93 protein-coding genes, 4 tRNA genes and 1 pseudogene (1 of these 98 running past the window's edge) are annotated in these 115,343 nt (G+C 73.3%); 32 read left to right on the top strand and 66 right to left on the bottom strand.

What is annotated here, in order from left to right:
* Nucleotides 1-1,207: the 5' portion of an aspartate--tRNA ligase gene (gene aspS, locus ACFPM7_RS16235; RefSeq protein WP_378248672.1), read on the bottom strand. 578 nt of this gene lie to the left of the window's left edge; 1,207 of the gene's 1,785 nt are visible here — the first part of the coding sequence; its start codon is at nt 1,205-1,207; its stop codon lies off the left edge, out of view.
* A gap of 394 nt (nt 1,208-1,601) precedes the next feature.
* Between aspS and ACFPM7_RS16240 the strand changes: the two genes are divergently transcribed.
* Entirely contained in the window at nt 1,602-2,501 is a 900-nt protein-coding gene (locus tag ACFPM7_RS16240) for a helix-turn-helix domain-containing protein (protein WP_378248458.1), read from the top strand.
* Nucleotides 2,502-2,574: 73 nt separating this feature from the next.
* Here the strand turns inward: ACFPM7_RS16240 and ACFPM7_RS16245 are convergent, their stop codons facing one another.
* Nucleotides 2,575-2,919: a hypothetical protein gene (locus ACFPM7_RS16245; protein WP_378248459.1), complete on the bottom strand. Its 345-nt coding sequence runs from the start codon at nt 2,917-2,919 to the stop codon at nt 2,575-2,577.
* Nucleotides 2,920-3,027: 108 nt separating this feature from the next.
* The gene (locus ACFPM7_RS16250) at nt 3,028-4,908 is read right to left on the bottom strand and encodes an intein-containing Rv2578c family radical SAM protein (RefSeq protein ID WP_378248460.1); all 1,881 of its coding nucleotides are present in this window, start codon (nt 4,906-4,908) and stop codon (nt 3,028-3,030) included.
* Between the two features lie 48 nt (nt 4,909-4,956).
* On the opposite strand from ACFPM7_RS16250, the gene pnuC reads away from it, so the two are divergent.
* Genes pnuC through ACFPM7_RS16265 form a run of 3 tightly spaced genes read left to right on the top strand, consistent with a single transcriptional unit; the run spans nt 4,957 to nt 8,212 of the window.
* Nucleotides 4,957-5,589: a nicotinamide riboside transporter PnuC gene (gene pnuC, locus ACFPM7_RS16255; protein WP_378248461.1), complete on the top strand. Its 633-nt coding sequence runs from the start codon at nt 4,957-4,959 to the stop codon at nt 5,587-5,589.
* Entirely contained in the window at nt 5,586-6,665 is a 1,080-nt protein-coding gene (locus ACFPM7_RS16260) for an AAA family ATPase (RefSeq protein WP_378248462.1), read from the top strand. Before pnuC ends, ACFPM7_RS16260 begins: the two co-directional genes overlap by 4 nt.
* A gap of 14 nt (nt 6,666-6,679) precedes the next feature.
* On the top strand, nt 6,680-8,212 hold the full coding sequence (locus tag ACFPM7_RS16265; protein ID WP_378248463.1) for a YibE/F family protein: 1,533 nt from the start codon (nt 6,680-6,682) through the stop codon (nt 8,210-8,212).
* Here the strand turns inward: ACFPM7_RS16265 and ACFPM7_RS16270 are convergent.
* Together ACFPM7_RS16270 and ACFPM7_RS16275 are read right to left on the bottom strand one after the other, a co-directional pair.
* Nucleotides 8,184-8,801 carry a hypothetical protein gene (locus tag ACFPM7_RS16270; RefSeq protein ID WP_378248464.1) on the bottom strand — a complete coding sequence of 206 codons (618 nt, stop codon included), beginning with the start codon at nt 8,799-8,801 and terminating at the stop codon, nt 8,184-8,186. The genes ACFPM7_RS16265 and ACFPM7_RS16270 overlap by 29 nt on opposite strands.
* Nucleotides 8,801-9,511, bottom strand: a complete 711-nt coding sequence (locus ACFPM7_RS16275) for an MBL fold metallo-hydrolase (RefSeq protein ID WP_378248465.1) — start codon at nt 9,509-9,511, stop codon at nt 8,801-8,803. The genes ACFPM7_RS16270 and ACFPM7_RS16275 overlap by 1 nt, the downstream gene beginning before the upstream one ends.
* A 127-nt stretch (nt 9,512-9,638) precedes the next feature.
* Between ACFPM7_RS16275 and ACFPM7_RS16280 the strand changes: the two genes are divergently transcribed.
* From ACFPM7_RS16280 to ACFPM7_RS16295, 4 genes are all read left to right on the top strand, one after another.
* Nucleotides 9,639-10,517: a peptidylprolyl isomerase gene (locus tag ACFPM7_RS16280; protein WP_378248466.1), complete on the top strand. Its 879-nt coding sequence runs from the start codon at nt 9,639-9,641 to the stop codon at nt 10,515-10,517.
* Nucleotides 10,514-11,269 (top strand): peptidylprolyl isomerase, encoded by a 756-nt coding sequence (locus ACFPM7_RS16285; RefSeq protein WP_378248467.1) that lies wholly within the window; start codon nt 10,514-10,516, stop codon nt 11,267-11,269. Before ACFPM7_RS16280 ends, ACFPM7_RS16285 begins: the two co-directional genes overlap by 4 nt.
* A gap of 67 nt (nt 11,270-11,336) precedes the next feature.
* Nucleotides 11,337-11,495: a hypothetical protein gene (locus ACFPM7_RS16290; protein ID WP_378248468.1), complete on the top strand. Its 159-nt coding sequence runs from the start codon at nt 11,337-11,339 to the stop codon at nt 11,493-11,495.
* 4 nt (nt 11,496-11,499) lie between these two features.
* Nucleotides 11,500-12,177 (top strand): helix-turn-helix domain-containing protein, encoded by a 678-nt coding sequence (locus ACFPM7_RS16295; RefSeq protein ID WP_378248469.1) that lies wholly within the window; start codon nt 11,500-11,502, stop codon nt 12,175-12,177.
* A gap of 54 nt (nt 12,178-12,231) precedes the next feature.
* Here ACFPM7_RS16295 and ACFPM7_RS16300 read toward each other — a convergent pair whose 3' ends face one another.
* From ACFPM7_RS16300 to ACFPM7_RS16345, 10 genes are all read right to left on the bottom strand, one after another.
* A complete protein-coding gene (locus tag ACFPM7_RS16300; protein ID WP_378248470.1) occupies nt 12,232-13,095 on the bottom strand; it encodes a hypothetical protein in 864 nt (287 codons plus the stop codon).
* A 74-nt stretch (nt 13,096-13,169) separates the two neighbouring features.
* Nucleotides 13,170-15,467, bottom strand: a complete 2,298-nt coding sequence (locus ACFPM7_RS16305) for a RelA/SpoT family protein (RefSeq protein WP_378248471.1) — start codon at nt 15,465-15,467, stop codon at nt 13,170-13,172.
* A 127-nt stretch (nt 15,468-15,594) separates the two neighbouring features.
* Nucleotides 15,595-16,119 carry an adenine phosphoribosyltransferase gene (locus ACFPM7_RS16310; protein WP_378248472.1) on the bottom strand — a complete coding sequence of 175 codons (525 nt, stop codon included), beginning with the start codon at nt 16,117-16,119 and terminating at the stop codon, nt 15,595-15,597.
* Nucleotides 16,116-17,324 (bottom strand): protein translocase subunit SecF, encoded by a 1,209-nt coding sequence (gene secF, locus ACFPM7_RS16315; RefSeq protein ID WP_378248473.1) that lies wholly within the window; start codon nt 17,322-17,324, stop codon nt 16,116-16,118. The genes ACFPM7_RS16310 and secF overlap by 4 nt, the downstream gene beginning before the upstream one ends.
* 1 nt (nt 17,325) lies before the next feature.
* Nucleotides 17,326-19,116, bottom strand: a complete 1,791-nt coding sequence (gene secD / locus ACFPM7_RS16320; RefSeq protein WP_378248474.1) for a protein translocase subunit SecD — start codon at nt 19,114-19,116, stop codon at nt 17,326-17,328.
* Between the two features lie 156 nt (nt 19,117-19,272).
* Entirely contained in the window at nt 19,273-19,626 is a 354-nt protein-coding gene (gene yajC, locus ACFPM7_RS16325) for a preprotein translocase subunit YajC (protein ID WP_378248475.1), read from the bottom strand.
* A gap of 91 nt (nt 19,627-19,717) precedes the next feature.
* Nucleotides 19,718-20,836, bottom strand: a complete 1,119-nt coding sequence (gene ruvB, locus ACFPM7_RS16330; RefSeq protein ID WP_378248476.1) for a Holliday junction branch migration DNA helicase RuvB — start codon at nt 20,834-20,836, stop codon at nt 19,718-19,720.
* Entirely contained in the window at nt 20,833-21,429 is a 597-nt protein-coding gene (ruvA, locus tag ACFPM7_RS16335; protein WP_378248477.1) for a Holliday junction branch migration protein RuvA, read from the bottom strand. The genes ruvB and ruvA overlap by 4 nt, the downstream gene beginning before the upstream one ends.
* Before the next feature lie 17 nt (nt 21,430-21,446).
* Entirely contained in the window at nt 21,447-22,013 is a 567-nt protein-coding gene (ruvC, locus tag ACFPM7_RS16340) for a crossover junction endodeoxyribonuclease RuvC (protein WP_378248478.1), read from the bottom strand.
* An 80-nt stretch (nt 22,014-22,093) separates the two neighbouring features.
* A complete protein-coding gene (locus ACFPM7_RS16345; protein WP_378248479.1) occupies nt 22,094-22,633 on the bottom strand; it encodes a class I SAM-dependent DNA methyltransferase in 540 nt (179 codons plus the stop codon).
* A 138-nt stretch (nt 22,634-22,771) separates the two neighbouring features.
* Between ACFPM7_RS16345 and ACFPM7_RS16350 the strand changes: the two genes are divergently transcribed.
* Nucleotides 22,772-23,062 (top strand): DUF4342 domain-containing protein, encoded by a 291-nt coding sequence (locus ACFPM7_RS16350; protein WP_378248480.1) that lies wholly within the window; start codon nt 22,772-22,774, stop codon nt 23,060-23,062.
* A 1-nt stretch (nt 23,063) separates the two neighbouring features.
* Here the strand turns inward: ACFPM7_RS16350 and ACFPM7_RS16355 are convergent, their stop codons facing one another.
* The 6 genes from ACFPM7_RS16355 to ACFPM7_RS16380 all read right to left on the bottom strand — a co-directional run bounded on the left by ACFPM7_RS16355 (nt 23,064) and on the right by ACFPM7_RS16380 (nt 27,756).
* Nucleotides 23,064-24,779: a metallophosphoesterase gene (locus ACFPM7_RS16355; protein WP_378248481.1), complete on the bottom strand. Its 1,716-nt coding sequence runs from the start codon at nt 24,777-24,779 to the stop codon at nt 23,064-23,066.
* Between the two features lie 68 nt (nt 24,780-24,847).
* Nucleotides 24,848-25,360: a DUF4262 domain-containing protein gene (locus ACFPM7_RS16360; RefSeq protein ID WP_378248482.1), complete on the bottom strand. Its 513-nt coding sequence runs from the start codon at nt 25,358-25,360 to the stop codon at nt 24,848-24,850.
* Nucleotides 25,360-26,112, bottom strand: a complete 753-nt coding sequence (locus ACFPM7_RS16365; protein ID WP_378248483.1) for a YebC/PmpR family DNA-binding transcriptional regulator — start codon at nt 26,110-26,112, stop codon at nt 25,360-25,362. The genes ACFPM7_RS16360 and ACFPM7_RS16365 overlap by 1 nt, the downstream gene beginning before the upstream one ends.
* A 15-nt stretch (nt 26,113-26,127) precedes the next feature.
* On the bottom strand, nt 26,128-26,745 hold the full coding sequence (gene pdxT / locus ACFPM7_RS16370) for a pyridoxal 5'-phosphate synthase glutaminase subunit PdxT (protein ID WP_378248484.1): 618 nt from the start codon (nt 26,743-26,745) through the stop codon (nt 26,128-26,130).
* Between the two features lie 13 nt (nt 26,746-26,758).
* Nucleotides 26,759-27,067, bottom strand: coding sequence for an AzlD domain-containing protein (locus ACFPM7_RS16375; RefSeq protein WP_378248485.1), 309 nt, complete (start codon nt 27,065-27,067; stop codon nt 26,759-26,761).
* Nucleotides 27,064-27,756, bottom strand: a complete 693-nt coding sequence (locus ACFPM7_RS16380) for an AzlC family ABC transporter permease (RefSeq protein ID WP_378248486.1) — start codon at nt 27,754-27,756, stop codon at nt 27,064-27,066. Before ACFPM7_RS16380 ends, ACFPM7_RS16375 begins: the two co-directional genes overlap by 4 nt.
* Nucleotides 27,757-27,830: 74 nt before the next feature.
* On the opposite strand from ACFPM7_RS16380, the gene ACFPM7_RS16385 reads away from it, so the two are divergent.
* Nucleotides 27,831-28,388, top strand: a complete 558-nt coding sequence (locus ACFPM7_RS16385) for a helix-turn-helix domain-containing protein (protein WP_378248487.1) — start codon at nt 27,831-27,833, stop codon at nt 28,386-28,388.
* Between the two features lie 60 nt (nt 28,389-28,448).
* Here the strand turns inward: ACFPM7_RS16385 and pdxS are convergent, their stop codons facing one another.
* Nucleotides 28,449-29,360 carry a pyridoxal 5'-phosphate synthase lyase subunit PdxS gene (gene pdxS, locus ACFPM7_RS16390; RefSeq protein ID WP_378248488.1) on the bottom strand — a complete coding sequence of 304 codons (912 nt, stop codon included), beginning with the start codon at nt 29,358-29,360 and terminating at the stop codon, nt 28,449-28,451.
* 198 nt (nt 29,361-29,558) lie between these two features.
* Between pdxS and ACFPM7_RS16395 the strand changes: the two genes are divergently transcribed.
* Nucleotides 29,559-31,673 carry an elongation factor G-like protein EF-G2 gene (locus tag ACFPM7_RS16395; protein WP_378248489.1) on the top strand — a complete coding sequence of 705 codons (2,115 nt, stop codon included), beginning with the start codon at nt 29,559-29,561 and terminating at the stop codon, nt 31,671-31,673.
* A gap of 16 nt (nt 31,674-31,689) precedes the next feature.
* Here ACFPM7_RS16395 and ACFPM7_RS16400 read toward each other — a convergent pair whose 3' ends face one another.
* From ACFPM7_RS16400 to pgsA, 4 genes are read right to left on the bottom strand one after another with little or no spacing between them, the layout of a single operon-like run.
* On the bottom strand, nt 31,690-32,106 hold the full coding sequence (locus ACFPM7_RS16400) for an NUDIX hydrolase (protein WP_378248673.1): 417 nt from the start codon (nt 32,104-32,106) through the stop codon (nt 31,690-31,692).
* Nucleotides 32,107-32,165: 59 nt separating this feature from the next.
* A complete protein-coding gene (locus tag ACFPM7_RS16405) occupies nt 32,166-33,278 on the bottom strand; it encodes a glycosyltransferase family 4 protein (protein WP_378248674.1) in 1,113 nt (370 codons plus the stop codon).
* A gap of 32 nt (nt 33,279-33,310) precedes the next feature.
* Nucleotides 33,311-34,195 carry a phosphatidylinositol mannoside acyltransferase gene (locus ACFPM7_RS16410; RefSeq protein WP_378248675.1) on the bottom strand — a complete coding sequence of 295 codons (885 nt, stop codon included), beginning with the start codon at nt 34,193-34,195 and terminating at the stop codon, nt 33,311-33,313.
* Nucleotides 34,196-34,203: 8 nt separating this feature from the next.
* Nucleotides 34,204-34,812 carry a phosphatidylinositol phosphate synthase gene (gene pgsA / locus ACFPM7_RS16415; protein ID WP_378248490.1) on the bottom strand — a complete coding sequence of 203 codons (609 nt, stop codon included), beginning with the start codon at nt 34,810-34,812 and terminating at the stop codon, nt 34,204-34,206.
* 141 nt (nt 34,813-34,953) lie between these two features.
* Between pgsA and ACFPM7_RS16420 the strand changes: the two genes are divergently transcribed.
* Nucleotides 34,954-35,502, top strand: coding sequence for an HIT family protein (locus ACFPM7_RS16420; protein WP_378248491.1), 549 nt, complete (start codon nt 34,954-34,956; stop codon nt 35,500-35,502).
* A gap of 12 nt (nt 35,503-35,514) precedes the next feature.
* On the opposite strand, the gene ACFPM7_RS16425 is transcribed toward ACFPM7_RS16420, so the two are convergent.
* Nucleotides 35,515-35,733, bottom strand: a complete 219-nt coding sequence (locus tag ACFPM7_RS16425; RefSeq protein WP_378248492.1) for a hypothetical protein — start codon at nt 35,731-35,733, stop codon at nt 35,515-35,517.
* An 86-nt stretch (nt 35,734-35,819) separates the two neighbouring features.
* Here ACFPM7_RS16425 and ACFPM7_RS16430 point away from each other — a divergent pair, with 86 nt between their 5' ends.
* A complete protein-coding gene (locus tag ACFPM7_RS16430; protein WP_378248493.1) occupies nt 35,820-35,969 on the top strand; it encodes a hypothetical protein in 150 nt (49 codons plus the stop codon).
* Nucleotide 35,970: 1 nt separating this feature from the next.
* Here the strand turns inward: ACFPM7_RS16430 and ACFPM7_RS16435 are convergent, their stop codons facing one another.
* The gene (locus ACFPM7_RS16435) at nt 35,971-36,141 is read right to left on the bottom strand and encodes a hypothetical protein (RefSeq protein ID WP_378248494.1); all 171 of its coding nucleotides are present in this window, start codon (nt 36,139-36,141) and stop codon (nt 35,971-35,973) included.
* Nucleotides 36,142-36,223: 82 nt separating this feature from the next.
* Nucleotides 36,224-36,931: a Crp/Fnr family transcriptional regulator gene (locus ACFPM7_RS16440; protein WP_378248495.1), complete on the bottom strand. Its 708-nt coding sequence runs from the start codon at nt 36,929-36,931 to the stop codon at nt 36,224-36,226.
* A gap of 160 nt (nt 36,932-37,091) precedes the next feature.
* On the opposite strand from ACFPM7_RS16440, the gene ACFPM7_RS16445 reads away from it, so the two are divergent.
* On the top strand, nt 37,092-39,695 hold the full coding sequence (locus ACFPM7_RS16445; protein WP_378248496.1) for an ATP-binding protein: 2,604 nt from the start codon (nt 37,092-37,094) through the stop codon (nt 39,693-39,695).
* Between the two features lie 2 nt (nt 39,696-39,697).
* Here ACFPM7_RS16445 and ACFPM7_RS16450 read toward each other — a convergent pair whose 3' ends face one another.
* From ACFPM7_RS16450 to ACFPM7_RS16460, 3 genes are read right to left on the bottom strand one after another with little or no spacing between them, the layout of a single operon-like run.
* Nucleotides 39,698-40,402, bottom strand: coding sequence for a lasso peptide biosynthesis B2 protein (locus ACFPM7_RS16450; protein ID WP_378248497.1), 705 nt, complete (start codon nt 40,400-40,402; stop codon nt 39,698-39,700).
* Nucleotides 40,399-42,135 (bottom strand): asparagine synthase-related protein, encoded by a 1,737-nt coding sequence (locus ACFPM7_RS16455; protein ID WP_378248498.1) that lies wholly within the window; start codon nt 42,133-42,135, stop codon nt 40,399-40,401. The genes ACFPM7_RS16450 and ACFPM7_RS16455 overlap by 4 nt, the downstream gene beginning before the upstream one ends.
* Before the next feature lie 18 nt (nt 42,136-42,153).
* Nucleotides 42,154-42,294 (bottom strand): lasso RiPP family leader peptide-containing protein, encoded by a 141-nt coding sequence (locus ACFPM7_RS16460; protein ID WP_378248499.1) that lies wholly within the window; start codon nt 42,292-42,294, stop codon nt 42,154-42,156.
* 281 nt (nt 42,295-42,575) lie between these two features.
* Between ACFPM7_RS16460 and ACFPM7_RS16465 the strand changes: the two genes are divergently transcribed.
* Nucleotides 42,576-43,802, top strand: a complete 1,227-nt coding sequence (locus ACFPM7_RS16465) for an ROK family transcriptional regulator (protein ID WP_378248500.1) — start codon at nt 42,576-42,578, stop codon at nt 43,800-43,802.
* A 75-nt stretch (nt 43,803-43,877) separates the two neighbouring features.
* Nucleotides 43,878-45,278: a hypothetical protein gene (locus ACFPM7_RS16470; protein WP_378248501.1), complete on the top strand. Its 1,401-nt coding sequence runs from the start codon at nt 43,878-43,880 to the stop codon at nt 45,276-45,278.
* Here ACFPM7_RS16470 and thrS read toward each other — a convergent pair.
* Together thrS and ACFPM7_RS16480 are read right to left on the bottom strand one after the other, a co-directional pair.
* Complete coding sequence (gene thrS / locus ACFPM7_RS16475) at nt 45,275-47,341, bottom strand: threonine--tRNA ligase (RefSeq protein ID WP_378248502.1); 2,067 nt, start codon at nt 47,339-47,341, stop codon at nt 45,275-45,277. The two genes, ACFPM7_RS16470 and thrS, sit on opposite strands and share 4 nt — an antisense overlap.
* A gap of 120 nt (nt 47,342-47,461) precedes the next feature.
* Complete coding sequence (locus ACFPM7_RS16480) at nt 47,462-48,073, bottom strand: DUF305 domain-containing protein (RefSeq protein ID WP_378248503.1); 612 nt, start codon at nt 48,071-48,073, stop codon at nt 47,462-47,464.
* 223 nt (nt 48,074-48,296) lie between these two features.
* On the opposite strand from ACFPM7_RS16480, the gene ACFPM7_RS16485 reads away from it, so the two are divergent.
* Both ACFPM7_RS16485 and ACFPM7_RS16490 read left to right on the top strand, forming a co-directional pair.
* Nucleotides 48,297-49,679, top strand: coding sequence for an LVIVD repeat-containing protein (locus ACFPM7_RS16485; RefSeq protein ID WP_378248504.1), 1,383 nt, complete (start codon nt 48,297-48,299; stop codon nt 49,677-49,679).
* A 64-nt stretch (nt 49,680-49,743) separates the two neighbouring features.
* Complete coding sequence (locus ACFPM7_RS16490; RefSeq protein ID WP_378248505.1) at nt 49,744-50,553, top strand: PhzF family phenazine biosynthesis protein; 810 nt, start codon at nt 49,744-49,746, stop codon at nt 50,551-50,553.
* Between the two features lie 10 nt (nt 50,554-50,563).
* On the opposite strand, the gene ACFPM7_RS16495 is transcribed toward ACFPM7_RS16490, so the two are convergent.
* The 3 genes and pseudogenes from ACFPM7_RS16495 to ACFPM7_RS16505 all read right to left on the bottom strand — a co-directional run.
* Nucleotides 50,564-51,142: a ClpP family protease gene (locus tag ACFPM7_RS16495; RefSeq protein ID WP_378248506.1), complete on the bottom strand. Its 579-nt coding sequence runs from the start codon at nt 51,140-51,142 to the stop codon at nt 50,564-50,566.
* 124 nt (nt 51,143-51,266) lie between these two features.
* The gene (locus ACFPM7_RS16500) at nt 51,267-51,590 is read right to left on the bottom strand and encodes a putative quinol monooxygenase (protein ID WP_378248507.1); all 324 of its coding nucleotides are present in this window, start codon (nt 51,588-51,590) and stop codon (nt 51,267-51,269) included.
* A gap of 38 nt (nt 51,591-51,628) precedes the next feature.
* Nucleotides 51,629-51,914: pseudogene (locus ACFPM7_RS16505) on the bottom strand (zinc-binding dehydrogenase); the annotation flags it as partial.
* A 397-nt stretch (nt 51,915-52,311) separates the two neighbouring features.
* Between ACFPM7_RS16505 and ACFPM7_RS16510 the strand changes: the two are divergent.
* The gene (locus ACFPM7_RS16510; RefSeq protein WP_378248508.1) at nt 52,312-52,464 is read left to right on the top strand and encodes a helix-turn-helix domain-containing protein; all 153 of its coding nucleotides are present in this window, start codon (nt 52,312-52,314) and stop codon (nt 52,462-52,464) included.
* Here ACFPM7_RS16510 and ACFPM7_RS16515 read toward each other — a convergent pair.
* Nucleotides 52,439-53,272 (bottom strand): alpha/beta fold hydrolase, encoded by an 834-nt coding sequence (locus ACFPM7_RS16515; RefSeq protein WP_378248509.1) that lies wholly within the window; start codon nt 53,270-53,272, stop codon nt 52,439-52,441. The genes ACFPM7_RS16510 and ACFPM7_RS16515 overlap by 26 nt on opposite strands.
* Nucleotides 53,269-53,688 carry a helix-turn-helix domain-containing protein gene (locus ACFPM7_RS16520; RefSeq protein ID WP_378248510.1) on the bottom strand — a complete coding sequence of 140 codons (420 nt, stop codon included), beginning with the start codon at nt 53,686-53,688 and terminating at the stop codon, nt 53,269-53,271. Before ACFPM7_RS16520 ends, ACFPM7_RS16515 begins: the two co-directional genes overlap by 4 nt.
* 99 nt (nt 53,689-53,787) lie before the next feature.
* Between ACFPM7_RS16520 and ACFPM7_RS16525 the strand changes: the two genes are divergently transcribed.
* Nucleotides 53,788-54,741, top strand: coding sequence for a magnesium transporter CorA family protein (locus ACFPM7_RS16525; RefSeq protein WP_378248511.1), 954 nt, complete (start codon nt 53,788-53,790; stop codon nt 54,739-54,741).
* Nucleotides 54,742-55,060: 319 nt separating this feature from the next.
* Here ACFPM7_RS16525 and ACFPM7_RS16530 read toward each other — a convergent pair whose 3' ends face one another.
* On the bottom strand, nt 55,061-56,458 hold the full coding sequence (locus ACFPM7_RS16530; RefSeq protein ID WP_378248512.1) for an aminopeptidase P family protein: 1,398 nt from the start codon (nt 56,456-56,458) through the stop codon (nt 55,061-55,063).
* A 165-nt stretch (nt 56,459-56,623) separates the two neighbouring features.
* Between ACFPM7_RS16530 and ACFPM7_RS16535 the strand changes: the two genes are divergently transcribed.
* Complete coding sequence (locus tag ACFPM7_RS16535; protein WP_378248513.1) at nt 56,624-57,565, top strand: LysR family transcriptional regulator; 942 nt, start codon at nt 56,624-56,626, stop codon at nt 57,563-57,565.
* Between the two features lie 36 nt (nt 57,566-57,601).
* On the opposite strand, the gene ACFPM7_RS16540 is transcribed toward ACFPM7_RS16535, so the two are convergent.
* The 4 genes from ACFPM7_RS16540 to ACFPM7_RS16555 form a co-directional block, all read right to left on the bottom strand.
* A complete protein-coding gene (locus ACFPM7_RS16540; protein WP_378248514.1) occupies nt 57,602-59,836 on the bottom strand; it encodes a M9 family metallopeptidase in 2,235 nt (744 codons plus the stop codon).
* A gap of 171 nt (nt 59,837-60,007) precedes the next feature.
* The gene (locus ACFPM7_RS16545) at nt 60,008-62,062 is read right to left on the bottom strand and encodes a xanthine dehydrogenase family protein molybdopterin-binding subunit (RefSeq protein ID WP_378248515.1); all 2,055 of its coding nucleotides are present in this window, start codon (nt 62,060-62,062) and stop codon (nt 60,008-60,010) included.
* Entirely contained in the window at nt 62,059-63,039 is a 981-nt protein-coding gene (locus tag ACFPM7_RS16550) for an FAD binding domain-containing protein (protein WP_378248516.1), read from the bottom strand. The genes ACFPM7_RS16545 and ACFPM7_RS16550 overlap by 4 nt, the downstream gene beginning before the upstream one ends.
* A complete protein-coding gene (locus ACFPM7_RS16555) occupies nt 63,036-63,539 on the bottom strand; it encodes a 2Fe-2S iron-sulfur cluster-binding protein (RefSeq protein WP_378248517.1) in 504 nt (167 codons plus the stop codon). The genes ACFPM7_RS16550 and ACFPM7_RS16555 overlap by 4 nt, the downstream gene beginning before the upstream one ends.
* A 95-nt stretch (nt 63,540-63,634) precedes the next feature.
* On the opposite strand from ACFPM7_RS16555, the gene ACFPM7_RS16560 reads away from it, so the two are divergent.
* Nucleotides 63,635-64,111: an ATP-binding protein gene (locus ACFPM7_RS16560; protein ID WP_378248518.1), complete on the top strand. Its 477-nt coding sequence runs from the start codon at nt 63,635-63,637 to the stop codon at nt 64,109-64,111.
* Here ACFPM7_RS16560 and ACFPM7_RS16565 read toward each other — a convergent pair whose 3' ends face one another.
* The gene (locus tag ACFPM7_RS16565) at nt 64,112-64,903 is read right to left on the bottom strand and encodes a UbiA family prenyltransferase (protein WP_378248519.1); all 792 of its coding nucleotides are present in this window, start codon (nt 64,901-64,903) and stop codon (nt 64,112-64,114) included.
* A 27-nt stretch (nt 64,904-64,930) separates the two neighbouring features.
* On the opposite strand from ACFPM7_RS16565, the gene ACFPM7_RS16570 reads away from it, so the two are divergent.
* The 3 genes from ACFPM7_RS16570 to ACFPM7_RS16580 are packed head-to-tail and all read left to right on the top strand — an operon-like array spanning nt 64,931 to nt 67,922.
* Complete coding sequence (locus tag ACFPM7_RS16570; protein ID WP_378248520.1) at nt 64,931-65,638, top strand: class I SAM-dependent methyltransferase; 708 nt, start codon at nt 64,931-64,933, stop codon at nt 65,636-65,638.
* Nucleotides 65,635-66,663 carry a type III polyketide synthase gene (locus ACFPM7_RS16575; protein WP_378248521.1) on the top strand — a complete coding sequence of 343 codons (1,029 nt, stop codon included), beginning with the start codon at nt 65,635-65,637 and terminating at the stop codon, nt 66,661-66,663. Before ACFPM7_RS16570 ends, ACFPM7_RS16575 begins: the two co-directional genes overlap by 4 nt.
* A complete protein-coding gene (locus tag ACFPM7_RS16580) occupies nt 66,660-67,922 on the top strand; it encodes an FAD-dependent monooxygenase (RefSeq protein WP_378248676.1) in 1,263 nt (420 codons plus the stop codon). Before ACFPM7_RS16575 ends, ACFPM7_RS16580 begins: the two co-directional genes overlap by 4 nt.
* Nucleotides 67,923-67,986: 64 nt before the next feature.
* Here ACFPM7_RS16580 and ACFPM7_RS16585 read toward each other — a convergent pair whose 3' ends face one another.
* A complete protein-coding gene (locus tag ACFPM7_RS16585) occupies nt 67,987-68,715 on the bottom strand; it encodes a class I SAM-dependent methyltransferase (protein WP_378248522.1) in 729 nt (242 codons plus the stop codon).
* A gap of 301 nt (nt 68,716-69,016) precedes the next feature.
* Here ACFPM7_RS16585 and ACFPM7_RS16590 point away from each other — a divergent pair, with 301 nt between their 5' ends.
* A complete protein-coding gene (locus ACFPM7_RS16590; protein ID WP_378248523.1) occupies nt 69,017-69,364 on the top strand; it encodes a VOC family protein in 348 nt (115 codons plus the stop codon).
* A gap of 101 nt (nt 69,365-69,465) precedes the next feature.
* Here ACFPM7_RS16590 and ACFPM7_RS16595 read toward each other — a convergent pair whose 3' ends face one another.
* From ACFPM7_RS16595 to ACFPM7_RS16635, 9 genes are all read right to left on the bottom strand, one after another.
* Nucleotides 69,466-70,614, bottom strand: coding sequence for a hypothetical protein (locus ACFPM7_RS16595; protein WP_378248524.1), 1,149 nt, complete (start codon nt 70,612-70,614; stop codon nt 69,466-69,468).
* Nucleotides 70,611-72,473 (bottom strand): YcaO-like family protein, encoded by a 1,863-nt coding sequence (locus tag ACFPM7_RS16600; RefSeq protein ID WP_378248525.1) that lies wholly within the window; start codon nt 72,471-72,473, stop codon nt 70,611-70,613. The genes ACFPM7_RS16595 and ACFPM7_RS16600 overlap by 4 nt, the downstream gene beginning before the upstream one ends.
* The gene (locus ACFPM7_RS16605; protein ID WP_378248526.1) at nt 72,470-74,053 is read right to left on the bottom strand and encodes a hypothetical protein; all 1,584 of its coding nucleotides are present in this window, start codon (nt 74,051-74,053) and stop codon (nt 72,470-72,472) included. The genes ACFPM7_RS16600 and ACFPM7_RS16605 overlap by 4 nt, the downstream gene beginning before the upstream one ends.
* 4 nt (nt 74,054-74,057) lie before the next feature.
* Complete coding sequence (locus ACFPM7_RS16610) at nt 74,058-75,179, bottom strand: lantibiotic dehydratase C-terminal domain-containing protein (RefSeq protein WP_378248527.1); 1,122 nt, start codon at nt 75,177-75,179, stop codon at nt 74,058-74,060.
* A complete protein-coding gene (locus tag ACFPM7_RS16615) occupies nt 75,176-77,806 on the bottom strand; it encodes a lantibiotic dehydratase (protein WP_378248528.1) in 2,631 nt (876 codons plus the stop codon). The genes ACFPM7_RS16610 and ACFPM7_RS16615 overlap by 4 nt, the downstream gene beginning before the upstream one ends.
* Nucleotides 77,807-77,889: 83 nt before the next feature.
* Entirely contained in the window at nt 77,890-78,030 is a 141-nt protein-coding gene (locus ACFPM7_RS16620) for a thiazolylpeptide-type bacteriocin (RefSeq protein WP_378248529.1), read from the bottom strand.
* Nucleotides 78,031-78,124: 94 nt separating this feature from the next.
* Nucleotides 78,125-79,816 (bottom strand): thiopeptide-type bacteriocin biosynthesis protein, encoded by a 1,692-nt coding sequence (locus ACFPM7_RS16625; RefSeq protein ID WP_378248530.1) that lies wholly within the window; start codon nt 79,814-79,816, stop codon nt 78,125-78,127.
* A gap of 234 nt (nt 79,817-80,050) precedes the next feature.
* Nucleotides 80,051-80,125, bottom strand: a tRNA-Val gene (locus ACFPM7_RS16630).
* A 52-nt stretch (nt 80,126-80,177) separates the two neighbouring features.
* Complete coding sequence (locus tag ACFPM7_RS16635; protein WP_378248531.1) at nt 80,178-80,588, bottom strand: TIGR02611 family protein; 411 nt, start codon at nt 80,586-80,588, stop codon at nt 80,178-80,180.
* 387 nt (nt 80,589-80,975) lie between these two features.
* On the opposite strand from ACFPM7_RS16635, the gene ACFPM7_RS16640 reads away from it, so the two are divergent.
* The 5 genes from ACFPM7_RS16640 (at nt 80,976) to ACFPM7_RS16660 (ending at nt 82,842) form a co-directional block, all read left to right on the top strand.
* A complete protein-coding gene (locus tag ACFPM7_RS16640; protein ID WP_378248532.1) occupies nt 80,976-81,401 on the top strand; it encodes an SsgA family sporulation/cell division regulator in 426 nt (141 codons plus the stop codon).
* Nucleotides 81,402-81,514: 113 nt separating this feature from the next.
* Nucleotides 81,515-81,587 (top strand) — tRNA-Gly (locus ACFPM7_RS16645).
* A gap of 54 nt (nt 81,588-81,641) precedes the next feature.
* A tRNA-Cys gene (locus ACFPM7_RS16650) sits at nt 81,642-81,713 on the top strand.
* Between the two features lies 1 nt (nt 81,714).
* A tRNA-Val gene (locus tag ACFPM7_RS16655) sits at nt 81,715-81,789 on the top strand.
* Between the two features lie 312 nt (nt 81,790-82,101).
* Nucleotides 82,102-82,842, top strand: a complete 741-nt coding sequence (locus ACFPM7_RS16660; protein WP_378248533.1) for a hypothetical protein — start codon at nt 82,102-82,104, stop codon at nt 82,840-82,842.
* 34 nt (nt 82,843-82,876) lie between these two features.
* On the opposite strand, the gene ACFPM7_RS16665 is transcribed toward ACFPM7_RS16660, so the two are convergent.
* On the bottom strand, nt 82,877-83,551 hold the full coding sequence (locus tag ACFPM7_RS16665; protein ID WP_378248534.1) for a response regulator: 675 nt from the start codon (nt 83,549-83,551) through the stop codon (nt 82,877-82,879).
* A gap of 64 nt (nt 83,552-83,615) precedes the next feature.
* Nucleotides 83,616-84,689 carry a sensor histidine kinase gene (locus ACFPM7_RS16670; RefSeq protein WP_378248535.1) on the bottom strand — a complete coding sequence of 358 codons (1,074 nt, stop codon included), beginning with the start codon at nt 84,687-84,689 and terminating at the stop codon, nt 83,616-83,618.
* A gap of 73 nt (nt 84,690-84,762) precedes the next feature.
* Here ACFPM7_RS16670 and ACFPM7_RS16675 point away from each other — a divergent pair, with 73 nt between their 5' ends.
* Nucleotides 84,763-85,647 (top strand): CE1 family esterase, encoded by an 885-nt coding sequence (locus ACFPM7_RS16675; RefSeq protein ID WP_378248536.1) that lies wholly within the window; start codon nt 84,763-84,765, stop codon nt 85,645-85,647.
* A 48-nt stretch (nt 85,648-85,695) separates the two neighbouring features.
* On the opposite strand, the gene ACFPM7_RS16680 is transcribed toward ACFPM7_RS16675, so the two are convergent.
* From ACFPM7_RS16680 to ACFPM7_RS16720, 9 genes are all read right to left on the bottom strand, one after another.
* Nucleotides 85,696-85,995 (bottom strand): hypothetical protein, encoded by a 300-nt coding sequence (locus ACFPM7_RS16680; protein ID WP_378248537.1) that lies wholly within the window; start codon nt 85,993-85,995, stop codon nt 85,696-85,698.
* 185 nt (nt 85,996-86,180) lie between these two features.
* A complete protein-coding gene (locus tag ACFPM7_RS16685; protein WP_378248538.1) occupies nt 86,181-87,290 on the bottom strand; it encodes an agmatine deiminase family protein in 1,110 nt (369 codons plus the stop codon).
* A gap of 112 nt (nt 87,291-87,402) precedes the next feature.
* Nucleotides 87,403-87,984: a TetR/AcrR family transcriptional regulator gene (locus tag ACFPM7_RS16690; protein WP_378248539.1), complete on the bottom strand. Its 582-nt coding sequence runs from the start codon at nt 87,982-87,984 to the stop codon at nt 87,403-87,405.
* Nucleotides 87,985-88,036: 52 nt separating this feature from the next.
* On the bottom strand, nt 88,037-89,176 hold the full coding sequence (locus ACFPM7_RS16695; protein WP_378248540.1) for an alpha/beta hydrolase: 1,140 nt from the start codon (nt 89,174-89,176) through the stop codon (nt 88,037-88,039).
* Nucleotides 89,176-91,488 (bottom strand): thioester reductase domain-containing protein, encoded by a 2,313-nt coding sequence (locus ACFPM7_RS16700; RefSeq protein WP_378248541.1) that lies wholly within the window; start codon nt 91,486-91,488, stop codon nt 89,176-89,178. The genes ACFPM7_RS16695 and ACFPM7_RS16700 overlap by 1 nt, the downstream gene beginning before the upstream one ends.
* A complete protein-coding gene (locus ACFPM7_RS16705; protein ID WP_378248542.1) occupies nt 91,481-111,820 on the bottom strand; it encodes an SDR family NAD(P)-dependent oxidoreductase in 20,340 nt (6,779 codons plus the stop codon). Before ACFPM7_RS16705 ends, ACFPM7_RS16700 begins: the two co-directional genes overlap by 8 nt.
* Before the next feature lie 57 nt (nt 111,821-111,877).
* Nucleotides 111,878-113,062, bottom strand: coding sequence for a cytochrome P450 (locus tag ACFPM7_RS16710; protein WP_378248543.1), 1,185 nt, complete (start codon nt 113,060-113,062; stop codon nt 111,878-111,880).
* A 42-nt stretch (nt 113,063-113,104) separates the two neighbouring features.
* Entirely contained in the window at nt 113,105-114,400 is a 1,296-nt protein-coding gene (locus tag ACFPM7_RS16715; RefSeq protein WP_378248544.1) for a nucleotide disphospho-sugar-binding domain-containing protein, read from the bottom strand.
* A 197-nt stretch (nt 114,401-114,597) separates the two neighbouring features.
* On the bottom strand, nt 114,598-115,281 hold the full coding sequence (locus ACFPM7_RS16720; protein ID WP_378248545.1) for a DUF6766 family protein: 684 nt from the start codon (nt 115,279-115,281) through the stop codon (nt 114,598-114,600).
* Nucleotides 115,282-115,343: the final 62 nt, after the last annotated feature.

Raw genomic sequence — 115,343 nt, forward strand, 5'->3', positions numbered from 1 at the left:
GGCGGGCCGCGCCGAGCAGGCCGCGCGCGGAGTTGGCCTCGCCCGCGGCGAAGAAGACGCAGTCGCCGGGCTCGGCGCCCGCGGCCTTGGCCAGGCCCTCGCGCTCGGCCTCGGAGAGGTTCTTGGCGACCGGGCCGCCGAGGGTGCCGTCCTCGCCGACCAGGACGTAGGCCAGGCCCTTGTGGCCGCGCTGCTTGGCCCACTCCTGCCAGGCGTCGAGCTGCTTGCGCGGCTGCGACGCGCCGCCCGGCATGACGACCGCGCCGACGTACGGGGCCTGGAACACCCGGAACGGGGTCTCGGCGAAGTACTCGGTCATCTCGGTCAGCTGCAGGTCGAAGCGCAGGTCGGGCTTGTCCGAGCCGTAGCGGGACATGGCGTCGGCGTAGCTGATGCGCGGGAACGCCGCGGGCAGCTCGTGGCCGATCAGCTCCTGCCAGAGCGCGCGGGTGACCTTCTCGCCGAGGGCGATGACATCGTCCTGGTCGACGAAGCTCATCTCGATGTCGAGCTGGGTGAACTCCGGCTGGCGGTCGGCGCGGAAGTCCTCGTCCCGGTAGCAGCGGGCGATCTGGTAGTACCGCTCCAGGCCGCCGACCATCAGCAGCTGCTTGAACAGCTGCGGGGACTGCGGCAGCGCGTACCAGGAGCCGGGCTGCAGGCGGGCGGGCACGAGGAAGTCGCGGGCGCCTTCGGGGGTGGAGCGGGTGAGGGTCGGGGTCTCGACCTCGACGAAGCGCTCGTCGTGCAGCACGGTGCGGGCGACGCGGTTGGCCTCGCTGCGCATGCGCATGGCCTTCGCGGGGCCGCTGCGGCGCAGGTCGAGGTAGCGGTGGCGCAGCCGGGCCTCCTCGCCGACGGTCAGGTGGTCGTCCACCGGGAAGGGCAGCGGCGCGGCCTCGCTGAGGACCTCCAGCTCGGTGGCCAGGACCTCGATCGCGCCGGTGGCGATGTCGGGGTTCTCGTTGCCGCCGGGCCGGGCCGAGACCTCGCCGACGATCCGCACGCAGAACTCGGCGCGCAGCCGGTGCGCCCGCTCGGCCATCTCGCCCTCGCGGAAGACGACCTGGGACACGCCGGAGGCGTCGCGCAGGTCGATGAAGATGACGCCGCCGTGATCCCGCCGCCGAGCCACCCAGCCGCTCAGGGTGACGGACTGCCCGGCGTGCTCGGCGCGGAGGGTCCCGGCCTCGTGGGTGCGGATCACGGTAGTCAAAGCCTCTCGTTCGAGGTGATGGCCCAGGTGATGGGTGCGTTGAGGCTAGCCAACGGCCCGGTGGCCGCGTCCATCAGGTTTCCCGCCACCCGTTCGAGGTGCCCTCCCCCGCTGGGGTGGTCTTCTCAGTGGGGGCTATACACCCGATCGGCCGTATAGTTTTGCCGCTAACCGCACTATCCGGTCACCGCAGGGAGCGATTTGGTTACCCATCACTTAACACTGTGGCTACCCACGAAGCTGCTCACGACGTAGTGTGACCCGCAGGGCGTAAGGGGTAACCCAGGGAGTGAACATGGGTAGCGGTATCACCCGCGAGCCAGTTCGTGAACTTCAGCAGAACGGGAGGGTTCGCCACGCGATGACGGCCGAACAGCCGGATTCCATGGCAGCCGACGCGTTCCCCACAGCGCTGCGGGCCGCGATCCAGGCCAGCGGTCTCAGCCTCGATCGCATCCAGTACCGGTTGCGGGCACGCGGAGTCTCGATCAGCGTCACGGCACTGAGCTATTGGCAGTCGGGAAGACGGAGGCCGGAGCGGGCGGAGTCGCTCGCGGCGCTCGGCCACCTGGAAGACGTGCTCGGCGTGCCGACCGGCGCGCTGATCGCGCTGCTCGGCCCACCGCGGCCGCGCGGCAGGGTCAACCGCGAGTCCTCGCGGCTGCCCATCGAGGCGCTGTGGGGCAACAGCGAGCCGATCGCCCTGCTGCTCAAGCGCATCGATTTCAAGACCGACGCCGCGCTGACCAAGATCAGCCAGCACGACCGCATGGAGATCGGGGCGGACCGCGGCGAGAAGATGATCGGCGTGCGGCAGGTGTACCGCGCCGAGCGCGACGGCGCCGACCGCACCGTCCTCGTCTACGACCTCGAACTTCCCGGACGCCCCTTCCCCCTCGTGGTGGCCGGTGAGACGTGCAGCATCGGGCGGATCGCCCGGGACGCCGACGCGGGCCTGATCGCAGCGGAGATCATGCTGGAGCGGCCGCTGGCGCGCGGCGACACGGCCATCGTGGACTACGCGCTGCACCACCCCGGCCCGCCCTACTCGCGCGGCGACGACAGCTACTGCCGCAAGTTCACCAGCCCGGTGCGGGAGTTCGTGCTGGAACTGCGGTTCGACCCCCGTGCGCTGCCCACCTACCTGGAGCAGTACACGACCGACGCCGACGACCAGGTGACCAACCGGCGCAAGCTGGAGATCTCCGCCGACGGCAAGGCGCACGCGGTCGCCCTGGACTTCGGTCCCGGCATCCTGTGCGTGCGCTGGGAGTGGCCCGACTGATCCGCGCGCTCTGCCGGGGGTGCGGCCCCGGCAGAGTCCGCTCAGCGGACGGCCCGGCTGGAAGATGGTCCGCTCAGAAGATGGTCAACGACAGGTAGGCGCGCGCCACCCGGCCGTCCGGTCCAGTCGCGACGATGGTGAGCGCATGGGTGCGCGTGAGGGCGGCCTCCGCCACCGACACCACGAGCTTGGTCTCCCCACCCGCCTCGACCGTGTCCGGGGCGAACTGCGCCAGCACCAGGTTCGGCAGCCGCGCCACGCTCAGCGAGAGCGGCAGCGCGGAGGACCCCGCCCACGTGCGCACCAGCGCGCTGCACTCCCCCAGCGGGGCGACGCTCAGCGACAGCGGGTGCACGGCGAGCCCGAAGTCCACGGGAGGGGAGTCCTCTCCGGGGAACGGGTCAAAGGCGTAGACCACGACGGTCCTCCTGCGATGGTCTGGGGAACATCACCATCGCGGCAGGCGGCTGGTCCTAACAATCCGTACGTCGCGCCGTAGAGGTACGCAAACATCACCCAGGGCTACTCACAGAAGCGTGAGCTGCCTCGGCTGCTCGGGCGCGGGCCCGGCGGGGCGGGCGGGGGCGCGGTCGAGACCGTGTTCGCGCGCCAGCGCGCCGAAGCGCTCGGCGAGGGAGTCGCGGTAGTGCGCGGCGGCGTTGGGACCGCCGCGGTACAGCTCCTGATAGGGCGCGACGAGGTCCGGCCGGAACCGGGCGAGCCAGGACAGGTACCAGCCCCGGGTCGCGCCGGGCAGGCGCAGCGGGATCATCGTCGCCCCGTCCGCGCCCGCGGCCTTGATCTCGGAGAGCAGCGCGTCGAGCTGCTCGGCGGAGTCGGTGAGGCCCGGCAGCACGGGGGCGACCATCACCGCGCAGGGCAGGCCGGCGTCGGTGATGCGGCGCACGAGGTCCAGCCGTGCCTGGGGGCCGGGTGTGCCGGGCTCGACGGAGCGCTGGAGTTGGCGGTCGAGCAAGGCGATGGAGACCGCCAGGCTCACCGGGACGTCCCGGCCGACCTCGGCCAGCAGCGGCAGGTCGCGGCTCAGGACGGTGCCTTTGGTCAGGATCGAGAACGGCGTGCCGGAGGCGGCGAGGGCGCCGATGACGCCGGGCATGAGCCGGTAGCGGCCCTCGGCGCGCTGGTACGGGTCGGTGTTGGTGCCCATCGCGACGGGCTCGCGCTTCCAGGAGCGGGCGGCGAGCTGCTTGGCCAGCACCTCGGGCGCGTTCACCTTGACCACGATCTGGCTGTCGAAGCCGCTGCCCGCGTCGAAATCCAGGTAGGTGTGGCTCGACCTGGCGAAGCAGTTGTGACTCACGACCCCGTTGGCGATGAAGTCGCCGGTGCCGGTGGTGATGTCGTAGAGCGGCAGCTCCAGGCCCAGCGGGGCGACGGAGACCACGCGCAGGTCGACATCGGACTTGATGGCCGCGCCGTCGATCGCGCGCTTGGCGCTGACGGCAGGGTCGACGGTGTGGAACAGGCGCATGTGCTCGGCCAGGCCGCCGTCGACGCGCACGCAGGCCTTGCCGTCGGGGGCGCGGCGCAGCTCGACGGCGTGGCGGAAGTCGAAGGCCGCCAGCGCCTCGGTGACCGCCGACAGCGCGCGGCGACCGAGGTTGGGCAGGCGGACGATGCGGTTGGCGTAGGTGCCGTCGATGTCGAACACGCCCGCCAGCAGGCCCTTGCGCCACTCGTCGGTCGGGACGCGCGGCCACGGGACCGGCAGGGTCATGCCCAGCTCGCTGTCCAGGTACTCCGCCACCCGGACGGCGACCTCCGCCAGGGGCGGCGGGCCGCCGTCGCCCCTGGCCACGCCCGCGAGGTAGCCGCGGCGGTAGTCGGCGGTGTCCTTGGGCGCCACGGCGAAGCGGCCGGTGCCCATGAGCTTGTTGCCGGTGGTCAGGTGCGGCCTGCGGTTGCCGCCGACCATCTCGCCGGTGACGTGCTTCCAGCCGCGCTCGGTGAGGAAACGGTGGTCGCCGCTGGCGATGAGCGCGGTGCCGTCGGCGAGGGTGACGCGGTAGGCGGGCTTGACCGTCGACCAGTGGGCCAGGACCTCGGTGGGCACGTAGTGCCGGTAGCTGCCGCGCCGCTCGGTGCCGTAGATGCGGTCGCCGACGGCGAGCTTGGAGATCGGTTTGACGGTGCCGTCGGCCATCAGCACCGGGGTGTCGCCGTGCAGGCAGTAGCTGCACGCGTGGGTGCAGCCGCGGTAGGGGTTGACCGTCCAGCGGAACGGCACGCGGGAGCCCTCGGGCACCTTGTTGAGCACCGACTTCGCCAGCACCTCGTGGAAGACCGCCTCGGCGAACTCGGGCGCGCGCACACTGCGCACCAGCCCCGGAATCCCCGGCAGCGCCTGCTCGGCGTCCTGCTCGACCCGCTGCCCGTCCCATCGCACGACCACAGTCGAACACATGTTCGAGTCGGCTGCAAGTAGTCTGCCGCCGTGTCACTTGATCCGGTGCTGGACCCGCTGCGGGCCACGGCGTTCACCCTGTTCGGAGCGCCCACCTCGCGCATGGAGGTGATCGGGTTCGTCACCGGGGCGCTGTGCGTGTGGCTGGTCGCGCGGCAGAACGCCTGGAACTGGCCGATCGGCATGGTGAACAACGTCGCGTTCTTCGCGCTGTTCCTCACCGCCGGGCTCTACGCCGACGCGTGGTTGCAGGTCGTCTACCTGGGTCTGGCCGGCTACGGCTGGTGGCGGTGGCTGCGCGGGGGCGACCTCGGCGGGACGCTGTCGGTGTCGCGGACCTCGGCGAAGGAATGGCAGGCCCTCTCGGTCGCGGGGGTGGCCGGGACGGCGCTGCTGACCTGGGTGCTCGTCGTGGCCACCGACTCGACCGTGCCGTTCTGGGACGCGCTGACCACGGTGCTGTCACTGCTGGCGACCTGGGGGCAGGCGCGCAAGAAGGTCGAGTGCTGGTGGCTGTGGATCGCCGCCGACGTCATCTACGTGCCCCTCTACGGCTACAAGGAGCTGTGGCTGACGGCGATCCTCTACATCGGATTCATGGCGCTCTGCGCGCACGGCCTGCGCAAGTGGAGCGCCGACCTGCGGACCACGGCGGCGGTGTGAGGCACGAGCACGCCTTGGTGCTGGGCAAGTTCTACCCGCCCCACCAGGGCCACCACCACCTGATCCGCCAGGCCGCCGCGGCCTCGGCGCGCACGACGGTCGCCGTGCTGGGGTCCTCGGTGGAGACCATGACCATCGCCGAGCGGGTGGCCTGGCTGGCCGAGGAGCACGCGGGCGATCCGGGCGTCGCGGTGGTCGGCGACCTGGACGACCACCCGATCGACTTCCACGACGACACCGTCTGGACCGACCACATCGGCGTGGTCCGCTCGGTGCTGGCCCGGCGCGCGATGGCCGACGGCGGGACCCCGGTCGTCGACGCGGTGTACAGCGGCGAGGACTACGGCCCCGAGCTGGCCGCCCGGCTCGGGGCCGCGCACGTCGCGGTGCCCCGGCTGCCCGGCTCGGCGACGGCTGTGCGCGCCGACCCCGTCGGCCGCTGGGGCGCGCTGGCCGGGCCGACCCGGCGCGGGCTGGCGGTGCGGGTCGTGGTGCTGGGCGCGGAGTCGACCGGGACCACGACGCTCTCCCGCGCCCTGGCCGAGCGGCTCGGCGCGCCGTGGGTGGGCGAGCGCGGGCGCGCGCACACCGAGGAGAAGCTGGCCGCGACCCGCGCGCTGGCCAAGGCCGCCGGCGAGGCCGCGCCCGCGCTGGACGACCTGGTGTGGACCGACGGCGACTTCGCCGACATCGCCCGCGCCCAGATCGCCGCCGAGGACGCCGCGGCCGGGCGCGGCCCGGTCGTGGTGTGCGACAACGACGCGTGGGCGGCGACCGTGTGGGCCGAGCGGTATCTCGGCAGGCCGTGCGGGCTGCCCATCCCCTGCCGCGACCCCGCGCTCTACCTGCTGACCGACCACGTGGGCGTGCCGTTCGAGCAGGACGGCTGGCGCGACGGCGAGCACCTCAGGGCGTGGATGACCGCGCGGTTCGTCCGCGGGCTGCGTGGGCGCGGCGTGCCGTGGGCACTGCTGAGCGGCACGCCCGAGCACCGGCTCCGCCGGGCCGCCGCCGCGTGCGCCGAGGCCGTGCGCGGGCGGCTGCGCTGGGCCGACCCGCTGCTCCCCCGGTCCTGAGGAAGGATTGCGGCGTGGACGACTGGCCGACGCAACCCATCCCGCGCGTGCGGGACACCGGGCCCCAGGCCCGTCCGCGCCCCTCCAGAGCCCTCCGACCCGACCCCGGCGACCCAGCCCGGCGCGACCCCGAGCGACGCGAACCGGCCCGGCGCGACCCCGCGCGGCGGGCAGGCGCCCACCGCGCGCCGGACCCCGCCGAGCCCGACCCGGACGACCTCGACCAGGACGACCTCGACCGGGACGATCCGGCCGACAGCGCCCCCGAAGGGCCGGCTCGGCGAGCGCGCGGCCGCGAACATGGGCACGAACATGGGCACGAACATGGGCACGGACATGGGCACGGGCACGGCCCGGCGACACCGGTCTCCAGCCGCGTCCGCAAGCTGCTCGCCCTGCTCCTCGCGCCGTTCGCGCTGGCCGCGCTCATCGGTTTCGTCCTGCTCTTCCCCTCCGGGGACGCCCAGCCCGCCACCAACGCCGGGCTCACGCCGGTCGACGGGACCGTCACCGCCGCCCAGCTCGCCCCGTGCTCCCCCGGCGACAGCGGCGACGGCGGCGAGGGCGGCCCGCAGTGCCTGAACCTGACCGTCCAGCTGGACGACGGCCCCGCCGCGGGCAGCGACATCCGCACCACGGTTCCCGTCGAGCCGACCACCCCGCGCTTCGCCGTGGGCGACGACGTGGTGCTCGCCTACAACGGCGGCGAGGCGCTGGCGGGCCAGTCCTACCAGGTGGTCGACTTCCAGCGCGGGTTCCCGCTGGTCGTGCTGGCCGCCGCGTTCGCCTTCGCCGTGGTCGCGCTGGGCCGGTGGAAGGGTCTCTCGGCGCTGGGCGCGCTCGCGGTGAGCATCGGCGTGCTGGTGGTCTTCGTGCTGCCCGCGATCATCGAGGGGACCAGCCCGCTGCTGGTCGGCATCACCGCGGCCGGGGTGATCATGTTCGCGGTGCTGTACCTGACGCACGGGTTCTCGGCGCGCACGTCCACCGCGGTGCTGGGCACGATGGTCAGCCTCGCCCTGATCGGGGCGCTGAGCGCGCTGTTCTCGGCGTTCGCGGCGCTGACCGGGCTGGACGAGGAGACCGCGACGCTGGTCAGCGCGCTCGGCCGGGAGGTCGACACGCGCGGGCTGCTGCTGGCGGGCATCGTCATCGGCGCGCTCGGCGTGCTGGACGACGTGACGGTCACCCAGACCTCGGCGGTGTGGGAGCTGCGCGCGGCGAACCCGTCGCTGACCTGGCGGCAGCTCTACGCCGCCGGCGTGCGCATCGGCCGCGACCACGTCGCTTCGGCGGTGAACACGCTGGTCATGGCGTACGCGGGCGCGGCGCTGCCGCTGCTGCTGTACTCGTCGGTGTCCGGGGTCGGGGCGGGCGCGATCCTGGGGTCGCAGTCGATCGCGCAGGAGATCGTGCGGACGCTGGTGGGCAGCATCGGCTTGGTGGCCGCCGTGCCGGTGACGACCGCGCTGGCCGCGCTGGTGGCGGTGCGCGAGCCTCCCGCGGAACCGGCCGCCGTCAGTCCAGGTTCGCCACGAACCGCGTGATCGCGTCGGCGCTGAGCCGCTGGGCGAGCTTGCCCTGCGGCGCGGTCTCGGCGACCCGGTAGAGCGGGCGGTCCGCGGCGGCCTCGCCGCGCGCCTCGGCGCGCAGCTGCGCGACCAGCAGCTGCGAGAACACCAGGCCGGCGCTGTTCTCGCTCGCGGCGAGGGCGTCGGCCAGCTTGCGCAGCGGCAGGATGCCCAGCTCGCGCCCGCCGGTGCCGGAGTACACGGCCAGCGAGATGTTGATCGTGCGCCTGCCCTGGGCGACGAGCACGCTGATGGTGCGCATGCCGCGCACGTCGCTGACCATCAGCTCGATGCGGTCGGTGGTGCGCAGGTCCACGGACTTGCTGCCGATGGTGCGCGCGACGACCGTCGTGCCCTCCAGCGACAGCCGCCTGCGCGCCGCCGCCCACGCCAGGAACAGGAAGAACGCGGCGACGACCCCGCCCGCGACCAGCCCGGCGGTCTGCCCGCCGATCAGCCCCGCGATGCCGCCGACGGCCGCGCCGAGCACCAGCGCGATGAGCAGCGAGGCGCACCCGCGCTTGCGGGTCATGCCTGCCGGGACGCTGAGCGGGACGGACTCCATCAGATGCCCCGACCCCGGCCGCGGTGCGCCGATGACGGGTCGGTGAGGTCGACCAGACCGGTGAGGAACGGGTTGCTCGCCCGCTCGCGCCCGATCGTCGTGGTCGGGCCGTGGCCGGGCAGCACGACGGTGTCGTCGGGCAGCGGGAGGAGCTTGGTGCGCAGCGACTCATTCATCTGCGCCATCGACCCGCCGGGCAGGTCGGTGCGGCCGATGGACCCGGCGAAGAGCGTGTCGCCTGCGAACACCAGCTGGCCGCCCTCGTCGGCGGCGGTGCGGAAGGTAACCGAGCCGCGGGTGTGGCCGGGGGTGTGGTCGACGGTGAGCTTCAGCCCGGCCAGGTCCAGCTCGGCGCCGTCGGTCATCTCCCTGACCTCGGCGGGCTCGCGCATGGTCAGGTTGCCGAAGAACGCGGCCGACTCCGGGCTCAGGCCGATGAACGGGTCGGAGAGCATCACTCGGTCTTCCGGGTGAATCCAGGCGGGGATGTCGTTGCCGTCGCAGACCGGGGTGACCGAGAAGGTGTGGTCGAGGTGGCCGTGGGTGAGCACGACGGCGACCGGGGAGAGCCGGTACTTGCGCAGCGCCTCGGCGATCCCCGCCTCGGCCTCCTGGCCGGGGTCGACGATGACGCACTGCTCACCCTCACCTGGGGAGATCAGGTAGCAGTTGGTCTGGAAAGCACCGGCGGGGAAGCCGACGACAAGCACGGGCGGACCTCCAGGACCGGGTTCTCAGGGAGTTCTGAGCCTAGTGGGGCGACCTCCCACGCTGGTCTTACCCCACCTCCCCCTAGACTGCGCGCCTGCGAGGACCATGGTCACGGGAGGGTGCGAGGTGTCGACGAACCAGCAGCGCCGCGAAGCCGCGAAGCGCAAGCTTGAGCGCCAAATCGTCCGGCGCGCCGAGCGCGCGAAGAAGCGCCGCGCCGTCGGCGTCGTGTCGACCGTGGTCGGCGTCGTCCTCGTCGTCGGCCTGATCTACTGGCTGACGACCATCGGCGACGACGACACCACCACCGACCCCGCCGCGCAGACCGACACCTCGCAGCCCGAGGCCGCCCCGGACGTGCCCGAGAGCATCCCGACGGAGCTGGCCGCGGTGCCCAAGCGCACGAAGGCGCTGGCCGACCCGGTGAAGTGCGCCTACCCGAAGGAAGAGGGCCGCGAGCCCGCCAAGGCGGTCGACCCGCCCGCCGCCGACGGTGTGTCCAGCAAGGGCACCGTCGCCGCGACGATCGCGCTGGGCTCCGGCGAGGTCAAGGCCACCCTGGACCGCGCGCTGGCGCCCTGCGCGGTGAACAGCTTCGTCAGCCTCGCCAAGCAGAACTACTTCAACGACACCGTCTGCCACCGCCTGACGACCTCGGGCATCCAGGTCCTGCAGTGCGGCGACCCGACCGGCACCGGCAGCGGCGGCCCCGGCTACACCTTCGACGACGAGGTCTTCCCGGAGATCAAGTACGGCCGCGGCATCCTGGCCATGGCGAACGCGGGCAAGTCGCCGGAGGGCAAGGGCACCAACGGCAGCCAGTTCTTCATCGTCTACGGCACCGCCGAGCTGCCCCCGAACTACACCGTCTTCGGCAGCATCGACGCCGAGAGCCTGAAGGTCGTCGACGAGATCGCCAAGAAGGGCACCGTCTCGCAGGGCTCGCCGGGCGACGGCAAGCCCGTGGACGAGGTCAAGATCACCGGCGTCACCGTCGCCGGATGACCCAGCGCCTGATCGGCGCCGCCGCGCTCCTGGTGTGCGCGGCGGCGCTGTCCGCCTGCGGCTCGTCCACCGGCGGCGTGCCGGTCGCCGCCGACCCGACCGGGGCGACCGGCATCCCGCGGCCGACCACCGTCGACCCCACCTCATCGGGCGCCCCCTCGGACACCGAGTCGAGCTGCGACTACCGCCGCACCCCGGCTGACGAGCCTGCGGGCGGGCGCGACGTCGGCCTGCCGCGCGGCGACGAGGCCCCCAAGAAGGTCACCCTCGTAACCGACCAGGGCGAGATCGCGATGACGATGGACGCCGCCGCGCCGTGCACGACGGCGAGCATCGCCCACCTGGCGACCTCGGGCTTCTACGACGACTCCCCGTGCCACCGGATCACCAAGTCGCAGTCCCTGTCGGTGCTGCAGTGCGGCGACCCGACCGGCCAGGGCACCGGCGGGCCCGGCTACACGCTGCCCGACGAGAACCCGAAGAACCTCGCGCCGTCGGGCACCGCCGACTACGTGGTCTACCCGCGCGGCACCGTCGCGATGGCCAACACCGGCCAGCCGCACAGCGGCGGCAGCCAGTTCTTCCTCGTGTACGCCGACTCGGTGCTGCCCCCGACCTACGCCGTCTTCGCGACCGTGGACGACGCGGGCCTCGGCGTGCTCGACAAGATCGCTTCGGCGGGTGTCTCCGGCGGCGGCCAGGACGGTCCGCCCGCGACCGCCGTGACGGTCAAGACCGCCCAGTTGGACTGATCCGTCCGGGTAGATCCCCTGGTCGAGGCCCACATATAGCGCGTAGCGTATAGGTCACTGTCCGCGCATGAGAGGTGACCGCGATGAGCACACGTCGACGCGCAAAGGTTCGCAGGCCGGCCGGATGCGGCTGTGGGTGCAGCAACTGCTCGGGTCCCGGCTGCGGCTGCTGCAGCGGCTGCTGACCCGCGCCGGGCACCGGTGTCGGCGCCCGCTGCGACACTAGGGGCATGACATACCGCGAACACCCGGTGCGGGGGCCGGGTGTCGCCTGCGTGTGGTCGGTCGAGATCGCCGCCGTGCCGGGGCGGGTGGTGCCGGACGGGTCGGTGGACCTGATGTGGCACGCGGCGTCCGGGCGGTTGTTCGTGGCGGGGCCGGACACCTCGGCGCAGTTCACCTCGCTGCCCCCGGGCACGCTGGTCGGACTCCGGTACCTGCCCGGGGCGGCCGGGCTGGGCGTGCCCGCCGACGCGCTGCGGGACGCGCGGGTCGACCTCGCCGACCTCTGGGGCCGCGAGGCCGCGGAGCGGGTCGGGGAGCGGCTGGTCGGGACGTCGGTCGGGCAGGCGCAGCGGGTGCTGCTGGCCGCGGCTCCCGGGGCGCCGGACCCGTTCGCCGAGCGGGTGCGGGTGCTGGCGGCGGGCACCGGCCGGGTGCGCGAGATCGCCGACGCGGTCGGGTACGGGGAGCGGCAGCTGCACCGGCGGTGCCTGGCGGCGTTCGGGTACGGGGCGAAGGTGCTGCACCGGGTGCTGAGGTTCCAGCGCGCCCTCGGGCTGGCCCGCGGCGGCGCGGCCTTCGCGGACGTGGCGGCCGAGGCCGGGTACACCGATCAGGCGCACCTGGCCAGGGACGTCCGCGACCTGGGCGGCACCACGCTCACCGCACTCGTCGGCAGGGCCTGACCAGTCACGGCACCCGGCCGAGTACCCCGAGCAGCGTCACACGGATCGGACGGCTCAGAGCGCCCGGCCGTGGGCGCGCAGGGTTGTCAGCGCTTCCAGCGTGCACGGACCGGCCCACTCGTGGCGCACGATCGGGGTCCAGGAGAGGAACCTCGGGAACCAGCCGCCGTCCTCGCGCTCGGCCAGCAGCGTGTCCAGGCCCTCGGCCAGCTCCTCGCCGGTGAACCACGCGGCGGCCAGGGAGTCCGGGGTCGGGGCGTACTCGTGCGGGAACGGCAGTTCGCCGCTCGTGTAGCCGTCGGGGGTCCGGCCGTCGACCGAGGACAGCCGGACGAAGCCCGACGAGCGGGTGATCTCGCCGAGCCGCCGGGCGGCCGCCGCCGCGCGGTCGCGGTCGACCGCGCGCTCCAGGAAGGCCAAGGAGCCGCGGATCTCGTACGGGTGCGACGTGGCCAGGGCTTCGATGCGGGTCCAGCAGTACGCCTCGGCGCGCTCGACCCACGGGTGGTCGAGGCTCGCCAGCGCGCCCGCGAGGTTGGCGGTCGGCAGCAGGGAGCCCTCGGTTGACTCCTGCCACCACGGCGAGTGCGGGTACTCCCCCGCGGGCACCGCGAACGGCACCGCGCCCTCGGCGTCGCTGATGGAGGCCAGGTAGTCCGCGACGGACGTGGCGTGCTCGTCCAGGGCGCCGACCTCGCGCAGGATGTCCAGGGCGGTGAGGGTGGCCAGGGGCTGGCTGGCCGGGCCGCGGCCGTCGGGCTCCAGGGCGTGGCCGTAGCCGCCGTCGGCGTTGCGGTAGGCCTCCAGCGCGCGCAGCACCGCATCGGCGGGGCCGTCCTGGAACAGGTGGGCGAAGCGGTGCCGCTCCAGGAGCCGGGCGTGGGTGAACAGGAACGTCTGCGCTGCGGAAAAGGTCACCGGACCACCGTAGGAGCCCGCGCGGCCCGGGGCTTGGACGAATCGGTCAGGACGTCGGGTTCAGGGAGCCGGGCTCACGACGCCGAAGTCACCCGGTACACGTCGTAGACGCCCTCCACGTTGCGCACCACCTTGAGCACGTGGCCCAGGTGCTTCGGGTCGCCCATCTCGAAGGAGAAGCGGCTGACCGCCACCCGGTCGCGCGAGGTGGTCACCGACGCGGAGAGGATGTTGACCTTCTCGTCGGCCAGCACCTTCGTCACGTCGGAGAGCAGCCGGTGCCGGTCCAGCGCCTCGACCTGGATGGCCACGAGGAACACCGAGGACTCCGAGGGCGCCCACTCCACCTCCAGCAGCCGCTCCGGCGTGCTGAGCAGGTCGTCGGCGTTGGTGCAGTCCGTGCGGTGCACGCTGACCCCGCCGCCGCGGGTCACGAAGCCTAGGATGTCGTCACCGGGGACCGGCGTGCAGCAGCGGGCCAGCTTCACCCACACCTCGGAGGCGCCCTTGACGATGACCCCCGCGTCACCGGTGCTGCGCCGCCGGGCGATGGTCGACGGGGTGGCGCGCTCGGCCAGCTCCTCCTCGGCGTGCTCGACCCCGCCGAGCAGCGCGACCAGGCGCTGCACGACGTGGCGGGCGGAGATGTGGCCCTCCCCCACCGCCGCGTACAGCGTGCCGACGTCGGGGTAGCGCAGCTCGCGCGAGAGCGCGGCGACCGAGTCCACCGAGACCAGGCGCTGCATGGGCAGGCCGACGCGGCGGACCTCCTTGGTGATCGCGTCCTTGCCGGACTCGATCGCCTCGTCCTTGCGCTCCTTGGCGAACCACTGCTTGATCTTCGCCTTGGCCCTGGGCGACGCGGCGATGTCGAGCCAGTCGCGGCTCGGGCCCGCGCCTTCGGCCTTCGAGGTGAAGATCTCGATGACCTCGCCGTTCTCCAGCTTGCGCTCCAGCGCCACCAGGCGGGAGTTGACGCGCGCGCCGATGCAGCGGTGCCCGACCTCGGTGTGCACCGCGTAGGCGAAGTCGATCGGCGTCGACCCGACCGGCAGGTTGACGACGTCGCCCTTGGGGGTGAAGACGAAGATCTCCCTGGCGGCGAGGTCGTAGCGCAGCGACTCCAGGAACTCGCCGGGGTCGGCGGCCTCGCGCTGCCAGTCGAGCAGCTGGCGCATCCAGGCCATCTCGTCCACGTCGACGCCCGCGTGGCTGCCCTTGGTCTCCTTGTACCGCCAGTGCGCGGCGATGCCGTACTCGGCGGTGCGGTGCATCTCGTGCGTGCGGATCTGCACTTCCAGCGGCTTGCCGTCCGGCCCGATGACCGTGGTGTGCAGCGACTGGTAGACGCCGAAGCGCGGCTGGGCGATGTAGTCCTTGAAGCGGCCGGGCATCGGCTGCCACAGCGCGTGCACCACGCCCATGGCCGCGTAGCAGTCGCGGACGTCGTCCACCAGGAGCCGCACGCCGACCAGGTCGTGGATGTCGTCGAAGTCGCGGCCCCGGACGATCATCTTCTGGTGGATCGAGTAGTAGTGCTTGGGCCTGCCCTCGACCCGCGCGGCGATCCGCGACTGCTCCAGGTTGGCGCCCAGCTCGGTGACGACCTTCTTCAGGTAGGTGTCCCGCGAGGGCGCCCGGTTGGCGACCAGGCGCACGATCTCGTCGTACTTCTTGGGCTGCAGGATGGCGAAGGCCAGGTCCTCCAGCTCCCACTTGACCGTGGCCATGCCCAGGCGGTGGGCCAGCGGGGCGAGCACCTCCAGGGTCTCGCGGGCCTTCTTGGCCTGCTTCTCCGGCGGCAGGAACCGCATGGTGCGCATGTTGTGCAGCCGGTCGGCCAGCTTGATGACCAGCACACGCGGGTCGCGGGCCATGGCGATGACCATCTTGCGGATGGTCTCGGCCTCGGCGGCCGAGCCCAGCTGCACCTTGTCGAGCTTGGTGACGCCGTCGACCAGGTGCCCGACCTCGTCGCCGAAGTCGCCGCGCAGGCGCTCGATGGAGTACTCGGTGTCCTCGACGGTGTCGTGCAGCAGGGCGGCGACCAGCGTGGTCGTGTCCATGCCCAGCTCGGCGAGGATCGTGGCCACGGCCAGCGGGTGGGTGATGTACGGGTCGCCGGACTTGCGCCGCTGCGAGCGGTGCATCTCCTCGGCGACGTCGTAGGCGCGCTGGAGCAGCGCGAGGTCGGCCTTGGGGTGCAGCTCGCGGTGGACCGCGGCGAGCGGTTCGAGCACCTGCTTGACCGGGGCGGCCCGCTGGGCGGTGATGCGGCGGGCCAGTCTGGCCCGTACGCGCCGGGTGGCCGACGGCTCCCGGCCCGCGGGCGACTGGTCTGTCTCGGCCGCGGTTCCCACGTCGTGTGTCACCCATGCTCCCGGCAAGCTCGCAACGCCCAGGGGGCGCTCGACCCTCCGGGCCACGACTGTGACCCGGATACCGAGGATAACTCCACCCGGACGGCCCAACGCCGCGCAGGGAGCCGGCCGGGCACGATCACACGGTCAGCAGCGCCGCGGTGTTCCGCCCGGCTAGTCGGTCCCGACCGCCCAGCGCGGCGATCTCCAGGACGACCCCCACCTGGGTGACCTGCGCGCCCGCCCGCTCCACGAGGTCGCAGGACGCCGCCAGGGTGCCGCCGGTGGCGAGCACGTCATCGATGACCACGACCTTCTCGCCCGTCGAGAGAACTCCCTCGGGCAGCTCCAGCGTGGCGGTGCCGTACTCCAGCTCGTAGGTCTGGCGATCGGCGACCAGCGGCAGCTTGCCCGCCTTGCGCACCGGGACGACGCCGAGGCCGCGCAGGGCCGCCAGCGCCGCCCCGAACAGGAACCCCCTGGCCTCGACCGCGACGACCGTCGTGATCGCCGGGTCGAGGTCGTCGGCCAGCGCGCCCGCCACGGCCGCCAGGGCGGGTCCGTCGGCGAGCATGGGGCTGAGGTCCCGGAACAGGACGCCCGGCTCGGGGAAGTCGGGGACTTCCCGGATGAGCGCGAGCGCCCTGGTCAGCGGGTCGGTCACCGGCGCTTCTTGCCCTGCGGGCGGTGGCCGGTGGACTTGCGCTTCTGGTCGGCGGCCTTGGCGGTGCGGGCGGGCACGCCGCCCGCCGCGGCCATGGCCTTCTCCCGGCGCAGCTCGGCGCCCAGCGCGGCGTCGTCGGTGGTGTCCAGCTCGGCGTCGGGGACCTCGGCACCCGCGCCCGCCGCCTGCTTGCGGGCGACGTTGGCGCGGCGCAGCGCGACCCGCTGGGCCTGCTGCTTGTACTTCGGGTCGAGCATCTTCAGGTCCACCAGGATCGGGGTGCACAGGAAGATGGACGAGATGACGCCCGCGAGCATGCCCGTGGCCTGCACCAGCGCGAGGTCGGCCAGCGTGCCGACGCCGAGCAGGCCGACGCCGATCACCAGCAGGCCGGTCACCGGCAGCAGCGCGATCAGCGAGGTGTTGATCGACCGCATGAAGGTCTGGTTGACCGCGAGGTTGGCCGCCTCCCCGTAGGTGCGCCTGGTCAGGCCGAGCAGGCCGCGGGTGTTCTCCTTGACCTTGTCGAACACGACGACGGTGTCGTAGAGGGAGAAGCCGAGGATCGTCAGCAGACCGATGACCGTGCCGGGGGTGACCTCGAAGCCCACCAGCGAGTAGATGCCCGCGGTGATGACCAGGTCATGGAGCAGTCCGACCAGCGCCGCGACGGCCATCCACCGCTCGAAGTAGAGCGCGAGGAACACCGTCACCAGGACGAGGAACACGATCAGCGCCCACAGCGCCTTCGTCGAGATCTCCCCGCCCCAGCTGCCGGAGACGGCGCTGTCGCTGATCAGCGTCTGGCTGGACTCCCCCTCCGGGGACACCGGCGCGAGCCGGTCGAACAGAGCGGCCTTGAGGTCGGCGACCTCGTCGGTGCTCAGCGTCTCCGAGCGGATCTGGATGCTGGCGGTGTTGCCCGCGCCCACCGTCTGCACGGAGGCCGCTTCCTTGCCCGGCAGCGCCTCGTCGTAGACGTCCTCGACGGCGCCCGGCTCGATCGGGCCGGACGCGCTGACGGCGGGCATCTGGATGCGGGTGCCGCCGACGAAGTCGATGCCCAGGTTGAAGCCCTTGAACACCATGGTGAGGATGCAGCCGAGCACCAGCAGGCTGAAGAAGACATAGGCCCGCTTGCGCTTGCCGATGATGTCCAGCGCGCCGTTTCCGACGTAAAGCCCCTCAAGGATGCTGCGCTTCACGTCAGGCCTCCTTCGCGGCCGGGGTGGCACCCGCGCGCGACTGGCGCTGGAGCGTCGCGGAGCGCTGGGCACCGCCGAGGCCGGAGAGCTTCGGGTTGGACAGGAACTTCGACTTGGAGGCCATCGCCACCAGCGGGTGGGTCACCAGGAACACGACGATGAGGTCGAGCACCGTGGACATGCCCAGGGTGAACGCGAAGCCCTTCACCTGGCCGACGGCCAGCACGTAGAGCACCGCGGCGGCCAGGAAGCTGACCGCGTCGGCGGACAGGATGGTGCGCCGCGCGCGGACCCAGGCCCTGGGCACCGACGAGCGGAACGTCCGCCCGTCTCGGACTTCGTCCTTCAGTCTCTCGAAGAAGATGACGAAGGAGTCCGCGGTGATGCCGATCGCGATGATGAAGCCCGCGATGCCCGCGAGGTCGAGGGTGAACCCGATCCAGCGGCCGAGCAGGATGAGGAACGCGTAGACGATCACGCCGGAGAGCACCAGCGACAGGATCGTCAGCAGGCCCAGCAGGCGGTAGTAGAGCAGGCAGTAGAGGAACACCAGCGCCAGGCCGATGCCGCCGGCGATCAGACCGGCCTGCAGCGAGGCCAGGCCCAGCGTCGCCGACACCGTCTCGGCCTCGGAGGACTCGAAGGACAGCGGCAGCGAGCCGTACTTCAGCACGTTGGCCAGCCGGGTGGCCTCGGTCTGGCTGAAGCCGCCCTCACCGCCGGTGATCTGGGTGTCGCCGTTGATGGCGCCCTGGATGGTGGGGGCGGAGACGACCTCGGTGTCCAGGACGAACGCGGCGCGCTCCTGCACGTGCGAGGCGGTGTACTGCGACCAGGTCGCCGCGCCGTCGGGGCGGAAGCTGACCGTGACCAGGTAGCCGACGCCCTGCGGGTCCAGGGTCGCGGTGGCGTTGCTGATCTCGGTGCCCTCCAGGAACGAGGGGCCGAGGATGAACTTCTCGACGCCGTCCTGGTCGCACGCGGCCAGCGGGAGCTTCGGGTCGTCGTTGCCGACCAGCGGGTCGTTGGTGGTGGAGGCGCAGTTGAGGGTGGCCAGCGCCGCCTGCTGCAGCGCCTGGTCGGGCTGGGCGCCGTCGGCGGGGGCGAGCTTGGGGTTCTGCCGGCACGCCTTGCCCGCGGTGATCAGCTCGGAGTCCTCGACCGACTGGGGGTCGGCCTCGGCCTTCTTGGCGAGCTGGGCGTAGGTCTCGCACTGGGCGACGTCCTCCGACGGCGGCGGCGCGGCCGGGGTGGTCGGCTGCTGCGCGGCGGGGGCGGGACGGCCCTGCGGCGCCGCTGTCGTCGTCGCCCCGCCCGCGGCGGGCGGAGCGGGCGTCGTGGTGGCCGGGGCGCTCGTGCCGGAGGTGGGCGGCGCCGTCGTCGCGGGCGGCGGCTGCTGCTGTTGCGGGTCCGCGGCGGCGCTGCCCACCACCGGGCGGAAGCGCAGCTGCGCGGTCTGGCCCAGTTCCTTGGCGCGCTCACCGTTCTCACCCGGGACGGTGATGACGATGGTGTCGCCGTCGAGGACGACCTCGGCGCCGCTGACCCCGATGCCGTTGACCCGGGTCTCGATGATCTGCCGCGAGATGTCCAGCGACTCCCGGGTCGGCGGCTCACCGGTCTCGGTGCGGGCCGTCAGCGCGACACGGGTGCCGCCCTGCAGGTCGATGCCCAGCTTCGGGGTGAGCTTTCGGTCCCCGGTGAAGAACACCAGGGTGTACAGGAAGGCGACGATCGCGACGAAGAACGCCAGATAGCGTCCTGGGCGGATCTGCCCGGCCGGTGGTGCCACGGTCGGTCGTTCTCCTCGACTCGGTCAGGGGCGGGCGCGGGCCCGGGTCTTTCCATGCCGCTGCGCCCACACCCGAATTGCACAGGGTGAGGGCGCAGCGTAACCGGTGGCGGGTAAGCCCTTTGTTGCGTGGGTCACTCCCCTGCCCGGTATGTCTTAGTTGCGCTTGTCGCTCTCGATCGGCGCGGCGACCTGGGCCGACGACTCCGGGGTCTCGTCGATCTCGACCTCGTCCTCGTCCACGACATCCGGGCCGACCTTCTCCCGCACCGCCTGGCGCAGCCAGGTGGTCTCCACGCCCGGAGCGATCTCGATGCCGATGGTGGCCTCGTCGGAGATGTCCGAGACGGTGCCGTAGAGGCCCGACGTGGTCATCACCTTGTCGCCGATGGTCAGCGAAGCCTGAAGCTCCTGCTGCTGCTGCACCATCTTCTTCTGCCTGCGCGAGCCGAGGATCAGCGGGATCGCGAGCACGGCGATCAGCAGCAGCGGAAGCAGGGCCTGTTCCATGTCTCTCCGTTCGCCGGAACCGTTCCCAGCGACTGGCGGCCGGGAGAAAGTCCGTTATAACCGATTGGCGTGCGGCCGGTGTGCACGGCCGTCACTCATCGAACAGCGTAGGCGCGCCGTGTCCGGGCGCGTCTACCGGGGCGGATAGACCGAGGTGGGCCCACGCCGCCGCGGTGGCGACCCGACCGCGCGGGGTCCTGGCGAGCATGCCCGCGCGCACCAGGTACGGCTCGCACACCTCTTCCACCGTAGTCGGCTCCTCCCCCACCGCAACGGCCAAGGTGGAGACGCCCACGGGGCCGCCGCCGAAGGACCCGACCAGGGCCCGCAGCACGGCGCGGTCGAGGCGGTCGAGGCCGAGGTCGTCGACGTCGTAGACGGCCAGCGCGGCCTTGGCGACCTCCAGGGTGACCGCGCCGTCGGCGCGCACCTCGGCGTAGTCGCGGACGCGGCGCAGCAGCCGGTTGGCGATGCGCGGCGTGCCCCGGGAGCGGCCGGCGATCTCGGCGGCGCCGTCGGGGCGCAGGTCGACGCCGAGGATGGCGGCCGAGCGGCGGATGACCTTCTCCAGGTCGGCGGCGGTGTAGAACTCCATGTGCGCGGTGAACCCGAAGCGGTCGCGCAGCGGGCCGGTGAGCGCTCCAGAGCGGGTGGTGGCCCCGACCAGGGTGAACGGCGCGATCTCCAGCGGGATCGAGGTGGCCCCCGGTCCCTTGCCGACGACGACGTCGACCCGGAAGTCCTCCATCGCCAGGTACAGCATCTCCTCGGCGGGCCGGGCGATGCGGTGGATCTCGTCGATGAACATGACCTCGCCCTCGGCGAGGTTCGACAGCATCGCCGCGAGGTCGCCCGCGCGCTCCAGGGCCGGACCGGAGGTGATCCGGATGGGCCTGCCCAGCTCGGCGGCGATGATCATGGCGAGGCTGGTCTTGCCGAGGCCGGGCGGCCCGGAGAGCAGCACGTGGTCGGGCGGCGCGCCGCGGCCCGTCGCCCCCTTGAGCACGAGTTCGAGCTGCTCGCGGACCCGGGGCTGGCCGACGAACTCCGACAGCGACTTCGGACGCAGGCTGGACTCGTCGTCGCGCTCGCCGGGCTCGGCGTGCGCGGAGACCGGGGAGTCCCAGTCCTCGGCTGCCCCGCCGTCGAAGTCCTGGCCGAACTCCCCGCCGAACTCCCCGCCGAACTCCCCGCCGAACTCCGGGGTCACCGCTTGCGCCCGAGTACAGCCAGCGCCTCGCGCAGCGCGGTGGACATGTCGGCGTCGGTCTTCTTGGCCAGGACCGCGTCCACGGTCTGCTCGGCCTGCTTGGCCGCGAAGCCCAGCCCGATGAGCGCCTCGACCACGGATCCGCGCACGCGGCTCGGCGAGGTGGCGGCCGGGCTCTCGGCCCCGCCGGGCAGCGCGCCGACCTTGTCGCGCAGCTCGATGATCAGCCGCTCGGCGCCCTTGCGGCCGATGCCGGGGACCTGGGTGAGCGTGGTGATGTTGCCGTCGGAGAGCGCGTGGCGCAGCTGCTCGGGCTCCAGCACCGCCAGCGCCGCGAGCGCCAGCCGCGGCCCGATGCCGGAGACGGTCTGCAGCAGCCGGAACAGGTCCCGCGCGTCGGCGTCGGCGAAGCCGAACAGCGTCAGCGAGTCCTCCCGCACGACGAGCGCGGTGGCCAGCTCGGCCTGCTCGCCGCGCCGCAGCCCGGCCAGCGTGTGCGGCGTCGCCTGCACGGCGAGGCCGACCCCGCCGACGTCCACCACCGCGTGGTCGAGCCCGACGGAGGCAACCTGTCCGCGTACCGACGAGATCACGTCTGGTCCAACTCTCTCTACTCGTGTGCTTTGCGCGCCGCGGCCAGCCTGGCACGGTGCCTGCTCGCCAGCTCCGCCGCCCTGGCCTCGGCCTCGGCCAGCCGCGAGCGCACGGGGGCGCGCCACAGGTGGCAGATCGCCAGTGCGAGCGCGTCGGCGGCGTCGGCGGGCTTGGGCGCGGTGGCGAGCCCGAGCAGCCGGGTGACCATGATCGTCACCTGCGACTTGTCGGCCCGCCCCGACCCGGTGACGGCGGCCTTGACCTCGCTGGGGGTGTGGAACTCCACCGGCAGGCTCCGGCGCGCCGCGGCGAGGGCCACGACACCCGCCGCCTGCGCGGTGGCCATGGCGGTGCGCACGTTGTGCTGGCTGAAGACGCGCTCGATGGCGACGACGTCGGGCTTGTGGCGGTCCAGCCACTCCTCGACCCCGTCGGAGACCTTGAGCAGGCGGACCGCGAGGGCGTCGTCGGGGGGTGTCCGGATGACGTCCACGGCGACGGCCTTGATCCGCCGCCCAGCGCCCCCGTCGACCACCGCGATGCCGCAGCGGGTCAGGCCGGGGTCGACTCCCAGCACGCGCACGCCCGCTCCCGCCTGTGTGGAGAACAACCGTTCGAGAGCTTAGAGGGCGGGCGGGCGCGCGGACCGGGTGACACGCGGGGTCAGCGCCGGTGCACCGACACGGCGTAGTCGCCGCCGGTGAACGGCTCGGCGTCCCAGGTGGCGTGGCGCTCGGCCAGGACGAGCCCGGCGGCGGCGCAGTGCGCGTCGTAGTCGGCGGCGGCGTAGCCGCGGTCGAGGGAGAAGCCCGCGATCAGCACCCCGCCCGGCCGCACGTGCCGGGCCACCCCGGCGACCAGGGCTTCCTGGGTGCCCGGCGGGGTGAACAGCGGCACGTTGCCCGCCATGAGGACGACGTCGAAGACCCGGCCGAGGTCCAGGGTCGTCAGGTCGTGGTGGTGCCAGCGCAGGTGCGGGGCGCGCTTCCCGGCGGCGGCGAGCATGGACGCGTCGGCGTCCACGCCGAGGACCTCGATCCCGTGCCTGGCCAGCTCGATGGCCACCCGGCCGGTGCCGCACCCGGCGTCCAGCACGGAGCCGGGGTGGTGTCGGCGGACGTACTCCGCCTCGCCGTGCACGTCCGCGCCGCTCTCGGCCAGCCGGTCGAACCGGCTCTGGTACTCGTCGCCGTCCCAAGTCACCGGTCCACGGTGGCACAGGCGGGGGCATTTCAGGGGCGACCCCCGGGGTAAACCCTGATGGCAGCGCGGCGCGGTCGCGGCACGATGGACAGCGTCAAGGGGATAGTCACGGGGACATCCGCAGTACCGAGGAGAGTCATGAGCGAATCCAAGCCCGAGTCCACCCGTTCCGCCGCCGACTCCATGGTCGACGCCGTGCGCGGGCTGGTCAGCGAGGGCATCAACCGCCGCGTCGTCGTGCGCGACAGCAAGGACGACGTCGTGCTGGACGTGCCGGTGGCCGTCGGGCTGGTCGCGGCGCTCGCCGCCCCGGTGGCGACCACGATCGGCGCGGGGGTCGCGCTGGTCGGCAAGTGCGGCATCAAGATCGAGAACCGCCAGGGCCCGGCCGCGCCGCCCGCCACGACGGCCGACGCCGAGCGGGTGTAGGTCAGGCGCGGGTGACCGCGATGGGGACGTCCATGCGGGCGGGGTGCAGCGGGTCGGTGGGCGTGAGCCACGGTTCGTGCGGCGCCCCGTCCGGCTGGGCGGTCCAGGAGCGGGCGATGGCGTCCAGGCGGATCGGGTGGATGGTGAGGACGCCGTCGGGGCCGATGTGCAGGCGCAGGAAGCCCTTGTGGTCCTCGATGCTCTGCCCGGCCATCACCTCGTTGAGGTTGACCCCGAAGCTGGACGCGATCCGCAGGTAGAGGGCGACGAGTTCGGCGTCGAGGAAGCCGATGGCCAGCGGGGTGCCGAGCAGCACGACCAGCAGCGTGGTCCAGTCGCCGACGGCGCTGTCGGGCAGGACGCCGGTGTGCAGGGCGACGACCAGCAGGGTCCAGCCCACGCTGAGTCCTATGTGGGCGGCGGCGTGCAGCAGCCCGAGCACGGTGACCCTGCGGCCCCGGTGCCCTTTGGACAGACGCGCGAAAGCCAGGCCGCCCAGGATGAGCGCGATCGCGATGCCGATGGCGGGCACCCAGGCGGCGACCTTGCCGAAGAAGCCGCGCTGCTCGTCGTCGCTCAGGGTGCCGACCAGGCCGTACAGCAGCGCGAGGGTCATCAGGGTCTGGAAGGTGCCGGTGAGCGCCCAGAACCCGGGGTTGCGCCACGGCAGGCTGAAGATGCCGGTGGCGAAGCGCCGCGAGGTCTGCTCGTCGGGGTAGCGGGCGGCCAGGTCGTAGGTGGTCTTCGGGGAGGGGTCGCGCACGCGGGAGGCATCGGGGGGCACGGTCAGCTCGGTGGGCAGTTCGTGGGTGGCGGCCAGGTACGCGCCGCCGACGCCGCAGGTGATGCGGTGCCTGCCGCCGCCGTGCTCGGTGAAGCGGGCGTAGTGGTGGGTGTCGCCGGAGAGGTGGACCCTGACCTGCGCGCCGCGGGCGCGGACGATCTCGCGCTCGAAGAACTCGATGGTGTCGTTGCCCTTGGTGGCCCCGCCCGAGCCCGCCGAGACCCAGTCCGGGGCGGGCGTGCACAGGATGACGCCGTCGCCGGGCCGGATCTCCTGGGCGACGGCGCGGAAGTACTCCAGCTGCGGGGCGTCGACGTAGTCGTCGAACTGGGTGTCGATGGCCAGCAGCCACCAGCGGTGCGGCAGTTCGACGGCGAAGTAGGAGCGCGTCTGCTCGGTGTCCCAGCCGCCGATGGGCCTGCGCTGGGCGAATACCCGCAGGAACGAGGTCAGGCCGTCGTACCAGTCGTGGTTGCCGGGCAGCGCGAACAGCACGGGCCGCTCGCCGTCGACAGCGGGCAGCGCGGCGCGGTAGGGGCCCTTGGTGCGGTCCTCGTAGGCCAGGGTCGACGCGCCCGGGTACACCTGGTCGCCGCCCAGGACCAGCAGCTTCCCGCGCGGCAGCTCCTCGCCGTCGACGGTGACCGAGTCCGCGGCGAGCAGGGTGGCGATGGAGTAGGTGGCGTCGAAGCCGTCGCCGACGTCGGCGGTGAAGTCGAACCAGATCTCCTCGCCGGTGTGGCGGCTGACCGCCGTCGGCAGGCTGCCCTGGAGTTCGCGCTTGTCGGCGTAGGAGCCGAACACGCTGGCGATCGCGGACTGGATGCCGGTGCTGATCAGCACCTTCGGGGCGAGCCAGCGGACGGCGGGCTGCGGGGCGAAGCCCAGCTCCTGCTCGGTGCAGGCCCGGGGACGCGACCGTTCGGCGGACACCGCACACCCCCTTTCGGCGAAACCGGACCAAGATCCTAGTCGGCGGGCGGACTGGGCCGATAGCGCCGTTAGGGGCCGTCGATCCCGGGACGCCAGGTCTCGGGGCTGCCGGTGTAGGTGAGGACGGGCTGCCAGAGGTCGAAGCCGTCCGGAGCGTCGGCGCTCCACGGCCAGTGGCCGTCGGGCGTGGCGACGATCAGCTGTAGCGCCGGGAAGTCCCCGCGCGGGTAGAGCAGGAAGGCGCTGCCGAAGAACTCCGGGTAGTGGCCCTTGTGGACGCGCTCGACCACGACCGGCGTGCCCTCGAAGAAGTCGAAGTACACCAGGCCGGGGTAGAAGCGCTCGCCCTCGGCGGTGCGGCGCACGTAGAGGTCCAGCAGCGGTCGCGCCATCTCCACGGGCAGGCCGACGACGACGCCCTCGGGGGCGCCGTGGCCGCGCCACACGCCCACGGTGAAGGCGTACGGCGCGCCGTCGGCGTCCCCGGCGACCTCGACGGTGGCGTATCCGTCCCGGTCCGCGGTGCGGAGCAGCCACTCCCGCAGCTGCTCCTCCTCCGGGGTGAGATCGGATAAGGACACTAGGCGTCGACCTCGGCCATGACGTCGTCGGAGATGTCGAAGTTGGCAAACACGTTCTGCACGTCGTCGGAGTCTTCCAGCGCGTCGATCAGCTTGAAGATCTTGCGCGCGCCGTCGGCGTCGAGCGGCACGGTCGAGGCGGGCAGGAAGTTGGCGTCGGCGGACTCGTAGTCGTAGCCGGCGTCCTGCAGGGCCTTGCGGACCGCGACCATGTCCCCGGCCTCGGAGATGACCTCGAAAGACTCGCCGAGGTCGTTGACCTCCTCGGCGCCCGCGTCGAGCACGGCCATGAGGACGTCGTCCTCGGTCAGCTCGCCCTTGGGGAGCAGGACCACGCCCTTGCGGTTGAACATGTACGACACCGAGCCGGGGTCAGCCATCTGGCCGCCGTTGCGGGTCATCGCGGTGCGGACCTCGGTGGCGGCGCGGTTGCGGTTGTCGGTGAGGCACTCGACCAGCACCGCGACGCCGTTGGGGCCGTAGCCCTCGTACATGATCGTCTGCCAGTCGGCGCCGCCCGCCTCGTCACCGCCGCCGCGCTTGCGCGCGCGCTCGATGTTGTCGTTGGGGACGGAGCTCTTCTTGGCCTTCTGGATGGCGTCGAACAGCGTCGGGTTGCCGTCGGGGTCGCTGCCACCGGTGCGGGCGGCGACCTCGATGTTCTTGATCAGCTTCGCGAAGAGCTTGCCACGCTTGGCGTCGGCGGCGCCCTTCTTGTGCTTGATCGTCGCCCACTTGGAGTGGCCGCTCATCTCTCCTCCAGCTGGTCAGGCTTCACGGACCATGTCCGCGAACAGGCGGTGCACGCGGTGGTCGCCGGTCAGCTCCGGGTGGAAGGCGGTGGCCAGCACCCGGCCCTGGCGAACGGCGACGATCCTACCGCCGGCCTCTCCCGCCCCCGGGGTCTCGGGGACCCTGGCCAGCACCTCGGCCGCGGCGGAGACCGATTCCACCCACGGCGCGCGGATGAAGACCGCGTGCACCGGGCCGCCACCGACGCCGGTGAAGTCGACATCGGCCTCGAAGGAGTCGACCTGCCTGCCGAAGGCGTTGCGGCGCACGACCATGTCGATCCCGCCGACCTGGTGCTGGTCGGGCCGCCCGCCGATGATCTTCTCGGCGAGCAGGATCATGCCCGCGCAGGAGCCGTAGACGGGTAGGCCGTCGGCGATCCTGGCGCGCAGCGGGTCGAGCAGGTCGAAGGCGGCGAGCAGCCGGGAGATGGTGGTCGACTCGCCGCCGGGCAGCACCAGCCCGTCCACCCGCGCCAGCTCGGCGGGCCTGCGCACGGTCGTGGCGTCGGCCCCGGCTCCGGTGAGCGCGGCGAGGTGCTCGCGCACATCGCCCTGCAGGGCGAGCACGCCGATCAGGGGGCGGTCGGACACGGTCGTTCCTCTCCTAGGGGAGCCCGGCCAGGCGCAGCAGGGCGGTGGTGAGCGCGGCGGCCACGACGACCACCACGAAGGGCGCTTTCCGCCAGGCGAGCAGCCCGGCGACGAGGACGCCCGCGGGCAGCGCCCAGCCCGCGAAGCTCTGGCCCTTGGCGAGCGCCGCGGTGGCGACCAGGGCGAACAGCAGGACCACGGCGGCGGTGGAGAGCAGCCGCTTGGTCTGTTCGGAGAAGGTGATCCGGTCGCGCAGGACGACCCCGCCGTAGCGGAAGGCGAAGGTGCCGACCGCGAGGGCGAGGATGGGCAGCAGCGTCATGCGACCACCTCCGGGGTGCGGGCCGGGCGGCGCGGGACGGCGAGCAGCCCGAGCAGGGCGAGCAGGACGGGCACGCCGGCGGGCAGGAACGGGGTGGCGGCCAGGGCGATCGCCGCGCCGAGGAGCGCGGGGCCGCGGGCGGCCGGGTCCTTCAGCGCGGGGAAGACCAGGGCGAGCATGGCCGCCGGGAAGATCGCGTCGAGGCCGAGCGCCTCGGCGTCGCCGACGAGCTGCCCGGCGAGGGCCCCGACCAGGCCGCCGAAGTTCCAGGCGATGAACAGCGTCACCCCGCACGCCCAGTAGGCGGCCCTGGCGCGCACGGCGTCACGCTGGGCGAGGGCGAAGGCGACCGCCTCGTCGATGAGCAGGTGGCTGCCGACGAGCCGGGCGAGCCTGCCCCGCCCGACGAGGTCGCCGACGGCGAGGCCGAAGGGCAGGTGGCGGGCGTTGAGCACGAGCCCGCCGACGACGGCGGCGATGGGGCTGCCGCCGACCGCGGTGACGCCGACGGCCAGGAACTGCGAGCCGCCCGCGAAGACCAGCACGGACATGGTGAGGGGTACCCACAGGGGCAGCCCGGAGGCCACCGCGATGGCGCCGAAGGACGCGCCGCTGACCGCCGCCGCCGCGGCGATGGCCAGCACGCCGCGCCACAGCTCGGCATCGAGTGTTCGCCAGATCGAACGCATAGTGCCCTACGATGAACAGTGCCAGGTCGTTCGTCAAGACGAACGACAGTTCCGTCTCACCGAACGGGAGTCCGATGGACCAGCGTGGCGCGCCCCTCGACGTCATCGCCCGCTCGCTGCGCCGGGAGCGCGAGCGCGCGGGCCTGTCGCTGAGCGAGACCGCCAAGCGGGCGGGGATCGCCAAGTCGACGCTGTCGCAGCTGGAGTCCGGCTCGGGCAACCCCAGCGTGGAGACCCTGTGGGCGCTGAGCGTGACGCTCGGCGTCCCGTTCTCCCGGCTCGTGGAGCCGCCGACCCCGACCGTGCGGGTGATCCGCGCGGGCGAGGGGCCGATCGTGTACTCCGAGCGCGCCGACTACGCCGCCACGCTGCTGGCCTCGTGCCCGCCGAACGCCCGCCGCGACATCTACCTGATCACCGCCGAGCCGGGCAGCAGGCGCGAGTCCGATCCGCACTTCCCCGGGGTGGTCGAGCACGTGGTCCTGGCCACCGGCCGGGCCCGGCTGGGCCCGACCGATGAGCCGGTGGAACTCGGTCCGGGGGACTACGTCGCCTATCCGGGCGACATCCCGCACATCTTCGAGGCGCTGGAGCCCGGCACGGCGGCGTGCATGGTCTCCGAGCACGTCTAGGCACGTCTAGGCACGTCTAGGCACGCCTGGGCACGTCCAGGCAGGCGCCTGGCGCGCGGGCTACCAGCCGCGCTCGGCCAGCCGGTGCGGCTCGGGGACGTCCTCGACGTTGATGCCGACCATGGCCTCGCCCAGGCCGCGGGAGACCTTGGCGACCATGTCCGGGTCGTCGAAGAAGGTCGTGGCCTTGACGATGGCGTCGGCCCGCTTCGCCGGGTCGCCGGACTTGAAGATGCCGGAGCCGACGAAGACGCCCTCGGCGCCCAGCTGCATCATCATCGCCGCGTCGGCCGGGGTGGCGATGCCGCCCGCGGTGAACAGCACCACCGGCAGCTTGCCGGTCCTGGCGATCTCCTTGACCAGCTCGTACGGCGCCTGCAGCTCCTTGGCCGCCACGTACAGCTCGTCCTCGGGCAGCGAGGTCAGGCGCTTGATCTCGCCGCGGATCTTGCGCATGTGGGTGGTGGCGTTGGAGACGTCGCCGGTGCCCGCCTCGCCCTTGGAGCGGATCATCGCCGCGCCCTCGGTGATGCGGCGCAGCGCCTCGCCGAGGTTGGTGGCGCCGCAGACGAAGGGGACGGTGTAGGCCCACTTGTCGATGTGGTTGGTGTAGTCGGCCGGGGTCAGCACCTCGGACTCATCGATGTAGTCCACGCCGAGGGACTGCAGGACCTGCGCCTCCACGAAGTGCCCGATGCGCGCCTTCGCCATGACCGGGATGGTGACCGCCTCGATGATCCCCTGGATCAGGTCGGGGTCGCTCATCCTGGCCACCCCGCCCTGGGCGCGGATGTCGGCGGGGACCCGCTCCAACGCCATGACGGCGACGGCGCCCGCGTCCTCGGCGATCTTGGCCTGGGCCGCGTCGACGACGTCCATGATCACGCCGCCCTTGAGCTGCTCCGCCATGCCGCGCTTGACCCGGCTGGTACCGGTCTCGGGCTGCGGGTTCGGGGTCTCTGCGTTGGACACGGTTCGCCTTTCGACTGTTGGGGGCAGCGGCCGGACACAAGCCGCTGACCACAGCGTACGTGCGAGGTGGACCGCTCACCGGTGCCAATCCGGACCGATCTCAGCAGGCCACTTCCCCGGTCAGGGGAAGCGCGCCGGTCAGCTGCGGTGACAAGATGTGATATCGGACACAGGGCGGGCGAGCGGGAGGTGCGGGAGATGGGCAGCAAGCACTCCGACAACGGTCAAGCCGAGTCCACCGTGGCGGTGGACGACCCGGCGCGGATACGCAACGTGGCCTTGGTGGGGCCGTCCGGTTCGGGGAAGACGACGCTCGCCGAGGCGCTGCTGGCCGCCGCGGGCGTGCTGTCGCGGGCGGGCACGGTCACCGACGGGACCACGGTCTGCGACCACGACCCCGCCGCACGGCGCCAGCAGCGGTCGGTGGGGCTGGCGGTCGCCCCGCTCATGCACGACGGCGTCAAGGTCAACCTGATCGACACCCCCGGCTACGCGGACTTCGTCGGCGAGCTGCGGGCCGGGCTGCGCGCCGCCGACGCCGCCCTGTTCGTCGTGTGCGCCGCGGAGGGCGTCGACGCCGCCACCGCGGCGCTGTGGCGTGAGTGCGCGCAGGTCGGCATGCCCCGCGCCCTCGTCGTCGCCCGCCTCGACCACCCGCGCGCAGACTTCGCCGCCGAGCTGGCCTCCTGCCGCGACGCCTTCGGCAGCGCCGTCCTGCCCCTGTACCTGCCCGTCGGCGACTCCGCGCTCGACAGCCTCATCACCCAGCGGCGCTTCGACCACTCCGGCGGCGAGGTGACCATCACCGACCTGGACGACGACGCCAGGGCCGCGATCGCCGACGCCCGCGCCGAGCTGCTGGAGGGGATCATCGCCGAGAGCGAGGACGAGTCCCTGATGGACCGCTACCTCAGCGGCGAGGAGATCGACACCGACACCGTCGTCGCCGACCTGGAGACCGCCGTCGCGCGCGGTTGCTTCCACCCCGTCGTCCCGGTGTGCGCGCTGACCGGCGTCGGCCTCGCCGAGCTGCTGGAGGTGCTGACCCGCGGCTTCCCGTCGCCGCTGGAGCACCCGCTGCCGCTGGTGACCGACCCGCAGGGCCGTCCGCACGCGGCGATCGTGCCGGACCCGCGCGGCCCGCTGGCCGCCGAGGTGGTGCGCACCGCCGTCGACTCCTATGTCGGGCGGGTGTCGCTGGTGCGGGTGTTCTCCGGGACGCTGCGGCCCGAGCGGCAGGTGCACGTCTCCGGGCACGGCCTGGCCGACCGCGGCCACGAGGACCACGACGCCGACGAGCGGGTCGCACACGTCTACTCGCCGCTGGGCGCCGCGCTGCGCGAGGTGCCGTACTGCGTGGCGGGCGATGTCTGCGCGCTGACGAAGGTCGGCTCCGCCGAGACCGGCGACACCCTCTCCGCGCCGGAGGACCCGATCCTGATGACCCCGTGGACGATGCCCGAGCCGCTGCTGCCGGTGGCCGTCGTCGCGCGCACCCGCAGCGACGAGGACGCCATGGCCCGCAACCTCGCCCGGCTGGTCGCGGGCGACCCGACGCTGCGCATGGACCGCAACCCCGAGACCCACCAGCTGGTCCTGTGGTGCATGGGCGAGGCGCACGCCGACGTCGTCCTGGCCCGGCTGCGCGCCGGCGGCGCCGAGATCGACACCGAGCCGGTGAAGGTGTCCATGCGCGAGACCTTCGGCGGGGCCGCGCGCGGGCACGGCAGGCACGTCAAGCAGTCCGGGGGCCACGGCCAGTACGCGGTGTGCGACATCGAGGTCGAGCCGCTGCCCACCGGGTCGGGATTCGAGTTCCGCGACCGGGTGGTCGGCGGCGCGGTGCCGCACCAGTTCATCCCGAGCGTGGAGAAAGGCGTGCGGGCGCAACTGGCGCGCGGCCTCTCCACCGGCAACCCGGTGGTCGACGTCCGGGTGACCCTGGTCGACGGCAAGGCGCACAGCGTGGACTCCTCCGACGCGGCCTTCCAGACGGCGGGCTCGCTGGCGCTCAAGGACGCCGCCGCCAAGACCTCGGTGATGCTGCTGGAGCCCATCGACGCCGTCCGCGTCCGCCTGCCCGACGAGCACCTCGGCACCGTGCTGGGCGACCTCTCCGCCCGCCGCGGCCGGGTGCTGGGCACCGAATCCGAGGGCACCGGCTTCACGGTGGTCGCCGCCGAGGTACCGGCGACGAACCTGGTCCGCTACCTGATCGACCTGCGGTCGCTGACCTCCGGCTCGGCCACCTTCACCCGAGCCTTCGCCCGCTTCGACCCGATGCCCGCGTCGCTGGCGGCCCAGCTCACCTAGGGCCTGTGTCGAATCCCTAGGGCGCCAGGTCCGGTTCGGCGATCTCCAGGTACTCCGGGCGGGCCGCGGTGCCCCAGAGCTTGAACCAGCGGACCGCGCGGCGGCGGCGCTGCACGAGGGTGTCGCGGACGGCGTCGCCGTGCACGCGGCGGGCGATCACCAGGCGGTGCTCGGCGTCGAGCAGTTCGGGGGCCAGCGGGTCCGGCAGCACCGCACGGTCCACTTCGGACAGCAGTCGGGTGAGGGCGTTCTCGGCGTCCTCGCGGGCGACGCGCGGGGCGTGCTCGGCGGCGTCGGCGGCCGAGCGCAGCGCGGGGTCGGCGGTGACGCCGGCGACCGCCCTGGCGACGACGGCGCGGCGGGCCAGCGCGGCCTCCAGCGCCGCCCATGCCGCGTCGGTGCGCACGTGCAGGCGGTCCAGGCGGTTGGCCATGCCGACGAGGTAGACGCCGCCGAGGACGACGACCGCGATCAGCGCGACGATCCACCAGGTCACGGCGCCTCCGCCACCGGGCGGGGGCAGGCGGCGACGGCCTGCTCGTAGACGCGCAGCACCTGGGCGGCCACGACCGACCAGTCGTAGGCGGCGACCCTGGTGTGCCCGGCCACGGCGACGTCGGCGCGGCGGCCCTTGTCGGCCAGGACCTCGCGCAGGGCCGAGGACAGGGCGGCGGAGTCGCCGACCGGGAAGAGCACGCCCGCCTTGCCGTCGTCCAGGACGCGGCGGAAGGCGTCGAGGTCGCTGGCCACCACCGCGGTCCCGGCGGCCATGGCCTCGGTCAGGATGATCCCGAAGCTCTCCCCGCCGGTGTTGGGCGCGCAGTAGACGTCGACGCCGCGCAGCATCGACGCCTTGGCCTTGTCGTCGACCTGCCCCAGCAGCTCCACGCGCAGCGGACCGGCCGCCTTGCGCAGCGCGTCGGCGTCGCCGCGGCCGACGACCACCAGCCGCAGGTCCGGCAGCTCGGCGGCCAGCGGGCGCAGCGCGTCGAGCAGGATCGGCATGCCCTTGCGCGGCTCGTCGTAGCGGCCGACGAACCCGACGGTGAGCCCGGGCGAGGCCGTCGGCTCCGCGTCGCGGAAGAACGCGACGTCGACCCCGTTCGGGATCTCCACGGCGTCGCCGCCCAGGTGCTCGACCTGCACCCGCCTGGCCAGCGCGGACACCGCGATCCGGGCGGTGATCTTCTCCAGGAACGGCTGGAGCACCAACTGGAAGGCGCTCAGCGTCCGCGAACGGGGGGTGGAGGTGTGGAAGGTGGCCACGATCGGGCCGTCGGCGACCATCAGCGCCAGCATCGACAGGCTGGGCGCGGTCGGCTCGTGCAGGTGCAGCACGTCGAAGTCGTGCTCCCTGATCCAGCGCCGCGCGCGGGCGAAGGAGAGGGGGCCGAAGGAGAGCCGGGCGACCGACCCGTTGTACGGGATGCCGAGCGCGCGCCCGGCGGGCTGGACGAAGTCGGGGACGGGGGTGTCCTCGTCGGCCGGGGCGAGCACGTCGACCTCGTGGCCGAGGCCGCGCAGCGCCCGCGCCAGGTCCACGACGTGCGCCTGGACCCCGCCGGGCACGTCGAAGGAGTACGGGCACACGATCCCGACCCGCAGTGCTGCCGATTTCCCGGCCCCGTCCCCCCGCGTCACCGCACGTCCTCCAACCAGAGGTTCTGGAGCATGTGCCAGTCCTGGGGGCGCTCGGCGATGTCGGCGGCGAAGACGTCGGCCAGGGCCTGGGTGGCCGCCGGGACCTCGCGCACGCCGCCCACCGGGACGGGCGGGCTGAAGCGCAGGCCCCAGCCGCCGTCGGTGAACCAGCAGGCGGCCGGGACCAGCGCGGCCCCGGTCCGCGCGGCGAGGTAGGCAGGCCCGGCGGGCATCTTGGTCTCGGCGCCGAAGAACGTGACCGGCTTGCCGCTGGGGGTGAGGTCGCGGTCGGCGAGCAGGCAGATGGCCTTGTTCTCGCGCAGCCGCTCGGCCAGCACGACCGCCGGGTTGCGCTCGCCGCCGGTCGCCGGGACCACCTCGAAGCCCAGCGACTCGCGGTAGGCGACGAACCGGTTGTAGAGCGACTCGGGCTTGAGGCGCTCGGCGACGGTGGTGAATCGGCCGTGGGTCTGGGCCAGCCAGATCCCGGCCGCGTCCCAGTTGCCGGAGTGCGTCAGCGCCAGGACCACGCCCTTGCCGTCGGCGAGCGCCTTGTCCACGTGTTCGGTGCCGGTGACGACCTCATCGATGCGCCCGCGCACCTCGCGCGGGTCCATCGACGGGAGGCGGAACGCCTCCATCCAATACCGCGCGTAGGAGCGCAGCCCGGCGCGCACCAGCGCGTCCATCTCCTCGGGCGTGGCGTGCGGCACGACGCGGGACAGGTTGCGGCGCAGGCGCAGCGCGCCCGGCCCGCCCCGGCGGGCGGCGAGGTCGGCCCCGGTGCGGAACAGGCCGCGCGCCAGCGGCTCCGGCAGCGTCCTGACCACGCGCCAGCCCGCCGCGTAGCCCAGGTCGGCCAGCCGCTCCCCCCGGGTCATGCCCTCCGTCACGCCGCCTCCTCGGCGCTGCGGCGCACGGCGACCAGCCGCTGCGCCACCGTCACCACCGAGCCGACCGCCAGCAGCAGCAGCGCCACGTGCAGCGCGTACGGCACGCCCAGCCCGGTCAGCCCGGTGCCCGCCAGGGTGATGATCAGCCGCTCGGCCCGCTCCACCAGCCCGCCGTCGGCCTTCAGCCCGCTGGCCTCGGCGCGGGCCTTGACGTAGGAGATCACCTGGGCGGAGACCAGGCACACCAGGCAGGCGGCGGCGAGCAGCCGATCGCCCGCGGTGAAGAACAGGTACCAGGCCAGGCCGGAGAACAGCGCGCCGTCGGCGATGCGGTCGCAGGTGGCGTCCAGCACCGCGCCGTAGCGGGTGCCGCCGCCCTTGGCCCGGGCCATGGCGCCGTCGAGCAGGTCGAACATGGCGAAGCCCCACACCGCGAACGTGCCCGCGAGCAGGTGGCCCGCCGGGAACAGCCACAGCGCCGAGGCCACCGCGAGCGCGGTGCCGAACAGGGTGACGGCGTTCGGCGTCAGCCCGATGCGGACGAGCCACACGCCGATGGGATCGGTGGCCTTGTTCACCGAGGATCTGGCGAAGATGTTCAGCATGGGCCTTACCGGCGGAGATGTACAACGGCGGGGGCAGCCTAACCGCAGGCGGCTGAGGACGAGCCTGCCAGGTTGTGCTCATTCGCGCGGCGCGCAACGCGGGAGCCGGGACCGGAGTTCGGTCCCCACTAGGATCGTCGTGTGGAACCCGAGTTCATCGCCCAGGAAGGTGTCGGCGTCCCCGACGCCCTGCAGCGGCTGTGGACGCCGCACCGCATGGCCTACATCCGGGGCGAGAACAAGCCGATCGCCGACGACCGCGCGCTGTGCCCCTTCTGCACGCTGGTGGAGCTGGACGACGCCGAAGCGCTGGTCATCGCGCGCGGCGAGCTGTGCTACGTGGTGCTCAACCTGTACCCGTACAACCCGGGTCATCTGATGGTGGTCCCGTTCCGGCACGTCGCCGACTACACCGACCTGACCGACGCCGAGACCGTCGAGCTGGCCGGGCACACCCGGCGGGCGATGCGGGTGGCGCGCAAGGTGGCCGCGCCGCACGGGTTCAACATCGGGATGAACCAGGGCGTCATCGCGGGCGCGGGCATCGCCGCCCACCTGCACCAGCACTTGGTGCCGAGGTGGGGCGGCGACGCCAACTTCATGCCGGTGATCGGCCACACCAAGGTGCTGCCGCAGCTTCTCGGCGAGACCCGAGCCCTGCTCGCGGACGCCTGGGAGACCGTCGACTAGGTCCTAGGCCGCCTAGCGCGCGGGATCGACTCCGTAGGTCGTGGCGATGTCGTCCAGGACGGAGTGCGCCCCGTAGCGGCCGACGGCGCGCATCCAGGTCCGGTCGGGGACCTCGTGTACGGTGCCCCTCAGCCGGGCCCTCAGCGGGTTCGCCTCGAACTTCTCCCTGGTCTGGGCGCTGAGCCCGGCCTCGTCGCCGTAGCCGGAGACGACGATGTCGTCGGCGTCCATCAGGCCGATCCGCTCCAGTTCGAGGTTGGCCTTCCAGGTGCCGCCGGTACGAACTGGCCCTCGCCGCCCGCTACGCCGACCGGCTGGTGGCGATGCACGACGGCCGCGTCGTCGCCGTCGGCGCCCCCGACGAGGTGCTCACCGAGGACCTGTTGGCCGAGGTGTTCGCCCTGCGCGCCCGGGTGCGCCGCGACGAGGAGACCGGCTCCCTGGTGGTGATCCCGCTCGGCCGCTGACTCAGCGGCCCGCGCCGAGCAGCCTCGGGTCGGGCTGCTGCTCCACCACCGCGACCGGCTCCGGCTCCCCCGCCGCCGAGTACTGGGCCCCCACGAACCCGGTGAGGAACCCGACGACGAACACCGCGGCGACGACCTTCGCCGCGGACTTGACGCTCCAGTAGAAGCCCATGTCCTCATCCCCCTGCTCCGTGTCGCGCGTTCCGCGCCCCACCCAGGGTCCCGGAGAACCCGGCGCGGCCCAATGCCACGCGTCAGGGCTGGTGCGTGCCACTTGGCATGGAACGGGCCAGCGCGGCGAGGACCGCGGGCCGGGCGACGGTGATGCGCTTGCGGGAGGTGTGCACGACACCGCGGTCGCGCAGCACCGCGATCGCCCGCGCCACCGCGCGCAGCGACGCCCCGATGTGGTCGGCGATGTCCTGTTGGGTCAGCGGGAGCTCGACGCTGACCTTCCCGTCGGCGGACACGCCGTGGTCGCGGGCGAGGTGGAACAGGCAGCCGACGACGCGGTCGCTGACCTCCAGCGTGGCGATGTCGACCCTGGCCGCCTCGGCCTCGCGCAGCCGGTGGGCCAGGGCTTTGATCACCGCGAGGGACACCTCGGGGCGCTCGCGCACCGCCCTGGCGAACCCGGCCCCGCTGAACTGGGTCACGCGCACCGGCTCGATGGTGCGCACCGACGCCGTCCTCGGCCAGCCGAGCAGAGCCGCCATCTCCCCGATCACGTCGCCGGGGCCGCGCAGCGCGTAGAGGATCTCGCCGCCGTCCTCGACGGTGGTCGACACCCGCACCCAGCCCGCGCGCAGCACCTGCACGTGGTCGGTCGGGTCGCCCTCCCTGACCAGCACCTCGTTCGGCCCGTAGGCGCGCTCCACGCCCGAGGACAGCAGCGCGCGCACCTGTTCGGCGTCCAGGAAGGCCAGCAGCGATCCCGCCACCGGAACCGCCCTGTCGTCCATCGGTGCCCCCGGATCTCGATCTCCCCGCCGACGGTATCCCGCCGGGGGCCCCGAGCGCCCGTGCCTGGCCCTGAACGGAGTACCGGCGCCCGTTTCCTGGTCACGCGCGCGGCCGGGCTGCCAGAGTGGCGTGTCCACTCCGGCACCGAAGCGGGGGACCGTGACGAGCCTGCCGACGCACCGCGCCATCGCCGTCTTCGACGTCGAGGGGTTCAGCGCGGACTACCGCGACGACCGCGCCCGGCTGGCGGTGCGCGCGGCGATGTACCGGATGGTGGAGACCGCGTTCACCACCTCGGGTGTGCCATGGGGCATATGCTTTCGTGAGAACGTCGGCGACGGTGTCATCGTGGTCGTTCCCCCGACGGTGTCCAAGGTGCCGCTGCTCGATCCGCTGCCGGATCGCCTCGCCGCGGACCTCGCCGAGCACAACCGCCACGCGCGGGCCGCCGAGCGGCTGCGCATGCGCATGGTCGTGCACGCGGGCGAGGTGACCGAGGACGACAACGGCTTCTCCGGCGCGGCCCTGGTGCACGCGTGCCGGATCATCGACGCCGCCGGGCTGCGCACGGCCCTGGCCGGGGCCGACGGGCCGCTGGCGCTGGCGGTGTCCGACCCGGTGTACGAGGGCATCGTCCGGCAGGGGTACCGCGGGATCAGCGCAGCCGACTACCACCCGCTCCGCGTCGAGAGCAAGAACGGCAGGCTGCACGCCTGGCTGCGCCTGCCGGGCTCGTCGCACTCCCCCGCCCCCGCCCCCACCGCCCCGGACGTCGCCCGGCCCGAACCGCCGCGGCAGCTGGTGCCCGCACCCGCCGCGCTGGTCGGCCGCGACGCCGAGCTGGCCGCACTCGACGCGGCGGCCGCCGCTCACCGGCTGCTGGTCGTGACCGGCCCGCCCGGCGTCGGCAAGTCCGCGCTGGCGCTGCGCTGGGCACACGGGCGGGCGGACGGGCGCCCCGACGGCCAGCTGTACGCCGACCTCGGCGGGCAGCGCGACCCGGTGCCGCCGGAGGAGGTGCTGGGCCGCTTCCTGCGGGCGCTGGGGGTGCCCGCGGGGGCGGTCCCGCTGGAGCTGGACGAGCTGTCGGCCCGGTTCCGGTCCATCACCGCCGACCTCGACCTGCTGGTGGTGCTGGACAACGCCGCCTCCGCCGCGCAGGTGCGGGCGCTGGTGCCCGGCTCCCCTCGGGCGCTGACCGTGGTCACCAGCAGGCGCTCGCTCGGGGCGCTGGCCGTGGACGGCGCGCGGGTCGTGGAGGTCGGGCCGCTGCCGGTCGAGGCCGCCGTCGACCTCCTCGCCGCGCTGGCGGGCGACGGCCGGGTGCGGGCGGCCCCCGAGCACGCCGCCCGGCTCGCCCAGCTCTGTTCCGGCCTGCCCATCGCGCTGTGCGTCGTCGGCGCGCGGCTCGCCGGGCGGCCGAAGGCGACCCTGGCCAGGGCCGTCGACGACCTCGTCGACGAACGGCGCAGGCTCGCCCGCCTCTCCTTTGACCGAGACCTCTCCGTGGAAGTGGTGTTCGACGTGTCCTACCACGCCCTGTCCGAGCCCGCGGCGAAGCTGTACCGCACCCTCGGCCTGCACCCCGGCCCCCAGTTCGCCGTCGAGGCCGCCGCGGCGGCGATCGGGGTGGCGGGCGCCGACGCCGAGCCGCTGCTGGAGGAGCTGGCGGGCGCGCACCTGGTCGAGGAGCCCGAACCCGGCCGGTGCGGCCTGCACGAGCTGATCCGGCTGCACGCGCGGCAGCAGGCCGAGGCCGTCGACAGCGAGCGGGACAGATCCGTCGCGGTGCGGCGCTTCACCGACTGGTACCTGTCCACCGCGGTCTCGGCCAGCGCCCAGGTGACGCCGCACCGCGACGACCTGCGCTGCGATCTCGAGTACGCGCCGGTCGAGGCGACCGGGTTCACCGGCCACGGCGACGGTCTCGCCTGGCTGGAGCGCGAGCGGACCAACCTGCTGGCCGTCGCCCGCCAGGCGATGGAGCGCGGCTGGCCCGCCGCCGCCTGGCAGATCGCCGACGCGATGTGGGGCCTGTTCCTGTTCCGCTCGCACTACCGGGACTGGCTGGAGTTCGACCTGCTCGCCGTCGAGGCGACCCGCAGGGCAGGCGACGCGGCCGCGGAGGCCAAGGCGGCCGACCGGCTCGGCCTGCTGCACCACGCGCTGGGCCGCAACACCGAAGCCCTCGTCCACATGCGACGCGCGCAGGCGCTCTGGCACTCCCTCGGCGACGCGCACCGCTGCGCGCAGTCCATCGAGCGCCTCGGGTTCGCCCACCTGGACCTCGGCGAGGTCGACGTCGCGCTGCGGCACTTCCGCGACGCGCTGGCCGAGTACCGCCGCCTCGGCCAGGACCGCAGCACCGGCCTCGCCCTGATCAGCCTCGGCCGGGCCCTGCTCGACGCCGACCGCCCCGCCGAGGCGGCCGAGGCGCTGGCGGAGGCCACGGCCGTCTTCGACGGCCTGGACGTCGCCGACCCCTACAACCGCGCCCGCGCCCAGATCGCCCTCGGCCGCGCCGAGACCCGCACCGGCGACATCACCGGCGCGCGCGCCCGCCTGTCCGACGCCGAGCGCACGATGACCGCCCTGGACTCACCCCTCGGCGGGGCGGACGCGGCCTGGGCTCTCGGCGAACTCGAACAGGAGCACGGCGACCGCGCCTCCGCCCTGGCGCACTACCGGCGCACCGAGGCCGTCTTCGCCGCGCTCGGCAACCCCGGCCTGGAGCGGGTCCAGGCCCGGATCCGGTCGCTCTAGGCCTAGACGGCGAAGACCCGCCGGTAGGTCGAGGCGATGGGATCGTCGTCCACGTCGAGCACGGGCTGGCCGCCGGTCTCCACCCAGGCGTGGAAGGTGTGCGGGTCCTCCCGGAACCCGAAGCACCACAGGACCCGCTTGCGCCGCAGGGCGCCCGCGAGCACGGCGGTGAGCGACAGCTCCAGGCAGGCGACGCGGCCCGGGTACCAGCGGCTGACGTGCCGGGCCGCGGCCAGCCACTCCGCGACCTCGGCGGGGGAGGCGTCCCCGAGCACCGCCCGCCGCTTGATCCGCGCCACCGCGGCCGTGCAGGTGCGGAAAGGCAGCCGCAGCAGCACCAGCGCGCAGGCGAACGCGATCCTGGTGATCGCCCCGGTCCTCGGCGCCTGCCGGGGCGCGACCGCCATCAGCACGCCCGCGCCGCCGCGGGGCTGGACCACGGGCAGGTCGAGCAGCCCGCGGCGCACGAGCGCGTCGATGAGCGCGTCCGCGTCGGCGGTGAGGCGCTCGACGGCCACGGCGGGGTGCCGCCTCGCCAGTTCGCGCACCGCGGCCGCCACGTCGCCGGTTCGGCGCAGTTCCTCGAACAGCACCGCGCCGCTGGAGTTGAGCAGGTGCCACCGCCCGGTCTCGCGGTTGAGGACGACAAGGCCGCCCGCCCGGTCGTGACCGGTGTGAACCGAACCCGGAACGGTGAACCCGGTCATCGCGACGTCCCCTCGTTGGCCCGCAGCCACAGCTCGACGGCGAACACCTGGTTGAGCGCGCCCCAGGGGACGGGCAGGCCGCGCAGCGCGTCGTCCAGCACCGGGCGCACCAGGGACGGCTCGATCAGCCCGTGCTCGGCCAGCAGGCAGTCGTCGGCGAGCAGGTCCCGCAGCCCGCTAGCGGCCAGACGCGCGCCCGCGTGCGCGCTGGAGGTGTAATCCCCTTTGGTGGTCCGGCCCAGCACCGCCGCGGGAACCGCGCCCGCCAGCGCGGCGGCGAGCAGCGGCTTCGAGGCGTCCGGCCGCACCCGGTCGGCCCCGTGCAGGGCGAGGCACGCCCGAACCACCGCACTGTCCAGGAACGGCGCGTGCACGGCGACGCCGTACTCGTGGCCGATCATCCGCAACCGGCGCTGGGTAAGGCTTTGCAGCCGCATCTGCCCCGCCGTCACCAGGTCCGCCAGCTCCCAGCCCGCCGGCAGGTCCGCCGCCGAGCGCCGCACGTGCTCGGCGAGGTCGGCTGCCGCCTTCCTCCGCAACCAGGCCGCGCCCCGCGGATTCCACGGGCCCGTCCACCGTCGCGCCCACGAGGCGTCCGCGCGCGGCCGCTCGAGCGTCCGGGCGAGCGCGCGCAGCCCGTCACCGCGGCTGGCGGCGAGCACCGCGCCGTGCACCAGCGCCGAGGGCGCGGCGGTGCGCATGCGCCCCCAGGCGACGCAGTGGCGCCACAGTGCGGCGTAGTCGCCCCGCCGTGCGAGGTCGGCGAGGTAGACCGGCGACGCGCTGAGCACGAAGTCGCCGCCCTCCCCCACCAGGTGCAGGTCGCCGTGCTCGGCGGCGACGGCGAGCCGGGCCCGGAAGTGCCCGGCGGACAGGGCGGCCGGGTGCGGGTCGCAGTCGTCGGCGTCGAGCCTGCGGTACGGCAGGTCGTCGTCGGCGCAGGTGATCTCGTGGTGGCGCAGGGCCGAGTCCAGCTCCGCGTACCCGCGCGCCCTGAGGATGTCGTCCTCCACGGGCGCGTGGGCGTAGCGGAAGGTGAGCACCGGCAGCTCGGCGGCGTCGCGGACGGCCAGGAAGGCGAGTGAGGCGGAGTCGACGCCGCCGCTGAAGTCGGCGGTGACCCGCCCCAGCGCCATCCTCGCCCGCACCGCGGCGGCGAGCGCGGCACCCAGTTCCTCGGCGGCCTCACGCAACCGCGTGCCCGCCACGGGTCCGATCGGGTCCACACCGGAGAGCAGCGCGTGGCCGCCGCCGAGCTGCCACCGGTGCCCCAGCGGCAGCCGCGCCACTCCCGCGTAGGGGGTCGTCTTGGCGAGCAGGTCGCACGCGTCGGGGCAGACCATCCTGGCGGCCAGGGCGACACCGTCCACTTCGGCCGCGACGAGCGCGGCCACGTCTGCGGGGTGGTCGCCGATGTGCCAGTCGCTCGCGCTTTCGGCGGCATAGAAGGGAAATTGGCCCACCGGGTCGGTGCGCACGGCGGCCTCGTCGCCGCGCACCAGCACCGACGAGAAGCACCCGGGCAGCGCGTGCAGGGCGCTGACGTCACCGGTGCCGAGCGCCGAATCGGCCGCGGCCGCGAACCTGGTGGACCGCTCGGCGCAGGCGCCGAGGACCACGAGCGTCCCGCGGCGGTCGGCCACCATCCGCAGATCCGGGGACGGCCGCACCGAGAGGCTGACCCGGCCAGCAGGCGCGCTCCTGGCCTTCGCCACCGACAAGGACACCGACACCGCCGAATCCCGCGAGACTCAGCGTCCCGCCTCTTGGGCGGTCGGATCACCCGAACCATCGGAATTGCCGTTGGTGACCGCGTGGACCGCGCCGAGATCGACCACGGTGGGCGGCTCGTACTCCGCTTCCACGGCGGGGATCGCGTGGTCGTCGCTCACAGGGCCTCCAGCGTCCACTCCGGACCGTATCGAGACCGGTCGCTGTGAGTAGTGTAGCCGTAGCGGGAGTCACCCGCCAAGGTGATGATCGAGAAAGAAACCACCGATGACCTGCCGATGTCGACCACGCGCAGTTCATTATTCCGTCGACCGCATTCATCAGGATGGGCGTGTGCAGAATCGTTAACTGAAGCGTGGCAGCCCCGCCATGTCAGGAAGACCGCCTAAGGTTTACTCTTGGCCGCCTTCAAGTAGAAGGAACCAGCCTTTCGGAGGACGTCATGAGCCGTGCGGGAGAGAGCCCGGTCAACGCTCGATCGCTCCTGTGGACGCCTTCGGACTCGGTCCGGGACGTGAACCGCAGGCGGATCATCCGCGCCGTGATGGCGGGACCCGGAACCCAGGTCAGCATCGCCCGGCAGACACGGCTGTCCCAGGCGACGGTGTCGGGCATCATCTCCGACCTCCAGAAGGAGGGGATCGTCCGCGCCGACAGCGCCGAGGGCGAGCGGGGCAAGCGCATCCGGCTCGGCCCGGTCCGCGGCGTGGCCATCGGCGTCGAGGTCAACCACAACGGCCTCACCGTGGCCGCGCGCCGCCTGGACAACTCCAACGTGCAGTACGAGTCGATCGAGTTCGCCGCCGACCAGGGCGGCTCGCTGTGGGTGCGCGAGTCCGTCCGCCTCATCAAGGACCTGGTCGCCGAGATCGGCTTGGACGAGAACTACATCCTGTCCATCGGACTGGGCGTGCCCGCCGCGGTCGACCCGAGGACGGCCAGGGTGACCCAGGTCGCCGCCTCGCTGTCGTGGGACCTCAGCGGCGAGCCGGGAGCGCGCTTCCGCGACCACTTCCCGCACGTCCCGGTGATCGTCGACAACGAGGCGAACCTGGCGGCCTGGGGCGAGGCGACCTACGGCGCCGGCCGCGACCACGAGACCGTGCTCTTCGTGAAGGCGTCCACCGGCGTCGGGTCGGGGCTGGTCATCGGCGGGCTCATCTACCGGGGCAGGCATGGTCTCGCGGGCGAGATCGGGCACCTGACGATGGACCCGCTCGGGACCGTGTGCCGCTGCGGCAGCCGCGGCTGCCTGGAGACCTTCGTCGGCGGCGCGCGGCTGATCGACCAGGTGCGCCAGGCCTACGCGGGCTACCGGGTGGACCTGCCCGGCAGCCTGGAGAGCATGATCGAGCGGGCCAAGAACGGCGACGTCGTGTGCAGGCGCATCCTGCAGGACGCCGCCCGCAACATCGGGTTGGCCCTGGCCAGGGTGTGCAACCTGGTCAACCCGGAGATCGTCGTGATCGGCGGCGAGCTCGGCCGCGCCCCGGACATGATCGTCCAGCCGATGATGGAGGCGACCCGCCAGTACGCGCTGCACGGGATGTTCGAGGGCACCGTGCAGCCCATGACCATCGTCGGCTCGGAGCTGGGGCTGCACGCAGGCTCCCGAGGCGCCCTGGAGTTCGCGATCTTGGCCGACATGACCGTTCAGGATGCGAGCTAGCATCGGCACCTGATGAAGCCTTGACTTCGATCTGAAGTGTCTTACTCTTCCATTAGGGAGAGAAAGGCTCGCGCCATGCAGCAGTCGCCGTCACCCACACCGGAGTCCGGACCAGCGCGCCCGACCAGGCGCCCCTTCAACCTCCACGTCGCGCGCCGGGTCCAGCCCGGGTTCCGGCGCTTCCGCGACCTCGCCACCACCCGCACCGACACCCGCACCGACACCCGCACCGACACCCGCCCCGACATCCGCATCGCCCCCGCCGAGCCGGTCGAGGTGGCCGCGCCCGAGATCGGGCGCGAGGGCTGGTCGTCCTTCGGCCCGCAGCGCGACGTCCTGTTCGGCGTCCACACCGTCACGAGCCTCGCGCGGCTGGAGGACCTCAGCCCGCTGGTCGAGCAGGACCCCAGGGTCCAGCTGATCTACACCGCGGTGCCCGACCTGCTCGGCCACGGCGTGCCCGAGGCGCTGCGCGACCTCGACGTGCTCACCATCCCCTGGGAAGAGGCGGTGACCAGGGAATTCGACCTCGCGGTGTCCTCAAGCCTGCACCGCATGGAGGACATCCGCGCCAGCCGCCGCTTCGCCGCGCCGCACGGGGCGGGCTACAACAAGCTGTGGCCCGCCTGGTCGCCGATGTGCGCGGGCGGCGAGCGGCAGGTCTACGGCCTGGACAGCTGGTCGCTGCTGGACGAGGTCGGCAACCCCATCTTCGACGCCGTCGTCCTGCCCCACTACGACCACCTCACCACGCTCACCAAGCAGTGCCCGCAGGCCGTGCCCTACGCGCTGGTCGGCGGCGACCCGTGCCACGACCGCCTGCTGCACTGCCTGGACAAGCGCGACTGGTACCGCTCCGAGCTGGGCGTGCGCTCCGGACAGGTGCTCGTCGCGGTGGCCTCCACCTGGGGTGATCGATCCCTGGTGTCGCAACACCTTGACTACCTCACCCGGCTGCCCGCCGAACTGCCCGCCGACCACCGCGTCATCGCCACCGTGCACCCCGGCGTCTGGGCCAAGCACGGCACCAGGGCGGTGCGCGGCTGGCTGCGGCGCATGCGCGACGTCGGCGTCGACCTGGTGGACGCCCGCGAGGACTGGCGCGGCCTGATCGCCGCGGCCGACGTCGTGCTGGCCGACCACAGCTCGCTCGGCGTCTACGCCGCGGGCGTCGGCCGCCCGCTGATCCTGAGCCACTACGCCGCGGGCGAGGTCGACCCCGACTCGGTGCTCGCCGACCTGGCCCGGCGCAGCCCGGTCCTCGACCCGGCGCGGCCCCTCCTCGGCCAGCTGGAGGAGGCGCGCAAGGCCCAGCCCGCGCAGTGGGAGGTCGCCCAGCGGCGGCTCGCCTCGCTGCCCGGCCTCTCCGCCCAGGTCATCCGCCAGGCCTTCTACCGCCTGCTCGAACTTCCCGAGCCCGCGGCGGGCGCCGAGTGGCCCTCGGTGCCCGCCCCGCGGCTGGTGGTCGACCGTTAGACCTTGAAGGTCTCCGCCGTCGGCGAGGTGTTGTCCCGGCTGCCCACCCACGCCTCGATCGCGTCGACGGCCTGGGCGACCGGGACCCCGTTGATCTGGGTGCCGTCGCGGAAGCGGAAGGAGACCGCGCCCGCCTCGACGTCCTTGCCGCCCGCCAGCAGCAGGAACGGCACCTTCTGCAGCGTGTGGTTGCGGATCTTCTTCTGCATGCGCTCGTCGGAGGTGTCGACCTCCACGCGCAGGGCGCGCGCCTTCAGCGACTTCGCCACGCCCAGCAGGTGCTCGACGTGCTCGTCGGCGACCGGGATGCCCATCACCTGCACCGGCGCCAGCCACGCCGGGAACGCGCCCGCGTAGTGCTCGGTCAGCACGCCGAAGAACCGCTCGATCGAGCCGAACAACGCGCGGTGGATCATGACCGGGCGCTGGCGGGAGCCGTCGCCCGCGGTGTACTCCAGCTCGAACTTCTCCGGCAGCATGAAGTCCACCTGGATGGTCGACATCTGCCAGTGGCGGCCGAGGGCGTCCTTGGCCTGCACCGAGATCTTCGGCCCGTAGAACGCCGCGCCGCCCGGGTCGGGCACCAGGTCCAGGCCGGAGTCCTCGGCGGCCTCGCGCAGGGCGTTGGTCGCCTTCTCCCACACCTCGTCGGAGCCGATGTACTTCTCGTCGTTGCGGGTCGAGAGCTCCAGGTAGAAGTCGTCGAGGCCGTAGTCGCGCAGCAGGTCGAGCACGAAGCCCAGCAGCGACTTCAGCTCCTCCTGCACCTGCTCGGGGGTGCAGAAGATGTGCGCGTCGTCCTGGGTCATGCCGCGCACGCGGGTCAGGCCGTGGATGACGCCGGACTTCTCGTAGCGGTACACCGAGCCGAACTCGAACATGCGCAGCGGCAGCTCCCGGTACGACCGGCCGCGGGAGCGGAAGATCAGGTCGTGGAAGGGGCAGTTCATCGGCTTGAGGTAGTAGTCCTGGCCCGGCTTGCGGACGGTGCCGTCGGCGTTGAGCTCGGCGTCGAGGTGCATCGCCGGGTACATGCCGTCGCGGTACCAGTCCAGGTGCCCCGAGGTCTGGAACAGCGCGCCCTTGGTGATGTGCGGGGAGTAGACGAACTCGTAGTCCTCCTCCTCGTGCCGCTTGCGCGAGTAGTCCTCCATGACCCGCCGGACGATGCCGCCCTTGGGGTGGAAGACGGCCAGGCCGGAGCCGATCTCGTCGGGGAAGCTGAACAGGTCCAGCTCGACGCCGAGCTTGCGGTGGTCGCGGCGCTCGGCCTCGGCCAGCAGCTCCAGGTGCCTGTCGAGGGCCTCCTGGGACTCCCACGCGGTGCCGTAGATGCGCTGGAGCTGCGGGTTCTTGTCGTTGCCGCGCCAGTAGGCGGCCGCGACGCGCATCAGCTTGAAGGCGGGGATGTGCTTGGTGGTGGGCACGTGCGGGCCGCGGCAGAGGTCGCCCCACACCTTCTCGCCCGAGCGCGGGTCGAGGTTGTCGTAGATCGTCAGCTCGCCGCCGCCGACCTCCATGACCTCGGAGGTGTCGATGCTGTCCGGGCTGTCCGGGCCGCCCTTGATGTCGACCAGCTCCAGCTTGAACGGCTCGTCGGCCAGCTCGGCCTTCGCCGCGTCCAGGGAGTCCACCACGCGCCGGGAGAAGCGCTGGGCGCCCTTGATGATCTGCTTCATGCGCTTCTCCAGCGCCAGCAGGTCCTCGGGGGTGAACGGGGTGTCGACCCGGAAGTCGTAGTAGAACCCGTCCTTGACCGGCGGTCCGATGCCCAGCTTGGCGTCCGGGAACTGCTGCTGCACGGCCTGGGCGAGCACGTGCGCGCAGGAGTGGCGGATGACGGCGCGGCCGTCGTCGGAGTCGGCGGCGACCGGCTCGACCTCGGTGTCGGCGTCCGGGGTCCAGGACAGGTCGCGCAGGTCGCCGTGCGCGTCGCGCACCACGATGACGGCGTCGGGGCCCTTGCCGGGCAGTCCGGCCTCGCGGACGGCGGCGCCCGCGGTAGTCCCCGCGCGCACCACCACGCTCGTGGGGGCGGCGGGCACGGGCTGCGGCTGGGACACGACGGCTCCTGTTCGGGCAGAGGTCAGCTGAACAGGAGAGATGCTATCGAGACGGCGCGACCGCGTTTACCGCGTGCCCTCCCCCGCGCGGGATCTCGCCGCCGTGATCGGCCGCCACCGCTACCGCATGCCCTCCATGCGCAGGATCTCGTCGCTCTGCTCGGCGACGACGTGGTCAGCCATCTCCTGGACCTTGATGTCGTCGCCACGGCCCTTGACCTCGGTCGCCATCTGGATGGCGCCCTCGTGGTGGCGGATCATCAGGTCGATGAAGAGGCGGTCGAACGCCGGGCCGGAGGCGGCAGCGAGCGCGGACATCTCCTCGGCGGTGGCCATGCCGGGCATGGCGGCGTGGGCGTGGGCGTCGGTCGGGTTCACCGCGGGCAGGTCGTGGCCGGTCAGCCAGCGGTTCATCATCCCGATCTCCGGGCCCTGCGCGTCGGCGATGCGGCTGGCCAGACCCTTGAGCTGGGTGTTCTGGGCGCGCTCGGGGGCCAGCGCGGTCATCTCCACCGCCTGCTGATGGTGGACGATCATGTTCCGCACGTAGGCGATGTCGGCGTCGTTGGGCTTGGCCTCGGGGATCGCGGTCTGGACCTCGTCCTGCGACAGGGTCCGGTTGTCCTCGCCGGGCTTGCCCGGCTGCACGATCGTGTGGTCCGGCGGTGGGGCCTCCTCGGCGCACCCCGCGGCGCCGAGAACCGCGAGCACCCCGGCACAGGTGATGAGCATTCCCCGCACAAGTCCTCCCAACAGCGGCGACGCCGAACCGCGCCCGACGGTACCCCGAGCGGCGGCGGCGGGCGAACAACCGTTCAACTGGGAACGAGACCAGATAAGTGAGGGTGGTTTGAACGGCTAACAACGACAATACTGCGGGCAGCCAACCTGAGAGAGGGGTGTGTGCAGCGTGTCTTCCACCCGACGCGACCGGCGCCGAACACGTGTTGCCGTCATGGGGGCGGCCGTCGTCGCCGCGGCCACGGTGCTCGGGACCGCCTCCGCGTCCGCGCAGAGCGAGTTCCCCGCACCTGACCAGATCGTCACGAGCCCGAACGTCAAGCACTTGGCCAACATCCCGGCCACCGCGCCGCTTGCGGGCACCGGGTCGACCGGCACCGACATCGCGTTCCAGGACACCTACGCGTTCGTCGGCAACTACCTCGGCTTCACGATCTACGACATCAAGAACCCGCGCCAGCCCAAGATCCTCAGCCAGGTGCTGTGCCCGGGTTCGCAGAACGACATCTCGGTCACCGGCAACCTCGTGGTGCTGTCGACGGACTCGCGCCGCAGCGACGACTCCTGTTCCTCGACCGCGCAGAACGACGGCACCAAGGCCTACTGGGAGGGCATCAAGGTCTTCGACGTCAGCGACAAGCGCAACCCGCGCTACGTCGCCGCCGTCGAGACCGCCTGCGGCTCGCACACCCACACGCTGGTTCCGGACAAGCGCGGCAAGGACGTCTACGTCTACGTCTCGTCGTACTCCCCCTCGGCCAGCATCTCCAAGTGCCAGCCCCCGCACGACTCGATCTCGATCGTGAAGGTCCCGCTGAAGAACCCGGCCTCGGCCGCGGTCATCGCCACCCCGAACCTGTTCCCGGACGGCGGCAACCCGGGTCGCCCCGGCTCCGTGGCGACCGGCATGACGTCGGCGACCTCCGGCTGCCACGACATCACCGCCTACCCGTCGAAGAACCTGGCGGCGGGCGCGTGCATGGGCGACGGCATCCTGATGGACATCTCCGACCGCGAGAAGCCGCGCGTCATCAACCGCGTCCAGGACGACCAGCACTTCGCGTTCTGGCACTCGGCGACGTTCAACAACGACGGCTCGAAGGTCCTCTTCACCGACGAGCTGGGCGGCGGCGGCGCGGCCACCTGCAACGCCACGATCGGCCCCACCCGCGGCGCCAACGCGATCTACGACATCACCGGCCGCGGCGACGGTCGTCTGCTGGAGTTCCGCAGCCTGTACAAGATCGACCGGCACCAGACCTCCGCGGAGAACTGCGTGGCCCACAACGGCTCGCTGATCCCGGTGCAGGGCCGCGACATCTTCGTGCAGTCCTGGTACATGGGCGGCGTGCAGATCATCGACTTCACCGACTCGCGCAACCCGGTGGAGATCGGCTACTTCGAGCGCGGCCCGGCGGCCAACCCGGCCGAGAGCGGCGGCTCGTGGTCGGCGTACTGGTACAACGGCTACATCTACTCCTCCGACCTCGGCAAGGGCTTCGACGTCCTGGAGATCAACGACCCCCGCACCAACCCGGCGAAGAGCGTTCGCATCAACGAGCTGAACGTCCAGTCGCAGGTCCCCTACAAGTGGTGATCTGAGCCCAGCGCACCCAGGAGCCCCGGCAGCCCGGCTGCCGGGGCTCCTGCATGCTTGGCCCATGCGACCTCTGCGCTACAGCGCGTTCAGCGCCGATCCCGCGGGCGGCAACCCGGCGGGTGTCGTCCTCGACGCGTCCGGGATGGACGAGGCCGAGATGCACGCCGTCGCGGGCGAACTGGGGTACTCGGAGACGGCGTTCCTGTTCCCCGGTGACGTCATCCGCTACTTCAGCCCGCTGGCCGAGGTCCCCTTCTGCGGCCACGCCACCATCGCCACCGCCGTCGCCCACGCCCGCTCGCACGGCCCCGGCACGCTGGTGCTGTCCACCCGGGCGGGCGAGGTCCCGGTGACCACGGCCCTGGACGCCACCGGCGCCGTCACCGCCACCCTCACCAGCGTCGCCCCCCGGTCCCAGCCCCTCACCGACCTGCCCGCCCTGCTGAGCGCGCTGCGCTGGCCAGCCGCCGACCTCGACCCCGCGCTGCCCGCGGCGCTCGCCTACGCGGGCGCCTGGCACCCGATCATCGCCGCCGCCACACGCACGCGTTTGGCGGAACTTGACTACGACTACCCCGCACTGAGCGCGCTGATGGCCGAGCGGGGCTGGACCACCGTCAACCTCGTTTACCGCGAGTCCGCGTCGGTCTTCCACTCCCGCAACCCGTTCCCCCCTGGCGGCGTGGTCGAGGACCCCGCCACCGGGGCCGCCGCGGCCGCGCTCGGCGGGTACCTGCGCGAGCGCGCCCTGGCCGCGGGCGAGATCACCGTCCACCAAGGGGTCGACATGGGCAGGCCGGCGCTGATCACGGTCGGCATCCCCGCCGAGGGCGGCATCTCCGTCAGCGGGACGGCGGTGGAGATCGGCTGAGCCGGGCCGCTCAGGCGGGGATGATGTGGTCCACGAAGCCGTAGGCCAGCGCCTCCTCGGCGGTGAACCACATGTCGCGGTCGGCGTCGCGGGCGATCCGCTCGACGGGTTGTCCGGTGTGCGCGGCGGTGATCTCGGCGATGCGCCGCTTCATGCGGGCGAAGATCGCCGCCTGGATACCGATGTCGCTGGCGCTGCCGCCGATGCCCGCGGAGGGTTGGTGCAGCAGCACATGCGTGCTGGGCAGCAGGTAGCGCTTGCCGCGCGCGCCCGAGGACAGCAGGAACTGGCCCATCGACGCCACGAACCCGAGCCCGATCGTGGCGACGTCGGGCTTGATGTGGTTCATCGTGTCGTGGATGGCCATGCCCGCCGTGACCGAGCCGCCAGGGGAGTTGATGTAGAGGGTGATGTCGCGCTCGTCGTCGTCGGCGGCGAGCATGAGCAGCCGCATGGACAGCCGGTTGGCCACCTCGTCGTCCACGGCCGAGCCGAGGAAGACGATGCGTGAGGCGAGCAGTTGCTCGAAGACCGGATCGCGCGGGTCGGCCGCCGCGCCGGACGCGGCGATCAGTTCAGGAACCGTCATCTCTCCCCCTGGGTCGGCGATGCCTACCCCGACGACGGTAGCCGCGCTTTCCGTGCTCCAGAACGCCTTTCGCGGTCGGCGAACCACCTGGGCCGGGCGGACCGGCACCCGCCCGGCCCGCGGTCTACTCCACGGTGATCTCGCCCATCTTCGACCAGCCGGTCGCGCCCTCGATCGTCGTGCTGACGATGTCCGGGGTGCGAGCCACCAAGGGGGTCATGGTGGCCAGCCCGGCGCGGAAGTGGTCGGAGTTGACGTGGGCCTCGGCGGCGTCGTCCTGGAACGCCTCGACCAGGACGAAGGTGTTCTCCTCCTCCACGCTGCGCGACCACTCGAACCACAGGTTGCCCGGTTCGGCGCGGGTGGCCTCGGTGAAGGGGCGGACCCGCTCCAGCCAGGTGTCGGCGTGCTCGGGCTTCACGGGGAACTTGACCACAATGAAGATCATGTCCGGGAATCCTAATCGTCGGGCGGGGTAACCGCAGGTCAGGGGACGAGGATCGCCCGGCCGCGGACGTGGCCCGCTTCCAGGTCGTCCAGGGCGTCCTGGAAGTCCTCCAGCGGGTACTTGACCGTGTGCAGGCGGACCTTGCCGCGCGCGGCGAGCGCCATCAGGTCGCACAGGTCGGTGTAGAAGCCAACCAGGTTGCCGATGAAGTTGATCTCGGCGGAGACGATGTCGATCGTCGGGGACGTCGATGTTCTCGCCGTAGCCGACGACGTGGTAGTCCCCCGCGCGGCGCAGCATCGCGACGCCCTCCTTGGTTGCCCCGGCACGACGGTGATCTCCGGCGGCTTGTGGTAGCCGACGCGCTGCCCGCGTGGGCGGCGGGCGAGCTGGTCCCGGCGCTCGCCGGGGCGCGGGCGCCGTTCGTGCTGACCGCCTCCGGCGCGGTGCCCGACGAGCCGGCGCCGCTGGTGGACACCGTCGTGGAGGCGCCCGCGCTGCGGCTGCGGCCCGACGACGTCCTGCCGCCGGCCCACCACTTCGCCCGCCGCGACCGTGGCCGCGACGTCGCCTTCACCCCCGCCGAGCGCGCGCTCACCACCTGCGACTGGCCGGAGAACGCCGAGCAGCCGCGCCGGGTCGTGCGGACCGGGCGGACACCGTCGACCTGCGGCATCTGCCCGCCGAGGTGGTCACCGGCGGCGGACACCGGCTCAGCAGGATGCAGGCGATCGAGCGCGACGAGATCGTCCGCTGCCTGGCCGAGCCGGGTGTCACCGTCGGCGCGGCGGCAGCCCGGCTCGGCAGGGGCAGGGCGACGATCTACCGCAAGATGGCCCAGTACGGGATCACCGCGCGGCGGCTGCGCTCCTGAGGAAGTCCAGCACCGGCCCGGTCTGGCCCAGCACGGCGTGTCCGACCTCAGGAAGGACGGTGACCGTGGCGTGCGGCACGGCGCGGCGCAGGCGCTCGGCGGTGCCCCGGGAGTCGAGCATGGCGTCGCGCGCGCCGACGATCGCCAGCACCGGCATGGTGAGCGCCGCGAGCGCCGCGTCGGAGAAGATCGGCAGGCGGTCGTAGCGGGGGCGGAACTGCCGGAAGATCGCGACGAGGTAGTCGGCGACCTCGGGGGTGTCCACCCCGGTGGCGGCCTTGATCGAGCGGTGCGCGCCCCAGGAGCCGAAAGGCTTGTACAGCAGTGCTTTGACCAGGAAGCCGACCTTCTGCCTGCCGATCCCGCCCGGGCACAGCAGTCCCAGCGCGCTCACCCGGTGCGGCCGGGTGCTCGCGTAGTCGGTGGCCAGCCAGCCGCCCAGCGACGCGCCGACGAACGCGGCGGCGTCGAGTCCGAAGTGGTCAATCACGTCGTCGAGCCACGGGGCCAGGGTGTCCAGCGGCGGCCGGGACTGCGCCGAGCGGCCGGGCTCGCCGACGACGTCGACGGCGAGCACCCGGAAGTGCTCGGACCACGCGGCGACGTCGCCCGCCCACATCGCCGCGTTCGAGCCGGAGCCGTGCAGCAGCACCAGCGGCGGCGCGTCCGGCGGCCCGCTGGCGAGGACGAAGGTGTCGCCCTCGCGGGTCGCGGCGGTGTGGCGCTCGGCGGGCACCGGCCACCGGTCCAGGTACTCGGTGTAGCGGGCCTGGATGTCGCGCCTGCCCGCCTCGGTCTTGTAGATCACGGCTCCAGCACCGCCTGCAGGTACTCCAGCAGGTGCCTGGTGTCGGCCAGCCCGCCGATCACGACGACCTTCATCCGGCCTCTCCCCTCGTCGTAGGCCGTCTGCACCCGCAGCGGCTGGTCGGCGGCCTCGGTGCGCACGGCGGTGAGCAGGGTCGAGACCCGGTGGGCGGCGTCGCGGCTGACCGCGTCGATCTCCACGACGGTCGTCACGTCGACGTGCCGCTTCCGCCTGACCTCCTCGGCCTCGCCCACCGGCTTGCCGAGCAGCGCTTCGAGGTCCGCCCGCGCGATCCGGTACTGCTTGCCGATCCGCACGGCTTTCAGCCGCCCGTCCCGGACGTAGCCGCGCACGGTGCGCACGTGCAGTCCGAGCTGCTCGGCGACCTCTTCGGCGGAGTACAGCTCTTTGGCCATGTCATTACGCTAACATCCCTATACGTCGCCTGTCGATGTACTTATAGGTACGTTTACGTATGTTCGGCTCATGGTGCGGCATGGCCGTAAGGTCGCGATGTGACGCGCAACCGGTTCTACCGCGACGGCAGGCTCGTGGAGGAGGACGTCCCCGTCGACCGGGCCGCGGAACTCCTGGCCGAACCGGACACCGTCGCCTGGCTGGACCTCGCCGCCCCGTCCGAGGCCACCCTGAACCGCGTCGGCGACGCGCTGGGCCTGCACGAACTGGCCCGCGAGGACGCCCTGCACCGCCGCCAGCGCCCCAAGGTCGACCGCTACGACAACCACCTGTTCCTCACCGCCTACACCGTCTCCCCCGACGCCCGGCACACCCACGAGATCAGCGCCTTCATCACCCCGCGCGCCCTCATCACCGTCCACGGCGGCGACGTCGACATGTCCGAGGTGACCCGCCGCTGGGACGGCACGGCCCACCTCGCCGACAGCGGCGCCGCACACCTGCTCCACGGCCTCCTCGACCACACCGCCGACACCCACGCCGCCGCGGCCGACACCCTGGAAGACCACCTGGACACCCTGGAGGACCGCGTCTTCGCCGACGACCGCGACCCCACTCTCACCCGCGACCTCCTCGCCACCCGCCGCGCCCTCACCACCCTGCGCCGCACCGCCCTCCCCATGCGCGAGGTGATCGCCGCCCTCACCCACCCCGACCACGGCGTCACCGACCACACCACCGCCCCGTACTTCCACGACCTGGCCGACCACGCCCTCCGCACCGCCGAACACACCACCGCCCTGCGCGAAACCCTGACGACCATCCGCGAGACCCAGCTGACCGTGCAGGGCAACCGCCTCAACCTGATCATGAAGAAGGTGACAGGCTGGGCAGCGGTGATCGCCGTCCCCACAGCCATCACCGGCTTCTACGGCCAGAACGTCCCCTACCCGGGCTCAGGCCAACCCTGGGGCTTCTGGACCTCCACCGCCGCGACGGCCTTGCTCAGCATCGGCCTGTACGCCCTCTTCAAGCGCAAGGACTGGCTGTAGCGAGGTCAGCGCCCACCCACACCGGCCCCATGACGGCCCGCCGCTGCGCAGGCGCGTCCTCCCGCCCGAACTTCCGCCGCTCGACGCGGTACACACAATCGATGCCCAGCCAGTGCAGGTGCGCGACGTCTTGTGGTGATCAGCGGCGCTCTTGGCCTCCAGGATCTCGTGCCCGTCCGACCCGACAGACCAAGACGGTGGCGAACTCGCGGTTGTAGGAGGTGGCAGCGGTGTGCACACGCTCGGCGGGCACCACCGACCCAGACCGAGCGCCCAGAGTAACGATCATGAACTGAGTTGCCACCCGTCCGCGTGACGGTCAGCGGTGGGCGGCGACCCACGCCGTCAGGTCGTCGGCGTCGACGGGCAGGGCCGCCGACAGGTTCTCGACCCCGTCCGCGGTGATCACCAGGTCGTCCTCCACGCGGACGCCGACTCCCCGCAGCTCCGGCGGCACCGTCAGGTCGTCCGGGTGGAAGTACAGCCCCGGCTCCACCGTCAGCACCATGCCCGGCTCCAGCGCCGCCAGCTGGTACGCCTCGAACCCGGCGTGCGCGCAGTCGTGCACGTCCAGGCCAAGGTGGTGCCCGGTCCCGCACACCATGTACCGCCGGTGGTGCTGACCCCGCGCCGACAGCGCCTCGTCCACCGACACCGGCAGCAGTCCCCAGTCGTGCAGCCCCTGCGCCAGCACCGCCGATGACGCCGCGTGGAAGTCGCGGAACTCCTTGCCCGGCCGCACCTCCGCCAGCGCCGCCAGGTGGGCGGCGTGCACCAGGTCGTACACCCGCCGCTCGGCGTCCCCGAACGACCCCGACACCGGGAACGTCCGCGTGATGTCCGCTGTGTACAGGCTGTTCGCCTCAACACCGACGTCCAGCAGCAGCAGCGCGTCCTCCGCCACCGGCCCGTCGCAGCGGGTCCAGTGCAGCACCGGGGAGTTCGGTCCCGCCGCCACGATCGAGGCGTACCCGGGCCCGTTCCCCGCGGCTCGTGCCCGCCGGTCGAACGTCCCCTGCAGCCACCGCTCTCCCCCGCCCCGGACGGCCTCGTCCAAGGCGCCCACGACATCGCCGAAACCCTGGATCGTCGCCGCGACGGCCGATCGCAGCTCCGCGATCTCCCAGTCGTCCTTGACCCGGCGCAGCTCGGCCAGCACCTCGCGCAGCCGCGGGCTGTGGGCGCCGACGAGCGCGTCCAGCCACGGGTCGGTTCCCCGGGCGGCCAGCGCGGCGGGGTGGCGGCCGCGCAGGGCCGACGGCAGGTCCTCCAGCGGGCGGCACGGGATGCCCAGGGCGCGTTCCCACTCGCGCGGGGTCGCCGAGCGGCCCACCCAGAAGCGGCTGGTGTCGGCGTCGGCGAAGAAGTCGGTCTCGTGCGGGGCGGCCGGGGCGGGCAGGTAGACGGTCGCCTCGTGGCCTTCCGGCACGGGGGTCATCACCAGGACCGCGCCGGGGGCCTGGCAGCCGGTGAGCCAGACGAAGTCGGAGTCGGCGCGGAAGCCGTGGAAGGTGTCGTTCGAGCGGACGGCCGGGCGGCCCGCGGCGAGGGCGACGCGCTTGCGGGGGAACGCGGCGGAGAGCCGGTCGCGGTGGGCGGCGGCGGCCTCGGCCGCTCCGGGCGGGCAGGGGGCGTCGTGCTCGCGGCGCTCCCAGTCCTCGCGCATCCACGCGCGGAATCCGTCGGCGTCGGCCAGCGCGCCCCTCAGCTCGTCCATCCCCGCCCTTTCCGTGTGCGTCGCCCCAGTCTCACCACCGGGGGCATCCGGGGGTCATGCACATTCGGATTCACCGCGGCGATGGCCATAAACCGCTTCAATGGCATTGTCTATAGCGGAATCCAGTCCTTGGAGCAGCCGATATCCCGCGCCTACACTTTTGCGGTGGAACTGGAGCTGCGGCACCTGCGGACCGTCGCCGTGATCGCCGAGACGGGCAGCCTGACCAAGGCGGCCGTCGTGCTCGGCCTGTCGCAGCCCGCTCTGTCGGTTCGGCTCAAGCGGCTGGAGGAAGAGGTCGGCGCGCCGCTGTTCACCCGCGGCTCGACCGGGGTCGTGCCGACCCTGTTCGGGGAGTTCGTGCTGCTGCGGGCCCGGGCCATCCTTGCCGCCGTCGGGGAGCTGCGGCGCGGCGCGGCCCGGTTCGCCCAGCAGGCGAGCAAGGTGGTGCGGATCGGCGGCTCGGCCGGGTCGGTGCTGCTGGGCCTGGCCGAGCGCCTCGACGCCGACCTGCCGTCCGTCGACGTCCGGCTCGCGATGGAGTACTCGCCGCTGCTGCTGCGCGACCTGGTCGCGGCGGGCCAGCTCGACCTGGTCACCACCGTCGACTACCCGGGTTTCGAGATCCCCGAGCACGACGTGCTGCGCTGCGCGGTCATCGAGGAGGAGCCCGTCTTCGTCGCCGTGCCGGCGACCGACCCGCTGGCCGCCAGGAGCGCGATCGCGCTGGGCGACCTCGCCGCCCACAGCTGGGTGCTGAGCCCGCCGGACGGCGCGGGCTGGCCGGACGCCTTCCACATCGCCTGCGCCCAGCACGGTTTCAGCCCCGATGTCCGCTACACCACGCCCAACTCCGACTCGATCCGCGCGCTGGTGTCCGCGGGCCGCGCGGTCGCCCCGGTGCAGCCGGTGTACTTCGCCGACGGCGACGTCGCGGTGCGCCCGCTGGAGGGCAACCCGGTGTCGCAGCGCCACATCATGCTGTGCCCGCGCGACGGCGCCCTGGCGCGCAGGCTGACCGTCCTGGTGGAGTTCGCCCGCGACGCCTACTGGTCGTTCGTCCGCGAGCACACCGCGCACTTCGACCTGCTGCGCGCGGGCCGCTGAACCCGGCGGGCGCGCAGCCCGCCGGGTCCACGCCGCTCAGAACCGGGCGCTGACCGACACTCCCGCGCAGCCCGGGTTGCCGCGCAGGCTGACGTAGAGGTACCCGGACGGCGGGGAGTTCACGGTGATGGACTCCGCGTTACCCGACGTGGTAGAGCGGTGGGTGGCGTTGGCGGCCGTCGCCCAGGAGCGCGGGCTGTAGTAGAGGTCGCAGTTGCCTGTGCCGCCTGAGGAGGTGATCCGCAGTTGGCTCTTCCCGGCGGGCATCGACAGGTACAGGTAGTCGTACCCGGAGCCGGAGGCCGACCGGTTCGACCGCGTGCAGCCGTTGCCCAGCTGACGCGCGTCGGCCTCCGCGCATTCACCGCCCGGCTGCTGGGTGCCGCAGTCACCACCCGCGCACCGGCCCAGCCACGAGTACCAGTCACTGTCGTAGCGGCTGCCGACGGTCGTGCCCAGGAACGACCGCGCGCCGTTCCAGTCGCCGCGCCGGTAGAGCCCGAGCACGGTATCCACATCGGACCGCCGTGACTGGATCATGTAGCGCACGGCCAGGTAGCCCCACCGGTAGACCCGTGTGGTGTCGTGGCTGTATGTCGTGCCGAACAGCGTGCTCAGCGCGTGCGTGCGCTTGCCTGCTTCGGTGATCGCCTCTGGATAGGCGAGATTGCGGTAGCTGTAGGACACGTACTCGGCGAAGCCCTCGATCCACCAGATGGTCGGCGTGGTGACGTTGGAGGTGAAGTCGCCGTGCAGGTTGAAGCGGCCGTCGAGGTAGTGGGTGTACTCGTGGTTGAGATTCCAGATCGCGAACTCCGGCAGCAGCCACTCGGCCTCGTAGGCGATGAACCGCGCCTGGTTGCCCGCCGCCGACGGGTCGCCTTCCAGGTACATGCCGCCGTTGTTGGTGTCGATGCCCCACATCGCGCCCGCGTACGTGCGGTAGTCGGTGCTGGAGTCGTAGACGATGACCTCAAGGCTGGTGTTGCGGTCCCCCGCGACCGGCCCGGTGTCGCGGGCGATATCGTGGAAGTGGGCGTCCTGCCGCAGCAGGCTCGAACAGGTCTGCGACAGCTGCGCCGCGGTGATCCGCTGCGCCCGCACGCGCAGTGTGGACGCACACGAGTGGGTGATCGGCAGCACCTCGGCCAGCAGCCGCTCCTGGAGGTCGCAGACGCCGTAGGCCGAGCAGTTCGCCCGGTCGTAGGAGTCGGCCATCTCGGCGACGCCGACCCACAGCGGCGCGGTCGCGCCGGTGCTGGAGGAGACGGCCAGCAGCTGCCGGACCTGCGGCCGCACGGTGGGCCGCAGCACGTCGTGCTGCAGGAAGCGCGCCAGCTCCCGTCCCGCGTTCGAGGTCAGGTAGGACCGCGGGCCGGGGAGCAGGCCGAGGTTGCGCAACGCGAAGTCGCGCAGCGCGGTCAGGACGCCGGTGTCCGCGGTGACCGCCGCGACGAACTCCGGGCGGTTGTGCCCGCGGAACAGCACCGTGTGGACGGAGTTCACCGCGTTCACCATGCTGGGGAACTGGTCGTAGGCGTCGCTGTAGCCGTTGAGCAAGCGTTTGACAACCCGCAGGTACCGCGCGCCGAGGTCGGCGCTGTCGATGAGCACGACCGCCTCCGAGAGCACCGCGCCGTTGCGCTCGGTGACCTCGAACGCGCGCGGACCGCCGAAGAACGCGTCGAGCGCGGACCGGCTCGCCGCGTTCAGCGCGGGCCCGTACTCGCCGACGATCGGGTTGTACCACTGCACGTAGTACCCGGCCCGCAGGAACAGCACGAGCCGCCCCGCGCCGGTGGAGTCGTCACCAGGGTAGGCGGCAGCGACCGAACGCAGCCGTTGCGCCACGGTCACCATCTGCGCCTCGCTGAAGGTGCGCTGCGCGTCGGTCCCGGTGAGCGAGAAGAGGGCGTTGACGCAGGAGAGGTCCGACGCCGCGACCTTGTCCGCCAGCGCGCTCCCGGTCAGGCCGATGATGCCGCACTCGTTCGCGGCGCGGTGCGCGGCCTCGGGCAGGTCGTAGTCGGCGCGCTGGGCCTCCCGTGAAGCCGGCAGCGGTGCGCGCTCCCGCACGGGCAGCGCATCGGCGGCGACGTGCTCGGAGTGTCCTGTGTGGTCGGCAGCGCCGACGGGCGGCGGCCCGTCGGCGGCCACGGCCGGCGGCGGGGCGGCGGTGGCCCCGGATGCCGGGGCCGAGTGCGCGCCGGTGAACACCAGCGCGGCGGCGAGTAACAGTAATGGGGCATGACGACGTTGTCCGAATGCCATCGCACGGCACCTTTCACAAAGCCCTGGAGGGCTTTGAAAGCAGGGTGATAAAGGCGTCGCGCGACTAGCACCGGTGGTTCAGACCGTACCCCGGGCGCGTGTCGTCCCGGGGATAGCGGCTTCCATGATTGCGGTCTATACAGTGTTCGGAACCACGATCAGAACGATGTATCAGATCTTGTCGAGGGTGATGGGCAGATCCCGCACCCGCACGCCGGTCGCGGCGTGGACGGCGTTGGCGACGGCCGCGGCGGTGCCCACGATGCCGATCTCGCCGATTCCCTTGGAGCCCATGGGGTTGACGTGCGGGTCGTGCTCGTCGATCCAGTGCGCCTGGATGTCGGCGATATCGGCGTTGACCGCGATGTGGTACTCGGCGAGGTCGTGGTTGACGACGTGGCCCGTGCGCGGGTCCAGCACGCTTTGCTCGTGCAGGGCCATGGACAGGCCCATGGTCATGCCGCCGATGAACTGCGAGCGCGCCGTCCTCGGGTTGATGACGCGCCCCGCGGCGAAGGTCCCGTGCAGCCTGCGGACGCGGATCTCCCCGGTGTCCGCGTGCACTCCGACCTCGGCGAACTGCGCGCCGAAGGCGAACATCGCGTACTTCTCCGACGCCGGGTTCTCCGGGACCGACCCCTCGGCGGACTCGCCGTCGGCGGGGTCGTCGCCGTGCTCGCGGCGGAAGGCCTCGGCCGCGGCGTAGGCGGCGCTGCCCCAGGTGGTCATGCCCGACGACCCGCCCGCGACCGACGCCACCGGGTAGTCGGTGTCGCCGATGCGGACCTCCACGTCGCGCACCGGCACGCCGAGGGCGTCCGCGGCGATCTGGGCGAGCGTGGTCCAAGTCCCGGTGCCGAGGTCGGCCGCGCCGATCTCCACCAGGTAGCGCCCGGCCGCGTACGTGATCCGCACGGTGGACTCCGGCATCCGGTGCACGGGGTACACCGACGCGGCGACGCCGCTGCCGACGCGCCACCCGTCCACCACCCCGGTGCGCCGACGCTCCCAGCCGAAGCGCTCGGCGCCCTCGCGCAGGCAGCGGACGAGGTTGCGGCTGGAGTACGGCAGCCCGCTGTCGGGGTCGGTCTCGGGCTCGTTGCGCACCCGCAGCTCGATCGGGTCCATGCCGAGCGCCTCGGCCAGCTCGTCCATGGCGACCTCGGGGCCGAACATGCCGGGGCACTCGCCCGGGGCGCGCATCCACGACGGCACCGGCACGTCGAGCGCGGCCAGCCGGTGGGTGGTGGCGCGGTTCGGGGTCGCGTACATCATCCTGGCGGGGACCGCGGTCTGCTCGGCGTATTCCTTGGTCCGCGAGGACATCTCGACGACATCGAGGGAAAGCGCGGTCAGCCTGCCGTCGCGGTCGGCGCCCAGGCGCATCCGCTGGATCGTGGGCGGCCGGTACCCGGCGAGGGCGAACATCTGCTGCCGGGTCAGCGCGACCTTCACCGGCCGGTCGGGCACCGCCCTGGCCGCCATGGCCGCCAGCACGACGTGCGCGTGCGGCTCCCCCTTGGACCCGAAGCCGCCGCCGACGAACGGGCACACGACCCGGACGTCCTCGATCCCGAACACCTTCCGGATGATCTGGCGCACGGAGTGCACGCCCTGCGTGGAGTCCCACAGCGTCAGCGCGCCGCCGGTCCAGAGCGCCGTCGTGGCGTGCGGCTCGATGGGGTTGTTGTGGTACATCGCGGTCGAGTAGGTCTGCTCGACGCGGGCACTGGCCTCGGCCAAGGCGGCTTCGACGTCGCCGTCGGAGGTGTCGGTCGGGAAACCCGCGTTGACCTCCTCCGGCTTGTAGGTCGGCGCACTGGCCAGGTCGGCGCTGTGCTCGTCCTCGGCGTACTCGACCGCCACCAGCCCGGCGGCGTGGCGCGCGGTCTCCGGCGTCTCGGCGACCACCACCGCGACGACCTGGCCGCGGAAGCCGACCGCATGGTCTTGCAGCACGGCGAGTTCGCGGTCCTCGGTGTCGGCGAGCCGTTCGGCCTCGCCCGCGGCGAGGACGGCCAGCACGCCCGGCTCGGCGCGGGCGGCCGAGGCCGCGATGCCGGTGATCCGTCCTTTCGCAACGGTGGACTGGACGAAATGGCAGTAGGCGGGCGCGGCCTTCACCCCGGTGTCCTCGGCCGAGGTCTCGTAGGCGTAGGTCGCCGTGCCGGTCACCTTGCGGATGCCGTCGCGCCGGGTGAGGTCGGCGCCGATCGCGGGGCTCATCGCCGCGCCGCCGAGTCGCGCAGGACGGCCGTCGCCGTGCGGGCCAGCAGACCGACCTTGAACTCCGCGCCCGCGACCGGCCGGGCTGCGGCGAGTTCGGCCTCGACCGCGGCGCGGAAGCTCTCCTCGGTCGCCGGGCGACCGCGCAGAGCGCTCTCTGCTTCGTAGGCACGCCAGGGCTTGTGCGCCACGCCGCCGAAGGCCAGCCGGACATCGCCGACGACACCGTCTTGGACATCGAGCACCACGGCGACCGACACCAGGGCGAACGCGTAGGAGGCCCGGTCGCGCACCTTGCGGTAGTCGCCGCGTCCGGGCGGGGGCGGCGGCAGATCGATTGCGGTGATCAGGTCGCCGTGCTCCAGGACCGTGTCCCGCTCGGGCGAGTCGCCCGGCAGGCGGTGCAGATCCACCAGGGGGACCGTCCGTTCGCCGTCGCGGCCGAGCACCCGCACTCGCGCGTCCAGCGCGGCCAGGGCGACGGCCATGTCGGAGGGGTGGGTGGCGGCGCAGTGCTCGGAGGCGCCGAGGATCGCGTGGTAGCGGGTGTAGCCGCCGAGCGCGGAGCAGCCCGACCCCGGCTCGCGCTTGTTGCACGGCGTGGTGGTGTCCTGGAAGTACCCGCACCGGGTGCGCTGCAGGACGTTCCCGCCGGTGGTGGCCGCGTTGCGGATCTGCCCCGACGCCCCGGCCAGCAGGGCGCGCGCCAGCACCGGGTAGCGGGTGCGCACCCGGTGGTCGGCGGCCAGGTCGCTGTTGCGCACCGCCGCGCCGATCGACAGGCCGCCGTCGAGATCGCTGACCTCGGCCGAGGTCAGCCGGGTGACATCGACGAGCAGGCCCGGTTCGGCGACGCCGAGCTTGAGGTGGTCGACCAGGTTGGTGCCGCCCGCGAGGTACATCGCGGCGGGGTCGGCGGCGACCGCGCGGACGGCGGCGCGGGCGTCGGCGGGACGGGCGTAGGCGAAGGGCTTCACCGGACCACGTCCCCGACGGCGGCGACGATGGCGTGGTAGGCCCCACAGCGGCACAGGTTGCCGCTCATCCGCTCCGACACCTCGGCGTCGTCCAGCTCCGCTTCGGCCGCGAGGTCGTCGGTGACGTGGCTGGGCCAGCCCTTCGCGGCCTCGTCCAGCACCCCTACCGCCGAGCACACCTGGCCTGGCGTGCAGTAGCCGCACTGGAACGCGTCGCGTTCGATGAACGCCTTCTGCACCGGGTGGAGTTCGCCGTCGCGGGCCAGGCCCTGCGCGGTCGTGACCTCGGTGTCACCGTGGGCCACCGCGAGCGCCAGGCAGCTCAGCACCCGCCGCCCGTCCACGAGGACGGTGCACGCACCGCACTGGCCGTGGTCGCACCCCTTCTTGGGGCTCGGGTTGCCCAGCCGGTCGCGGAGCAGGTCGAGCAGGGTGGTTCGGGTGTCGACCGCGATCTGGTGGGTGATCCCGTCGACGCGCAGGGTGACCTCAGCGTCCATGCGCCGGGGCTTACCCGGGCGGCGGTCCGCGGAAACACAGGGGGTTGGCAACACCGGGGGTTAGCGGCGCGGGGCGCGGGTATCCGCTCGGGGACATGTGGCGCGAGAACGGGAAGCAGGCAGGCTGGGCGGGCAGCACCGCCCGGCGTCCCCCGGCGGTCATGGCGGTGGACACCCCGCCGGGCGGGTTCGCCCTGCTGCTGCCCGCGCTTGTCGACGCGATCCCGGAGTCCCGCCACCGCTTCCGCGCGTGGCTGCGCGGGCACCACGTGGACCCTGAGCTGATCGCGGACGTGCTCTTGGTCGCGGGTGAACTGGTCGCCAACTCGATCGAGCACGCCTTCGGCCCCGGCGAGGCGGGCGAGGTGCGCTTCTGCGCGCGGACCGGGGACGGCGTGCTGACCATCCAGGTGGACGACACCGGCGCGTGGCGGCCACCCCGGTCGGGGCCCAGCACCCGGGGGCGGGGCCTGGTCATCGTGCGCGCGATCGCCGACTCCGTCGAGATCGACCGGCGGTGCACGGGGACGCGGATCACCGCGGTGATCCGCACCCGACGCGATCCGGCCTGATCAGAGGGCGTGCGCGGCCAGCACGACATCGGCGAGGGCCACCACCAGGAGCGCGGTGAACGGTCCGCGCCCGCCCACCGCCAGCCCGACCCCCAGCGCCGCCAGCCCCGCCACCACGCCGACCAGCGCGACCGCGGGCGGCGGACCGGGCGGACCGAACGCGACGACCACGCCCGCGCCGACCAGCAGCACCGCGGCCACCGCGGTCGTCGCCTGCCTGCCCAGCCGGTGCGGCAGGCCGCGCACGCCGGTGGCGAGGTCGTCATCGATGTCGGGCAGGGCGTTGGCGAAGTGCGCCGCGCTGCCCAGCAGCGCGCCCGCCACGATCAGCCAGCCAGGCGCCGGACCCGCGATGACCGGCAGCAGGGCGAACGACACGGTGTAGGGCACGACGGAGAAGGCCGTCGCCTTCACGCCGAGGTCATAGGCCCAGGCCGAGATCAGCGCGACCGAGTGGGCGATGAGCGCGCGCGGGCCGAACAGCGCGGTGGCCGCCACCGCCGCGGGCGCGGCCACCGCGATTCCGATCGCCGTGGTCCGCCGCGAGACGCGGCCATCCGCCACGGGCTTGTCGGTGCGGCCGACGGCGGCGTCGCGGTCGGCGTCGAGCAGGTCGTTGAGCCAGCCGACGGAGAGCTGGCCGAGGAAGACGGCCGCGCAGAGCCCGGCGGCGACCGCGGCCGAGCCGCCCAGGGCGAACGCCAGCCCCCCGGCGAGGGCGGCGACGGTGAGCGCGGGCGCCGGATGGCAGGCGAGCAGCAGCGCTGCCCCGGTCCGCACGGCCTGCTGCACCCGCCCGAGTGTGCCAGCCTGGGACACGTGCCACCGACCGAGCAACTGCCGAGGAACGACCCGAGGCTCTACGACCGGCTCGCCGACCAGTGGTGGCGACCACGCGGGGTCTTCGCGATGCTGCACTGGCTGGCCGCCGCGCGCGGCGCGCTGATCCCGCCGGGCAAAGCGGGCTCAGTCCTTGTCGACCTGGGCTGCGGCGCCGGTCTGCTCGCCCCGCACGTGCGCGGCTACCACCACATCGGCGTCGACATCACCGCGAGCGCCCTGCGCCAGGCCACGGGGCGCGGCGTGGCCGCCGTGCGCGGCGACGTGCTGCGCATCCCGCTGCGCGACGGCTGCGCCGACGTCGTGGCGGCCGGGGAGATCCTGGAGCACGTCACCGACCTGCCCGCCGCCGTGCGCGAGATCGGCCGGGTGCTCGCCCCCGGCGGGCTGCTGGTGCTGGACACCCTGGCCGCGACCCGCCGCTGCCGGTTCGTCGCCATCGGCGTCGCCGAACGGGTGCCGGGCCTGGCCCCGCGCGGAGTCCACGACCCCGCGCTGCTGGTGGACCGGGACGAACTTGTCGGGTGCGCCGCCGAGGCGGGCATTCCCCTTCTGCTGCGCGGCATCCGCCCGTCCGCGCTCGACCTGCTGGCGTGGGTCCTGCACCGCCGCGACGACGTGCGCATGGTGCCGGTCCGCGACACCGGGGTCCTCTTCCAGGGCGTGGGACGGAAGGAGACCCGGTGAGGCGAGCGCGCATCCGCGGGACCGGCGCGGCGCTGCCGCCGCCGATGGAGCAGAGCGCGGTGTGGGAGGAGCACTTCCGCGACCGCTTCGCGGGCAGCCGGGTCGCGGAGCGGATCTTCGCCGGCGCCGGGGTCCGCCGCAGGCACGCCGTCGCCGACCCGCGCGCGGAGGACGTCGCGCACTGGTCGACAGAGTCCCGGATGCGCCGCTACGCCGAAGCCGCTCCCCCGCTGGCGCACGACGCCGTGGTCGCGGCCCTGGCCGACGCGGACGTTTCCGCCGCCGATGTCGGGCTGCTCGTCGTCGCCTCCTGCACCGGCTACGCCACCCCCGGCGTCGACATCGCGCTGGCCGGTTCGCTGCCGCTGGACCCGCGCGCGCGGCGGCTGGTCGTCGGCCACATGGGCTGCTACGCCGCGATGCCCGGCCTGGACACCGTCACCGACTACGTCACGGGCAACGGCAAACCCGCCGTGCTGCTGTGCGTCGAGCTGACCTCGCTGCACGCCCAGCCGCCCACCGACGACACCGAGCAGATCATCTGCCACGCCCTGTTCGGCGACGCCGCCGCCGCCGTCGTGGTGACCCCCGACGACGGGCCCGGCCTGCGCGTCGCGGATTCGGCGTGGCGCACCTACCCGGGCACCAGCGAGCACATGACCTGGCACGTGACCGACCTCGGGTTCCGGATGGGCCTGTCCCGCCGGGTGCCCGACATCCTCGGCGCCGAGGTCGAACTGCTGGTCAAGGACCTGCTGGCGCCGCACGGGCGCACGCCTGCCGATATCGCCCACTGGGCGGTGCACCCCGGCGGGCCGCGCGTGCTCGACACCGTGGAGAGCGCGCTGTCCCTGCCGCCGCTGACCGCCTCGCGCCACGTGCTCGCCGAGTTCGGCAACTGCTCGTCGGCCACCGTCCCGCTCATCCTGGGCTCGCTCGACACGCGGCCGGGCGACGCGGTGGTGGCGATGGCGTTCGGCCCCGGGCTGACGCTGTCGGCCGCGCTGCTGGTGGCCGAGCCCTGACCGCCGTCGTCGTCGGGGCGGGCCCGGTCGGGCTGACGGCGGCCCTGCTGCTCGTCCGGCACGGCGTTCCCGTTGTGGTGCTGGAGAAGCACACCGCCCCGCTGTCGACCCCCAGGGCCGTGCACCTGGACGGCGAAGCGGTGGAGGTGCTGCGCAGACTCGGCCTCGGCAAGGCGTTCCAGGCGATCAGCAGACCGATGCCGGGCCTGCGCCTGGTCGACGCCGGGCACCGGGTGCTGGCCGAGTTCGGCAGAGCCGAACGCGGCCGGTTCGGGCACCCGGACTCCTCACTGTTCCATCAACCCGACCTGGACGCGCTGCTGGAATCCGCGCTCCCGCCGGGCGTGGTGCGCCGCGGCGTCGCGGTGAGCGGGGTGGAGCAGGGCCCGGTCGTGGTGTGCGCCGACGGCTCCCGGCTGCCCGCGGACGCGGTCCTCGGCTGCGATGGCGCGAACAGCGTGGTGCGCGCGGCGGTGGGCGGGAGCCTGCGCGAGCTGCGTCCGCCGGAACGCTGGTGGGTCGTCGACGGCGAGTCGCCCGAGCCGCTGCCGATGTGGGACGGCGTCCACCAGGTGTGCGCCACTCCCCCGGCCACCTTCATGCGCGTCACCGGCACCCGCTACCGCTGGGAGCACCGCGTCGACGGCGCGCCCACCCCGCCGCCCGGCCTGACCGTCAGCAGGCGCGCCGAGTACACCTTCCACGCCCGCGTCGCCACCCGCTGGCGCCGCGACCGTGTCCTCCTGCTCGGCGACGCCGCCCACCTCACCCCGCCCTTCGCGGGCCAGGGCCTGGGCGCGGGTCTGCGCGACGCCGCCAACCTCGCCTGGAAGCTGGCCTGGGTGCTGCGCCGCGGCGCGCCCGATCGCCTCCTCGACACCTACCAGTCCGAGCGCCTCCCGCACGCCCTGGCCACCATCCGCACCGCGATGCTACTGGGCTGGTCCATGCGCGGCGGTCGCGTGCGCCAGCACGCGCTGCGCACGGCCGGGCACTTCCCGATCGCCGACGTCTCCCCCAGGCTGCGCCGCGGCCCGCTCGTGCACCGCGGCGGCGGCCGGGCGCTGCCCGGCTACGACGGCCACGACTTCACCGTCGTCGGCAACCACCTCGTCCGCCCCGACGGGATCAGCGCCGGTGCGGCCTGGACCGACCCTGGCCTGGCCTGGCTCGCGCGGTCCGTGCGCCAGTTCCTGACATCTGTCCACAGTGGGGCGTCCTGGCGGACCGACGTCGAGCTGGCCCCGGAACGGGACTGACGCCGCCGCGGCGGGCGGCCCCGGATGCGCCCGCCCGCGACGTGCCGTCACTCACCCCCGCGCCTCACGCCGGCGCTTTGCGGCCCCACGCCGAGAAGATCAGCGCGGTCGGGTCGATGGCCGGGCCGTCCATCGCCGCGGTGAGCGCGTCCGCCTCGGCGGGGTCGACCAGTCCGGTGCCGACGCCGAAGGGCAGGACCTGCTGCCAGGAGTTGCGCCACATCAGCTCGGCGGCGTCGCGCAGGCCCAAGGCGAGCGGGCTGGTGCGCAGGCCCAGCTCCGACAGCCCGAGCTGGGACAGCAGCGCGGGCAGCTTGCGCCCCCACCGCAGGTCGGCGCCGTGCACGAGGATGACGTCGAACAGCAGCTTGATCACCTCGCGCAGCGCGGGGTCGGCCTCGTCCATCGGCAGGACGTAGAGGTCCTCCACGAGCAGGTAGCCGCCCGGCTTGAGCCAGGACGCCGCCGCGCGCAGGATCTCGTCGCGCTGCGGCAGGTGCGTCAGCAGCAGCCGGGTGTGGATGAAGTCGAACGACGCCTCGCCGAACCCGTCGCGGGTGATGTCCATGCGGGCGATCTCGACGTTGCCCGCCCGCCGGGGGTCGAGGAAGCGGGGGTCGATGTCAGCGGCCACGACCTTCCCGTCCGGGCACCGCTCGGCGAGCCAGTAGGCCACCGACCCCGCGCCCGCGCCCATCTCCAGGCAGTCCCACCCGGGCTGCACGCCGATCCCGTCGATGATGTCGACGGTGACCGGGTCACACGCCCGCTCCAGCGACCGAAGCCGCTCCAACTCCGTGGTGTGCTCCTTACTGAGAACACCGCTCACATATTCGAACCCGAGGTCAGCACTCACCGCTTCACCGGCACCCTTCACGTGATCAGCACGAACCGCACCGGCATACCCGACGACCCCGACCTCACCTGACCGCACCCCCGTACGGCCAAACGGACGATCCGCTTCCGCGCAACGGAAGCACCTCAACACGATCCCGACTGGACAAACCAGATGCGCCGTCCGAAAGGTACCGGAACGCCCGCGCTCCGTCCACAAGATCCATCCACCCCAACCCGCCCGCGACTACCATCAAGGCATGTCCACCGACCTGTTCGCGGGCGTCCCCGTCTCCGACTACCGCGCCGCCCTGCAGTGGTACGAACGCCTCTTCGGCGCCCCACCCGCCTTCTTCCCTAACGACGCGGAAGCGGTCTGGGAAGTCGCCGAACACCGCTACCTCTACATCGAGCACCTGCCCGAACGCGCAGGCCACGCCAAGGTCATGCTGTTCGTCCCCGACTACCCCGCCACCCTGCGCGCCCTCGCCGAGCGCGGCCTGCACCCGGCCGAGGTGCAGACCTACGACAACGGCGTCAGCAAGGCCATGTTCCGCGACGCCGACGGCAACGAGGTCGCCTTCGGCGGGTCAACGGCGGAGTCCTGAAACCTTCTGCCCACAAAGGTTCCCTTTGTGTCAACGACAGTCGATCACGGCGTTTCGGCGGGCGCCCAGGGGCGGCCACGCCGACTCGCGGGAACAACACGTCAGCGGGTCGTCCCGGGCTGCGGCGACCGGGCCAGCGGCCGCAGGTCGTAGTCGAAGCCGACCACCCGGGTCCTCCCGGCCAGCGCGACGTACAGCAGGTCGTGCTCCGGCGGCGCCTCGCACGCGGACTCCAGCGCGGGCTCGCTCACACTGCGGACGGGGCGGCAGAACATCCCCCGCTCAGCCGCCGCCGTCGCGGCGTGCTGGACCGCGGCTCCCGCGGCGCGCAGCAACCGGGGGTACGCCTCGGCGCCGTGTTCGCGGACCTCACCCGCGACGTCGGCCGTTATGACGACCGCCAGGTTCATCCCCGCCACATCGATGGTGGACCGCGGGTAACCGAACCCGGCTTGCGCCTCGGCCATCGCAGGGGCCGGCCGCAGCAGCCGCGAGTCCCCGCCGCGATACCAGCCGTCCGGAATCCCGGTGACGTTGCCGATGCCGACCGCGACCCGCAGCGGGGCTCCGGCTGACGGCGAACCGGGGACCGCGGAGACCGCGGCGGCGATCACGGCCCGTGCGGTGGCGGCCGGCAGCGGGCGGGGGTCGGCGTGCAGGCCACGGGGACCGAGGCCGGAGCTGCGGCGCGGGACTGGCCCAGGGTGGCCGGGGGCGCCGGACCAGCGGACCAGCAGACCATCCACATGGGACTCAACGGCCAGGCCGTACTGGTCTGCCCGTTCAGCGAGCGCGGCCAGCAGGTGGCCCGTCTCCAGTTCGGCGAGCGCCGCTGCCAGGTCGCCGTAGCCGACCGAGAGTCGCTCCGGGTGTCCCTCAACCGCGAGGACCACGACGTCGTCCAGGGCCGGTGCGGACGCGCCAAGCAGGGCCCGGCGCGGCGGGTCCACCGGCCAGCGCCCGCCGTCGGTCACCAGGTGGACATCGACCAGGTAGGTCGCACGGGGCGATGGGTAGCCTCGGTGGTCGTTGAACGGGTTCAGCGGCTCCCACCGGAGCGGGGTGAGCACGTCGACCAGGACGTCGGCGACCGCCGCGCCGAACGGGCCCGAACCGGCGAGCGCGGCGAGCGGCACCCGCGCACCGGGGACCGCCGCGCGCGCCGGGGCGGGTCCGGGCGCGACACGCTTGCCGACCCCCTGGGCGTAGACCTCGGCGAGGGTGGCCTCGACGCGGTCGGCGGCGGTCATGGGAACGGATGGGGCCGAAGGGACACCGACGCCTCGCCGAGGGGAGCGCCCGCCCGGCCAAGCCGGTACGGCACATCGAACAGGCGGGTGAGGCCGCGGGTCCGGCGGTGGCCATGGCCGAACGTCATCGGCAGCGTCCCCGGGACGACGACCTTGGCCGAGTACAGCCCCAGCTCGCGGGCGACGGCCTGCTCGCTGGTGTCGACGGCGATCAGCTCAAGACCGAGCCCGGCCAGCCTGCCGGTGTAGCGGTCCAGCAGCGCAGCGAGGTCGGTTTCCGGCCGCTCGTCACCGGTCGAGGCGAGTTCGGCCGGGTCGACCGTCGGCACATCGCCCAGCAGGAAGGCGTACTCGCCGGCCGCCTCCGGCAGACCGTACAGCGCGACGTGGTCCTCCATCGTGCGCACCAGCTCCGGCCGCTCCAGCATGGCCAACAGGCGATCGCGCCGGTAGTCGTCCGGCTTCTCCCGTGCCCGGACCAGTCCGTTCTCCACGTCGACGGCGATCTCGGCCGCCGCGGAGGCCATCGCCGCGCGCGGATCGGGATGCGCGCCCGCGGCGAAGAAGCACGCCGGGGTCGCCGGGTCCGCGCCCATGTACCGGGCCATGGCCAGCGCCACCGGAATCCCCAGGTCGTTGGTGGCGTCGAAGAACAGCAGTTGATAGCCCAGGGACTCCAGCCGGTCGACCAGGTGCCCCAGCACCGGATCGGTGTCGTCTACTCCCAGCTTGCGCAGTGGGGTGCTCGCGTACCAGGCCATGAGGAAGGCGTCTCGCTCGGCGACCTCGAACAGCCCGTACAGCACCGCTTCGGCGAGGCTGTTGCCCAGTCCGCAGCCGTTGGAGGTCTCGGTGAGGAACCGCGCGCCCGCGTTGTGATTGCCCCAGTAGACGACGTGCTCGGGCAGCAGCCGGGCCCGGCGGTGGGTGTAGGACCAGCCATACACCCACCGGGTACGCGCGGCGGGATGGTAGGCGGTCAGCCGGAACGCCGGATCGGCGTAGGAGTCCGGTTCGTGCAGGCCGAGCGCGGCCGGATCGACCGCCAAGTCGCCGCCGAGTTCGGCGAACGACGCCTCGACGGTGGTCTCGCGGCGTCGCGGACTCATCCCGGCGAGCCGCTCGGCCGCCTCGAACAGTGCGATCCGCTCCGCGTCAGCGAAGGTCACGGTCCGGCCGTACCCCGACTGCCGGGTCCGGCCCGGACCGACGATCGGCGCCGTCACGGTGGCCAGCGGCAGGTGTCCGGTGCGGAACACCCCGGTCACCGGGCCGTGCCGGAGGTCGAGCAGCGCGGCGCTCAGCCCGGCCAGGGTGGTGCGCTCGTTGGGCAGCCGCAGCGTGCCTGCCGACGCCAGCTCCACTCCACTGTGGACGACAGCGCCCGCTGCCGTGTCCCCGGGCAGCGGCAGGCACTCGGCGCAGCCGCCCGATCGGGGCCGGATCCGATGCACGGCCAGGCCTGCGGAGTCGAGGCGAAGCGCCACAACGCGATCCCGGTAGCCGCCCGCAGTTTCGAGCACGTGCCGCACGACGGCATCCACCACCGGCCGCAGCGGCCCGTCGGCGATCCCGCCGAGGCGCATGGCCGCGTCCGAGCGGGGAACCGCCGCCCCGAACGCGGCGAGCCGGATGTCCTCGGCGCAGCCGAGGCAGACGACCGGCTCCCCCTGGAGCACCGGCCCGATGACGACCAGCCCGCCGTCGACGCGGACCGGAACCACCGGAGCGCTCCGGCCGCGTGCGATGCGGTCGAGTTCGGCGAGCTGGCCCGGAGTGTAGCTGTCCAGCGGAACACTCACCGGGACATCGGGGTCCACAGTGGCCAGTTCGGCGAGCGCGACGGCGCCAGGGTTCATCGCCGTACCTCGACCGCGCCGGGCGCATACGCCGCGATCCCCGCCGATCTCCCGAAAGTGGACGCCAGTGGCGTGCCGAGCACCTCGATGAGAGACGACTGGAGCCGCTCTTCGCCGTCGCGGACGCCGTGCGGCCAGTGCCAGTCCCTGCTCTGCCAGGGAACATCGGTCGTGGACTCCGGTGTCCAGGCCGGAGCGGCGCCGGACAGCAGCACCGGGGCCGAGGACACCCCGGCGCGCCGGGCCTGCTCGACGCCGACGGCGGCCAGGGTCGCGAACGCGACCGCGTCCGCGGCGGTGCGCTCCACGGCCCAGGCCAGGCCGCGGCCACCGGCGCTGATCTCCGCGTGCACCGCGTGCTCGGTCAGCCGAGCGATCCGCACCGAAGCGGGCACCGCGTAGCGCAGGGTGAGCGCCTTCCACCAGCGGCGCGCGGTCGGGTCCGCCGCCCATTCGGTGTCGGCCACCGGGCCCGCGTCGCCGAGGAGGCGTCCGCGAGCCGCGACCCGCAGCACCAGGCCGCGGGCGTGCATCCCGTCCGCGCCTACCTGGACGCCGGCCGGTGCGGTCGCACCCGCGTGGCGCAGCGCCGCGTCCAGCCGAGCGGCGTCGGCGGTGGTGCCCACGCCCAGCGTGCCCGCGCAGACGGCGAGACTGGCGGGCACCTGGGGCAGGTCGCCGAGTTCGACAGGCGGCCACGCGCCCAGTACCGGATCGGCGGCCACCTCGATCGCGGCCAGGGCGTCGGCGAACGCGACCGCCTCGGCGGGCGTCGCCTCTGGATGGGGCATCGGGTGGTAGCGCGCTTGGAACGGCTCCAGGGTGGCGACGAGCACCCGCGCGGGCTCTCGCGGGCCAGTGCTGGTGGAGGACTCGGCTGCCTCATCGGCGGGGTCGGACATGCCCGCGGCGGCGCACACGACGCGGTGCACCGCCGCCGAACCGACCAGCGCCGCCAGCACGTCCGGTGGGCAGGCCGCGGGCTCGACGCCGAGGCGGGCCCACACCGCGGCGGCGGTTCGCTGCGCCTCCGCCTTCGTGCCGGCCACCGTGACGAAGCCGGTCTCCCCCGCGCAGCCCGCCCGCACAGCCAGATCACCGGCGACCAGGACGAGTTCCGTTCCGGGGCCGACCGAACCGACCCGCACCCCCGTGGCGGCGAGCGAGCGCCGCGCCGCCTCCACGAGCGGTCCTGGTCCGTCGAGGTCGACGGTGACCGCGCGCAGCAGCGCCCACGCCGCCGCCGGATCGGCGGCGCTGGACTCCAGCCAGGCCGCCACCTTCGGCGCGGGCATCCCCGGGCCCGGTTCACCCCAGCCCGGCGGCACCGTCACCAGCATGTCGTGGTCGCGCAGGTTCGCCATGATCGAGGCGATCGCGGCGGCCACCGGCGCCGGGGTGTGCTGGGCGGGTGTCAGCCAGGAGTCCTCGACGCCCGCCGCGAGCGGACCGGCCAGCCGCTCCCACAGCCTGGCCAGGCCCGCGCCCGCCTCGACGGTGAAACTGGAGGTCCAGCCGCGAAAGTGCAGGCCGGTCGCGGTCGGCGTGACGTGCACGACCGGTCGAAGCTTGGTCGGCACCAGGTCACCGCCCCTGCGCCGCGGCGACCTGGTCGATGTGCTCGGTCCAGCTCACCCCGGCGATGCGCTGGGCCGCCTCGGCGACCAGGCTGGCCGCGAGGTAGCGCTCCACCGGTGTCACGTCGAGCACCGCGATCAGCTGGTACAGCATGTTCGTGCGGAACCGGAAGGCGGTGAAGTGCGGCGCGATCTCCGGGCCACGCAGATCCACCGCGGACAGGCGGCGGTGGTACTCCGAGAGCGCGGTGCGCTCCCGCGCGCTCCAGCGCGAGGCGGTGTCCGGCCCACCGACCCGCGCGCCGCGGCGGGCGTACTCCTCGGGCAGGTCGAAGGGCAGCACGCCGTTGTCGACGGCGGCGGCCACTTCGGCGTGGGTCGTCGCCGCCCAGGTGTGCCACAGGGCGGCGAGCTGGTCCGCCGACTCCGCCGAGGTCGCGGCGCGCACCAGTTCGGTCACCGGGTCGGCGTTGCGCTCCCAGGTATGCGCGAACCGGGCCCGCAGCGTGCCGTCCGGATCGTGGTGGAACAGCATCTGCTCCACATGGGACAGCAAGGAGTGGTATCCGGCCCCGAGACCGAGGTGGTAGCGGCTGGCGTGGGCGGCGAGCGCGGTGATGGCCGCCCGGACCCGGGCCCCGGCGGTGTTGCCCGCCGACGCGAGCGCCTCAGCGGTCCCCGCGAGCGCCGCCACACCGAGGCGCAGCGCCCGGGAGCGCAGCCGCACCAGCTCGTCGGAACCCAGCAGCGCCGCCAGCCCGACGGTGTCGGTAGGGGTGATCACCACCGTGTTGTCCTCGGCGATCGGCGTGTACGGGCCCGGCACGAGTTCCAGCAGACCGGCGGCCTGAGACCGTTCCACGAGGACGTCAGCCGATATGCCCGCGGTGGACGGATGCCTGGCCAGGTAGGAGCGCAGGCGGGCGGCGACCTCCTCGGCGGCGGCCGCTTCGTCGGCGTCCGGCCCGGCCAGCCGGACCCGCAGGTGCGGCCCGTGCAGCCAGTGCCGTTCCACGTGCGCGGCCACGGCCGGGTGGCGGCGGGTCAGATCGCTCAGCGCGGGCAGGACGACGCCGGTCAGGAGAGGCAGCTTGATCGGATCGTGGTAGTAGCAGACGACGTCGGTCATTGCCCTCTCCGGTAGGTCTCGACGATGAGTTCGACAACGCGCCCGTCCGGATTGTCGCCGGGCACCGGCAGCGCCTCGGTGAAGCGGACCCCGGCGCTGAACCGGCCGACCACCTTCGCCAGGTGCCGCAGGTGCAGCGCGTTGCCCAGGTCGACGTACTGCGACTTGGGATCGGCCAGCTGCCTGCCGAAGTCCTCCCACGACCGCACGATGCCCGCCGCGCCGACGAACACGTGTTGGGGCATGCCGTGCCGGGCGCGCAGCTCGGCGGCGGCGAGCGCGGGCGACCGCGCGGTGTCGAGGACGTCGAGCAGCTCGGTGACGGCGTGCTCGGCGAACCGCCAGGACCGCCGGGACAGCACCACGTCCCCGCAGGTGAGCCTGCCTTTGCGGGTGACGCCTGCGACCGCGTCGCCGGGCGTGAGCGGGCCGAGGGTCGGCAGCCCGCAGTCCAGGTCGAAGTGCAACGCCGCCATCCGGCTGGGCAGCATGGACGGGATGAGGAATCCCAGGTACAGCACGTTGATGGTCCTGCCGCTCGACACCTCGCGCAGCCGGATCTGGTCGGTGCGCTCGTCGTGGTACGCCTCGACCTGGTCCGGGGTCAGGTCCGCCCAGGTCGGGTCATCGCCGATCTCGAACCCGGTGACCGCGGGATGCAGGTTCGCGTTGAATCCGCCGACCGGGCGCAGCTGGGCTGTGTCGCCGGCCAGCAGGCGCAGCTGCGCGGCCACCGCATCCCGCGCGGCGGGGTCGAGGTAGTCGAGGAACCGGCTCGTGAACCGGCCGAATCCGGCGTAGGCGTGGTTGACCACCAGCCCGGCTCCGGTTGGCTGGACGAACAGCGAGTACGACGCGGTCCGCCGTTTCGCCCACTCCGGCAGCAGCTCGGCGGCCATACGCAGCACGTGCTCCGGGATCGCCCGGTCCGCGGTGCCGGGCACGCTGTCCGCCTCGATCAGCGCCGCCAGCGCGGTCCGCAGATCCAGCAGGTCGCAGACCGCGGTGCTGAGCCCGTCGGCGCGCCAGGAGCTCGGGCGGTTCCCGACGGTGAACGCCGTGGGCACGACCTCGTCCAGCAGGTCGGCCAGCGCAATCAGCTCGATGGCCGCGCCACGGCCGAAGCGCTCGACGAACGCGTCGCGCACCATCAGCCTGACCAGCGCCTGCTGGTCGAACAGCATGAGGAAGGGGGTGAGCCGCGCCAGCGTCGGCAGGCTGTCCTGGCCGTGCCTGCCGCCGAGCGGGAACCGTCCGGGCAGCACCACATCCTCGCTCAGCGGCGGGACACCCGTCAGGTCGATCCGCAGCGAGGGCGTCGCGTCGGCGGCCCGCGCCCAGCCGTCCGCCAGTCCGGCCAGCGCGGCGGGTCGCTCCCCGGCGGGCAGCGAGCTGAACGCCGTGGTTCGCTCGTCCAGCCGCAGCACGGCCGCGGCCAGGTCAGCCAGCCCCTGTTCGGCCAGCCAGGCGGCCAGTGGTCCGGCCCGATCGGGATGCTGCGGGTGGACCGGAGCGGCGGCGACCAGCACACCGCTGTCGATCAGCTTGTGCACGTAGCCCGCCGCCGCGGCGGACGCCTGCGCGCCACCGAGGCGTTCGGCCAGCGCCTCGGCCAGCTCCGCCGGGGCCGGGCAGCGCGGGGACGCGGCGCGGACGAGTCCGACGAGGAACCGCAGGGGACCGGACGCACGCAGTTCCACCTGCTCCTCGCGGGTGGCGAACGTCCGACCGGCGACCGGCACGTCCCTACGGAACAACACCCGCTCACCCCGAATCCGCAGACCCGGCGCGAGGTGGTGGCCGAAGCGGTCGCGACGGGCCGGGTCGGTCAGCACCGCGTGGCCGATCCGGTCGAGCAGCGCCCGGTTCACCCGGGCGACCGCGACCGGTTCGCCGACATCCCATAGTCGTTCGCCGGGGCCCCACCAGCCGAAGCCGACATGGGTGTACCAGGACAGCGGGCTGGTCTTCGTGCTCGTCCGCAGCGCGTAGCGCAGAATGGCCTGCTCGGCCTTGCGGCCCCGCTTGTCGGGTTCGCCGCGTCGGCCCGCGGTGCGATCGATTCCGTGGAGCAGGTCGCGCCCGCTGAGCGCGGCGGCCTTGCGCAGCGGGTTCTCGGCGCACATCGCGGCGAGCGCCGCCCGCTCGGCGGCGAGCGCGTCGGGCAGCAGGCGCTCGACCCGGTCAGCGAGAGCGCCGATCTCGGCTCGCTCGGCCAGCCAGTCGGCCAGTCCGGGAATGTCGTCGACCGTGTCGCTGAGCGCCTCGATCAGCGCGGGCCGGGGCATCCGGTTGTTGTGGATGTCGCGGCGCACCGGCAGCAGCACCCTCTGCTGGAACCCGGTTCGCCGGTCGGGCATGGCCTGGGTGGGCATGGCCTGAGTGGGCATGGCCTGGGTGGGCATGGCACTGTGCAGCGCCTCGGTGACCGCCGGGGTGCGGCTCCACAGTGCGGCTGTTCGGTCAACCAGCTCGGCGAGTGCGGCGCGAAACGGCTCGGAGCGGGTCGGCGGGGCCGGATAGGGCAGCGAGGCTACTCGGAACAGGGCGTAGGGCGCGACAGTGGTGTCCGGTTCATCGGCGCTGGGCACCCTGTCGCGGGTGCTGCTGCTGAGGGTTCTGGCCATCGGATGGCTCTCCATGGGATGGTCCGCGCCGGAACGGTCCCCTCGGGAACCGTTCCGGCGTTCATCACCTGACGTCGCCGCTCTTACTGCGGATCAATGCAGCTGCAGCACGAGCCGTTGGTGTAGGAAGCGCCGGTCTCCGGCAGCGCCACGCCCTCGCGCATCGCCGTCACCGACAGCTCGCCGAGTTCCAGCTCGTCAAACGTGAAATCAGAGTCGTTCACGGGTTCCTCCTGAAGTGAATGTGGATGGCTCGTTCGCATCGGCGCTGAGTCTTGGGTGGATTCACCTCCTGGGCATCGGAAGTCTGTGGCCCGCTCATCCGGACCGGCCCACGGGAATGAGGTACTGCGCCGCCTCGGCGAGGCCGTCCATGCCCAGGGTCTCGTGCACGAGGTCGTCGTAGAAGCCGCCGATGGTGAGCGATTCCAGACCGAGACCGGTCGCGCACAGCACCAGGTTCTGCGCGAGGTGGCCCGCCTCGATCAGGGCGAACCGCAGGCCGCGCACGCCATACCTCGCCCTGATCTCGTCCAATCGGACGGAGAGCACGAGCATGACCGGAATCGCGGCCGCGTCGATGGTCCTGGCGCCGGCCTCGGGCAGAAACCACGGGGACAACTCCGCGACCTCGGAGGTGTCGGGGGCCTCGGCGTAGCGCAGCAGCCGACAGCCCGCCGGGTCGACCAGGTAGGAGCCGGGGCGAAGGTCATCGACCGACCAGACGAAAGCGCGCAGCCGAGCCGGGAACATCGTGCCCGCGCTGGGGTAGCCACGCCGCAGGCGTGCCTCGTGCCGGCCGTCAGCCGCGTCACGCTCGTGCACGGTGAGGCTCGACCGGAGCAGCGTGCCCAGTTCACCGATCGAGACGGCGCCGCCGAACCGGCGCGCGGAACGGCGGCGGACGAGCACGTCCGCGAGCGTGGCGGTGAGCGGCGGACCGTCGGGCAGCTCGACCACCCGCGCTGTCCGCGCCAGCCACGCGGTCGTGTCCGTCTCGGCGGTGTCGACCGCGCCCGCGGGCAGGACCGCGGGGTGACCGGGAAGGAGCTTGGACTTCTCCAGGAAGGAATGGTCCGGGCCGATCTGGTCGGCGTCGAAGCCGACCGCGCTGGATTCGCCGAGCAGGACCGCGGCGACGAGGAAGCACGCTGCCCGCTCCTCATCGGGGTGCACCCCCAACCGGTTGCACAGCATGTGCAGCTGGGAAGCCCAGACCGTCAGCCGGGACACCGGGCTCAGGGTGCGCAGCCGCGCGTCCGCGTCAGCCACGACGGTGGCCCAGCGGCCGACGACGTCGCCCGCCCCCGCGTCGGCGACCTGCGCCCGCACCGCGTTCAGCGCGCGCTCCAGACCGCCGCGCTGGGCGCTGAGCACGCTGGTCACCCTGGCCAGGAGGGTGGCGGCGGGCGCCATCTCCGTCCTGTCGATCCACCGCCACGCGTTGGCGTGCCGCCGCAACCACCGAGCCGCCGCGGCGTCGGTGAGCCCGAGCGCCAGAGCCGTGGCGTAGGCCAGCTGGACCACCACGACCAGCCTGCGATTCCCCTTGACGGTGCCGATGGTGTCGAGCGCCAGCGCGCTCGAAGCGCTGAACACCTGCTCCGCGACCGCGAGCGCCGAAGCACCGCCGTAGCGTTCCACCTCCGCCTCGTAGCCGATCTCGGCCACGGTGCCGTGCGGCTGCCATTCCTGGCCGCCCTGGTGGGCAGCCGGTTCCGCCATGCCAAGAAGGGCGGCGAGTTCCTCGCGCAGTTCCCGGGGCGAGTCAACCCCCGACGCCCGCACCCGAATGTGCGGACCGCCTTCCCAGTACCGGATGAAGAACCAGTCCCGCAACCGACCGTCCGCGCGCCATTGATCCAGCACCGTCCGCAGGCTGCCGGCCAAGAACTCATCCGTTGTGGACGATTCCCAGTGCGCGAACAGGTGCAGGCTCGTCCAGGCTCCGCGAACCTGTGGTGACGTTTCCGAGCCAGTCGACAGCGGCTCCGTCAAGACCCCTCCCATGCCCGGCCCGCCCGCCTGAACTGATCCCCCGCCAGCGGATCAACCTGCCGCCACAATGGCGGCGCACCAGCCACAGCGCCACAATCCCGAACAAATCCGAACAGCCCGGCGAACGTGCGCGGATAGCGTGCTCGGTCGACTCTTCCCCGATTGTCGCCAGACGAATCGACGGCCTAGTCACGCCGAAAAACAATCAGGGCCGGTCAGCGAAACGCTGACCGGCCCTGAACTCCCTGGTGGGCGATACTGGGATCGAACCAGTGACCCCTTCGGTGTGAACGAAGTGCTCTCCCGCTGAGCTAATCGCCCGGGAACGTCCGCCCCAGGGGGCGACGGGGGAAAGACTACCGCATGGGATGGATCATCCGAAAATCGGGGAGGCCAACCAGGGCCACTCGATGCCGAACCAGCCTCCCACCAGGGCGAACACGTTCAGCAGCCACAGGGTCACCAGGACGATGAGACCGGTCAGGGCGAGGACCAGGAGCCGCACGACGATGTTCTGGCGCTTGAGCCAGGCCACCCAGGCGTCGTACTTCCCGCGGGCGTAGTCCAGGACGCGGCGGGCCCAGGGGAACTCGACGGCGAGGATGGCCAGGCCGGCGAAGACGACGAGCCAGCCGGGGCCGGGGTAGGGCACCAGGATGATGCCGGTGATCAAGACGGCCGCGCCGACGATGCCGACACCGACGCGCCACACCAGACGGGTGGTTCGCGACCGGTCGGCCCAGTCTGGGCGGAAAGAGCGGTCCTCTTCGGTCCTACCCGACACCGGGCACCTCCATCCGGGTGAGTTGTTGCGCCATTGTCGCCCCGGGCTGCCGCCGGGGCATCTGCACAGGTCGTGACCTGCGAGAACGTGGTTCTTGCCACATCAATCGCCGACATCGCAGGTCAGCGCGGGCTTTGCCGCGTGGGAACAACCGAGGGTGCCGAGATTCGCACGGCAGGCGCTACCACCGGGCCCGGAAACCAGCCAGTATAGAGAGGCTGCCCGCCAACGTTGGTCACGGTGCGCAGCGACGCGGACGCTGCGCGCTGCGGAGAGTGGCCCGTCCGGGTGACAAATCCCGGAATCGCGACCCTTTCGTTGCACAGTGGCGTCACATGGAAGGGGCTCAGTCGTTTTGACTGGGGAGGGAGCAGAAGGGTAGCGACGATGCGAAACGATCACGTGACGCTGCGTTCGACAGCGGTGTTCGACCTCTTGGCGCCGAGGACCCCAGCGGTCCCGGTCAAGGTGGAACTGCGCTACGACACGCGCGACCCGTACGCGGTCGTCGCCGCATTCCGCACCGGCCGCGCGGGCTGGGTCGAATGGGTCTTCGCCCGCGACCTCCTCGCCGACGGCCTCATCGCCGAAGCAGGCGACGGCGACGTCCGCATCCGCCCGGCGGGCGACGACCCCGAGGTCGTCGTCATCGAGCTGAGCTCCCCGTCCGGCCACGCCGTCTTCGAGGCCGCCGCCCAGGAACTAGCCGACTTCCTGGACCGCACCTACGACGTCGTCGTCCCCGGCAACGAACACCTCTGGGTCGACGTCGACGAGGCACTCACCCACCTGATCTCCACCGACCTGACCTGAGAAGATCGGCTTAGGGACCCCCCGATTTGGACCCGCCGACACCCCTCGGATAGAGTTCACTCGCACCACGCCGGAGGGCAGCGGAACACCACCGCGGACCACCCGGAAGGCGTGCGGATGTAGCGCAGCTGGTAGCGCATCACCTTGCCAAGGTGAGGGTCGCGGGTTCGAATCCCGTCATCCGCTCGGAAGCGGTTCGGCCTTGCGCCGGCCCCTCGGAGGTCCCGACCTTCGGGACATGGCGGAGTGGCCGAGTGGCTTAGGCAAGGGCCTGCAAAGCCCTGTACACGGGTTCGATTCCCGTCTCCGCCTCGGGCGATTAGCTCAGTGGGAGAGCACTACCTTGACACGGTAGGGGTCACTGGTTCAATCCCAGTATCGCCCACCAGACGTTTGTGCTGGTGAGAAGCCCTGTCCCTTCACTAGGGGACAGGGCTTCTGTCGTCTCGATGGAGAATCCGTGGAGACGATCTTGGTCTTACCGTCGTCTCTCCATCGACGGAGACCCGAGACGTGCAGACGAATGCCGGTCAAGCGACACCCCTAACGTGACCCGTGTCACCAACTCTTTTGCTGTTGATTTGGCGGGTCGTCGCGTTGTCAAAGTCGGAGGAATCTCTTCGTGCTGCGCAGCGAGTTGCGTTAAGGCGCATCCCGTGAACTCGGTGATCCGCGCATAGCGTGGAATAGTGTGCTGGCCATGACCACGAACGACTGGTTGGCCGACACCCGAACCTCCTATGACACGGTCGCGGTCAGCTATGCCGACCAAGTGCGCGGCGCCCTCGCCGGACACCAGTACCTTCGCGCGGCTCTGGCCTTGTTCGCCGACAGCGTGCGGGTCGCCGGCGGCGGGCTGGTCGCTGGCCGGCCTGCTCGCCTGGCAGTCGTTGATCCACATCCCAGACGACGAAGTGCCGACAGTGTTTGGGCACTTCCACCGAGCATTGCGCCCCGGCGGACCGCTACAGCCCTGTTCCACGTCGGCGACGAGTCACAGTTGAAGACCGACGGCTACGGCGGTCAACCAATGAAGATCTCCCAGATGCTGCTCGACCCGAACGCGGAAGCTCGCAAGCGATTCTGTTCGCACGCAGTAAGTCCTAACTCCAGCACATGTCGGGCTCGCCAGCCGGAGCCGGAGGACATGCGGGACTGCTCCCAACGCTGGTGGTGGCCTCGTCGATGCTGTCGAGCACTCGTTGGAGCATCGTCGTGCTCGCGCCGAAGCCGGGTCTTCTCCCCCGTGGGATTCTCGGTCGACGGAAGGAGTGGTGGCCGGCCTGAGGGCAGCGGGCCGAGTCACGCAACAACGCCGCGGTGCTTCGCCGACGACAAGATCGCCCGGGAGACCCCGACCGTCACCGTGGTGGCCCGCTATGGAGGTTTCGACCACACGGCCGCACTGCGCGTCGAGTACGCCAGGGGGCCCGACTACTGACCGACGAAACGCTGGGGTTCCCACCGCGGCAGGCTCATTCTTTGCCGAGACCGTCGGGGGCCGCGGCGTGGACCAGGCCGTGTTCGTAGGCGAACACGACGGCTTGGACGCGGTCGCGCAGGTTGAGTTTCATGAGGACTCGGCCTACGTGGGTCTTCACCGTGGTGGCGCCGAGGACGAGTGTCGTGGCGATCTCGGAGTTGGAGAGGCCACGTGCCATGAGCACCAGCACTTCCCGTTCGCGGGGGGTGAGGGCGGTGACCGCGTCTGTCTGGACACGCGAGGGGGTGTGGCGGGTGTAGCGGTCGATCAGGCGGCGGGTGATGCTCGGGGCGAGCAGGGCCTCGCCCGCCGCGACGACGCGGACGCCGTCGACGAGGCGTTCGCAGGGCACGTCCTTGAGGAGGAAGCCGCTCGCTCCGGCGCACAGCGCGGCGAAGACGTACTCGTCCAAGTCGAAGGTGGTCAGGATCAGCACCGGGACGCCGTCGGCCGCTAGTTCTCTGGTCGCGGCGATGCCGTCCATCCTGGGCATGCGGACGTCCATCAGCACCAAGTCGGGGCGGTGTCGGCGGGCCAGGGCCACCGCCTGCTCGCCGTCGCCCGCCTCGGCGACCACCTCGATGTCGGGCTCGGCTTCCAGGATGAGTCGGAAGCCGGTCCGCATCAGGGCTTGGTCGTCGGCGATGAGGACGGAAAGGACACCCATAGCTGCCGGAGGGTATTCGGGTTCCGGGGCCACACCCGGCGCTGTCACCCGAACGGGGTGCGGGTCAGCCCGGATAGGGGAGGGTGGCCGTCACCCGGAAATCAGTGCGGCCGCCGTGGATCCGGACCGCGCCCCCGACCAGCGCGGCCCGTTCCCGCATCCCGACCAAGCCGTGCCCGGGGACACCCCGATCGGGTGAAACGCCGTCGTTGTCGATGCCGATGGCCAAGTCGGTGTCCCGGAACTCCAGGTCCACGGTGACCTCGGTCGGCCGGGCGTGCTTGGCGGCGTTGGTCAGCGCCTCCTGCACGATCCGGTAGGCGCACAGCTCGACCCCCGCGGGCAGCGCCCTGCGGTTCCCCCGGATCCTCAGCCGGACGGGCAGCTCGGCCGCCGCGAACCGGGCGACCAGCTCCTCCAGGGACGCCAGGTCGGGGTGCGGGGCCAGGTCTGCCGGTTCGGTGCGCAGCGCGCCGAGCAGCCTGCGCAGCTCGGCCAGGCTCTCCCTGCCGGATTCGGCGACCTGGACGAGCGCGGTGTCGGCCCGCGCGGGGTCCTCGGTGAGGGCTCGGCGGGCGACCGAGGAGTAGAGGATCATGACGCTCACCGTGTGCGCGACGACGTCGTGCATCTCCCGGGCGATCGCGGCCCGCTCCGCGGCGATGACGAGCCGTTCCCGCGTGCTGTGCTCCCGCGCGGCCAGCTCGCGGTGGGCGCGCTGCTGGTCGCCCAGCACGGTGGCGGTCGCGTAGAGGACGAGCAGCACCGGGATCCAGGTCGGCTCGGTCTCCTGCGCCACCTCGATCGGGGTCTTGACCGCCCCGAACCCCACGGCGCAGCGCACGGCCGTCCAGCGGGGCCGCCACGCCGCCACCGAGTAGAGCCCGACCAGCAGCCCGGCCTCGCTGATGGCCACCGCCAGCACCGTGCCCGCCAGCGCGGCGGCGGCGAGCACGCTGAACACCCCGATCGGCGCCACGCGGCGCCACGCCAGCGGCAGCGTGCCCACCGCGATGAAGACCAGCGACCACCCGATCGGCGGGGTCGGGGACCTGACCGAGACGTTGAACCAGATGTCCACGGCCAGCAGGACAATGGCTCCGACGCTGTCGGCGGAGTTCGGCCGGGGTAGGCGCATGCCTGGCGACACTAACGGGCGAAACAGGTCGGGGCGTCCTCCGCGGTGAGGACATTCCGGGGAGACTCGGCCCGTGTTCCTGTTCGCTGTACTGGCTTTGCTCCCCCTGCTCAGCCCAGTGGCGCCCACACCGGAGGGCGGCTGCGCCCCGCCAGGGGAATACACCGAGGCGACCTGGCCGCTCGTCCAACACACCCCGGACGGGCGTCCGGTCGCCCGCACCTACCGCGCCCACGTCCCGCCGAACGCGCGTGGCGGACTCGTCCTCGACCTGCACGGCGCGTTCAGCGGCAAGGAGGAGCAGGACGACCGCAGCGGGATGCGCGCGAAGGCCGACGCGGGGGGTTTCGTGGCCGTGCAGCCGGACTCCTGGCCGCACTGGACCACGTCGGCGGCCGATGAGGCGGCCAGGGGCGTCAGCGACTCCGAGTTCCTGCGACGGCTGGTCGGGATCACCGTCGAACAGCTCTGCGTCGCCCCCGCGAAGGTGTACGCGGTCGGCTTCTCCAGCGGGGGCCTGATGGCCGCCCGGTTCGCGTGCTCGGGCACGACGAAGCTGGCGGGCATCGGCATGGTGGCCGCCGCTCCCCTCCCGGACACCGCGCCGTGCCACCGCCCACTCCCCTTGCGCCTGGTGTTCTCCCACAACGACCACGTACTGGCCCGCTGCTGCAGCGGCGACCTAGGCGCCATGACAGCCGGCGTGCACGCCTTGGCCCGCCAGTGGGCCGACGACAACGGCTGCGTCGCGCCGCCGCGTGAGGAGTCCACAGGGGAGACCGGCTGGGGTGTGCGGGTGAAGACCGTCCACCACCTCTGCCCGGGACGCGGCGACGTCGTCGTCGACCAGATCGACACCGGCGACCCGGTCCGGGACGGCCATTTCTGGCCCGGTCCGCCCAGCCGCGCGCCGTTCGACGCGACCTCGGCGATCGTGTCGTTCTGGGACGGGGTGTGAGCGAGGACCTGTGACCACCCCCTGACCCGGCCACAGGTCCTCGCGGGCTCAGCAGTGGTAGAGCCCGCTGAACCACGCGGGTTCGACCGCGCTGTCCTGGACCCAATCACCCGGGACCAGCGTGATGCACTGGCTGTCGCTGGCTCCCTCCCACCTGATGCGGAACCGTTGCGTGTCCTGGCAGGTGTTCTTCACCTCGACGTAGGCGTGGAAGAAGGTGTCCCAAGTCCTGGTGTGCAGGCATTGCGGCGGGCCGTCCACCGGCTCGGCGGCCGCCGCCAGCGGAACGGCGACCAACCCACCCGTGGCGACGGCGACGGCGGTGACGGCGGTGAGGATCGTGCGCATCTCTGTCTCCCAGTTCCCGGCCTGGTCCGCGGTTTTCCGCGGCACGGCACCAGGTTGCCGCGCCGACCACCTCCACGTCGTCGTGCCCGGTGACCATCCTGGGCTCCCCTCGGCGACGGATCGGGTCGTTCTCGGGGAGGAGGATCGCCGCGCCGAAAGTGGTCACCTGTCCGTGCACCGCCCGCTCAGTTCGCGGGTTCACCCGGTTGGTCGTGGGTGGCGCAGTGGATTCCGCCGCCGCCTGAGGCGATCGCGTCGATGCGGATGCCGATGATGTCGCGGTCGGGGAAGTGGTCCCGGAGGAGTTGGGCCGCGCGGTCGTCGGCTTCGCGGTCGCCGAACTCCGGGAGGAAGACGGCGTCGTTGGTGACGGAGAAGTTCAGGTAGGAGATCACCGCGTCTGGGCCCAGGTCGACATCGTCTGGTTGGAAGACCTCGATGACCTCCACGGGGCGGCCGTCGGCGTCGGTGGATTCGGTGAGGGTCGCGTGGGCCTGGTCGGCCACGCGGGTCCAGACGTCTGGCGGGGTGCCCGGGGCGGCGCGGTCGAGGAGGACGGCGCCGGAGGGGGTGAAGCGAGCGAGGTAGTCGACGTGGGCGTCGGTGATGTCCTGGCCGCGCACCCCCTCGAACCAGATCACCTTCCGCAGTCCCAGGACACGCCGCAGCTCGGCCTCGATGTCCGCCCGCGACCGCCCCGGGTTGCGGTTGTCGTTGACCAGTGAGCTCTCGGTGGCCATGAGGGTGCCCTTGCCGTCGGTCTCGAACGATCCGCCCTCGGCTACCAGCCACGTGTCGATTCCCGGGATGTCGAAGCGGTCCAGGACCGCCTCGGCCACCGCGGCGTCGTGGTCGTGGGTCTGTTTGCGGCCCCAGCCGTTGAAGTTGAAGTCGACGCCGTGGACCTCGCCCGCCTCTTCGACGAAGACCGGCACGGTGTCGCGCGTCCACAGGTCGTCCACCGGGATCGGGACGACGAGGACACCGCCGCCGCACGCGGCCCGCGCCGCGGCGACCTGGGCGGGCCGGGCGAGCATGACGACCTCCTCGTACTCGCCGATCGCCCGGGCCAGCCGCGCGATGTCCGCGCGCACCTCGGGCAGCAGGTCCGCCCAGATCCCGGCGGAGGCGGGCCACGCCATGACGGTGCGCACGTGGCTCTCCCACTCGGCGCCGAAACGGCGTGCGGGCATCGGGCCGGGCGCGGCGGAGGCACCCCCGGTGGCCTGCGGCGATGCCCCGCACGCCCCGACCGCCAGCAGGCCGAGCCCGGACAGCGCCGAACGACGGGACATCGGTGACACGGGGGCCTCCAAGCGGACGAAGCGACACCCCATCCTGACACTGACTGAATTTTCAGTCAAACCGAGCGACCGGGCAGAGCGGGCACGGCTCCTGCTCACGAACTCAGGGGTTGTCCCCCACACACGCCAGTTCCCGGTCGAGCACCCGCAAGAGGTGGTCGCGGACGTCATCGGTCGACATCAGCTGCGACAACCACCGGTTGCTCAAGCCCTCGACGAAGGCGGTCAGCCGAACGGCCACACCGTGCGGGTCGACCTCGTCGGCGATACTCCCGTCCGTCTTCCCCTGATCGATGTACTCCGCCAGGTCGGCGACCCACCGCGCCGTGGCATCGGCCACCACGGGCCGCAGCGCCTCATCGAAGACGGCCGCACCCCGGACTTCCCCCCAGACCGCCGAGTTCTCCCGCACGAGATCGTCGTCCTGGAACTCGCCCAGCACCTGCAGTGCCAGCCGCTCACGCCCGCTGCGCCCTTCCTCCGCGCGCGCATAGGACTCGGCGCGGGCGTTCACGTGCCGCATCGCGTGCGCGAGCAAGCCTGCCCGGTCCCCGAAGTGGTAGTAGATCAACGCCGTGGAGACCCCCGCCTCGGCGGCGACGTTCTCCACCCGCAGGCCCCGGATGCCGTCCCGGGCGATCACCCGGCAGGTGGCGCCGAGCAGTTGCTGCTTGCGATCACTCACAGCAGCACCCTAGAACCTCCCGCCACTCCGCGGTCGGCGAGACCGGTCGGGCTCAGCCGACGTCCTGCTTGTCCAGGAAGTCGATGATGTGGCCGAAGACGTCCAGGGCCGCGCCTCGGCCGAGGAAGGTGTCCAGGTGGCCGTAGCCGGGGATCTCCAGGTAGGAGACGTCCAGGTGCGGGTGGCGGCGGGTGAGGAGTTGGTGGCAGGTCTTCTGCGAGTCGCCCCAGAGGCCGTTTTCGGTGCCTGCCATGAGTAGGACTCGGGTGTCGATGCGGTCGGCGGCGTCGAGGGCGTTGACGGGCAGGGCGCGGTAGCGGTGGTCGGTGTCGTGCCAGCGGACGGCGGTGTGGGCCAAGGCCATGCGGCGCAGGTGGGGCATGATCCACATTGGGGCGGGGCCCAGGAGGTCGGCCAGGTGGTCGTGGGTGGTGTCGGTGAGGTTCTCGTGGACGAAGAGGGAGACGCCCATGCCCCAGGCGGAGTTGTGCAGGATCTGGCAGGTGGGGTCCGGGCAGGAGGCGCCGCGGGAGGCGAGGGCGAAGAGGGGGGTGTACTTGGAGCGCAGGCCGACCTTGCGGAAGTCGATCGGGATGTGGTCGAACCTGGACTTCATCAGCTCGCCCGCCAGCGACATGCGCAGCGCCATGCGGCCCGCGAGCTTCGGGGTCAGGAAGACGCCCTGGGACACCACGCCCGCCAGGTCCGGGACCAGGCCCGCGGCCATGCTCATGGACAGCGCGATCGAGCCGATGCAGTGGGCGACGGCGAACAGGGGGCGGTCGCCGATGCGGCCGCGGATGTGGGCGACGGCGGCGGGGATGTCGTGCAGGGCGACGTCGTCGTAGGTGTAGCGCTTGCCGGTCTCGTTGTAGGGCAGGCGGCAGCTGCCGCGCCAGTCCAGCAGCCACGGCTCGTAGCCGTTGTCCAGCAGGACGTCGACCAGGTTGCGGATCTCCGGGGCCAGGAACATGTCCGCGGAGGCGGTGTGGCCGTGCAGGAGCAGGACAGCGGGGCGGTCGGGCTGACCGGTGTCGATCCGGGTGAGGCCGATGCGCAGGCCGTCGCCCGCGTGGAACGGGATCTCCTCGACCGCCGCGGCGGGCAGGCGGTGGCGCAGCGGGCGCGGGGCCGCGGTGGTCCGCACCCGGCGCAGGGCGGGGCGGGGCTTGGCCTTGTTCTTGCCGAACATCAGGATCGCTCCTCCAGGGCCGGGGCGCGGCGCAGGTCGAGCAGGTCGGCGGCCGCGCGGGTGAAGGGGGGCAGCAGGCCCCGGGTCATCTCCCAGCCGAACCAGGCGAGCCAGGTCAGCTTGGCGGCGCGCTGCTCGCGGGGGGTCAGGCGCGGGTCGACTCCGATGCCCTCGATCTGGTCGCGGACGTAGGAGTCGCGGGGCACGGCGACCTCGCCGGCGAAGGCGGCGGGCTCGCCGGCGCGGCCGATCTCGACGGTGAGCGTGGTGCACTGCCGCCACAGGTTCCAGTGGACCTTCGAGTGCTTGTGGCCGTCGAACCACCACAGGCCGCCGTCGGCGTCGCGCAGGCGCAGCCGGTAGGCCAGCAGCGGGTGCTCCAGGCCGTCCCGGCGCGGGACGCCGTCGTCGGGGCGGACCCAGACGTCGCCGCGCTCCACGGTCAGCGGCTGCTCGTGCACGGCCGGGCAGCGCAGTTCGCCGGTGACGTCGACGCGGCGCTCCCGCACGAGCTGGTACATGCTCGCCAGCGAGAGGGTCAGCGCCATCGAGCACGGGGACTCGGCGGGTTCGCCGACCGGGCCGACAGCGCCGACGGTGGTCTCGGCGAACCACAGGTAGGGCTGGTCGCCCTTCTGCGGCAGTCGGGACAGGCCCGCCTCGGCCAGCCGCTCGAAGGTCTTGAGCTGGGCCTTGCCGTCGAAGGGCTGGGCGGCGGGCAGGCCGACGGCCTCGGCGAAGGCGGCGGTGCGCTCGGCGCGGGCGGCCGGGCCCTTCAGCGTCGCCTCGCACAGCTTCAGCGCGGTGGGGCTGCTCAGCACGCGGGCCATGAACGCCAGTTCGGGCACGTCGTCGGCCTCGATGCGGGCGAGGGTGTCCACCCGCCACTCGTCCCACTCCTGCACGCGGATGTTCATGCCGCTGAGCGCCATGTCGGCGATGACGTCGTCCAGGACGGCGGGCACGCCGGTGAGGTTGTAGTCATAGCCCCAGGCGTCCGGCTCGCACACCACGGCGGCGGCGACGCGGCTGATCCAGTCCACGGGGGCGGCGTTGAGGTAGCGGAAGGCCGGGACGGTGCGGTAGCGGGCGAAGACCGACAGCAGGCCGCTGCTGAGGTCCTGCGGGTTGTGCGCGCCGGTCTTGGTGTGGCCGCCGACGCCGCCGGGGCGCAGCGCGGTGACGACCAGACCGTGGTCGCGGGCGCGGCGCAGCGCGACCTCGGCCGTCCACTTGGTCTGGTCGTAGCCGGAGACGAGCCGGTCGACGTGGGCCAGCGGGTCGTCCTCGCCCATCGCGGTGATGCCGACCTCGTTGTAGACGGCGATGGAGGAGATGTGGTGCAGCGGCTTGGGGCGCCCGGTGGCGGCGAACTCGGCCAGGGTCAGCGTGCCGAGGACGTTGGCCCGGCGCAGCGACTGGTAGCCGCGCAGGAAGTCCACGGCCGCGCCCACGCCGACGACGCTGTCGACCTCGGCGGCGAGGGCGTGCCAGCGCTCGTCGGACAGGCCCAGCCGGGGCTCCTGCAGATCGCCGGGGAGCACGGTCACGCGGCGGCGCAGCTCCGAGGTCCACGGCAGCGTGAAGCCCGTCAGCGCTTCGCCCAGGCGGGCCAGCCCGGACTGCTCGTCGGCGGCCCGGACCAGGCAGTACACGTGGGCGTCGCTGTGGCGCAGCAGGTCCAGCAGGAGGTGTCCGCCGAGGAAGCCGGTGGCGCCGGTCAGCAGGATGCGCCGGGGGGCCACCGGCTCGGGCACGTCCACGAAGGGCAGGCGGTCGGCGAGGGCGAGGTCGGCGACGATCTGCCGCAGGTCGTCGGGCCGGGCCCGGGTGTGGTCGCGCTTGCTGGCGGGCGAAACACTTGCGGTCGGAACGGCGGTGGCGGGCGGGTCCGCGACGGCGGTGGGTGTGGGCTCCTCGGGCAGGGGGACGCCGGTGGCGCGGGCCCAGTAGCGGGCCAGGCTGATCGGCCGGGCGTCGGCGAAGACCTCGTCCAGGTCGAACTCGACGCCCAGTTCGGCCTCCAGTTCCGCGACCAGGGTGACCGCGTGCAGCGATGTGCCGCCCGCGGCGAAGAAGTCCGCGTCGTGCGGGAGGTCGCCGGAGGGCAGGTAGCGCCCGGCGGCGGCCGCGATCACGGCCGCGGCGCCCGCGACGTCCTGGGGGCGCTCCCGGCCGACCTCGGCCAGAGCGGCCGGGGCGGCCGGGGAACTGGGCAGCCTGGCCAGCAGGTCGTCCACGCTCAGGCCCAGGCCGCGCTCGATGGACTCGGCCGCCGCCCGCTGCCCGGACCCCTCGTGCAGCTCACGCATCGAAGCTCTCCTTGGTCTGCTCCCACGAGCGGAAGGCCCGCAGCTGATCGGGGGTGGCCACGACCTCGATGTGGTCGCTGTCGGGGGAAGTGCCGGGGCCGCCGAGAGCGGCCAGCAGCCGCCGGGCGGGGGCGTTGCGCGGTGTGCGCCGCGCGGTCAGCCGCACGCTCGCGCGGCCGAGGGCCTCGGCGCGCTCGGCCAGCCACCCCAGCAGGCGTTCCTCGACGCCGCGGCCGAGTGCGCGGCAGCTCATCGACCACGCGGTCAGCTCGATCCGGTCGCCGTCGACGTGGAAGGCGAGCAGGGCGATCTGGCCGTAGTCGCCGAAGCGGTCGCGGGCCGAGGCCGTCCACAGCTCTCCGCGCTCGCGCCACCGGGCGACATCACCGCCGTCGGACCTGGGGTGCAGGGTGAACTGGTTGGTGCGGGCCACCAGCTGTTCGGCCCTGGTGACGTCCGCGTCGGAGACCGGGCGGAGGTCGACGCGCAGGTCGAGCCCGGCGAGGAAGTCGGCGAACCCGGTGCTCTCCCTGGCGGCGTCGCGGTCGCGCTCCTGGGCGTAGAACCCGGCGCGCAGCGCGTCCTCGGCGGTGGCGGCGACCGGGACCAGCGGCCACAGCCTGCGCAGGAACCCGTCGAGGTCGGCCGCGGGCGGGCAGGTCACCGCCAGCACCTCCGGCAGCGCGGCCCTGACCTTGGCGATCTCGGCCGGGTTGTCGTCCAGGAACAGGAAGCTGTCGGTCCCGAGGTTGAGCGCGCGCGCCGCCTTGGCGAGGCGGTCCGGTTTCGGCCCCCACTGCGCGGACAGCACGCTGAAGTGCTCGGGCTTGAGGACGCTGTCCGGGCGGTCCAGGACCGCGCGGACGGTGTCCTCGTCGTTGTTGGAGACCAGCACCAGCAGCGCGCCCGCCCGCCGCCAGCCCAGGAGCCTGCGGGCCAGCAGCGCGCGCGGGCCGGTGAGGTCCACGGCCTCGGGGCCGATCTCCCCCGCGACGCCGCCCCACAGGGTCTCGTCGCCGTCGACGGCGATCACCTTCGGGGCCGGGCGGCGCAGCGCCCGCACGACCTCGGCGACGCGCAGCGCCACGGCGGCCTGGAACCCCGCGGTGAACGGCAGGTGCGCCAGCCGGTCGGTCCGCTGGTCGAAGGGATCGCCCGCGCCCTGGTGGCAGGCGAAGTCCGCCGCGCCGAGCACCGCGATGCCCGGGGCTTCGGCGAGGTCGGCGGCGACGGCGCGCTCCCACTCGGCGTCCCGCTCCCGCTGCTGCGCGGTGGGCGGGAAGCCGACGACCAGCGGTGTGCGCTCGGCCACGGCCCGCAGCGCCGCCGGGTAGGCCGTGCGCAGCTCGTCGAGCAGCGCGTCGTCCACTTGGCCGAAGCGGGCGAAGTCGGCCGCCCGCACCAGGACCACGCCGGCGGCGGCCGAGCCTGCGAAGACGCCGGACGGGTCGCGCAGGGTGGCCAGAACCTGGTGGTAGGGCGCCTCGGCGACCTCGGGGGTCACCTCGCCGTCGCTGGTGGCCGACGCGCACAGGGCGGGCATCGCGCCGAGGGCGAAGGTGGCGGCCAGGGCCAGGGTCGGGCGCGGCGGTGCGGCGGCGGGCGCTCGGACCGGCCCGCTCGCGTCCCGTGCGAGGTCGCCGAGCAGCTGGACGAGGCCGTCGCCGAGGGCGGTGCTCGTCGCGGCGTCGAGGATGTCGGCGTTGTGGTCGAACCGGACGACGCCCTCGTCCGGAATCATGGTGATCATCAGGTCGAGGTCGGAGTAGCCGCTGCCCGCGGGCAGGACCCGGAGGTGGTCGAGGCCGCGCGGCGAGCGGATGTAGTTGAAGTAGACCTCCACCAGCGGCGCGTTGTCGCGGTGCAGGCCCTGGCGGGCGAGGGTGGCCAGGACGTCGGAGAACATCGCCCCCTTGGCCAGGACCCGCTGCAGCCGCTCGTCGGTGCGGCGCAGCACCTCGGCGGCGGGCTCGCCCGCCAGCGCCTGGGCGGGGAAGGGCACCGGCACCCCGAAGAAGCCCACGGCGTCGAAGGCGTCGGCGTCATCGGCGTGGATGCGGGTGTCGACGGGGACGGCGAGCACGAACCGCTCCAGCTCCCGTTCGCGCGCCAGCAGCACGGTCAGCGCGCCGAGGCAGAACGCGGCCGGGGTGATCGCCAGCGCGGACGCCGCGGCGGCGATCCGCTCGGTGAGCCCGTCGGGGATCGGCACGGTGACGCTGCCCGCCCGGTAGGAGCGCGCGGGCGGGCGCGGGCGGGCGAGTTCCAGGTCGAGGCGCTCGCTGCCCTCGAAGCACTCGCGCCACCGCGGATCGGGTCCGGCCCCACCCCGCTGGGCGGCGGCGAGCAGGTCGAGGTCGCGGTTGGTGAGCGTCGCGTCGATCTGGGCCCCGCCCAGCCCGGCGTCGATCTCGGCGGCGACCAGCAGCAGCGATTGCAGGTCGCTGACCGCGTGGTGGGCGCCGAACACCAGGGTCTGCCCGTGCTCGCCCGCGTCGATGAGCTCGAAGCGCCACAGCGACGGGTGCGCCAGGTCGAAGGCGGGTTCCAGCAGCAGGCGCAGCCGCTGCGCGGCATCGACCGGGGTGTCGAGCACGGTCCAGCGCAGCACCGGCTCGGCGGGCTTGTGGTCGGTCCGCAGGACCCAGCCCGCGTCGGTCTTCTCGATCGCCGTGCGCAGCGCGGCGTGGCGGGCGAGGACGCCGTCCACGATCGCGCCGAGCCGGTCGCGGGTGGTCGGCGTGGTCAGCCGGACCGCGAGGCCGACGTCGTGGGCGGCGGCGGGCATGTCGGGCCGGGCGCTGCGCAGCAGGCGCACGACGTCGCGGGTGGCGGGCCGCACATCGGGGTCGGGCACCTCGGCGGGGGGTCTGGCGGACGGCCCGCGACGGTCCTGTCCCGCCCGGTCCGGCAGGGCGCGCAGGACGTTCTGGGCGAGGACGCCGATGTCGGCGGCGGCGAAGACGTCGGCGGCGGGGATCTGCGCGCCGAGGTCGCGGGCGAAGGAGTTGCGCAGCCGCACCAGCATCAGCGAATCGAGTCCCAGGCCCTTCAGCGAGGTGGTCGACGCGGGGATCTCCGCTCCCCCGGACACCTCGCTGACCCGGGCGCGGACGTAGGCGTCCACGCGGGCGAGCCGGTCGTCCTCGCCCGCGGCGAGGACCGCCGCGGCGAGGTCGGCGGAGGCGCCCGCGGCGGTCTCCGCGCCGATCAGGTCGGCGAGCATCGGCCGGGTGTGCACGGCGTCGGGGAGCAGGCCGAGCCGCTCGACGTCCAGGGCGATCGGGGCGAGGTGGCGGCGGCTGGTGCCCAGCACCCGCTCGAACAGCTCGCCGCCCTCCTCCGGGGTGAAGGCGAGCAGGCCGGAGCCGCTGAGGTCGGCGGCGGAGTCGGCGGCCATGCCGACCCCGGACCAGGCGCCCCAGTCCAGGCTCAGCGCCCGGCGGCCGGTGCGCGAGAGGTGGTGCGCCCAGGCGTCGATGAAGGCGTTCGCCGCCGAGTACGGGCTTTGGCCCGCCGAGCCGAGCAGGCCCGCCGCCGAGCCGAACAGCACCAAGTCGGCTTCGGCGGCGAGTTCGGTGAGCAGGACGGTGCCGAGGACCTTGGGGGCCATGACCCGCAGGGCGCGCTCGTCGGTCAGCGTGGCGACGGTGGCGTCGTCGAGGACACCTGCCGCGTGCACGACCATCGCGATCGGACCGGCGTCGCGGCGCAGATCCGCCAGCGCGGCGGCGAGCGCGGCGCGGTCGGCGACGTCGGCGCGGGCCAGGTGGACGGTGACGCCGCGCTGTCGGAGACCGGCGATCCAGGTGGCGGCGTCCGCGCTCGGCGCGCTGCGGCTCATGAGGGCGAGGTGGCGGACGCCCCGGGTCGCGAGCCGCTCGGCCACGACCCTGCCGAGGCCGCCGAGTGCGCCGGTGATGAGGTGCACGCCGTCGGCGGGCGCGCCGGGGTCGCCGTCGGGATGGGTGCGGGCCAGGCGCGGCACCAGGCGGTCGGTGGCGCGCAGGGCGACGACGCGTTCGTCGTCGGCGTGCCAGAGCTGGGTCCACAGCGCCTCGGGGCCCGCGTCGCCGATGTCGACCAGCGTGGTGGCGAACTCCGGGTGCTCCTGGGCCAGTGCCAGGCCGAAGCCCCAGGCCAGCGCCTGCTGCGGGTCGGTCACCGCGGTGCTGCCGCCGGCCGCCTGGCTGCCGCGGACGACGACGGTCAGCCGGGGCGCGGGTCCGCCCGCGAGCGCCCGCACCAGGTGCAGGGTGCTCAGACAGCACAGCCGGGCGGCTTCGCGCGCGGACTCGGCGTCGGTGATCGCCGGGGCGTCGAGCGCGGTCAGCTGCACGACCTGCGTGGGCGGGCCGTCGGCGAAGGCCTCGCGCAGCAGCCGGGCCAGGTGGGCCTCGTCGGTCGGGTCGACGACGTAGCGCCCGGGGCCCTCGGCGGCGTAGTCGGCGCCCGTGCGGGCGATGACGTGCCGCGCCCGGCCCAGCCGGTCGGCGAGGTCGGCGGCCACGCCGCCGTCGTCGGCCAGGATCAGCCAGCCGCCCCGGTCGGGGGTGCCCTGGGCGGCCGGGCGCGGCTGCCAGCGGGTCTCCAGCAGGGCGCTGTCCAGCGGGGAGACCTCGGCGAGCCGCAGGCCTTCGACGGCCATGACCAGCCGCTCGTCCTCGTCCCACACGCCGAGGTCGACGGTGGTGGCCGACCGCAGGCGGCAGCTCACCCACGCCGGGGCGCCCGTACCGGCCACGCGCACCCGGCCGACGCCGGCGGGCACGAAGGTCCGGTCGGTGGGCATCCGCGCGGGCAGGCCGCAGGCGTGGAAGGCGGCGTCGAGGACGGCGGGGTGCACGAGGTAGCCCGCGGCGGGCTGGGCGGCGAGGCGGCCCAGCGCGGCCGACGCGCCGCGCCGCCCGGCCCCGAGCCCGCGGAAGACGGGCCCGTACTCGACGCCTCGGGTGCTCAGCCCGGCGTACAGCGCGGCCGTGTCGGTCTTATCAGGACAGTCCTCGCGCACCGCGGCCAAGTCCAGGTCCGCCGGGGCGTCGGCACCGGCGGGGACGACGCGCCCGCTGACGTGGCGTTCCCAGCGCGGCTTGCCCGCCGAGGCGCCCGACGAGGCCGAGGAGATCGTGAACCGGTCGCCGTCGTCGCCGGGCCGCAGCACCAGCTGCAGGCGCACCGGGCGCTCGGGGTCCAGGCGCAGCGGCTGCTCGAACTCGACGTCGGCCAGGTGCCCCTCGGAGACGGTGGCCGCGGCGTAGAGGGCCATCTCCAGGAAAGCGGCGCCGGGCAGCCACACCTCGCCGTTGACCCGGTGCTCGGCCAGGTAGGCGAAGCGGCTGTCGCGCAGGTCGACCTCGCCCTGGAACAGGTGCCTGCCGGGCTCGTCGCTGAACTCCACGTGCGTGCCCAGCAGCGCCGAGGCCCCCGCCGGCGCGGCCGGGGCTGGCGTGATCCAGTGCCGCTCGCGGGCGAAGGCGTAGGTCGGCAGGTCGGCGGGCGCGCCCGCCGATGGGGTCCCCTGCTGAGTCCACTGTGGTGTGTGACCGGCGACGTACAGCTCGCCGAGCCCGCCCAGCAGCGTCGCCCGGTCGCCGCGCTGCCTGCGCAGCGACCCGACGCCGACGGCCTCGACGCCCGCCTTGGCGGCCACGGCCTCGATGGACGGCAGCAGCGTGGGGTGCGCGCTGACCTCCACGAAGTAGCGGTAGCCGTCGTCCAGCATCCGCTGGACGGTCTCGGCGAAGCGGACGGGTTCGCGCAGGTTGCCGAACCAGTAGTCCGCGTCGAGCCGCTCGCCTGCCACCGCATCGGCCAGCACCGTCGAGTACAGCGGGGTCGCCGCGGCCCGCCCGCGGACGCCGGCGTGCCGGTCGAGCAGGTCGGCGCGCAGCGGCTCCATCAGCGGGGAGTGCGAGGCGAACGGGGTGCTCAGCACCCGGGTGTCGGTGCCGGATTCGGCGAGTGCCCGGCGCAGTTCGGCCAGCGCGGCGGTGTCACCGGACACCGCCGTCGAGCCGGGGCAGTTGGCGGCCCCGACGACGAGCCTGCCCGCGTACGGCGCGAGCAGGTGCTCGACGCGGTCGGCGGGCATCGGCACCACGACCATGCCGCCCTTGCCGACGAACGGGCCGACCGCGTCGGCCCTGCCGGTCACCACGGTGACGGCGTCGGCGAGCGACAGCGCGCCCGCGCAGTAGGCGGCGGCGATCTCGCCGAGGCTGTGCCCGACGACCGCGTCCGGGGTGACGCCGAGCGAGCGCCAGGCTGCGGCCAGGGCCGAGGTGGTCGCGAACAGCAGGGGCTGCAGGCGGTCGGTGCGCTCCAGCGACCCCGGCTCGCCCAGCGCGTCGAGGACCGACCAGCCCGCCTGCCGCCGGACCTCCTCGTCGATCGCGGTCAGCTCCGCGCGGAAGGCCTCGGACTCGGCGAGCAGGTCCAGGCCCATCCCGGGCCACTGGCCGCCGTGGCCGGGCAGCACGAACGCCACCTTGCCCGCGTCCTCGCCCCGGGGCCGGGTGAGCGGGGTGCGGCCGTCGGCGAGGCCGTCCAGCGCGGCGCGCAGCTGCTCGCGGTCCTCGGCGACGACCGCGGCGCGCCACTCGAAGTGGCTGCGGTGGCGGGCGAGGGCGTCGGCGACGCCGGGCAGACCGGTGTCGGTGTCGGTCAGGTGGGCGGCGAGCCGGGCGGCTTGGGCGCGCAGGCTGTCGGGGCCGCGGCCGGAGACGACGTACAGCTGCGTCCCGGCCGGCGCGGGCTCCGGGGTCTCACGCTTCGGCGCTTCCTCGATGACCAGGTGCGCGTTGGTGCCGCTGATGCCGAACGAGCTGAGCCCGGCCCGGCGGACCCGGCCCGCGGTGGCGGGCCAGGGGGTCGCCTCGCGCAGCACGTGCAGCCCGCTGCCGTCCCAGTCGACGTGCCTGCTGAGGGTGTCGGCGTGCAGGGTCGCGGGCAGCGTCTCGTGCCGCAGCGACTGCACGACCTTGATCAGCCCCGCGATGCCCGCGGCGGCCTGGACGTGCCCGATGTTGGACTTCAGCGACCCCAGGTGCAGCGGACGCTCCCGGCCCGCGAAGACCCGGGCGAGCGCGGTGGCCTCGATCGGGTCGCCCAGCGGGGTGCCGGTGCCGTGCGCCTCGACGTAGTCGAGGTCCTCCGGCTCCACTCCGGACAGTTCCAGCGCGCGCCGGATCACCTGCTCCTGGGCGGGGCCGTTGGGCGCGGAGAGCCCCTGGCTGCGCCCGTCCTGGTTGACCGCGACGCCGCGCAGCACCGCCAGCACCTGGTCGCCGTCGCGGTCGGCGTCGCTCACGCGCTTGAGCACGACCATCCCCGCGCCCTCGGCCCACACCGCGCCGTCGGCGTCGTCGGCGAAGGAGCGGCAGCGCCCGGTCGGCGACAGGCCGCGCAGCCTGCTGAACTCCACGAACAGCCGCGGGGTCACCATGACCGACGCGCCGCCGGCGATGGCGAGGTCGCACTCCCCCGAGCGCAGCGCGTTCATCGCGAGCTGCACCGCGACCAGCGACGACGAGCACGCGGTGTCCACCGTCAGCGCCGGGCCGTGCAGGCCCAGCGCGTAGGCCAGCCTGCCGGAGGCGACGCTGAGCGCCGAGCCGAGGCCGATGTAGCCGTCCATCTCCTCAAGGCGCGCGCCGTGCAGGTAGTCGCTGGCCATCATCCCGACGTAGACGCCGGTGCCGCTGCCCGCGAGCGAGGCGGGCACGATCCCCGCGCGCTCCAAGGCTTCCCAGGTCGTCTCCAGCAGCAGGCGCTGCTGCGGGTCCATCGCCGCGGCCTCCTTCGGCGTGATGCCGAAGAAGCCGGGGTCGAAGGACTCGATGCCGTCGAGGAAGCCGCCGTGGCGGGCGTAGGACTTGCCGGGGGCCTCCGGATCGGGGTCGTAGAGCGCCTCCACGTCCCACCGGTCGGCCGGGAACGGGCCCACCGCGTCGCGGCCCTCGGCGACGAGCCGCCACAGGCCTTCCGGGTCCGACACCCCGCCGGGCAGGCGGCACGCCATCGATACCACCGCGATGGGTTCGTCCGTGGTGGACGGAGCAGGCCGGGCGGCTGCGGGGGCACTGGCGGCGGCCGGACCGCCTGCGGCGATCACCGAGCCGAGCAGGTACGCGCCGAGCCGGGCCGGGGTGGGGTGGTCGAAGAGCAGGGTCGCCGGGAGCCGGGCGCCGAGCCGGGCGCTGATCCGGTTGCGCAGCTCGACCGCGGTCAGCGAGTCCATGCCGAGGTCGCGCAGCGGCACGTCCGGGCGGACGGCCTCGGCCGAGCGCAGCCCCAGGACGCGGGCGGCTTCCTCGCGCACGAGCGCCAGGACCCGCTCGGCGCGCTCGGTCTCCGGCAGGCGGGACAGGCGGTCCAGGAGGCTGTCGTCCTTGTCGTCGTTCGCCCGGGGCAGCAGCGAGCGCCAGAGCGCGTCCGCCGCGCCGCCCGCCGAGGCCACGGCGTCGCGCACCCTGGACAGGGTGAGGTCGGCGGCGACCAGGTGCGCCGTGCCACGGCGCAGGGCCAGTTCGGTGACGTCGCGGCCCTGCGCGGAGCTGAACGCGCCGTAGCCCGCGCGGGCCATGCGCCGCAGGTCGGCGAGGTCGACGGCCAGGCCGTCCTCGGCCCACGCGCCGTAGGACAGCGACACCGCGGGCAGGCCCGCCGCCCTGCGGTGGTGGGCGAGCTGGTCGAGGAAGACGTTGGCCGCGGCGTAGTTGGCCTGCCCGGCGCTGCCGACCACACCCGCCAGCGACGAGGTCGTGACGAACAGCTCCAGCTGCCGGTCCTCGGTGAGCCGGTGCAGGTTGACCGCGCCGTCGAGCTTGGGGCCGAGCACCGTGGCGAGGCGGTCCGGGGTGAGGTCGGCGACGACGCCGTCGTCGAGCACGGCGGCGCAGTGCACCACGCCGCGCAGCGGCAGGTCGGGGCCGATGCCGTCGATGACCCCGGCGAGCGCGGCGGCGTCGGCGATGTCGCAGGCCGCGACCTCGACCTGGGCGCCGAGCGCGGTCAGCTCCTCGGCGACCTCGGCGGCGCGCGGGTCGGCCGGGCCGGTGCGGGAGAGCAGCAGCAGGCGCGGGACTCCCCGCTCGGCGAGAAGCCTGGCGATGTTGCGGCCGACGCCGCCGAGACCGCCGGTGATGAGCACGGTGCCGTCGGTGGGCACCGGCGTGCTCCCCGCCTCGGTGCCGCTCGCGCGCACCAGCCGGGGGACGAGCAGCGTCCCGCCGCGCACGGCGACCTCGGGCTCGGCGGCCAGGCCGACGGCGGCGGCCACCGAGTCGGCGGCGTCGACGTCGACCAGGGTCAGCCCCAGGTCGGGGTGCTCGGCGCGGGCGGCGCGGGCCAGCCCCCACAGCACCGCCTGGGGCAGGCGGGGGGCGGGGTCGCCGTGGCCCGCGGCGATCGCGCCGTGGGTGACCCACACCGTCCTGGCGGGCGCGTCGGCGCCTGCGGCGATGAGCGCCTGCAGCTCGGCCAGGCCGGCGTCGGCGAACTCGGCGGCGGAGCGGGCCGGGTCGGCGGTGGCGCCGGGGCACGGCCACAGCCGCACCACGACCTCGCTGCTCGCCTCACCGAGCCGCACGCCAGCGGCCTCGATGTCGCGCCGGACGGCGGCCGAGCGCGGATCGGCCCCGCCGACGACGGTCCACTCCCCCGCGGGCTCGGCGGGCCGCTCGGGCGCGGCGGTCCACGCCACCTCGTACAGGTGCCGGCCGCTGCCCGAGCCCTCGGCGAGGTCGGCCGGGCTCGCCGTGCGCGCCCTGACCCCGTCGAGGCGGCCGACGGCGAACCCGTCGGCGTCCCACAGGGCGACATCGATCGTCAGGTCCTCTTCGGACACAGAGGTGCGGCGCACGGAGACGAGCAGGTCCTCACCGCTCATCCTGGACAGGCTGACCCGGCCGATCGAGGCGGGCAGCAGCACCCGGCCGTCGAGCGGGACCCCGCCGTCGAAGGCGGTGCAGGCGTGCAGGGCGGCGTCCAGCAGCGCGGGGTGAACCGGGTACGGGTCGCCGAGGTCGCGGGCGGCCTCCGGCAGCGACACCCTGGCCAGCAGCACGTCGTGCCCGGCCTGCACCGCTTCCCGCACGCCCTGGAAGGCCGGCCCGTAGCCGATGCCGATCATGGCCAGGCGCTCGTAGGTCTCCTCGTCCCAGACCCCGGCGGCCTCCGGCCAGGCCGGGGCGGCCTCGGCCACGGGGACCGAGGGCAGGCCGGACGCGGTGGCGTGCAGGGTCCACTGGGCGGACTCGACGCCGCGCGGCCTGCTGTGCACGGTGATCTCCGGCGTCGACCCGGAGACAACGACCTCGACGGACACCTCGGCCACCGTGCCCGCGGTGAGCACGAGCGGGGCGACGAGCAGCAGTTCGGCGACGTCGAGGCGGTCGTCCGGGCGGACCACGGCAAGGGCGGCGCGGCACAGCTCCAGCAGGGTCGTGCCGGAGACCACGGTCCGGCCGAACACGGTGTGGTCGCGCAGCCAGTCCACAGTGGATGCCGACCAGGCGGCGCGGAAGGTCCAGCGGCTCTCGTCGGCCGACTGCACCTGCACCCCCAGCAGCGGGTGCCCGGCGTGCTCGAACAGGCCGGGCCCGGCCTCCTCGGCCTCGGGGACGGCCCAGTGGCGCGTGGCGTCCCAGGCGTAGGTCGGCAGTTCGGCGGCGGGAGCGGCGGCGACCAGGCGGCGCCAGTCGACGGCGCGGCCGTGCGCGTGCAGCTCGGCCTCGGCGCGGTCCAGGCAGGCGGGGCCGTCCTGGTCGCGGCGCAGCGACCCGACGGCGACCAGCTGGTGGCCGGTGTCCTCGCCGATCGTGGACAGCGCGGTCAGCTGCGACGGGTGCGGGCTCAGCTCCAGGAAGCAGCGGTAGCCGTCGGCGGCCATCCGCTCCACGGTCGGTCCGAAGAGGACCGCTTCGCGCAGGTTCGTGTACCAGTAGCCGGAATCCAGCTCGCCGGTGACGGGCTCCCCGGTCGCGGTCGAGTACCAGGGAATGGCGGGTGCGCTGGTGGCGATCCCGGCCAGCTCCCCGATGACGCGCTCGCGGACCGGCTCGACCAGCGCGCTGTGCGAGGCGTACTCCGCGTCCAGGCGGCGGGTGAAGACCTGCTCGGCGGCCAACTCGGCCAGCAGCGCCGCCAGCGGCTGCACCTCGCCCGCCACGACCGTCGCCCGGCCGCTGTTGACCGCGGCGACCGACAGGCCGGCCGGCAGCCTGCTCTCGAGCTCGGCGCGCGGCATGCCGACCACGGCCATGCGGCCGGTGCCCGCCAGCGCGGTCACGCAGCGGGCGCGCAGGGCGATCACCGCGGCCGCGTCGGCCAGGCCGAGCGCGCCAGCGACATGCGCGGCGGCGACCTCGCCCTGGCTGTTGCCGATCACGGCGTCGGGCTCGATCCCGCGCGAGCGCCACACCGCCGCCAGCGACACCATCACGGTGAACAGCACGGTCTGGACGACGTCGACGCGGCCCATCGGCGGGGCGTCGGCGTCGCCGCGCAGGACAGCGGCCACCGACCAGTCGACGTGCGGGCGCAGCGCGGCGTCGCAGCGCTCGACGGAGTCGGCGAACACCGCGTCGGTGGCGAGCAGGTCGCGGGCCATCCCGTCCCACTGCGCGCCCTGGCCCGGGAAGACGAACGCGATCTTGCCCGAGGTACCCGAGAGCCCCGGCATCGCTGTGCGCCTCGGACCGACGACGGCGTCGGTGTCCGCCGCGCCGCCTGCCAGCTCGCCCAGCGCGGCCATCAGGTCCTCGCCGGTAGTGGCGCGCAGGACGGCGCGGTGGTCGAAGTGGGTGCGCCGGTGCGCCAGGGTCGAGGCGACCGAGGACAGCGGCGTCCCCGGCCGCTCGGCGAGGAACGCGCGCAGCCGCTCGGCCTGCTTGCGCAGGGCGGGGGCGCTGCGGGCCGACAGGGGGAACAGGGTCGGCTCCGGCACGTCCCCGGTGGCCGCGGGCGCGCTCCTGGGCGCTTCCTCGATGACCAGGTGCGCGTTGGTGCCGCTGATGCCGAACGAGCTGAGCCCGGCCCGGCGGACCCGGTCCCCGCTCGCGGGCCAGGCGATCGGCTCGCGCAGCACGTGCAGGCCGCTGGCATCCCAGTCGACGTGGCTGCTGAGGGTGTCGACGTGCAGGGTCGCGGGCAGGGTCTCGTGCCGCAGCGCCTGCACGACCTTGATCAGACCGGAGATGCCCGCCGCGGCCTGGGTGTGCCCGACGTTGGACTTCAGCGACCCCAGGTGCAGCGGCTGTTCCCGGCCCGCGAAGACCTGGGCCAGCGCGTTCGCCTCGATCGGGTCGCCCAGGGTCGTGCCGGTGCCGTGCGCCTCGACGTAGTCCAGGTCGTGGGGGCGCAGTCCGGACAGTTCGATGGCGCGCCGGATCACCTGCTCCTGCGCGGGCCCGTGCGGCGCGGAGAGCCCCTGGCTGCGGCCGTCCTGGTTCACCGCGACCCCGCGCAGCAGCGCGAGGACGGTGTCGCCGTCGCGCTGGGCGTCGCTGAGGCGCTTGAGCACGACCATCCCGGCGCCCTCGGCCCACACCGCGCCGTCGGCCTGGTCGGAGAAGGCGCCGCAGCGCCCGCTCGGCGACAGCGCCCGCAGCCTGCTGAACTCCACGAACAGGTGCGGGGTCACCATGACGGTCGCGGCCCCGGCGAGCGCGAGGTCGCACTCCCCCGAGCGCAGCGCGTTGACCGCGAGCTGGATGGCCACCAGCGACGACGAGCACGCGGTGTCCACCGTCAGCGCCGGGCCGTGCAGGCCCAGCGCGTACGCCAGCCGACCGGAGGCCACGCTCAGCGCGGAGCCCGTGCCGACGTAGCCGTTCATCTGCTCCAGCCGGGTGCCGCGCAGGTAGTCGCTGGTCATCATCCCGACGTAGACGCCGGTCGCGGTGCCCGCGATGGCGGCGGGCACGATGCCCGCGCGCTCCAGGGCCTCCCAGGCGGTCTCCAGCAGCAGCCGCTGCTGCGGGTCCATGGCCTCGGCCTCCTTGGCGGTGATGCCGAAGAAGCCGGGGTCGAAGGACTCGATGTCGTCGAGGAAGCCGCCGTGGCGGGCGTAGCACTTGCCTGCGGCTTCCGGGTCGGGGTCGTAGAGGGAGTCGACGTCCCACCGGTCGGCGGGGAAGGGGCCCACCGCGTCGCGGCCCTCGGCGACGAGCCGCCACAGGCCTTCCGGGTCCGACACCCCGCCGGGCAGGCGGCACGCCATCGATACCACGGCAATCGGCTCGTCCGAAGTGGACTCCCTTGGCGCGGCGGCCACGGGCGCGGGGGCGGGCGCGGAGCCGCGCACCAGCTCGGACATGTGGCGGGCCAGCGCGGCGGGGGTCGGGTGGTCGAACACGGCGGTGGCGGGCAGCCGCAGGCCGGTGGCGGCGTTCAGCTCGTTGCGCAGCTCCAGTCCGGCGAGGGAGTTGACGCCCAGTTCGCCGAAGGCCGCGGAGTCGTCCACCGAGCCGGAGGGGCCCTGGCCGAGCACGGTGGCGGTGCTCGCGCGGACGAGGTCGAGCATCGCGGCGGGGTCGAGCGCGGCGGACGTGGGCGCGGGTCCGGCCTGGGAGGCGCGGGCGGTCGGGCGGACCGCGCCAACGAGGTCGGCGAACAGGGGCTGGCCGGTGCCGGACTTCGCCGCCTCGCGCAGGGCGGTCAGGTCGAGGCGGGCGGGGACCAGCAGGGCGGGGCCCGCGGCGAGCGCGGCGTCGAAGAGGGCAAGGCCCTGCTCGGCGGGCAGCGGGACCAGGCCGGTGCGGGCCATCCGGGAGCGGTCGGCGGCGCTCAGGTGCCCGGTCATCCCGGAGTCCTGCTCCCACAGGCCCCAGGCCAGTGTGGTGGCGGGCAGCCCGGCCGCCCTGCGGTGGTAGGCCAGCGCGTCGACGTAGGTGTTCGCGGCGGCGTAGTTGGCCTGGCCGCGGTTGCCGATGATCCCGGCGACCGAGGAGCACAGGACGAACGCGCGCAGGTCGGCCCCGGCGGTGAGGGTGTGCAGGTTCCACGCGCCGTCGGCCTTCGGGCGCAGCACGGTGTCGAGGCGCTGGGCGTCGAGGGCGGCGAGCGTGCCGTCGTCCAGGACGCCGGCGGCGTGCACGACGGCGGTCAGCGGGTGCTCGGCGGGGATGGCGGCCAGCACCCGGGCGAGTTGGTCGGCGTCGGCGACGTCGCAGGCGGCGATGGTGACCCGCGCGCCGAGCGCGGTCAGCTCGGCTTCGAGGTCGGCCGCGCCGTCGGCGTCGCGGCCGCGCCTGCCGGTGAGCACCAGGTTGGCCACGCCGTGGCGGGTGATGAGGTGCTTGGCGAACAGCGCGCCGAGGGTGCCCGTGCCGCCGGTGATCAGCGCCGTGCCCGCGGGGTCGAGCGCGGGCGGGGTCGCCTCGGCCGGCACGTCGGCCCTGGCCAGGCGCGGGACGAGCAGGACGCCCCCGCGCACGGCCAGCTGCGGCTCGCCCGTCTCCGCCGCCGCGCGCAGCGGGGCCGAGGGGCCGTCCAGGTCGGCGATGACGACGCGGCCGGGGTTCTCCGACTGGGCGGCGCGGACCAGGCCCCAGACCGCCGAGGCGCCCAGGTCGGGGACGTCGGCGTCGTCGGCGGTCGCGACCGCGCCCCGGGTGAGGACGAGCAGCCTGCTCGCGGCCGTCTCGGTGGCCAGCCAGTCCCGCAGGACGGCCAGGACGTGGCCGGTGGCCGTGCGCACGTCGGTCCCGGTCGGGACGGGCAGGACCACGACGTCGGGCGCCGGGCCGCTCGCGCGCAGCGCGGCCATGTCGTCGTGCACGGGCGCGCCGAGCCCGAGGTCGTCGGCGCCGAGCACGGCCCACCGCGCGGTCTTCGGGACGGGGGCGGGCACGGGCTTCCAGTCGAGGCGGTGCAGCGAGCGCAGGTGAGCGCCCGCCCCGAGCTGCTCCGGCGCGACCGGCCGCAGGGCCAGCGACCGGGCGGTGAGCACGGGCGCACCGGTCCCGTCGGCCGCGGTGATCGCGTACGCGCCCGCGGCGTCGGGCACGAGCCGCACCCGCAGGACGGCGGCCTGGTGGGCGTGCAGCGCGACGTCGGTGAAGGAGAACGGCAGGCGCACCGCGTCGGGCGCGGCGACGATGACCGGGTGCAGCGCCGCGTCGAGCAGGGCGGGGTGCAGCGCGAAGCGCGCGGGGTCACCGGCGTCGGCGGGCAACGCGATCTCGGCGTACAGCTCGGGTCCGCGCCGCCACATCGCCAGCAGGCCCTGGAAGGCGGGCCCGTACTCGTAGCCGAGGTCGGCGAGCCGGTCGTAGGCGTCGTCCACCGCGACCGGCTCGGCGCCGGGCGGCGGCCACTGGGCCAGCGCCTGGCCCGCGATCGCGGCGGGCGACAGCGCACCGGTCGCGTGCTGGGTCCACGGCCCGCCGGCGTCGGCGGCGAGTCGGGAGTGGACGGTCACCGCGCGCCTGCCCTCGGCGTCCGGTCCCCCGACGGCGACCTGGACGTCCACGCCGCCGCGCTCGGGGACCAGCAGCGGGGCCGCCAGGGTCAGGTCCTCCAGGACCGGGCAGCCCGCCTGCTCACCCGCGTGCAGCGCCAGCTCCACGAACGCGGTGCCCGGCAGCAGGACGGTGCCGTTCACCGCGTGGTCGACCAGCCACGGCTCGGAGCGCCGCGACAGCGTGCCCACGCACACCAGCCCGTCGCTGCCCGCGAGCGGGACGACGGCGTCGAGCAGCGGGTGCTCCGAGGCGCCGGAGCCCGCGGTGGCCGTCGGCGTCGGCAGCATCCAGAACCGCTCGACCTGGAAGGGGTAGCCCGGCAGGTCCACGTGCCTGCCCGCCGGGAGCGCGCTCGTCCAGTCGACGGCCGCGCCGTGGGCGTGCGCCTCGCCGAGGGACAGCAGGAAGCGCTCGACCGTGCCCTCTCCCCGGCGCAGCGACCCGATCGCGGCGCCGCCGCCGTGCTCGTCCACGACCTGCTGCACGCCCATGGTGAGCACCGGGTGCGGGCTGCACTCCACGAACAGCGGGGTGTGCCGCGCGAGCGCGGTGACGACCCGCTCGAACTCGACGGGGTTGCGCAGGTTGCGGTACCAGTAGTCGGCGTCCAGCCCGGCGGTGTCGATCGGCTCGCCGGTCAGGGTCGAGTGGAACGGCACCTCGCTGGTGCGCGGGGTGATCGGGCCCAGCTCGCGCAGCAGCTCCTCGCGCAGGCGCTCGACGTGCGCCGAGTGCGAGGCGTAGTCCACCGGCAGCCGGTGCACGCGCACGCCGTCAGCCGTCAGCGCCTCGGTGAACTCCTCCAGCGCCCCGGGGTCACCGGAGACCACTGTGGACGCTGGTCCGTTGGCGGCGGCGACGGACAGCCGCTGGGCCCACGGCTCGATCCGGGCGTCGACCTCGGCACGCGGCAGCGCGACCGAGGCCATGCCGCCCTGCCCGGACAGCGCGCGGATCGCCTTGCTGCGCAGCGCGACCACGCGGGCCCCGTCGGAGAGCGACAGCGCGCCCACGGCGGTCGCGGCGGCGATCTCGCCCTGGGAGTGCCCGACGACGGCGGCGGGGACCACGCCGTGCGCGCGCCAGGTGGCGGCGAGGGACACCATGACCGCCCACAGCGCGGGCTGCACGACGTCGACCCTGGCGAGGGCGGCGTCGTCGGCGAGCACGTCGCTCAGGGACCAGTCCACGAACTCGGCCAGCGCCCGCTGGCAGGCGTCCATCTGGTCGCGGAAGGCGGGGCTGGCGGCGAGCAGGTCCACCGCCATGCCCGCCCACTGCGACCCCTGCCCGGGGAACACCAGCACGGGCCTGCCCGCGCGGCCCGCGCGGCCGGTGACCGCGTTCGGGGCGGCGACACCCTCGGCGAGGGCGCGCAGGCCCGGCAGCACGTCGTCGCGGTCGCGACCGACGACGACGGCGCGGTGCTCGAAGCTCGCCCTGCCGGTCGCCAGCGTGTGCCCGACGTCGGCGAGGTCGGCGGCGTGATCGGGACCGGGGTCGGCGTCCAGGTGCTCGGCCAGCCGCGCCGCCTGCTCGCGCAGGGCGGCGTCGGTCTTGGCCGAGAGCAGCAGCGGCAGGACCGGCCGGGTCGGCCGGGGCTCGGCGGGCGGCTGTTCGAGGATCACGTGGGCGTTGGTTCCGCTGATGCCGAAGGAGGACACCGCCGCGCGTCGCGGCCGCCGGACGGCGGGCCACGGGGTGTCCTCGGCCAGCGGCACGACGTGCCCGGCGTCCCAGTCCACGTGCGGACTCGGCGCGTCGAAGTGCAGGATCCTCGGCAGCACCCCGTGCCGCATGGCCTGCACCATCTTGATCACACCGCCCACACCGGCGGCGGCCTGGGCGTGGCCGATGTTGGCCTTGAGCGAGCCGAGCAGCAGCGGTCGGTCGGCGGGCCTGCCCTGGCCATAGGTGGCCAGCAGGGCCTGAGCCTCGATCGGGTCGCCGAGCGGGGTGCCGGTGCCGTGCGCCTCGACGGCGTCGACGTCGGCGGGGGCGAGCCCGGCGCGCTCCAGCGCGTCCCGGATGACCCGCTCCTGGGCCGGTCCGCTCGGCGCGGACAGGCCGTTGGACGCGCCGTCCTGGGTGACCGCGGTGCCGCGGACGACGGCGAGCACCCGGTGGCCGTTGCGGCGGGCGTCGGAGAGCCGCTCCAGCACGAGCAGGCCCGCGCCCTCGGCCCACGCGGTGCCGTTGGCCGCCGCCGCGAACGGCTTGCAGCGGCCGTCGGGTGACAGGCCTCGCATCCGGGAGAACTCGACGAACATCTCCGGGGTCGCCATCACCGTGACCCCGCCTGCCAGCGCCAGCGAGCACTCCCCGCGCAGCAGCGAGTCCGCGGCCAGGTGCACCGCGACCAGCGACGACGAGCACGCCGAGTCCACGGTGATCGCCGGGCCGCGGAAGTCGAAGACGTAGGAGATGCGCCCGGAGAGCACGCTGGAGGTGTTGCCGGTGATCAGGTGGCCTTCCAGGCCCTGGGGCACGGTGTGCACGCGCGGGGAGTAGTCGTGGTTCAGGGTTCCGGCGAACACCGCGGTGCGGCTGCCGCGGAGGGTGGCCGGGTCGATGCCCGCGCTCTCGAAGGCCTCCCACGCCGTGGTCAGCAGGAGCCGCTGCTGCGGGTCGGTGGTCAGCGCCTCGCGCGGGGAGATGCCGAAGAAGCCCGCGTCGAAGTCGGCGGCGTCGTAGAGGAAGCCGCCGTGGCGGGTGTAGGACTTGCCGCGCTGGTCGGGGTCCGGGTCGTAGAGGGAGTCGAGGTCCCAGCCGCGGTCGGCCGGGAAGTCGCCGATCGCGTCGACGCCGCCCGCGGCCAGCCGCCACAGGTCCTCCGGGGTGGCGACGCCGCCGGGGAAGCGGCAGGCCATGCCGACGATCGCGATCGGCTCCTCACCCGGGTCGGCCGCGGCGGGCGCGGCTCCCGGCGCGGACGCGGCCGGGCGCAGGTGGGCGGCCAGCGCCCTGGGGGTCGGGTGGTTGAGGAAGGCGGTGCGCGAGAGCGACATGCCGACCAGTGGCGCAAGGCGCTCGTGCAGCTCCACCCCCATCAGCGAGGTGAAGCCGAGGTCGGCGAAGGAGCGGTCCGGGTCGACGTCGGCGGCGTCGGCGTGCCCGAGCACCAGCGCGGCCTGCTCCCGCACGACGCGCAGCGGCTCGCCGTCGGCCTCGCCCACCCCGGTCGCGACCGGGGTGGGCGGGGTGTCGAGCCAGTGCCTGCTCCGCTGGAAGGCGTAGGTCGGCAGCCGGACGGGGCGGGCGCCGGCGCCGGCGAAGACCGCGGCCCAGTCGGGCGCGCCGCCCGCGGCGAACTCCGCGGCCGGGCCGTCCGGCGCGGGGGCGTCGTCTCCCTCGGCCACGGCGCGCAGGCCCGCCATGAGGGTGTCGCGGTCGGTCGCGGTGAGGGCGGCGCGGTGCTCGAAAGCGGTGCGGGTGCACGCCAGCGAGAAGGCGACGTCGGGTAACGCGATGTCCTCGTGTGCGCCGAGGAAGTCGTGGAGCCGGGCGGCCTGCGCGCGCAAGGCTGCCGGTGTCCGTCCGGAGAGGACGAAGGGCAGACCGGTGGTCGAGTCCGGGGCCGCGTCCCTGGCCGGTTCGGCGGGAGCTTCGGTGAGCACGATGTGGCAGTTGCTCCCGCCGAGGCCGAAGGAGCTGACCCCGGCGACCCTCGGGCCCCGCGCCCAGTCCCGCTGCTCGGCGCACACCCGCAGCCGCAGCGAGTCCAGCGGGATGTCGGGGTTCGGGATGGTGTGGTTCAGGCTGGCCGGGAGCAGCCCGTTGCGGATCGCCAGCACCGCCTTGACCAGGCCCGCGATGCCCGCGGCCGCTTCCAGGTGCCCGATGGTGGTCTTCACCGACCCGACCGGCAGCGGGTCGTCGGCGGGCCTGGCCGCGCCGAGCACCGCGCCGAGGGCGGCGGCCTCCAGCGGGTCGCCGACCCGGGTGGCCGAGCCGTGCAGCTCGACGTAGCCGACCGAGGCCGGGTCGACGCCGCTGTGCTCGTAGGCCGAGCGCAGCACCTGCTCCTGCGCCTCGCGGCTCGGCACGGTGAGGCTGTCGCCGCCGCCGGTGTTGACCGCGCCGCCGCTGATCACCGCGTAGACCCGGTCGCCGTCGGCGAGCGCGGCGGGCAGCGGCTTGAGCACCACCACCGCGCCGCCCTCGCCGCGCACGAAGCCGTTGGCGCGCGCGTCGAAGGTGTAGCAGCGCCCGTCCGGGGAGAGGCCGCCGAAGCGCGCGGCGTCCCGCGCGCTCGCGGCGGCCAGGTTCAGGTTGACCCCGCCCGCCAGCGCGATCTCCGACTCGCCGCTGAGCAGGCTCTGGCAGGCCAGGTGCACCGCGACCAGCGACGAGGACTGCCCGGTGTCGACGACCATGCTCGGGCCGCGCAGGCCGCAGAAGTACGACAGCCGGTTGGCGATGATGCCGCGCTGCACACCGGCGAAGGTGTGCGGGCCGCTGTCGTGCTGGGCCAGCCTGGCGTAGTCGTCACGGCCCGCCCCGATGAACACCCCGCCCCGGGTGTCGCGCACGGAGCCGGGGACGATGCCCGCGTCCTCCAGCGCCTCCCAGCCCAGTTCCAGGACCAGCCGCTGCTGCGGGTCCATCGCCGCGGCCTCCTTCGGCGAGATGCCGAAGAAGGCGGCGTCGAAGTCCCCCACGCCCGGCACGAACGAGCCCCACCGGGCGCCGCCCTCGCCGCAGGCGGCGTCGCGGCGCTCCGGCGGGACCTCCGTGATCGCGTGCTCGCCCGAGCGCAGCAGCGCCCAGAACGCGGCGTGGTCGGCCGAGCGCGCGAAGCGGCACGCGATCCCGACGACCGCGACGGGCTGGGCAGGACCGGACTGGCGTGGGGTCGCCGACATGGCTGAGGACTCCTCGTTGCGGGGCGCGGGAAGCGGCTCGGTCCGTCGGGCGGTCCGCTACCAGGTGACGGGCAGGACCTCGGGGCTGCGGGTCAGCTGGCCGCCGCGCCACAGGATGTCCTCGGGGGCGACGGCGAGGCGCAGGCCGGGCAGCCGGGCGGGCAGCCGGTGCAGCGTCAGCTCCATCTCCAGCTTCGCCAGCCACGCGCCGAGGCAGTAGTGCGGACCGGCGCCGAGGCCGAGGTGCCCGGTGGGCGGGGTGCTGAAGGGGTGGTCCCTCGGGTCCTGCGGGAAGACCTCGGGGTCCAGGTTGGCGATCTTCGTGTCCGCCGCGATCAGGTCGCCCTTCTTGATCAGCACGCCGCCGACCTCGACGTCCTCCAGCGCCCGGCGCATGAAGCCGGGCAGGATGTCGCCGCCGATGGAGATGCCGCGCAGCATGTTCTCGGCCGCCACCGGGACCAGGCTCTCGTCCTGGGCCAGCCGCTGCCAGGCGTCGGTGCCGTCGGTCAGCAGGTAGACGAAGGTGTTGCCGATGACGGTGGTGGTGACCTCGTGCCCGGCCACGGTCAGCAGCACGACCAGGCCGACGATCTGCTCCTCCGGCAGGCCGCCGTTCTCGTCGGCGGCCTGGATCAGCGAGCTGACCAGGTCATCGCCCGGCATGGCGCGGCGGCGGGCGACGACCTCGGCGCCGAAGGCCAGGAAGTCCTCGATCGCGGCCTGGACCTGCTCCGGCGGGTAGGCGGTGGTGGAGAAGGCGTGGTCGCACCAGAAGGCGAGGCGCTCGCTGTCGTAGTCGTCCAGGCCCATCAGCCTGCTGAGCACCGAGCTGGGCAGCGTCGTGGCGAAGCCGGAGATCAGGTCTGCGGGGCGGGGCCCGGCCTCGATCGCATCGATGAGCCCCTCCACGACCGAGGCGACCCACGGGCGCCAGCGGGCGATGGCCTTGGGGGTGAAGGCCTTGCTCACCGTGCGGCGCAGCCTGCGGTGCTCCTCGCCGTCGAGGTTGTTGAGGATGTTGGGGTCGGTCAGCAGATTCGGGTACGGCGTGTGCGGGGGCGCGTCGGGGGTGAACATCGACGCGCGGTCCAGGCGCGGGTCGGTCAGCACCTGGCGGGCGTCGGGGTGGCGGCGCGCGACCCACACGGGCACGCCGGTCTTCAGCACCGACAGGTGGGGCGGGTCGAGCGGCTCGTCGGCCCGGTGCGTGTGCAGCATCGGCTGGATCTCGGCAGCCACACTGCTGTTGTCTACGGACACTGTTCCTCCAGTCGGGCCGGTTCAGCGGGTGCGGTGCTCGGCGGTGAGCCGCTGAAGCGTGGGAATGACCTCGTCGTAGCCGGGCATCGCCATCAGCTCCTCGTGCGCGCGGTCCACCCCGGCGCGGATTCCGGGGTCGGTGAGGACCTGCTCGATCTGGGCGCGCATGACCTCCGTCGACGGGTTCCTGATGTCCACGCGCAGCCCCGCGTTGCGCGAGGTGACGTAGGCGGCGGTCGCGGTGGAGCCCGGGTACCGGGTGGTGATCAGCTCGTCGGTGTCGGTGATCAGCTGCGGCACCCGGTGGGTGACGGCGGCGACGCACGTGCTCACCCCGCCGTGGGTGATCATCGCCGCGCAGGTGGGCACCAGCTGCTCAAGCGGGGCGTAGTCGACGATCCGCACGTTCGGCGGGACGCGGTCCACGGCGCTGAGCTGGACCTCGTTCAGCGTGGCCACGACGTCGACGTCGAAGTCGGCGACGGCGTCGAGCAGGTGCGGGACGTGCGTCCAGCAGACCTTCTTCTCCGGCAGCAGGTCCCGAAGGGACAGACCCATCGTCATGCCGATCCGGGGCCTGGTCGGCGGTTCGCGCAGCCAGTCCGGTGTGGACCGGGCGGAGGAGTAGTGGTGCGGCCGGGCGAGGACGGTCTTGACCGAGGACCCCAGCCGGAACCCGTCGGGCAGTGCGTCGACGGTCCACTGCCCCAGCAGCAGGTCCCGGTCGACCTCCAGGCCGTAGCGCTCGGCGACCGGCCGCACGGTCTCGGCGAGCACGTGCTCGTCCAACGACTTGCCGGTGCGCTCCAGGTACTTGTCCACGCTCCAGCCGAAGTAGTCCTGCCACGGCGTGAACCGCGCCTGCGCCGCCCCGCACATCCGCGCCGCGATGGCGCCCGCGGGCGCGCAGTGATCCCACAGCACCAGATCGGGCCGCCACTGCTGGGCGAACTCGACCATGTCGTCCACGCCGGGGCGGGGCGCCTCCGGCGGCACCTCCGGCGGGAAGTACTCCCAGGCCGTGGTCAGCATGACGAAGGCGAACACGTCCCACGGCTGGCGTTCCTCGTCGGGCATGTCCAGTTCGGCCGTGGCCTTGACCAGCCGCTCGATCGCGGCCTCCGGGTACTGCCGGGTGGCGCCCAGCGGCGGGACGGTTGGGTCGCCGACGCACACCGGGGTCAGGCCCGCCGCGGCGACGGACCCGGCCATCACCTGGTGGGTCATCACCCGCACCTCGTGCCCGGCCCGCTGCAGCGCCTGGGCGAGGGGGATCATCGGGTACACGTGCGCGGGAATCGGGTGGATAGCGAACATCACGCGCATGGTGCCCCTCCCCCTGCCGCCGGAGCGGCGCGAAATACTGACCTTTCCGTTCATACCGGGTGGGGGCCGGGCGGAGTTCTTCAATCATGCGGCCGGCCGGTACTGCGGAAAAGCTCCGACAGGGAGGCGTGAATCGCTCACCATGAATTGTTCATGCGACAGCGGTGCATATCCGAACGTGCTCGCGCTTAACCGGATTCCTCGGTGACCGCGTGCGGGGCGCCGACCGGCTTGGACTCCGGTGACCCGCGCTGGCGCAGGTAGACGCTCAGGATGGCCATGGAGGCGATGGCCAGGAACTCCGACTGCCAGTTCTGCAGCGTGCGGTTCCAGAAGTCGGCGGAGAACAGGTACTCCGCCCACGACGCCGGGTCCTGGAAGGCGACGAGCTGGTCGGCGTTGTAGGCGCTGCGCCCGGCGATGTACTGGGCGGTCCACGACACAAGGAAGACGGCGAGCATGGTCAGGCCCAGCGATCGGGAGAACAGCGCCGTGCGCCAGCCACCCGCGCGGACCCACTTCGGCGAGTCCGGCTCGGCGTGCGCCCCGACGATCTGCTTCTCATCGCTTTCCCGGCCGATCTGGCTGGGCCGCTTGGATTCCGGCGATCCGCGCTGCACGAGCCAGATGGTGGCCACGATGAACAGGGAGAACTGCAAGTACTCCGACTGCCAGTTCTCCGCGACGTCGACGGCGAACTCCGAGGACGTCAGGTACCGGCCCAGGCTGACCGGCTCGAAGCCGTTCTCCACCCGCTCCTCGATCGCCATGGCGTGCCCGGTGAGCGCCTGGCCCACGAGCGCGCCGAGGAACAGCAGGCCGAACACCAGCGTGAGGCCGTTGTCGCGCAGGAACTTCCCGGCCCGGCTCACCGCTGCGCCAGCCCGATCACGATGAAGTACGCGAGCCCGCACACCACGACCAGCAGCGTGAG

It is taken from the genome of Actinokineospora guangxiensis, assembly GCF_042657845.1.
Classification (GTDB): domain Bacteria; phylum Actinomycetota; class Actinomycetes; order Mycobacteriales; family Pseudonocardiaceae; genus Actinokineospora; species Actinokineospora guangxiensis.

Excerpts from the sequence above, each read along its gene's own strand:
- ACFPM7_RS16240 (WP_378248458.1), top strand. The coding sequence starts at position 1,602 with ATGGCAGCCGACGCGTTCCCCACAGCGCTGCGGGCCGCGATCCAGGCC.
- ACFPM7_RS16270 (WP_378248464.1), bottom strand. The coding sequence starts at position 8,801 with ATGGAGTCCGTCCCGCTCAGCGTCCCGGCAGGCATGACCCGCAAGCGC.
- ACFPM7_RS16285 (WP_378248467.1), top strand. The coding sequence starts at position 10,514 with ATGACCCAGCGCCTGATCGGCGCCGCCGCGCTCCTGGTGTGCGCGGCG.
- ACFPM7_RS16290 (WP_378248468.1), top strand. The coding sequence starts at position 11,337 with ATGAGAGGTGACCGCGATGAGCACACGTCGACGCGCAAAGGTTCGCAG.
- ACFPM7_RS16295 (WP_378248469.1), top strand. The coding sequence starts at position 11,500 with ATGACATACCGCGAACACCCGGTGCGGGGGCCGGGTGTCGCCTGCGTG.
- yajC (WP_378248475.1), bottom strand. The coding sequence starts at position 19,626 with ATGGAACAGGCCCTGCTTCCGCTGCTGCTGATCGCCGTGCTCGCGATC.
- ACFPM7_RS16350 (WP_378248480.1), top strand. The coding sequence starts at position 22,772 with ATGAGCGAATCCAAGCCCGAGTCCACCCGTTCCGCCGCCGACTCCATG.
- ACFPM7_RS16365 (WP_378248483.1), bottom strand. The coding sequence starts at position 26,112 with ATGAGCGGCCACTCCAAGTGGGCGACGATCAAGCACAAGAAGGGCGCC.
- ACFPM7_RS16375 (WP_378248485.1), bottom strand. The coding sequence starts at position 27,067 with ATGACGCTGCTGCCCATCCTCGCCCTCGCGGTCGGCACCTTCGCCTTC.
- ACFPM7_RS16380 (WP_378248486.1), bottom strand. The coding sequence starts at position 27,756 with ATGCGTTCGATCTGGCGAACACTCGATGCCGAGCTGTGGCGCGGCGTG.
- ACFPM7_RS16385 (WP_378248487.1), top strand. The coding sequence starts at position 27,831 with ATGGACCAGCGTGGCGCGCCCCTCGACGTCATCGCCCGCTCGCTGCGC.
- ACFPM7_RS16395 (WP_378248489.1), top strand. The coding sequence starts at position 29,559 with ATGGGCAGCAAGCACTCCGACAACGGTCAAGCCGAGTCCACCGTGGCG.
- ACFPM7_RS16400 (WP_378248673.1), bottom strand. The coding sequence starts at position 32,106 with ATGGCCAACCGCCTGGACCGCCTGCACGTGCGCACCGACGCGGCATGG.
- ACFPM7_RS16410 (WP_378248675.1), bottom strand. The coding sequence starts at position 34,195 with ATGACCCGGGGGGAGCGGCTGGCCGACCTGGGCTACGCGGCGGGCTGG.
- pgsA (WP_378248490.1), bottom strand. The coding sequence starts at position 34,812 with ATGCTGAACATCTTCGCCAGATCCTCGGTGAACAAGGCCACCGATCCC.
- ACFPM7_RS16425 (WP_378248492.1), bottom strand. The coding sequence starts at position 35,733 with ATGGACGCCGACGACATCGTCGTCTCCGGCTACGGCGACGAGGCCGGG.
- ACFPM7_RS16435 (WP_378248494.1), bottom strand. The coding sequence starts at position 36,141 with ATGGGCTTCTACTGGAGCGTCAAGTCCGCGGCGAAGGTCGTCGCCGCG.
- ACFPM7_RS16440 (WP_378248495.1), bottom strand. The coding sequence starts at position 36,931 with ATGGACGACAGGGCGGTTCCGGTGGCGGGATCGCTGCTGGCCTTCCTG.
- ACFPM7_RS16450 (WP_378248497.1), bottom strand. The coding sequence starts at position 40,402 with ATGACCGGGTTCACCGTTCCGGGTTCGGTTCACACCGGTCACGACCGG.
- ACFPM7_RS16465 (WP_378248500.1), top strand. The coding sequence starts at position 42,576 with ATGAGCCGTGCGGGAGAGAGCCCGGTCAACGCTCGATCGCTCCTGTGG.
- ACFPM7_RS16470 (WP_378248501.1), top strand. The coding sequence starts at position 43,878 with ATGCAGCAGTCGCCGTCACCCACACCGGAGTCCGGACCAGCGCGCCCG.
- ACFPM7_RS16480 (WP_378248503.1), bottom strand. The coding sequence starts at position 48,073 with ATGCTCATCACCTGTGCCGGGGTGCTCGCGGTTCTCGGCGCCGCGGGG.
- ACFPM7_RS16485 (WP_378248504.1), top strand. The coding sequence starts at position 48,297 with ATGGGGGCGGCCGTCGTCGCCGCGGCCACGGTGCTCGGGACCGCCTCC.
- ACFPM7_RS16490 (WP_378248505.1), top strand. The coding sequence starts at position 49,744 with ATGCGACCTCTGCGCTACAGCGCGTTCAGCGCCGATCCCGCGGGCGGC.
- ACFPM7_RS16495 (WP_378248506.1), bottom strand. The coding sequence starts at position 51,142 with ATGACGGTTCCTGAACTGATCGCCGCGTCCGGCGCGGCGGCCGACCCG.
- ACFPM7_RS16500 (WP_378248507.1), bottom strand. The coding sequence starts at position 51,590 with ATGATCTTCATTGTGGTCAAGTTCCCCGTGAAGCCCGAGCACGCCGAC.
- ACFPM7_RS16510 (WP_378248508.1), top strand. The coding sequence starts at position 52,312 with ATGCAGGCGATCGAGCGCGACGAGATCGTCCGCTGCCTGGCCGAGCCG.
- ACFPM7_RS16520 (WP_378248510.1), bottom strand. The coding sequence starts at position 53,688 with ATGGCCAAAGAGCTGTACTCCGCCGAAGAGGTCGCCGAGCAGCTCGGA.
- ACFPM7_RS16530 (WP_378248512.1), bottom strand. The coding sequence starts at position 56,458 with ATGGACGAGCTGAGGGGCGCGCTGGCCGACGCCGACGGATTCCGCGCG.
- ACFPM7_RS16540 (WP_378248514.1), bottom strand. The coding sequence starts at position 59,836 with ATGGCATTCGGACAACGTCGTCATGCCCCATTACTGTTACTCGCCGCC.
- ACFPM7_RS16545 (WP_378248515.1), bottom strand. The coding sequence starts at position 62,062 with ATGAGCCCCGCGATCGGCGCCGACCTCACCCGGCGCGACGGCATCCGC.
- ACFPM7_RS16555 (WP_378248517.1), bottom strand. The coding sequence starts at position 63,539 with ATGGACGCTGAGGTCACCCTGCGCGTCGACGGGATCACCCACCAGATC.
- ACFPM7_RS16560 (WP_378248518.1), top strand. The coding sequence starts at position 63,635 with ATGTGGCGCGAGAACGGGAAGCAGGCAGGCTGGGCGGGCAGCACCGCC.
- ACFPM7_RS16590 (WP_378248523.1), top strand. The coding sequence starts at position 69,017 with ATGTCCACCGACCTGTTCGCGGGCGTCCCCGTCTCCGACTACCGCGCC.
- ACFPM7_RS16595 (WP_378248524.1), bottom strand. The coding sequence starts at position 70,614 with ATGACCGCCGCCGACCGCGTCGAGGCCACCCTCGCCGAGGTCTACGCC.
- ACFPM7_RS16600 (WP_378248525.1), bottom strand. The coding sequence starts at position 72,473 with ATGAACCCTGGCGCCGTCGCGCTCGCCGAACTGGCCACTGTGGACCCC.
- ACFPM7_RS16610 (WP_378248527.1), bottom strand. The coding sequence starts at position 75,179 with ATGACCGACGTCGTCTGCTACTACCACGATCCGATCAAGCTGCCTCTC.
- ACFPM7_RS16615 (WP_378248528.1), bottom strand. The coding sequence starts at position 77,806 with ATGGCCAGAACCCTCAGCAGCAGCACCCGCGACAGGGTGCCCAGCGCC.
- ACFPM7_RS16625 (WP_378248530.1), bottom strand. The coding sequence starts at position 79,816 with ATGGGAGGGGTCTTGACGGAGCCGCTGTCGACTGGCTCGGAAACGTCA.
- ACFPM7_RS16640 (WP_378248532.1), top strand. The coding sequence starts at position 80,976 with ATGCGAAACGATCACGTGACGCTGCGTTCGACAGCGGTGTTCGACCTC.
- ACFPM7_RS16660 (WP_378248533.1), top strand. The coding sequence starts at position 82,102 with ATGACCACGAACGACTGGTTGGCCGACACCCGAACCTCCTATGACACG.
- ACFPM7_RS16665 (WP_378248534.1), bottom strand. The coding sequence starts at position 83,551 with ATGGGTGTCCTTTCCGTCCTCATCGCCGACGACCAAGCCCTGATGCGG.
- ACFPM7_RS16670 (WP_378248535.1), bottom strand. The coding sequence starts at position 84,689 with ATGCGCCTACCCCGGCCGAACTCCGCCGACAGCGTCGGAGCCATTGTC.
- ACFPM7_RS16680 (WP_378248537.1), bottom strand. The coding sequence starts at position 85,995 with ATGCGCACGATCCTCACCGCCGTCACCGCCGTCGCCGTCGCCACGGGT.
- ACFPM7_RS16685 (WP_378248538.1), bottom strand. The coding sequence starts at position 87,290 with ATGTCCCGTCGTTCGGCGCTGTCCGGGCTCGGCCTGCTGGCGGTCGGG.
- ACFPM7_RS16695 (WP_378248540.1), bottom strand. The coding sequence starts at position 89,176 with ATGTTCGGCAAGAACAAGGCCAAGCCCCGCCCCGCCCTGCGCCGGGTG.
- ACFPM7_RS16700 (WP_378248541.1), bottom strand. The coding sequence starts at position 91,488 with ATGCGTGAGCTGCACGAGGGGTCCGGGCAGCGGGCGGCGGCCGAGTCC.
- ACFPM7_RS16705 (WP_378248542.1), bottom strand. The coding sequence starts at position 111,820 with ATGTCGGCGACCCCACGCCAGTCCGGTCCTGCCCAGCCCGTCGCGGTC.
- ACFPM7_RS16715 (WP_378248544.1), bottom strand. The coding sequence starts at position 114,400 with ATGTTCGCTATCCACCCGATTCCCGCGCACGTGTACCCGATGATCCCC.